110 protein-coding genes and 3 pseudogenes (2 of these 113 cut by a window edge) are annotated in these 113730 nt (G+C 56.5%); 63 read left to right on the top strand and 50 right to left on the bottom strand.

The window, feature by feature from the left end:
- The 3 genes from B1722_RS14050 to B1722_RS14040 form a co-directional block, all read left to right on the top strand.
- Positions 1-230: the 3' portion of an EAL domain-containing protein gene (locus B1722_RS14050; RefSeq protein ID WP_086793023.1), read on the top strand. 118 nt of this gene lie to the left of the window's left edge; 230 of the gene's 348 nt are visible here — the last part of the coding sequence; its start codon lies beyond the left edge, outside the window; its stop codon occupies positions 228-230.
- Positions 231-453: 223 nt separating this feature from the next.
- Positions 454-969, top strand: coding sequence for a hypothetical protein (locus B1722_RS14045; protein WP_086793021.1), 516 nt, complete (start codon positions 454-456; stop codon positions 967-969).
- 276 nt (positions 970-1245) lie between these two features.
- Positions 1246-2040, top strand: coding sequence for a hypothetical protein (locus B1722_RS14040; RefSeq protein ID WP_086793019.1), 795 nt, complete (start codon positions 1246-1248; stop codon positions 2038-2040).
- A 19-nt stretch (positions 2041-2059) separates the two neighbouring features.
- Here the strand turns inward: B1722_RS14040 and B1722_RS29855 are convergent.
- The 3 genes and pseudogenes from B1722_RS29855 to B1722_RS14020 all read right to left on the bottom strand — a co-directional run bounded on the left by B1722_RS29855 (position 2060) and on the right by B1722_RS14020 (position 4291).
- A pseudogene (locus B1722_RS29855) lies at positions 2060-2268 on the bottom strand (hypothetical protein).
- Between the two features lie 264 nt (positions 2269-2532).
- Positions 2533-3138 (bottom strand): hypothetical protein, encoded by a 606-nt coding sequence (locus B1722_RS14030; RefSeq protein ID WP_176393376.1) that lies wholly within the window; start codon positions 3136-3138, stop codon positions 2533-2535.
- A 595-nt stretch (positions 3139-3733) separates the two neighbouring features.
- Positions 3734-4291, bottom strand: a complete 558-nt coding sequence (locus B1722_RS14020; RefSeq protein ID WP_086793014.1) for a hypothetical protein — start codon at positions 4289-4291, stop codon at positions 3734-3736.
- 297 nt (positions 4292-4588) lie between these two features.
- On the opposite strand from B1722_RS14020, the gene B1722_RS14015 reads away from it, so the two are divergent.
- The 3 genes and pseudogenes from B1722_RS14015 to B1722_RS14005 form a co-directional block, all read left to right on the top strand.
- Positions 4589-5056 carry a transcriptional regulator gene (locus tag B1722_RS14015; protein WP_086793105.1) on the top strand — a complete coding sequence of 156 codons (468 nt, stop codon included), beginning with the start codon at positions 4589-4591 and terminating at the stop codon, positions 5054-5056.
- 327 nt (positions 5057-5383) lie between these two features.
- Entirely contained in the window at positions 5384-6385 is a 1002-nt protein-coding gene (locus tag B1722_RS14010; RefSeq protein ID WP_086793012.1) for a metallophosphoesterase, read from the top strand.
- A gap of 68 nt (positions 6386-6453) precedes the next feature.
- A pseudogene (locus B1722_RS14005) lies at positions 6454-7062 on the top strand (histidine phosphatase family protein); the annotation flags it as partial.
- Between the two features lie 301 nt (positions 7063-7363).
- Here the strand turns inward: B1722_RS14005 and B1722_RS14000 are convergent.
- Positions 7364-7612: a CsbD family protein gene (locus B1722_RS14000; protein ID WP_058419426.1), complete on the bottom strand. Its 249-nt coding sequence runs from the start codon at positions 7610-7612 to the stop codon at positions 7364-7366.
- Positions 7613-7798: 186 nt separating this feature from the next.
- Between B1722_RS14000 and B1722_RS29845 the strand changes: the two genes are divergently transcribed.
- Both B1722_RS29845 and B1722_RS13990 read left to right on the top strand, forming a co-directional pair.
- Positions 7799-8008 (top strand): hypothetical protein, encoded by a 210-nt coding sequence (locus tag B1722_RS29845; protein ID WP_086793010.1) that lies wholly within the window; start codon positions 7799-7801, stop codon positions 8006-8008.
- Positions 8005-8490 (top strand): hypothetical protein, encoded by a 486-nt coding sequence (locus B1722_RS13990; RefSeq protein WP_086793008.1) that lies wholly within the window; start codon positions 8005-8007, stop codon positions 8488-8490. The genes B1722_RS29845 and B1722_RS13990 overlap by 4 nt, the downstream gene beginning before the upstream one ends.
- A 52-nt stretch (positions 8491-8542) precedes the next feature.
- Here B1722_RS13990 and B1722_RS13985 read toward each other — a convergent pair whose 3' ends face one another.
- The 3 genes from B1722_RS13985 to B1722_RS13975 form a co-directional block, all read right to left on the bottom strand.
- Positions 8543-9652: an FAD-dependent oxidoreductase gene (locus tag B1722_RS13985; RefSeq protein WP_086793006.1), complete on the bottom strand. Its 1110-nt coding sequence runs from the start codon at positions 9650-9652 to the stop codon at positions 8543-8545.
- A complete protein-coding gene (locus B1722_RS13980; protein ID WP_086793004.1) occupies positions 9634-10323 on the bottom strand; it encodes a cupin domain-containing protein in 690 nt (229 codons plus the stop codon). Before B1722_RS13980 ends, B1722_RS13985 begins: the two co-directional genes overlap by 19 nt.
- Before the next feature lie 76 nt (positions 10324-10399).
- Positions 10400-11173 carry an SDR family NAD(P)-dependent oxidoreductase gene (locus B1722_RS13975; RefSeq protein ID WP_086793002.1) on the bottom strand — a complete coding sequence of 258 codons (774 nt, stop codon included), beginning with the start codon at positions 11171-11173 and terminating at the stop codon, positions 10400-10402.
- 185 nt (positions 11174-11358) lie between these two features.
- Here B1722_RS13975 and gcvA point away from each other — a divergent pair, with 185 nt between their 5' ends.
- Both gcvA and B1722_RS13965 read left to right on the top strand, forming a co-directional pair.
- Complete coding sequence (gene gcvA / locus B1722_RS13970; protein ID WP_086793000.1) at positions 11359-12273, top strand: transcriptional regulator GcvA; 915 nt, start codon at positions 11359-11361, stop codon at positions 12271-12273.
- Between the two features lie 117 nt (positions 12274-12390).
- Positions 12391-12966, top strand: coding sequence for a TetR/AcrR family transcriptional regulator (locus B1722_RS13965; RefSeq protein ID WP_086792998.1), 576 nt, complete (start codon positions 12391-12393; stop codon positions 12964-12966).
- Positions 12967-13054: 88 nt separating this feature from the next.
- On the opposite strand, the gene B1722_RS13960 is transcribed toward B1722_RS13965, so the two are convergent.
- Together B1722_RS13960 and metC are read right to left on the bottom strand one after the other, a co-directional pair.
- Positions 13055-13765: a DMT family transporter gene (locus B1722_RS13960; protein ID WP_176393375.1), complete on the bottom strand. Its 711-nt coding sequence runs from the start codon at positions 13763-13765 to the stop codon at positions 13055-13057.
- 253 nt (positions 13766-14018) lie between these two features.
- The gene (gene metC, locus B1722_RS13955; RefSeq protein WP_086792996.1) at positions 14019-15188 is read right to left on the bottom strand and encodes a cystathionine beta-lyase; all 1170 of its coding nucleotides are present in this window, start codon (positions 15186-15188) and stop codon (positions 14019-14021) included.
- 386 nt (positions 15189-15574) lie between these two features.
- Here metC and B1722_RS13950 point away from each other — a divergent pair, with 386 nt between their 5' ends.
- From B1722_RS13950 to B1722_RS13930, 5 genes are all read left to right on the top strand, one after another.
- Positions 15575-17059 carry an amino acid permease gene (locus B1722_RS13950; protein ID WP_086792994.1) on the top strand — a complete coding sequence of 495 codons (1485 nt, stop codon included), beginning with the start codon at positions 15575-15577 and terminating at the stop codon, positions 17057-17059.
- Positions 17060-17422: 363 nt separating this feature from the next.
- Positions 17423-17977: an OsmC family protein gene (locus B1722_RS13945; RefSeq protein ID WP_086792992.1), complete on the top strand. Its 555-nt coding sequence runs from the start codon at positions 17423-17425 to the stop codon at positions 17975-17977.
- A gap of 247 nt (positions 17978-18224) precedes the next feature.
- Positions 18225-18815, top strand: coding sequence for a TetR/AcrR family transcriptional regulator (locus B1722_RS13940; RefSeq protein ID WP_086792990.1), 591 nt, complete (start codon positions 18225-18227; stop codon positions 18813-18815).
- Positions 18816-18818: 3 nt separating this feature from the next.
- Positions 18819-19517, top strand: coding sequence for a DsbA family oxidoreductase (locus tag B1722_RS13935; protein ID WP_086792988.1), 699 nt, complete (start codon positions 18819-18821; stop codon positions 19515-19517).
- A 64-nt stretch (positions 19518-19581) separates the two neighbouring features.
- Positions 19582-19911, top strand: a complete 330-nt coding sequence (locus B1722_RS13930; RefSeq protein ID WP_086792986.1) for a co-chaperone YbbN — start codon at positions 19582-19584, stop codon at positions 19909-19911.
- A 34-nt stretch (positions 19912-19945) separates the two neighbouring features.
- Here the strand turns inward: B1722_RS13930 and kefC are convergent, their stop codons facing one another.
- The 8 genes from kefC to B1722_RS13890 form a co-directional block, all read right to left on the bottom strand.
- Positions 19946-21769, bottom strand: coding sequence for a glutathione-regulated potassium-efflux system protein KefC (gene kefC, locus B1722_RS13925; protein ID WP_086792984.1), 1824 nt, complete (start codon positions 21767-21769; stop codon positions 19946-19948).
- Entirely contained in the window at positions 21770-22291 is a 522-nt protein-coding gene (kefF, locus tag B1722_RS13920) for a glutathione-regulated potassium-efflux system oxidoreductase KefF (RefSeq protein WP_086792982.1), read from the bottom strand.
- Between the two features lie 111 nt (positions 22292-22402).
- Positions 22403-22621, bottom strand: a complete 219-nt coding sequence (locus B1722_RS13915; RefSeq protein ID WP_086792980.1) for a 4-oxalocrotonate tautomerase family protein — start codon at positions 22619-22621, stop codon at positions 22403-22405.
- Between the two features lie 28 nt (positions 22622-22649).
- Positions 22650-23756: an alkene reductase gene (locus B1722_RS13910; protein ID WP_086792978.1), complete on the bottom strand. Its 1107-nt coding sequence runs from the start codon at positions 23754-23756 to the stop codon at positions 22650-22652.
- Between the two features lie 44 nt (positions 23757-23800).
- Positions 23801-24133: a carboxymuconolactone decarboxylase family protein gene (locus B1722_RS13905; protein ID WP_086792976.1), complete on the bottom strand. Its 333-nt coding sequence runs from the start codon at positions 24131-24133 to the stop codon at positions 23801-23803.
- A gap of 453 nt (positions 24134-24586) precedes the next feature.
- A complete protein-coding gene (gorA, locus tag B1722_RS13900; protein WP_086792974.1) occupies positions 24587-25945 on the bottom strand; it encodes a glutathione-disulfide reductase in 1359 nt (452 codons plus the stop codon).
- A gap of 325 nt (positions 25946-26270) precedes the next feature.
- Entirely contained in the window at positions 26271-27023 is a 753-nt protein-coding gene (locus B1722_RS13895; protein WP_086792972.1) for a S9 family peptidase, read from the bottom strand.
- Positions 27024-27561: 538 nt separating this feature from the next.
- Complete coding sequence (locus B1722_RS13890; RefSeq protein WP_086793101.1) at positions 27562-28017, bottom strand: helix-turn-helix domain-containing protein; 456 nt, start codon at positions 28015-28017, stop codon at positions 27562-27564.
- Positions 28018-28178: 161 nt separating this feature from the next.
- On the opposite strand from B1722_RS13890, the gene B1722_RS30125 reads away from it, so the two are divergent.
- The 8 genes from B1722_RS30125 to B1722_RS13850 all read left to right on the top strand — a co-directional run bounded on the left by B1722_RS30125 (position 28179) and on the right by B1722_RS13850 (position 32803).
- Positions 28179-28574, top strand: coding sequence for a hypothetical protein (locus tag B1722_RS30125; protein WP_086792970.1), 396 nt, complete (start codon positions 28179-28181; stop codon positions 28572-28574).
- A 43-nt stretch (positions 28575-28617) separates the two neighbouring features.
- On the top strand, positions 28618-29088 hold the full coding sequence (locus B1722_RS29840; protein ID WP_086792968.1) for a hypothetical protein: 471 nt from the start codon (positions 28618-28620) through the stop codon (positions 29086-29088).
- 2 nt (positions 29089-29090) lie between these two features.
- The gene (locus B1722_RS29835) at positions 29091-29480 is read left to right on the top strand and encodes a hypothetical protein (RefSeq protein ID WP_086792966.1); all 390 of its coding nucleotides are present in this window, start codon (positions 29091-29093) and stop codon (positions 29478-29480) included.
- A gap of 195 nt (positions 29481-29675) precedes the next feature.
- Entirely contained in the window at positions 29676-30074 is a 399-nt protein-coding gene (locus B1722_RS13870; RefSeq protein ID WP_086792964.1) for a hypothetical protein, read from the top strand.
- A gap of 706 nt (positions 30075-30780) precedes the next feature.
- Complete coding sequence (locus tag B1722_RS13865; protein WP_086792962.1) at positions 30781-31308, top strand: hypothetical protein; 528 nt, start codon at positions 30781-30783, stop codon at positions 31306-31308.
- A gap of 176 nt (positions 31309-31484) precedes the next feature.
- Entirely contained in the window at positions 31485-31850 is a 366-nt protein-coding gene (locus tag B1722_RS13860) for a hypothetical protein (RefSeq protein ID WP_086792960.1), read from the top strand.
- Positions 31851-31936: 86 nt separating this feature from the next.
- Positions 31937-32269, top strand: coding sequence for a hypothetical protein (locus tag B1722_RS13855; protein WP_086792957.1), 333 nt, complete (start codon positions 31937-31939; stop codon positions 32267-32269).
- A gap of 129 nt (positions 32270-32398) precedes the next feature.
- The gene (locus tag B1722_RS13850) at positions 32399-32803 is read left to right on the top strand and encodes a hypothetical protein (protein ID WP_086792955.1); all 405 of its coding nucleotides are present in this window, start codon (positions 32399-32401) and stop codon (positions 32801-32803) included.
- Positions 32804-32991: 188 nt separating this feature from the next.
- On the opposite strand, the gene B1722_RS13845 is transcribed toward B1722_RS13850, so the two are convergent.
- On the bottom strand, positions 32992-33792 hold the full coding sequence (locus tag B1722_RS13845) for a GNAT family N-acetyltransferase (protein ID WP_086792953.1): 801 nt from the start codon (positions 33790-33792) through the stop codon (positions 32992-32994).
- A 266-nt stretch (positions 33793-34058) separates the two neighbouring features.
- Here B1722_RS13845 and B1722_RS13840 point away from each other — a divergent pair, with 266 nt between their 5' ends.
- Positions 34059-34427 carry a hypothetical protein gene (locus B1722_RS13840; protein ID WP_086792951.1) on the top strand — a complete coding sequence of 123 codons (369 nt, stop codon included), beginning with the start codon at positions 34059-34061 and terminating at the stop codon, positions 34425-34427.
- 516 nt (positions 34428-34943) lie between these two features.
- Here B1722_RS13840 and B1722_RS13835 read toward each other — a convergent pair.
- Positions 34944-35876 (bottom strand): hypothetical protein, encoded by a 933-nt coding sequence (locus B1722_RS13835; RefSeq protein ID WP_086792949.1) that lies wholly within the window; start codon positions 35874-35876, stop codon positions 34944-34946.
- Between the two features lie 203 nt (positions 35877-36079).
- Here B1722_RS13835 and B1722_RS13830 point away from each other — a divergent pair, with 203 nt between their 5' ends.
- Together B1722_RS13830 and B1722_RS13825 are read left to right on the top strand one after the other, a co-directional pair.
- A complete protein-coding gene (locus B1722_RS13830) occupies positions 36080-37687 on the top strand; it encodes an ATP-dependent endonuclease (RefSeq protein WP_086792947.1) in 1608 nt (535 codons plus the stop codon).
- A complete protein-coding gene (locus tag B1722_RS13825; protein WP_086792944.1) occupies positions 37680-38750 on the top strand; it encodes a UvrD-helicase domain-containing protein in 1071 nt (356 codons plus the stop codon). Before B1722_RS13830 ends, B1722_RS13825 begins: the two co-directional genes overlap by 8 nt.
- An 81-nt stretch (positions 38751-38831) precedes the next feature.
- Here B1722_RS13825 and B1722_RS13820 read toward each other — a convergent pair whose 3' ends face one another.
- Complete coding sequence (locus tag B1722_RS13820; protein ID WP_086792942.1) at positions 38832-39653, bottom strand: hypothetical protein; 822 nt, start codon at positions 39651-39653, stop codon at positions 38832-38834.
- An 821-nt stretch (positions 39654-40474) separates the two neighbouring features.
- On the bottom strand, positions 40475-41023 hold the full coding sequence (locus B1722_RS13810; RefSeq protein ID WP_086792938.1) for a hypothetical protein: 549 nt from the start codon (positions 41021-41023) through the stop codon (positions 40475-40477).
- Positions 41024-41442: 419 nt separating this feature from the next.
- On the opposite strand from B1722_RS13810, the gene B1722_RS13805 reads away from it, so the two are divergent.
- Positions 41443-42219, top strand: coding sequence for a restriction endonuclease (locus tag B1722_RS13805; RefSeq protein ID WP_256578850.1), 777 nt, complete (start codon positions 41443-41445; stop codon positions 42217-42219).
- A 268-nt stretch (positions 42220-42487) separates the two neighbouring features.
- On the opposite strand, the gene B1722_RS13800 is transcribed toward B1722_RS13805, so the two are convergent.
- From B1722_RS13800 to B1722_RS13765, 8 genes are all read right to left on the bottom strand, one after another.
- Positions 42488-42994: a hypothetical protein gene (locus tag B1722_RS13800; RefSeq protein ID WP_086792936.1), complete on the bottom strand. Its 507-nt coding sequence runs from the start codon at positions 42992-42994 to the stop codon at positions 42488-42490.
- A complete protein-coding gene (locus B1722_RS13795; protein ID WP_086792933.1) occupies positions 42994-43299 on the bottom strand; it encodes a hypothetical protein in 306 nt (101 codons plus the stop codon). Before B1722_RS13795 ends, B1722_RS13800 begins: the two co-directional genes overlap by 1 nt.
- A gap of 1112 nt (positions 43300-44411) precedes the next feature.
- Positions 44412-45233, bottom strand: coding sequence for a hypothetical protein (locus B1722_RS13790; protein ID WP_086792931.1), 822 nt, complete (start codon positions 45231-45233; stop codon positions 44412-44414).
- The gene (locus tag B1722_RS13785) at positions 45230-45655 is read right to left on the bottom strand and encodes a hypothetical protein (RefSeq protein ID WP_086792929.1); all 426 of its coding nucleotides are present in this window, start codon (positions 45653-45655) and stop codon (positions 45230-45232) included. The genes B1722_RS13790 and B1722_RS13785 overlap by 4 nt, the downstream gene beginning before the upstream one ends.
- A gap of 969 nt (positions 45656-46624) precedes the next feature.
- A complete protein-coding gene (locus tag B1722_RS29830; RefSeq protein ID WP_256578849.1) occupies positions 46625-48040 on the bottom strand; it encodes a site-specific integrase in 1416 nt (471 codons plus the stop codon).
- Positions 48037-48642, bottom strand: a complete 606-nt coding sequence (locus tag B1722_RS13775; RefSeq protein WP_086792927.1) for a hypothetical protein — start codon at positions 48640-48642, stop codon at positions 48037-48039. The genes B1722_RS29830 and B1722_RS13775 overlap by 4 nt, the downstream gene beginning before the upstream one ends.
- On the bottom strand, positions 48639-50714 hold the full coding sequence (locus tag B1722_RS13770) for a site-specific integrase (protein ID WP_086792925.1): 2076 nt from the start codon (positions 50712-50714) through the stop codon (positions 48639-48641). The genes B1722_RS13775 and B1722_RS13770 overlap by 4 nt, the downstream gene beginning before the upstream one ends.
- On the bottom strand, positions 50698-52911 hold the full coding sequence (locus B1722_RS13765) for a hypothetical protein (protein ID WP_086792923.1): 2214 nt from the start codon (positions 52909-52911) through the stop codon (positions 50698-50700). Before B1722_RS13765 ends, B1722_RS13770 begins: the two co-directional genes overlap by 17 nt.
- 164 nt (positions 52912-53075) lie before the next feature.
- Here B1722_RS13765 and hrpB point away from each other — a divergent pair.
- Positions 53076-55211: pseudogene (hrpB, locus tag B1722_RS13760) on the top strand (ATP-dependent helicase HrpB); the annotation flags it as partial.
- Positions 55212-55229: 18 nt separating this feature from the next.
- Here the strand turns inward: hrpB and B1722_RS13755 are convergent.
- Positions 55230-56639, bottom strand: coding sequence for an amino acid permease (locus B1722_RS13755; RefSeq protein WP_086792919.1), 1410 nt, complete (start codon positions 56637-56639; stop codon positions 55230-55232).
- Positions 56640-56967: 328 nt separating this feature from the next.
- Here B1722_RS13755 and B1722_RS13750 point away from each other — a divergent pair, with 328 nt between their 5' ends.
- From B1722_RS13750 to B1722_RS13715, 8 genes are all read left to right on the top strand, one after another.
- Complete coding sequence (locus B1722_RS13750; RefSeq protein WP_217436785.1) at positions 56968-57987, top strand: TauD/TfdA family dioxygenase; 1020 nt, start codon at positions 56968-56970, stop codon at positions 57985-57987.
- 4 nt (positions 57988-57991) lie between these two features.
- A complete protein-coding gene (locus tag B1722_RS13745) occupies positions 57992-59575 on the top strand; it encodes a phenylalanine aminomutase (D-beta-phenylalanine forming) (protein ID WP_041065084.1) in 1584 nt (527 codons plus the stop codon).
- A complete protein-coding gene (locus B1722_RS13740; protein WP_086792917.1) occupies positions 59572-60633 on the top strand; it encodes a histidinol-phosphate transaminase in 1062 nt (353 codons plus the stop codon). Before B1722_RS13745 ends, B1722_RS13740 begins: the two co-directional genes overlap by 4 nt.
- Positions 60634-60710: 77 nt before the next feature.
- Positions 60711-61451, top strand: a complete 741-nt coding sequence (locus B1722_RS13735) for an alanyl-tRNA editing protein (protein WP_041065090.1) — start codon at positions 60711-60713, stop codon at positions 61449-61451.
- A gap of 25 nt (positions 61452-61476) precedes the next feature.
- Entirely contained in the window at positions 61477-62376 is a 900-nt protein-coding gene (locus tag B1722_RS13730; RefSeq protein WP_256578848.1) for a hypothetical protein, read from the top strand.
- A 139-nt stretch (positions 62377-62515) separates the two neighbouring features.
- Positions 62516-63898 (top strand): FAD-binding oxidoreductase, encoded by a 1383-nt coding sequence (locus B1722_RS13725; protein ID WP_086792913.1) that lies wholly within the window; start codon positions 62516-62518, stop codon positions 63896-63898.
- 38 nt (positions 63899-63936) lie between these two features.
- The gene (locus B1722_RS13720; protein WP_086792911.1) at positions 63937-65172 is read left to right on the top strand and encodes an acetyl-CoA carboxylase biotin carboxylase subunit family protein; all 1236 of its coding nucleotides are present in this window, start codon (positions 63937-63939) and stop codon (positions 65170-65172) included.
- Positions 65169-66353 carry an MFS transporter gene (locus tag B1722_RS13715; protein ID WP_086792909.1) on the top strand — a complete coding sequence of 395 codons (1185 nt, stop codon included), beginning with the start codon at positions 65169-65171 and terminating at the stop codon, positions 66351-66353. Before B1722_RS13720 ends, B1722_RS13715 begins: the two co-directional genes overlap by 4 nt.
- On the opposite strand, the gene B1722_RS13710 is transcribed toward B1722_RS13715, so the two are convergent.
- A complete protein-coding gene (locus B1722_RS13710; RefSeq protein WP_041065104.1) occupies positions 66336-67280 on the bottom strand; it encodes a LysR family transcriptional regulator in 945 nt (314 codons plus the stop codon). The genes B1722_RS13715 and B1722_RS13710 overlap by 18 nt on opposite strands.
- 222 nt (positions 67281-67502) lie before the next feature.
- On the opposite strand from B1722_RS13710, the gene B1722_RS13705 reads away from it, so the two are divergent.
- The 4 genes from B1722_RS13705 to B1722_RS13690 all read left to right on the top strand — a co-directional run bounded on the left by B1722_RS13705 (position 67503) and on the right by B1722_RS13690 (position 71958).
- Positions 67503-68993, top strand: a complete 1491-nt coding sequence (locus B1722_RS13705) for an aldehyde dehydrogenase (protein WP_086792907.1) — start codon at positions 67503-67505, stop codon at positions 68991-68993.
- 340 nt (positions 68994-69333) lie between these two features.
- Positions 69334-70320 (top strand): ABC transporter substrate-binding protein, encoded by a 987-nt coding sequence (locus B1722_RS13700; RefSeq protein WP_047296750.1) that lies wholly within the window; start codon positions 69334-69336, stop codon positions 70318-70320.
- 10 nt (positions 70321-70330) lie between these two features.
- Positions 70331-71134, top strand: a complete 804-nt coding sequence (locus B1722_RS13695; RefSeq protein WP_041065113.1) for an ABC transporter permease — start codon at positions 70331-70333, stop codon at positions 71132-71134.
- Complete coding sequence (locus tag B1722_RS13690) at positions 71122-71958, top strand: ABC transporter ATP-binding protein (protein WP_041065116.1); 837 nt, start codon at positions 71122-71124, stop codon at positions 71956-71958. The genes B1722_RS13695 and B1722_RS13690 overlap by 13 nt, the downstream gene beginning before the upstream one ends.
- A 109-nt stretch (positions 71959-72067) precedes the next feature.
- Here the strand turns inward: B1722_RS13690 and B1722_RS13685 are convergent, their stop codons facing one another.
- Positions 72068-73147, bottom strand: a complete 1080-nt coding sequence (locus tag B1722_RS13685; protein WP_086792905.1) for an endonuclease/exonuclease/phosphatase family protein — start codon at positions 73145-73147, stop codon at positions 72068-72070.
- Between the two features lie 74 nt (positions 73148-73221).
- On the bottom strand, positions 73222-73896 hold the full coding sequence (locus tag B1722_RS13680; protein ID WP_041065122.1) for a YciC family protein: 675 nt from the start codon (positions 73894-73896) through the stop codon (positions 73222-73224).
- A 178-nt stretch (positions 73897-74074) separates the two neighbouring features.
- On the opposite strand from B1722_RS13680, the gene B1722_RS13675 reads away from it, so the two are divergent.
- From B1722_RS13675 to B1722_RS13665, 3 genes are all read left to right on the top strand, one after another.
- Positions 74075-74833: a DUF2076 domain-containing protein gene (locus B1722_RS13675; RefSeq protein WP_041065125.1), complete on the top strand. Its 759-nt coding sequence runs from the start codon at positions 74075-74077 to the stop codon at positions 74831-74833.
- Positions 74834-75038: 205 nt separating this feature from the next.
- Positions 75039-75518 carry an NYN domain-containing protein gene (locus B1722_RS13670; RefSeq protein ID WP_041065128.1) on the top strand — a complete coding sequence of 160 codons (480 nt, stop codon included), beginning with the start codon at positions 75039-75041 and terminating at the stop codon, positions 75516-75518.
- 35 nt (positions 75519-75553) lie between these two features.
- Positions 75554-76159, top strand: coding sequence for a PolC-type DNA polymerase III (locus B1722_RS13665; RefSeq protein ID WP_041065131.1), 606 nt, complete (start codon positions 75554-75556; stop codon positions 76157-76159).
- A gap of 144 nt (positions 76160-76303) precedes the next feature.
- Here the strand turns inward: B1722_RS13665 and B1722_RS13660 are convergent, their stop codons facing one another.
- Complete coding sequence (locus B1722_RS13660) at positions 76304-76756, bottom strand: Lrp/AsnC family transcriptional regulator (protein ID WP_041065134.1); 453 nt, start codon at positions 76754-76756, stop codon at positions 76304-76306.
- Between the two features lie 163 nt (positions 76757-76919).
- On the opposite strand from B1722_RS13660, the gene yedA reads away from it, so the two are divergent.
- Both yedA and B1722_RS13650 read left to right on the top strand, forming a co-directional pair.
- Entirely contained in the window at positions 76920-77861 is a 942-nt protein-coding gene (gene yedA / locus B1722_RS13655) for a drug/metabolite exporter YedA (RefSeq protein WP_041065137.1), read from the top strand.
- 65 nt (positions 77862-77926) lie between these two features.
- Positions 77927-79267 (top strand): DEAD/DEAH box helicase, encoded by a 1341-nt coding sequence (locus B1722_RS13650; protein WP_041065140.1) that lies wholly within the window; start codon positions 77927-77929, stop codon positions 79265-79267.
- 187 nt (positions 79268-79454) lie between these two features.
- On the opposite strand, the gene B1722_RS13645 is transcribed toward B1722_RS13650, so the two are convergent.
- Both B1722_RS13645 and B1722_RS13640 read right to left on the bottom strand, forming a co-directional pair.
- The gene (locus B1722_RS13645) at positions 79455-80702 is read right to left on the bottom strand and encodes a TIGR03862 family flavoprotein (protein ID WP_086792903.1); all 1248 of its coding nucleotides are present in this window, start codon (positions 80700-80702) and stop codon (positions 79455-79457) included.
- Between the two features lie 292 nt (positions 80703-80994).
- Positions 80995-81915 (bottom strand): histone deacetylase, encoded by a 921-nt coding sequence (locus B1722_RS13640; protein ID WP_041065146.1) that lies wholly within the window; start codon positions 81913-81915, stop codon positions 80995-80997.
- Positions 81916-81997: 82 nt separating this feature from the next.
- Here B1722_RS13640 and B1722_RS13635 point away from each other — a divergent pair, with 82 nt between their 5' ends.
- The 3 genes from B1722_RS13635 to B1722_RS13625 all read left to right on the top strand — a co-directional run bounded on the left by B1722_RS13635 (position 81998) and on the right by B1722_RS13625 (position 84132).
- Positions 81998-82567: a GNAT family N-acetyltransferase gene (locus tag B1722_RS13635; protein ID WP_041065149.1), complete on the top strand. Its 570-nt coding sequence runs from the start codon at positions 81998-82000 to the stop codon at positions 82565-82567.
- Positions 82568-82672: 105 nt separating this feature from the next.
- Positions 82673-83542 (top strand): acyl-CoA thioesterase II, encoded by an 870-nt coding sequence (gene tesB / locus B1722_RS13630; RefSeq protein ID WP_003228466.1) that lies wholly within the window; start codon positions 82673-82675, stop codon positions 83540-83542.
- A complete protein-coding gene (locus B1722_RS13625) occupies positions 83539-84132 on the top strand; it encodes an HAD family hydrolase (protein WP_086792902.1) in 594 nt (197 codons plus the stop codon). The genes tesB and B1722_RS13625 overlap by 4 nt, the downstream gene beginning before the upstream one ends.
- Positions 84133-84246: 114 nt before the next feature.
- Here B1722_RS13625 and B1722_RS13620 read toward each other — a convergent pair whose 3' ends face one another.
- From B1722_RS13620 to B1722_RS13605, 4 genes are all read right to left on the bottom strand, one after another.
- Positions 84247-85200, bottom strand: a complete 954-nt coding sequence (locus B1722_RS13620; RefSeq protein ID WP_086792900.1) for an alpha/beta fold hydrolase — start codon at positions 85198-85200, stop codon at positions 84247-84249.
- On the bottom strand, positions 85201-86091 hold the full coding sequence (locus B1722_RS13615; RefSeq protein ID WP_047296725.1) for a neutral zinc metallopeptidase: 891 nt from the start codon (positions 86089-86091) through the stop codon (positions 85201-85203). It lies immediately after the preceding gene.
- 189 nt (positions 86092-86280) lie between these two features.
- Positions 86281-87114, bottom strand: a complete 834-nt coding sequence (locus tag B1722_RS13610) for an aldo/keto reductase (RefSeq protein ID WP_086792898.1) — start codon at positions 87112-87114, stop codon at positions 86281-86283.
- A complete protein-coding gene (locus B1722_RS13605) occupies positions 87098-88837 on the bottom strand; it encodes an FAD-dependent oxidoreductase (RefSeq protein WP_086792896.1) in 1740 nt (579 codons plus the stop codon). The genes B1722_RS13610 and B1722_RS13605 overlap by 17 nt, the downstream gene beginning before the upstream one ends.
- Before the next feature lie 176 nt (positions 88838-89013).
- Between B1722_RS13605 and B1722_RS13600 the strand changes: the two genes are divergently transcribed.
- The 4 genes from B1722_RS13600 (at position 89014) to B1722_RS13585 (ending at position 92842) form a co-directional block, all read left to right on the top strand.
- Positions 89014-89790: an IclR family transcriptional regulator gene (locus B1722_RS13600; protein WP_041065166.1), complete on the top strand. Its 777-nt coding sequence runs from the start codon at positions 89014-89016 to the stop codon at positions 89788-89790.
- Between the two features lie 229 nt (positions 89791-90019).
- Complete coding sequence (locus B1722_RS13595) at positions 90020-91081, top strand: Gfo/Idh/MocA family protein (protein ID WP_041065168.1); 1062 nt, start codon at positions 90020-90022, stop codon at positions 91079-91081.
- Between the two features lie 2 nt (positions 91082-91083).
- Positions 91084-91899, top strand: coding sequence for a sugar phosphate isomerase/epimerase (locus B1722_RS13590; protein ID WP_041065170.1), 816 nt, complete (start codon positions 91084-91086; stop codon positions 91897-91899).
- A 64-nt stretch (positions 91900-91963) separates the two neighbouring features.
- Positions 91964-92842, top strand: a complete 879-nt coding sequence (locus B1722_RS13585) for a DMT family transporter (RefSeq protein WP_041065173.1) — start codon at positions 91964-91966, stop codon at positions 92840-92842.
- A gap of 108 nt (positions 92843-92950) precedes the next feature.
- Here the strand turns inward: B1722_RS13585 and B1722_RS13580 are convergent, their stop codons facing one another.
- Both B1722_RS13580 and B1722_RS29585 read right to left on the bottom strand, forming a co-directional pair.
- Positions 92951-94288, bottom strand: a complete 1338-nt coding sequence (locus B1722_RS13580; RefSeq protein ID WP_086792894.1) for an MFS transporter — start codon at positions 94286-94288, stop codon at positions 92951-92953.
- A 111-nt stretch (positions 94289-94399) separates the two neighbouring features.
- Positions 94400-94642: a hypothetical protein gene (locus tag B1722_RS29585; protein ID WP_086792893.1), complete on the bottom strand. Its 243-nt coding sequence runs from the start codon at positions 94640-94642 to the stop codon at positions 94400-94402.
- Between B1722_RS29585 and quiC the strand changes: the two genes are divergently transcribed.
- Positions 94641-96542, top strand: a complete 1902-nt coding sequence (gene quiC / locus B1722_RS13570; RefSeq protein ID WP_086792891.1) for a 3-dehydroshikimate dehydratase QuiC — start codon at positions 94641-94643, stop codon at positions 96540-96542. The genes B1722_RS29585 and quiC overlap by 2 nt on opposite strands.
- Positions 96543-96644: 102 nt before the next feature.
- Positions 96645-97322, top strand: a complete 678-nt coding sequence (locus B1722_RS13565; protein ID WP_041065184.1) for a TetR family transcriptional regulator — start codon at positions 96645-96647, stop codon at positions 97320-97322.
- A gap of 79 nt (positions 97323-97401) precedes the next feature.
- Here the strand turns inward: B1722_RS13565 and B1722_RS13560 are convergent, their stop codons facing one another.
- The 4 genes from B1722_RS13560 to B1722_RS13545 form a co-directional block, all read right to left on the bottom strand.
- Positions 97402-98256 (bottom strand): shikimate dehydrogenase, encoded by an 855-nt coding sequence (locus B1722_RS13560; RefSeq protein ID WP_086792889.1) that lies wholly within the window; start codon positions 98254-98256, stop codon positions 97402-97404.
- Entirely contained in the window at positions 98253-98702 is a 450-nt protein-coding gene (gene aroQ, locus B1722_RS13555) for a type II 3-dehydroquinate dehydratase (RefSeq protein ID WP_025108744.1), read from the bottom strand. Before aroQ ends, B1722_RS13560 begins: the two co-directional genes overlap by 4 nt.
- A gap of 196 nt (positions 98703-98898) precedes the next feature.
- Complete coding sequence (gene trmA, locus B1722_RS13550; RefSeq protein WP_086792887.1) at positions 98899-99978, bottom strand: tRNA (uridine(54)-C5)-methyltransferase TrmA; 1080 nt, start codon at positions 99976-99978, stop codon at positions 98899-98901.
- Positions 99975-101270 carry an NCS2 family permease gene (locus B1722_RS13545; protein WP_007963748.1) on the bottom strand — a complete coding sequence of 432 codons (1296 nt, stop codon included), beginning with the start codon at positions 101268-101270 and terminating at the stop codon, positions 99975-99977. The genes trmA and B1722_RS13545 overlap by 4 nt, the downstream gene beginning before the upstream one ends.
- Before the next feature lie 224 nt (positions 101271-101494).
- Here B1722_RS13545 and B1722_RS13540 point away from each other — a divergent pair, with 224 nt between their 5' ends.
- Positions 101495-101944: a DUF4879 domain-containing protein gene (locus B1722_RS13540; protein WP_041065194.1), complete on the top strand. Its 450-nt coding sequence runs from the start codon at positions 101495-101497 to the stop codon at positions 101942-101944.
- A gap of 66 nt (positions 101945-102010) precedes the next feature.
- Positions 102011-102562, top strand: coding sequence for a DJ-1 family glyoxalase III (locus B1722_RS13535; protein ID WP_041065197.1), 552 nt, complete (start codon positions 102011-102013; stop codon positions 102560-102562).
- Between the two features lie 6 nt (positions 102563-102568).
- Here the strand turns inward: B1722_RS13535 and B1722_RS13530 are convergent, their stop codons facing one another.
- Positions 102569-103807, bottom strand: coding sequence for an MFS transporter (locus B1722_RS13530; RefSeq protein WP_041065200.1), 1239 nt, complete (start codon positions 103805-103807; stop codon positions 102569-102571).
- A 549-nt stretch (positions 103808-104356) separates the two neighbouring features.
- Between B1722_RS13530 and B1722_RS13525 the strand changes: the two genes are divergently transcribed.
- From B1722_RS13525 to B1722_RS13515, 3 genes are all read left to right on the top strand, one after another.
- Complete coding sequence (locus B1722_RS13525; protein ID WP_041065206.1) at positions 104357-105799, top strand: cytochrome ubiquinol oxidase subunit I; 1443 nt, start codon at positions 104357-104359, stop codon at positions 105797-105799.
- A gap of 3 nt (positions 105800-105802) precedes the next feature.
- Positions 105803-106810 (top strand): cytochrome d ubiquinol oxidase subunit II, encoded by a 1008-nt coding sequence (gene cydB, locus B1722_RS13520; RefSeq protein WP_086792885.1) that lies wholly within the window; start codon positions 105803-105805, stop codon positions 106808-106810.
- 83 nt (positions 106811-106893) lie between these two features.
- Positions 106894-107061 (top strand): DUF2474 domain-containing protein, encoded by a 168-nt coding sequence (locus B1722_RS13515; protein WP_007963754.1) that lies wholly within the window; start codon positions 106894-106896, stop codon positions 107059-107061.
- Positions 107062-107136: 75 nt separating this feature from the next.
- Here the strand turns inward: B1722_RS13515 and B1722_RS13510 are convergent, their stop codons facing one another.
- Both B1722_RS13510 and B1722_RS13505 read right to left on the bottom strand, forming a co-directional pair.
- Positions 107137-108261, bottom strand: a complete 1125-nt coding sequence (locus B1722_RS13510) for a class I SAM-dependent methyltransferase (protein ID WP_041065209.1) — start codon at positions 108259-108261, stop codon at positions 107137-107139.
- Between the two features lie 150 nt (positions 108262-108411).
- Positions 108412-109140 (bottom strand): autoinducer binding domain-containing protein, encoded by a 729-nt coding sequence (locus B1722_RS13505; protein ID WP_041065211.1) that lies wholly within the window; start codon positions 109138-109140, stop codon positions 108412-108414.
- Positions 109141-109471: 331 nt separating this feature from the next.
- Between B1722_RS13505 and B1722_RS13500 the strand changes: the two genes are divergently transcribed.
- Positions 109472-110248 (top strand): ferredoxin--NADP reductase, encoded by a 777-nt coding sequence (locus B1722_RS13500; protein WP_086792883.1) that lies wholly within the window; start codon positions 109472-109474, stop codon positions 110246-110248.
- Between the two features lie 43 nt (positions 110249-110291).
- On the opposite strand, the gene mscL is transcribed toward B1722_RS13500, so the two are convergent.
- Entirely contained in the window at positions 110292-110705 is a 414-nt protein-coding gene (gene mscL / locus B1722_RS13495) for a large-conductance mechanosensitive channel protein MscL (protein ID WP_007963760.1), read from the bottom strand.
- 286 nt (positions 110706-110991) lie between these two features.
- Between mscL and katB the strand changes: the two genes are divergently transcribed.
- The 3 genes in view from katB to radA are tightly spaced (at most 60 nt apart) and all read left to right on the top strand, a layout consistent with a single transcriptional unit that may run on beyond the window.
- A complete protein-coding gene (katB, locus tag B1722_RS13490) occupies positions 110992-112533 on the top strand; it encodes a catalase KatB (protein WP_041065216.1) in 1542 nt (513 codons plus the stop codon).
- A gap of 60 nt (positions 112534-112593) precedes the next feature.
- Entirely contained in the window at positions 112594-113130 is a 537-nt protein-coding gene (locus B1722_RS13485) for an ankyrin repeat domain-containing protein (protein WP_041065218.1), read from the top strand.
- A 43-nt stretch (positions 113131-113173) separates the two neighbouring features.
- A protein-coding gene (gene radA, locus B1722_RS13480; RefSeq protein WP_003228407.1) for a DNA repair protein RadA crosses the window boundary here: on the top strand, positions 113174-113730 show its 5' end (the start). Its footprint extends 811 nt past the window's final position; only the first 557 of its 1368 coding nucleotides appear in the window; it begins with the start codon at positions 113174-113176; its stop codon lies off the right edge, out of view.

Below are 113730 nucleotides of genomic sequence, written 5' to 3'. Positions count from 1 at the left end.
GCAATCGCGTCAGTAAGCCTCTCTTGTTTAACATTATCGAAATTGGCCGCCCGCAGGGGTTACAGATGATCGCTGAAGGAGTGGAGAAAGAGGAGCAGCGTGACGTCCTGGTTGAAGCTGGTGTTCACTTGGCTCAGGGGTGGCTCTTTGGCAAGCCTATGCCTATCAACGATTTTCGAAATTTCATACGCGACAATAGTGCGGCATCTCAAGGCGATGCTCAGCTTTAGAGTCATCCCGAGCACTTTTAATGCGCCCCATCCTAGATGGAGCGTATTACTTCACAATTTGAAAGGTTGAGCACTTCATCTCAGACCTGGTGGTTAATCGAGGGCATGCTTTCAAGTCGCGCAAGGCGTTAAAAGCAATGAATGCAGGCTTCGCTGAAAGAGAGCTCAAGCAGGCATTGAAACGAATTTCAGATCTATCGAATTTACCGTGGGGATTAGACTTATGATTTACGACCGAACTTATAAAACCTTGACATCAGAAAAGATTGCTTTTTGTTCCGCAATGTATGCGTTGCTCTCGTTGATAATTTCCAATCTAGTAATGCGATTTCTTAATAATCAAGAAATAGTCGTGGCTGCCGTACTTTTTGTAATTGTTAGTGTGTTTTTTTCATTGTGGGCATTGCGTCAATCGCACCGCAGAATAAAACTCAATAAGCTACCATCCGACTATATAATCAAGATTTTATACCTTGTTAAAAAAGAAAGCAGATACGGCCAAGAGGACTACTCACAAGAGTGGCATACATATCAAGCCTCGTTTAATGCAAAAGCAACAGACGCAGTGTTTGAAGAGTTTGCAGGCCTCAAGATTGAGCCCCAAGAATATTTCACTTTTGTACTTGCTGAAAACCTCATAACGGCAACCGCAATCAACATCAATAATTCAATATCTATCAAGCTTTCAAAAAAAGGTTTGGAAAGGCTGGAAATATTTGAAAAGTCTGAGAAATGGTAGCATTGATCAAAGCTCTGCGGCGCAGAGCTTTGAATGGCGTTTCAACGGCAATAATTGACGATGCCTGTTGCGGCTGGACGTTGGAAATGAAGTGCTGAGTCGACCCTGTGGTCAATCGATAGCCTGTCGTCAGTCGGCATCAGGCCCCTCCGTCGTTACCAGTGGTTTCAGCAAAACTTAACTTGAACTGCTGATAGTCATGGGGCATCGCTGTAGATAGGATGAGTTGTCGGACGAGCAAAGCTTGTAGCATCACATAACGAAGGAATAAGGAATATGAACTCTGAATTGATGACCACCGCAGTGTGCTGGGAGGTGGGCGCCAACGTGTCGGCAGAGTACGCAAAAGACAACTCCACTTTCTATTATTTTTGTCCTGAGCAGAACTGCTTGGAAAAGGTCGTCCCAGCGCAAAGGAACAACAAATTTTTTAGGGCGCCAAACAGGCATGTCACGGGATGTAAGAATGAAAAGGAATCCATTGAGCAATCCAATGTACAGGGAGAGCAAAAAAAAGTTGCAATGGCAGTAGCACCCACGATCATCCCAAGCCACTTAGGCGCAGTTCCTGCTACGAAAAAAAAGGCCATGCCTACGCGAGCACAAATGCTTGCGCTTGCCCAACAAGTTAAGAGCTCTCCAGCAGTCCACCCTGGCACGCTACAGGAAGTTGTCGATGCTTGGAGAGTTTTGAGCATGAACGAACGAGTCGAGCATCAGCTCTATATAGAAAATGAGCCATTCAATTACTTTGATGCATTCGTTCCATTGAGTCACGCTGGGGAGGATATCAACTCAGTAAACTGGAATAATAACATTGTTTTTGGAACTGCATCGGTTAACTTATTTAACGGCTCGTTCTATATCAAAACGTTCAGCAAGTTTTCCAGTGGTGCTAGCAGAGCACAAATCCGGGTTAGAGTCAGGTCGAGCGAACCCTATTTTAACCTCCTGGTAGATGGCAATAAAGTGACGCTATTTCTGCGCACTTCCATGCCGACCCTAGACGCCAGAAATAAATTCTTTGAAATTCAGCCCTCGACGCTCTACAGCGGCTTCGCTATTGGCTAACAACACCGCGATAAGGGGCTCAACTGCACCAAGGGCCCCAAGTCGGTGGGTTTTCGACTATATCAATCGACGTGCTGAGGTCGTACTGCATTTGCTCAAAGACCCGTTCAGAGTTGGATGGGCATTTGACTATTTGAGTGTGCTCAACAACTGCAGCAGCTCCTTACCCTTCGCTAAGGGCATTTGAATGTCGCAATAGACTGTGTCGTCATCGTCTGTCATTCCCATCAAAAAAACCTCGCAGTATGGTGTTGGCCTCTGTTCCCGCCACCGGCATTAGGCCGTGCCCCTTCGGGGAGAGGCTGTCGTAAACCGAGCCTTGGCGCAAGCGCCGGCGTCTCGGCCCTTCGGGCTTCCATCCCACACGCCTGCGCGCTCTGCTTGCCCTATCCTGCTGCATAATTGCCTGGCTTCGGATCGGGCTGTCAGACAAGCTGAGCTACATCCAAAACTCACAGGAATCAGAGCTTTCGTAAGTTGAGGGGAGGTAGTTCAATCTTTGAAAAAAGCACGACAGGCGTTCATCAAAGCAGTTGCGTCATTCAAAGTTCGGTGTCGCTTGGTTGTCGGCAGTCGCCGGTATATTTCACTGGCAACCTCCCGGCCCACAAACACCTCCAAAGGCTTCAACTTGAAGGTAGGTATCAGATCTGCTGCCTCGTAGAGCACATCGAGCCAAAAACCGTCCTGAGGTGAATCACTGCAAAGAACCTGCCCTGAAAACAGCTGATTCATATTTCTCGCGACAGCGGCTGGGGTATCACCTTCCTGATGTAACTGATCTTGTGTGAGACCGTGCATGTCTTGTGCGTCAAACGACCAGTGCGTCCAGTAACGGGCCGGCTTTATCAACGAACTGAAGGAGGTCTTACTCGACACGACGGCGACCTCAATGGGATAGCTCTCAGGAGCGATTCCAGAGGCTTCAAAATCAATAAAAAACGAGGGCCGTTCCACCTTGCTGCTCCTGTTTTGAAGGCTGCGATTTTCAGCGGCTCCACCGACTGCTTGTGTGCTTGCGCCGCCATCGCTCGAATCAGCCGCTCTAGCTGGTAGCAGCCTGTGCAGCACGGTGATTTTGCAGATGCTCCATCTCACGCTTCCATTCAGTCACAAATTTATCCCAGTCTGTGGCGTAGGGCCCATCAGGAACTCTTGTCGACCCGATGCTTGCCTGATGGAACCGCTCCCTCCAGGGTTGCGGAATAGTCTGCTCCAAAATGATGTCGATTCCGGAGTTATGACGCATTACCGAGACAGAGTTACGAACCTCAACGAGTTCAAGCGGCTTATCGCTACAGGGGGTGTCACTTCGCTCTTGATCATCGAGATCATTGAGAATGGCAAGGAGGTCTGATGCGTTGGGATCACCAGGGTGGAAGGTGGCAAGCGCCCACAGAACCCTTCGCCTAGTTCTCTCACGCTCCCGGAGTAAATTGCAGGTCATTTGAGCCTCCTTCTCACAAAAGCAGGGTGGTGGTTATGGCGTGCCGCCTTCGGCGGATGGCTGGCGTGAACCGAGCCGTGGCGAGCCATGTCTCGTCCCTACGGACGTCCATCCCACACGCCTGCGCGCTCCGCTTGCCTGCTGAACTGCACGGTAAGGATAGTCCTGCGCAGCAAACCTGGATTCTGACTGCGCTCTCTAGCGAGGGGGCAAGCGTTGCGCATACCCCACCCAGTGCTATCCTTTTTACTTATAAAACTTACTGAAGCGGCTCGAAAGAGTTGCTGGCTCAATGGTTTTCCAGCTTTCTGGATCCGCCGTAACGCTGAACATTAGCCAGGCCCGCCACAGGAAAAAAGCAGCGACGATACTCGCTTCAATTGTCGCAAATACAGTAGTGTTATACATGTAATTCGGATCATCTTTGCCAAAGAGCATCAGAACTGGAAATATTGATGCAAACCAGCCTGCAACGAATGTCAGGCAAAAAGCTATAGCAGCCGTAAATGCCATAAAAATAGGCACTTGATATCTATAGTGAGTCGCGAACATTTTTTCGCCGCTCTCTTTCTGAAGTCCATATATAAAACCGTCGTTTTCTTCTTTTTTTCTTTTATTTTTAAAAACGCCGTACAACGTCACATTTTCGCCAGCCTCCATTTCTTCGTAAAGCTTATTCGTCAGCTGTAGTTTCGGTATCACGGCCCCATTAATACTGATGGTAGCCTTATACCCCCCACTTATACGATCCGTATGCCGAACGTAATCCACTTTCCCCGAAAACTTCACGCAATCAAATTTCATTACTACCTATCCCTGCCTTCGCTTAAAAAACGCATTCGGTTCATGCCAGGAAGCCTTCTATGATGGTTGCAGGTAGGCATGCGGAGGCTATTCAATGCACGCTCTATGGAGCGGCTCGCATCAAGGCCACCGAGCCATGTGCCACCAGCCCGCTCTCTTGATCAAACCATCGCTCCTGACGCCGTGACGCCTTGATCACCACTGCCTGACGAGCCTAATGCCACGATAATATCACTATGATCTGTTTATCGAAACATGCTCCCCGTGGCTCTATCCTCGCTTTTGGGGATCCGACTCATGAATCTGAAGGAAGCGCTGGCGGGGGCATTACGCGGAGCCCGTGCACACCAAGGGTTGAGTTACGAGGATCTGGCGGGAGCAACGCATAGAACGAATGTAGCGAAGCTTGAACAGGCCAGGACGACGCCGACGCTGGAGAAACTGGACGAGATCGCTGACTACTTGGGCCTCGACCTTTTGACTATGGTCACTCTTGCCATCGCTGCGCAGGGTGAAGAACTTCCATCTGAGGCTTTGCAACGTACTGCCCTGCGAATCAGGGAATTCGAGATGTCTGGAGGGTGGCAGTTGGTAGAGGAGCAATTCCGTGATGGAAAGCTCATCAAGCGCTCCCAGGGTAAGCCTAAGCAGCCGCTTAACGCGGATTACGTTCGAGCCCTGAAAGCGCAAGGTTTCGACAGAAAAATAATCGCTGAAAAGCTCGGCATCGCCAGAAGCACAGTCCAAAAATACTGGAATACATAAGCCCGCAGAACATCAGCAATCCTGCAATTTAAGCAAATCGCGGTTTATGGCGCGCCCTATCGGGTCGGCTGTCGTAAACCATGCCATGGCTGACGCCAAGTCATGGCCCTTTGGGCTTCCATCCTCGCGTCTCCGGCCTTACTGGCCTGCGCGCTCCGCTTGCTCTGGTTATTTCCGTCGGCGGAAGATACTCCAGGGATACCTCAGCAGTTCGCAATGGAGTGTAGTCATCCTGTCTGTCCATATTTCTGTTGGAAGGTGCAGTTGCTGGGTGGACAATACGGGTTTGGTCACCTGGTAGGTGGCCATTGAGGAAGGAACCCGCGCATGAGTCAAAAAGTCCTGAGGCTTCCCCGGAACGAGGTCGGTCGCGACTTCGTCGTCGGTGACATCCACTTCAAGACGATTGATCTTCATAAAGGATTGTTGAAGCTAGGTTTCGACAAAGTTATCGACCGAGTCATCGCAGTGGGTGACGTCATAGATCGCGGGCCTGGAGTCCTCGACGGGCTGAAGCTTCTTGGTGAGCCGTGGTTCTTCACTGTTCAAGGTAACCATGAGCAGATGCTTATCAATGCTTACAGGGAAAACCCCAGCGCTCGTTACGTAGCTCATGGTGCAGGCTGGTGGTCGACCATAGCCGACGAATCGAAAGAAATGATAATTGGAAAGCTTGAGAGCCTTCCATCCGTCATAGAAATCGAGTCGCCTCGCGGCTTAGTGGGCGTTGTTCACGCGGACATTCCTGCCGGGATGTCATGGGTCGAGTTCACTCGCGACATATCAATCCCTGCTGTCGAAGAAATCGCGCTGTGGGGGCGCGAGCGGATCAAAAAGCACCATCGAGAGGGTGTCAAAGGGGCTTGGCGCGTATGTACCGGGCACACTTGGATTCCAGCGCCTGTACGACTAGGAAACGTTCTGGCACTCGATTGCACGGGAGGGGGTGAAGGGCCACTCGCTATTTATTGTGTTCAGGAGGATACGATTTATGTGGAGGGGCGCCGCGTGTCTCTTGACCAGTCGGATGTCGTTACCGAGCTGCTGGACGAACTTGAACGGACGGCGGGCCGTCTGAACGCAGCCGCCCATTCCAATAAGCTAATTGAATCGCAAAGCTTGAGCCAAGAGGCCGACGAGTTGGCTCGTCGAGTGAACACTACCTGGCTGACTTTACGTTCGGAAATTGGCGAATCTCAGAAGTTGCTTAACGCGCTTCACGGACTTAGCCTGCTCACCGGGGAACGAAGGGTAGCCAAGCTCGAAGAGCTGAAATTCAAGCATGCAGGCACTCAGATAGAAGGGCTGCTTTCGAGACTTCTTGATTGAAGGTTCAGCACCAGTAATGTTGGGGATCTTATAGAAATGATGGCCGAACCTTTGCGAGTAATTGGTCAATGAAGCATGTGAGGCTAATCCGTCACGGAGAGAGCGCTGCGAATGCGGGCCAAGCCACTTTAGATCACTCGACCATTCCTCTCACTCCGAAGGGATTTGAGCAAGCGCACCTGGTGGCTCTGTCGTTCAACCATCCTCCGGCTCTGATCGTTGCCTCGCCTTTCACCCGAGCGCATTCAACCGCTATGGCGACCGCAGCGGTGTTTCCTCATATCCCTTTTGAAACTTGGCCCATCCAAGAATTCACTTACCTTGAACCCGCGCGGTGCACTAGCACAACCGTCGCTGATCGGCGCGAATGGGTGGAGGCGTATTGGGCCAAAGCAGATCCTGGTTTCACGGATGGTGAAGGCGCTGAGTCATTTCTAGATTTCATAGCTAGAGCTCAGTCTTTCCTGGAGCGTCTTGCTGAACATCCGGCCCGAGACATCGTAGCGTTTTCGCATGGTCAGGTTATCAACGCTGTAGCCTGGCTGATTGAGCGCAAGCCTCTCGGCATCGATGGCGGAGCTATGGTGGACTGGCGTGAGTACGAGATCGCGAACCACGTGCCCAATTGTGGTGAGTGCCTGCTTGCAAAAGCACACGACGAAGCCGGTTGGAGAGTGAGCCGGTCAGCCCCTAAGGAATCACGAATGGATGCAACTTGGCGAGTATCAGGCAGAGCATATCAAGTCGCTCGTGATCCTGAGCGCCTGCTCATTGAAGAGCGCGCTGAGGCTCTCTCAGCGGCAGGCTATCCAACGCCAGACGATGATCCGGCTATGTACGCCGAACAACGGTTGGAGGAGGCTAAAGCGGCTATAAGCCTATCGTCCCCACACCCTCCTGGTAGAAAAGTGTAGCGGGAGTGCGAGGGGAGTGACGTTAGCAAGAGGTGTCACCTGGCTGGAGACACCTCCTAAACGTTCAACGACGAAAAATGCGATTTATCAGGATCAACGCTGCAGCACCAATCGCGAGTGCGGCTACTGGTTTTTCTTTAACGAACGTGGATACGCTATCCAGTGTATCGCCGTAGGTTTTAGTCAGCTGACCAGCTGCTTGATGTCCCGCACCTTCAGCTTCCATCTTCGAATCACCAATCAGTTTTCCGACCGCGCTCTGCGCCTTGCCGGCCAGCTTTTCTGCTACACCTTCTACCTGCTCGCTCTTCATGATTCATCAGACCTTCGTGTGTAAATAGGACGCTCAGGTTCGACCTGAGCTAGCGGCTATCTGCACAGGATTAGGGGCATGGTCGTCATGATTAGTTCAAAGTTGCTGAGCACCGGGAGCTACCCGTAAGACACTTGCTGACTCATCTCTGAGCTATGCTGGGTCGTGATCAAGGAGTCCAAGTAGATGCCCGGTGAATACTCGCTGTCAGACGTTCTGGAAAGGATGTACCAGAATCAGCTCGCTCTCGAAGCTGCGCTCATGGAGCTAACCCTCCAGGTGGAAGCCCAAGGACATACGGAAGTTGGCGACAACGTTCGTGGCGCGCTTTACGCAATTGGTGAGAACGCTGGCCATATTAAACAGGGTCTAGCGCGCCTCCAAAAGCTCCCATGAGGAAGCCGCTCTTTGATTTTGATCTCAAACGCGTTTCGCTTGAGCATTACATTACTGGCAAGGCTGCTATCAATTTCCCGCACCCTGAAAGCACCACTGGCGGATGGCATTTCCTGTCCTACTTCGACCGGGATTCGGGTGTGGTAAAGGTCTCGTTGGCAGGCATTCATTACCCTGATACCACCGAATTTTTCGGTGGGGCTGGAGTCATCGACGTAACCGACAAGGTTGCAAAGCAAGGCTGGTCGGAAGACGGTAAAAGGCTGTTCATGGCGGATCACTGCAGAGCTGCAGCAGACATGATTGTGAGATGGGCTCTTAGCGACTCCGAGCACTGCAATGTCGAGATTGATGAGTGGTTCCCTGCTCGCGATGACAAACAGGGGCTTCTGAGGCTTCTCGCTTTAGCAAAACCTAAGCTTACCGATGCAGGCAGGCTGCAAAAAATAGAAGCCTGGCTCAGCTCGCAGTGGCGTGAGTGATGCGCTTAGAATTCTTCGCGCGAAATGGCCGAGTCCCTCAGCACGATCAACTCTATTTTTGAAGCACGAGGTGCACGCCTAACGCAGCTGATTCGATGGCGCCTGCGATGTAACCTGGAAATTGCGGTGACCACTCACTGCCGATGCCAATCAACCTCCCCGCCCAAGGAGAGGAATCGACTGATGCGTCCAAGCTGATTGGGTGTTGCGCACCATCGAGTAAATCTTGAGCAACAGAGGTGAGAGGATCTTGTGCCCAGTCTTTGAGAAATTCAGCCACAGGCATAGCCGCTCCAGGCCCGAATAGCAGCACCAACTGAGCCCTACACATTGCCTGCAACTGTTCTTTAGGCATTACATTTCGCGTAGCCGCCGGGATGCCTATAAATCCGAACAGCGCGGCATGCCCACCAGGTGATGAGGCGTCATGAATCTCCACCATAGGGCCTACTGCACTCCTCGCTTGTCCCGACAATCCCGTTTCACTCCAGAACGCGGATTCGAATACAGCAACGTATTTGGCGTGAGGAGCCATCCAAGTAGAGGTATTTCGCCATTGGCGAACAACCGATGTAGGGAGTGCTGGTAAGAACTGAATATCTTGAGCCAAGAGTCTGGGTGGGGCAGCTAGAAGAACTTTCTCGACTGCCCATGACTCTCGATTGCCATCTGGGCTTTCACACTCTACTTGCATGTGATGCTCCCTGGCGTGGATACGACGAACTGTCTGCCCTATGCGCACGTTATCGGGATGTACCCCGGTAGCAAGCGCATCGACTAATGCAGTCATGCCTCCAAGCAAGCGTATCGACGCCGGCGACGAAAAGTACCCTGTCGTGCGTGCAGGGATCACTGCGTCTCTCTCAATTAGCATGTCGCCCTGTGTAGGCTGCACGAAGCGCACCAAGCCAAGCTCGGTTATCAGTTTATCGAGCTGTGGTTGGTAATCGGGCCAGAACCAGGAGGGCCCTAGGTCGAATCGATTGGTCTGAACTGGCAGGGCTTCGTCTGTACTCGCGAGTCCTACAGATAGAACCCTCCCACCAAGCCTCTCACGGGCTTCAAACAGAACGTAGTCAGAAATGCCTTGGGATTGGAGTAGATACGCTGCGTATAGACCACTTATACCGCCGCCGATGATCGCTATGCGAGCTTGGTGCATGGTACTTCCTCGCTTGAGGTATCGATCAAATCCCCATCTCTGAAGTAAACCGTACATCCCTTGGTCGACGCATTTAGCTGCCGGTATTCTCCTGGCGGAAAACGCAACCAACTGCCAGCCTCGTAACTCTGCCCGTCCTCAACCAAACTTCCAGACAAGACCAGAATTTCGGCGTTCTCAACGATGTCACTGAACAGCTGAACACCTGCCGGGAGGCGCACCAGAGAAACAGTCTCGCAGGCACTGGTATGTAGCAGGCAAACCTCGCGGTCTGCTGCTTTTTGCCATGCATCTGGCCGTCGTGTATCGATCCGCACTTTAAGCTGCTCATCAGCAGACATCTGCCAAAGCTTCACGAAAATTACCGTGCCTTCAGGGCTGGAAGGAGCGTGACTGGAACCTGGAGGGTTGCGCAGATAAGAGCCTGTGGGATAGCTGTCTTCGTCGTCCGCAAACGTACCGGAGAGGACAAGTATTTCCTCTCCGCCGGGGTGTTGATGAGGAGAGAAGCTGGCGCCTGCTGAGTAGCGAACAATACTCGTTGCCCGAGCTCGCTCGCCGCCGACTCGATCAAGTCTGACGCGCTCTACGCCCGGCTGTGGCGACGCCACCCAGTCGTAGTCGTGGGCGCCGACAGTAGCGCGCTGGTTGAAGTCAGCATTGATGAGCACGAGAGGGGTGTCTCCTAGGAATTTTAAAAACTAGAAATCGAGCATGCCGGCCTAAGCAGGCAAGCCCGAACTCATATCAGTTGCGACCGGCCATGACGCCGCCGTCTACGTCCCAGATAGCACCGGTGACCCAACTGGCCTTGTCAGAGAGCAGGAAGACAACCACCTCGGCGACATCTTCAGGAGTACCTACTCGTCCGATTGGATGGAAGCTATTGAAGCCCTGCAGCGCTGCATGAACTTCAGCTTTAGGAATGAAACCTTCGTAGATCGGGGTCTTTACCACCGCAGGGGATACGGCATTGACGCGGATATGCTTGGGTGCAAGTTCCATTGCCAAGTGCTGAGTCAGCGAGTGCAGACCAGCTTTCGCCATCGAATAGGCAGAGGACGGAGTGGCAGCGATTGCCTGTTTGCCCCACATGGAGCCGATGTTAACGATAGCGCCGGGATTCTCCTTTGCGACGAGGTTGGCAGCGACTTTTTGTGTGATGAAGAAAGAGGCTTTGTTCAGTTGCATGTACTGATCGTAATCAGCGTCCTGGTGCTCCAGGAAAGGCTTGGGGAAGAATACGCCCGCCGCGTTCACAAGCAGATCGACGTCCGCGTGGCGCTGGTCAATTTCCTGCAACAACTTCGCGAGGCTTTCTGGATTGGTCAGGTCTGCTGTTAGTGCGGTTACAGCCCCTATTGCGGATAGCTCCCGGCGAGCTTGTTCGGTTTTTTCTGCGCGGCTGCCCACAATTACGACGTTGCCGCCTTGCTGTAAGACGAGGCGAGCGGTTTCAAACCCCATGCCACTGGTGCCGCCCACGACTAACAATTTCTTTCCGATAAATTGTTTGCTCATTTGAATGCTCCAAAAAGGGTGATTGAGGCCATGCAGGAAACCGAGAGCCGTTTGCCAGCCTAGAGGCTCACCCCTAAGGGGCTAGCCACCGATTTGCTGCTGAGGTACGAGTGAATTATTGGCTTCTACCGGGAATTGAACAAACGAGATAAAGTGTCAGAACGATAAAGAAAAGGTTTACCGCTATGGTTGCCCCCGTTCATCTCAACGCATTGAGGGCCTTTGAAGCCAGCGCTCGGCATCAAAGCTTTTCTGCTGCAGCGGAGGAATTAAATGTCACCCCCGCAGCCGTGGGGCAGCTAGTACGCACCCTTGAGCAATGGTTAGGTACGCCTCTGTTTCATCGAGGCACCAGCGGCAAGGCACGGTTGGTGGCTACGGAATCCGCTGAGCGAGCACTTCCCGACATTCAGGCCGGATTCGAGCGGCTTACGTTAGGGGTAGAACGGATGAGGGAGCATTCACCTAATGGGGTTCTAACCGTCACGGTCAGTCCTGCCTTCGCTGCCAAATGGTTGTTGCCGCGAATAGAGCGTTTCCATATGGCTTGGCCAGATACCGACGTTCGACTTGATACGCAACTCAAAGCGGTGGATTTCCTGGCTCAACGAATAGATATCGGCGTCCGATATGGTGCCGGCGAGTGGCCAAGCCTTATCGCAGAAAAGCTGATGGACGAGGACATCTTCCCTGTTTGCTCCCCAAAGCTGAAAAACACTCCGGATTGTTTGAGCACTCTGGCCGAATTGGCCAATCAAACGCTGATCCACGACCTATCGATGGACGAAAGCGCCGGATTCACTACCTGGGAAACCTGGCTGAGCTTGGCTGCGGCGAAAAATGTACCGACGCGCCGGGGTATGAAAATCAACAACAGTGCAGCCGTGCTTCAAGCTGTGATAGACGGTCAAGGTATCGCGCTCGCGCGCAGCGTTATGGCCAGAGATGATTTGGCTGCAGGCCGGCTAATTCGCTTGTTTCCAAATGTTCAGGTTGCCTCGCCGTTGGCCTACTACGTTGTATATCGTCCTGAATGTGCGAGCCTGCCGAGGTTGAAAGCGTTTCGAGATTGGCTATTTGAGGAAGTTCATTCGGCTTAGGGCGTGCACTCGAAGTCGGTATGAAGGATAGGTAGCTCAGCGCAGCGTTCGGTGAACGCTGTCTTATGAGGTGTGACTAATTTATGATGCCAGGATGATAAATTTGGATGCAGCATCATGAGTACACGTTCAGACCTTTTGACCAGCGCTGAGATTCTGCTGCGAACGAAAGGCTACGCGGCCTTCAGTTATGCCGACCTTGCGGACGACATCGGCATCAAGAAGGCCAGTATTCACCATCACTTTCCCACCAAGGAAGGCATGGCAATTGCCATCGTCGAGAGCTATCTGTTCCGATTCAGGAAGCAGTTGGAAGCTATCAATGATGAGAACGTTGGCATCGTTGACCGGTTGAAGGCGTTTGCGTTGATGTTCGCGCACAGCAGTGAAAACGGAATGCTTCCGCTCTGCGGGGCTTTGGCCGCTGAGCTTTTGGCGTTGCCTGAAAGCCTTAAAGCAATGACAAAGGATTTCTTCGAGATCCATCTAACTTGGCTGCAAGATAATATTAAGCAGGGCCAAGATCAGGGTGTGCTCAAGCCCGAACTGGATCCGGTAAAAGTTTCAAGGTTCATATTGAATGCCCTGGAAGGTGCAAGCTTTGTATCTTGGGCGATGAGCGATGACTACGAGAAATCTTCTGGAATTGATTTGATTCTGGCCGGACTTCTGCGTTCTGACGCTAAGAATTGATTTGACTTCATTGAAGGGGCGACGGTGTCTCGTCGCCTCATTCGCTCCATTATTGATACCGTATTTAAAACGACACGCGGACAACCTTTCACTTTAGTTGAATTACTACGCGCTTATCGCTAAGTATTAGCCCAATTCCTCCAAGTACAGCCAGTGATGTAAGCGCTAATCGAATAGTCAGGCTTTCATTCAAAATGAGCACACCTGCGAGCGATGCCAAAACTGGAACGCTTAGCTGTATGGTTGCCGCCTGAAACGACGAAAGCGAACGCAGCACTGCGTACCAGATAGCATAACCAACTCCTGAAGCAATCGTCCCCGACGCAATCGCGCAAAGGACACCTGAAATGTCTATTGAAAGCTGATTTGCGAAAGGAATTGTTGCCAAAAACATCATTGGGACGGCTCGCAGGAAATTCCAAGTAGTAGATGCGAGTGGATCATTCGATTGTTTGCCAATTAACGAGTAAACGGCCCACGCGATGCCAGATAACAACATAATCCCCGCGCTAGCCAGCGGAGGCGACGTGGCACCTGGTAGTAGAAGAGCAATCAAACCTCCAATAGCAAGGATGAGGCCTGTAATGGCTACAGCATGCATCCTTTCGCCTTTGTAAAAACCGTATCCAAGCATGGAGAGCTGGACGGCACCGAACAAAATGAGCGCGCCTGTTCCTGTGTCCAGGTTCAAATACGCATATGAAAAAGCAAAGGCGTAAGCGAACAGGGTGAATGCACCTAACCAGCTCCCAGCGGAGCGGGAAGAGTTGCCTCTGATTGTTAGGATTACCCAGAGCATAACGGCTCCGCTCAACAATCGAATAAGTGTAAAGGACGTAGGATCAATTTCGGTATGACGAAGCGCCAAGCGACATAGAACCGAGTTGGCTGCAAAAGCCAACATTGCTAGCGTGGTGAGGACGACTACCTGTCTCACCCCTTTGAATGAAAACATGTCAGTTATGCGCTGTGACACCATGGCTCCTTATTGAACAGATATGGTTTGCTCTCCGATAGCACAGCCCATCAAGAGCTGTGCCTAACAGGTCTAACTAGCGGCGTAATCTATTAAAATGTGCGAAGCCAACTTCGAGATCGGCGATTAAGTCATACGGGTCTTCAAGACCGATATGCAGTCGCACCAAATGGCCGTCAGTGTCCCATTGGGTCGCACTTCTGACTGGCTTAGGATTCGCAAGCATTGCCAAACTTTCGAAACCGCCCCATGAGTAACCGATTGCAAACAGCGATAGATTATCCAACAGAGCATCTGCTGCTGGCTGCGAGGAAGACTTTGTCGTAAACGAAAGCAAGCCAGATGCGCCTTTGAAATCCCGTTTCCATAAGTCGTGTTGTGGGTGGGATTCTAATGCCGGGTAATGAACTGCGATAACTTCCTCTCGGCTTTCCAGCCACTTGGCAACTATCGTCGCATTTTTGTAGTGACGCTCCAGGCGTACGTCCAGCGTTCTCATCCCTCGAAGGGCCAGCGTCACATCGTCTGGGCTAGCGAATAAGCCCATGTTGAAATGAAATCGCTTGAGGCTTTCCCATGCACGCTTGGAGGCTGATACGGTGCCAAGGACGGCATCCGAGTGGCCGACGATATATTTCGTCGCTGCCATGATGGAAAGGTCGACGCCAAGCTCCATCGATGGGCAGTAAAGCGGTGTGCCCCACGTATTGTCTGCAATAACCAGGATGTCATGGGCATGGGCAACATTTGCTATGGCCGGGATGTCCTGTATCTCCAACGTCAGGGAGCCAGGGGACTCTAGGTAAATGGCTTTAGTGTTAGGTCGGATCAAATCAACAATGGCGGAACCTATCGTCGGGTCGTAAAACGACACGCCGATCCCTAAGCGTTTTCCCACCTCTTCGCAGAAGACCCTCACTGGCGCATAGACATTGTCGGCAATCAAAATGTGATCACCTGTCCCCACTACGGAAAGTATCGCAGTCGTACAAGCTGACAACCCAGAAGGGCATAGAACAGTCCCTTCCGAACCTTCCAAATGCTGAAGGGCCTCAGTGAGTGCCTCTGTAGAAGGGTTGTTCCAACGTCCGTAAGCGTATTTTTGACGTCCTTCACGCATCGACTCGCATGTGGGAAAGGCTACGGTAGAGCCTCGGTAAACGGGCGTGTTAACGAATCCGTGGTGTTGACCAGGCTCGATAGACGCGTGGGCGAGTAAGGTCTGTACGTTTTTATATTTTTTCATACCGGATCCAATTCGTACCTTAGTGGGATGGAGGTGGGTTGCGTAGTCGCCGCAGATTCAAGATTAAAATACCATTATTGCTAAATGTCTACTACTAGGTTGGCGTTTAGAAAAATGCATATAAAAACAAGAAGTTAAAGATGTTTAAAAAATAGAGTTTGCACGGCTACCATGTGAATGGTAGGTTTTTTGTGCCTCGGGATTTAGCAACCTGGTCGACCTAAGGGTGATGATCTGAGCGTGCTACGGCATTGGGTGGGAGGGCTTTAGTGTCGTTGACGGCACTGTAGCTCGAGGCGTTTCCCGCACTTCCCATGGGACGGGAGAAAGAAGTTAAGTTTGCAAAAGACAAGAAAAAAACTGCAAATTAATCGTTCGGGTGCCACATGAAAACACAAAAAAATCAATCCCCCTTAGAAGTTCAATGCAGTAAAGAACTTAAAGATAGATCAAACTGGCTTGACTCTCATGAAAGCGGATACTCAAAACACTTAAAGAAACGTCACGTGCAGATGATGGCTTTAGGTGGAGCAATCGGAACCGGGTTGTTTTTGGGTGCGGGAGCTAGACTACAAATCGCAGGGCCAGCACTTGCAGTGGTTTATTTAGTCTGCGGAATCTTCGCTTTTTTTATCCTGAGAGCTCTTGGTGAGCTAGTAATGCACCGTCCAAGCAGTGGGAGTTTTGTCTCCTACACCAGGGAGTTTATGGGGGAGCGGGCTTCTTTCGTCGCTGGCTGGATGTATTTTCTGGTTTGGGCATTAACGGGGGTTGTTGATATAACCGCTATTGCTATTTATATGAAATATTGGAGTATTTTTTCAGATGTTCCTCAATGGGTTTTCGCATTAAGCGCCTTGGGCGTGGTTACATTAATGAATATGGTTGGTGTTAAGTGGTTTGGTGAAATGGAATTCTGGTTCGCCGTGATCAAGGTCGCTGCTATTAGCGTGTTCTTAGTGATTGGATCGTATTTCTTTGCCACGGGTCACGAGGTTGCCGGGCATATACCAGGTTTGCATTTGATTACAGATAATGGGGGAGTATTCCCGCATGGGCTTCTGCCTGCGATTATCATTGTACAAGGCGTTATCTTTGCTTATGCGAGCATAGAACTGGTAGGGACTGCCGCTGGCGAGACGGCGGATCCTAAAAATGTTATTCCCAAAGCAATCAATGGTGTTATCTGGAGAATAGGTCTGTTTTATGTAGGATCAGTTTTCTTGCTGGTGACTGTTCTGCCTTGGACAGCTTATAGCGCTAATGTCAGTCCTTTCGTTACATTTTTCGAGGCGCTGGGTATTCCTGGTATTGGCTCCGTTATGAACATAGTTGTTATGACTGCGGCGCTCTCAAGTCTTAATTCTGGTTTGTACGCAACTGGTCGTGTATTGAGATCACTTGCTATGGGTGGATCGGCACCAAAACTGTTCAAACGCATGAGTACACAGGGGGTTCCATACATGGGCATCTTGGTCACCATGGGGATCAACGTAATCGGTGTCTTACTTAACTTCCTGATTCCGTCGCAACTATTTGAGCTCTTACTGAATCTCGTATCACTTGGGATTCTTTCTACTTGGGCATTCATTGTTTTATCGCAAATAAAATACCGTCATGCTGTAAAAAGAGGTGAGGTCGAAATGGTCTCATTTAGAATGCCTGGAGCTCCGTTTACCTCTTGGTTAACTCTTGTTTTCTTGCTGGTGGTTTTGCTTCTCTTGGCGTTCGATTACCCCAATGGAACTTATACTGTTCTTTCTATACCGTTAGTCGCAGGAGCGCTGATGCTTGGTTGGTCGAAGTCCGTTCGATCCAGAGCCAAGAACTCGGAAGAAATTGAGGGCGCTCCTAGCCACGTCGGAGCCTAGGTCGTGCAGGTGGGAGGCCGTTTTATAACGTTCTCTCATCTGTAAAATTGCGTCATTATTCTAATTCTTACTTAAGCTTTTTATTTTTCATCCAGATTAAGTAGTTGGCTACAGGTTTATTTTGCCTCCCATTTGGAGGTAAGCATTCGGTAAATCCTGAATTTCAACTATTAGCACTCTTGGTTGGTTCATATCACATGATTTGACTAGCACTAGGCACATCAGGCTTGACGGTGGATGGTCTTTTTTGACTGTGCGCTCAAGGCAAAAAAAATGCCCTTGCATACCACCCTACCAGTTGGTAGAGTGATTAGGTAGAAACACAACCCACCCGCAAAACGTTATGCACAGAGGACTCAACAGATGACCACTAACCTGAACGGTATTGACGTAGCAGCCCTGCAACAATTTGCTCAAGGCGTTGCTGAGGATGCCAATAAGCGTCACGCGAGCTTCAACGTTAAGACCGAATGGAAAGGTCAGACCCGCACTGTGGCCAAGGCCAGCCGTTACAGCCTGGCCGGGGAGACCTACTCGCGTGATTTCGAGATCGTCGCCGATGAGCCGCATGAATTGCTGGGCGAAAACACCGCGCCGAACCCTCAGGAGCTGCTGATGGCTGCTCTCAACGCCTGCATGTCGGTCGGCTATGCCGCCAATGCCGCGATGATGGGCATCAAGATCCACAGTCTGGAAATTGAGACCGACGGCACTCTCGATCTTCGCGGTTTCTTGGGCATCGACGAAAGCGTCAACCCAGGCTACGACGAGGTGAGTGTCGTAATCCGCCTGCACACCGATGCTTCTCGTGAGCGTGTGGAGGAGCTGCACAACGCGGTGCTTAAAACTTCGGTCAACTACGCGAACTTCTCGAGAGCCATTCGCATGGTGCCAACCCTTGAAGTCCGCGAAGACTGAGATGCATTCGGCTTGCCTTTAAAGCACCAACCCGCCAGGGATTTGCTGATCCCTGGCGTCGGAATTTCGATAATTCCGTAGCTGGAGGATGAAATGAACAATTTCTTCAGCGGCAAAAAAATGCTTGGGCTAATGGCGGTACGTGATTAACACCACGCTAGCGCGCTACCTAGCGCTTCTTAACAAAGCTCTTTCGATACGCTGCGTCCGGTGGGCATTAGATGGTTGCATGCTGAAGGAGTTTTCTATGTCTATTACGACAAAAGCCGCGCTAATGAATTGCGCGGAGACCCAAATGCGCTCTAAGGGCTATTCGGCGTTCAGCTACGCAGATCTGGCGGTGGAAGTCGGCATTAGGAAGGCCAGTATTCACCATCATTTTCCGACCAAGGAGTATCTGGGCGCGGAGCTGATCAAAGACTATATCAACCGCTTCAATGAAACGCTGGCTTCAATAGAGGTCATGCATTCAGACCCACTGCAGCGTCTGCGAGCGTTTTCCCGCCTGTTCGTCATCAGCGCGAATGAGGGGCTGCTGCCGTTATGCGGCGCCTTGGCAGCGGAAATGGCTGCGTTGCCTTTATCGCTCCAAGGGCTTACCAGGGATTTCTTCAATTCGCAGCTCGCCTGGCTTCAAAGCACCCTCGAGGACGCCGTCCGGCAGCACAACTGGTCGCTGGGAACTTCAGCAGAGAGTTTCGCTTTCATGCTTCTGAGCATTTTGGAAGGAGCAAGCCTCATCGATTGGACACTAGGTCAATCAACCGACCCTTTGGCGGGCTTCAACCATCTGCTTGAAATGGCCGCAGTGCAATCTTCAACTCTTCCTGCAGGATAAATTATGCAAACCCCTCCGAAAAAATATGTAGTCGATATTTGGTCTGATTTTGTGTGCCCTTGGTGCTGGGTCGCCAAGCGCCGTTTTGAAAAAGCCTTGGATCGCTTTGACGAAAAGGACTCAGTGCAAATAAACGTGCGTGCCTATCGTCTGGCGGCGAATCATACGCCTGAGCCTATGATTGCTGCTCTTAAGCGCAAGCTCGGTAACGCAGACACCGCTGAGGCGATGATGAGCACCGTACTCAAATACGCCAAGGCAGACGGACTGGACTACCGTTTCGCCACCATGCAGTTCGGCGATACCACCGACGCTCATGTGCTGGTCAAGGCGGTTGAAGAGCCGGCAGTGAAAAAACGTCTCATGGAGGCGTTGTATGAACAAAGCACTACCCATGGCAGGTCACTGTTTGATCGCTCCAGCCTGGAGGCTATCGCGCGGGAAGCAGGCGTATCGGAAGAATCAATTCAACTCGCATGGTCATCTGTAGAACTTCGCGTTGAGATGCAAGAGGACGAGCATTTCGCTGCGCAGTTGGGGTCGGGTGTGCCGATGTTCGTATTCAACAACGAGTTCTCGTTGTCAGGCGCTCAGCCCGAGGCCGTTTTTCTCGAAGCGCTGAATAAGATGCAAGCGAAGGTACAGGTCAAGGAAGAGGAATTTGTGGGGCAAGTCTGCGGCATCGATGGTTGCAAAATTTGATTGGTAATGGATAGGCGGCACTCACAAGGTGACGCCTTTCTTTAATTCAAAACGTGAGATCCTGATGAGCCGTATCGTTGAATTAAACGCTCCCCAATTTGCCCGCTTTGTTGCCAAGGGCAGCAGTGTCGTGATGTTCTCAGCATCCTGGTGCAAACCCTGTAAAGAGATGAGACCGATCTTCCAGGCGCTGGAGGAGAAACTCCATGCTTTGGCAGAATTTGGAAAGATTGATATCGCTGTATCGCCGACAATTGCGCAGATGTATGGCATTCGCTCTGTGCCATCTTTGGCGGTGTTCCACGAGGGCCGATTGCTGAAGATTTTCGCTGGGTCTAAATCAGTTTCTGCTTTGAAAAAAGCGATCATCACTGAGCTGGAGGATGCCAGCTAAGCGGGTATCCTCCGCCACGACCTTGCCAAATCAGCTATCGATCTCGCAGAGTTGTAGGATCATTTTTCTTGGCTTCGCCATCGATAGGATGGGCGCGATCTTCATTAAAGAGTTCCGTTAATAAGGCGTTAGCCCGTTTGTACGCGTCATATCTGAATTCCTTATCTTCCACCGGCTGTGCGGCCATCTCCTCCAGCATCTCCAAGTTGAGCCTACGGAATGTGTCGGCACGCTCACGAGCCTCGTAGCGCCCAACGCCTAGATGTTCCAAGGCACGACGCCCAAGAGATAAAGCGCTTTCAAAGGTTTCCCTTTCTACGGCCTCAATGCCCATCTGACGCAAGGTAATGATGTGTCCCATATCACGGGCGCGCACCACGAGCTTCAGAGACGGAAAATGCTCCTGGGCCAGCTTGGTCAGTAGTAGGTTGTCGTCCTGATTGTCGATGGCGTTGATCAGCACCACGGCTTGTGCAGCACCCGCAGCGTGGAGCAAATCGAGGCGCGTTGCATCACCGTAAAACACCTTCACGCCGAATTTTCGCAGTGTCTCGATGTGGTCAGGGTCGTGATCCAATACCACGACTTCAAAGCCACAGGACATCAGTAGACGCCCAGCGATCTGACCAAATCGTCCGAAGCCAGCAATGATCACTCGAGGATTGCTCTGGTCGATGGTGTCCGCTTCCTTGCTGTCCTGTTTTTTCGACGACTCTAGATAATTGAGCAGCAGAATCAGCAGCGGTGTCACACACATCGACAGCGCCACTGCCAGAGTCAGGCTTTTACCCCAAGGCTCGATCAATATGCCGGCGATTGTCGCAGCACCAAAAACCACGAAAGCAAATTCGCTGCCCTGGCCGAGGAATACTGCCTGCCATGAACGCTGGTCAGTTGGTACGTTCAGGAAGCGGCCTAGGAGCCTAATTACGAGCAGCTTGATCACAATAAAACCCAAGGTCAGGGTGAGCACCCTCAGTGGATCATCAATCAGTGTGCCGAAGTCGATGGACATACCCACGCCGATGAAGAACAGGCCGAGCAACAGCCCCTTGAACGGTTCGATATCGCTCTCTAGGGCATGCCGATATTCCGAGCTTGCCAACAGGACGCCTGCTAGAAAAGCGCCCATGGCCATGGACAAGCCAGCCTCTTCGAGTAAGAGGCCGAACCCGAATACTAGGAAGAGCGCGACGGCACTGAAAATTTCGCGTAGGCCGGATCGCGCGACAAAGCGCAGGACGGGCCGAGAAACGTACCGACCTAAAAGCACCACCGCGACGACGGCTCCAACGATTTTTGCAATCGACAGTGCCAGCTCAGCACCGGAAGGCGTACCACCATTTGCGGCGAGCAGTGGAATCATCGCCACAAGCGGAATGGCTGCGATGTCTTGAAATAACAACACGGCAAAGCTGCTGCGACCCACGGCTGTTGACGTCATGTTTCGCTCGTTCATTGCCTGCATAGCAATCGCTGTGGAGGATAGGCTCAGCGTCAAGCCAACCAACAGCGCGGCTGTCCAGTTCAAGCCAAGGGCAGCGCAGAACACGGCGATGGCTGCTCCGCACGCAACCATCTGTAATGCGCCGCCACCGAATACCATTCGACGCATTGCCCAGAGGCGTTTGGGATCAAGCTCTAGCCCAATGATAAACAACATTAAAACTACGCCGATTTCAGCAAAGTGCAGGATGGACTCCACATTCGTTATTAGCTTCAGGCCCCACGGGCCGATCAGGCAGCCTGCCAACAGATAGCCCAGAACCGGGCCGAGCCCTAACCGAACGGCGATTGGGACTATCAAGGCAGCCGAGCCCAGGTAAATGAGCATTTCAATCAGGCTGTGAGTATCCATTCAAACTTCCCTCCAGCAGGCTAGGCGCTCGCCGTAACGGCGAATTTGCTTAATAAGTGACGATTGATTAGCTAGGTATGCACCGTGAACTGCGACTGGACTTAACCAATGCATGCCGCAGTAATGCGCCGTTGCTTTTAGAGGTTGCGCAAGAACCGGAAAGCCTGGGTACTCGCCGCCTTCAAATTGATCATGCTCTTCACCCATGGTTACAGCCCATAGTAGATGCTTATTCTTGAGGGCGGTCGCACCGATGCCGTATGCCCAACCACGAGTGAAAACCTTATCGATCCACAACTTCATAAGGGGCGGGTAGTTGTACCAGTACAGAGGGTGCTGCAGAACCAGCAGATCTGCTTTCTCCACCGCAATCTGCTCGGCTTCAACGTTGATATTGAAATCTGGGTATAGGTCGTACAAGGAGTGAATAATGACTTCGGGATTATTGGCGGCCACCCTGAGCATCAGTTTATTGACCCTGGATTTCTCAGGGTAGGGATGGGCATAAATGATCAGAATCACGTAGTAGACCCCACAGATCTGGCGTTCACTAAAAACGGAAAAAAGCCCCCTGATCGTTGAGCATAAAAATGCACTCAACCATCAGGGAGCTAAAAACTGAACGTTGAAGCCTTATTGACCGCTTTGTAGCTTCAACACATCTTGCGCAGTCACAGGATTGCCGGCAATGCCCCAGTCCCCGCTCTTGACCTCTTCGAAGATGACCCATGTGAGGGCCCGCATATTTTCACCTTCCACCGATACCATCGCGTCGGTCACCTTACGGATGACTTCAGCTTTTTGTTCGTTGGAAAAAACGCCTTCGATGCCTTTAATAGTGACAAGTGGCATTGTGCTCTCCGGAATGTGTGTGAAGAAATTAGGCTTTAGCCGCTGCGTATTCCGGGTAGTCGGTGTAACCCTTCTCAATCGAACCGCTCACGCCGTAATAGGTCGCGCGATCACTCTCGGCCAGAGGCCAATTGTTTTGCATACGCTCGACCAAATCTGGATTCGCAATGTAAGCAGTGCCGAAGGCAATTAGGTCTAGCTCACCTTTAGCAAGTTCAGACTCTGCGATCTCTTTGGTGAATCCGCCTGCAGCCATCAGGGTGCCTTTGTACGCCTCACGGAATGCAGCGCCGAAACCCGGCGGTGTTTGCGCGGCAAGGATGGTCGGTTGGTAGTTCAGGTGAACAAACGCCAGTTCCCTTTCATTGAGCGCCGCTGCCACGCTCATCCAGGTTTCTTCTTCGCCTTCGTACACACCGAAGTCGTACAGTCGACCAAACGGCGAAAAGCGCACACCAATCTTCGAACCACCAATTTCAGCAGCAATTGCGTCAATGGTTTCCAGAAGGAAACGCTGACGGTTGGCAACGGAACCACCGTACTGGTCGGTACGCGTGTTCAGCGCACTGCTCAGGAACTGATCGAACAGGAAGCCGTTGGCCGCCATGATTTCGATGCCATCAAAACCAGCGTCCATCGCCATTCGAGCAGACTTAACGAAATCTGCGATGACTCGTTTGACTTCTTCAGTTTCCAGAGCACGTGGAACACTGGGTTGAACAGGGCCTTCTTTGCCAGGTTCGACCCAGGCATACACGGTCGTATCTACCGCAGGTACTGTGCCCGAGGAGACCGGCACGATGCCATGCACGGAGACATGAGAGATGCGGCCTACGTGCCAGAGTTGCGCAAAAATCTTCCCGCCTTTGGCATGCACGGCTTTAGTGACATTGCGCCAGCCTGGCAGGTGCTCATCTTCGTAAATGCCGGGGGTATACAGATAGCCCCGGGACTCGTCGGAAATAGGCAAACCTTCAGTGATCAGCAAACCAGCAGAAGCACGTTGCGCGTAGTACAGCGCGTTGGCTTCATTTGGGATGTTGTTCAAGGTTCGGGTGCGCGTCATAGGGGCCATGACAACGCGATTCTTTAGCGAAGTACCGGCCAAATCGAAAGGTGTAAAAAGCTTAGTCATGATTGCTCCCGACATCGTTTAAGGAGAAAAGTCGTAGTTTTGGCTCAGGACTTATCGAACGCGTCGAGTACATGGGTGCTGTACACCAGTGCGGCACCGGCGTTCATGTTGATGGCTACACCCAGTGCCTCGGCCACTTCTTCGCTGGTGACGCCGAGCTTCTTTGCTTCAGCTGCGTGGAAGGCGATACAGCCATCGCAGCGAGTTGTTACAGCAACCGCCAGGGAGATCAGCTCGCGAGTCTTTGCATCCAAGTGATTGGTCTTGCTACCGGCGGCACCGAGTGCAGCCATGCCTTTCATGGTCTCCGGGGAGAGGCCATTGAGCTCTACCAAACGAGCGCTGATGTCTTTACGGGCTTGCTTCCAATCTTGCATGGGATTCTCACATGGGCGTTAACGCCCCGTAGGTGTGGGTTGATTTTGAATCTAGATATAAACTACCATCTAGTTGGTAGGCTTGCAATGGGGTCATGCCTAATTCATGTCATTACGGCATGGAGAGCATGACAATTTTGATGTGCCATCATTAATTAAAATTTGGTCGCGGGTGCTGAGCTATGGCTGCTTGCCTATCTAGAGGTAGGCTTTCACAAGGAGAATTATTATCAGGCAATCTAATGGCAAGACTCGAATGTAGCGCGCAGTATTTGCGAAGTCTGGTTTAGACTCAGACTGAGTCAATCCTTGTCATGCAGCGCTGCAGGTCTTGAATTGGCCTGAGCAGAGCGCTGCACGGGTAAATTGCTTTAAGTGGGTAAGCTGGCAATTGCGCTAGCGCCCAGCGTCTGCCGTTGCGACAGAGCCGGGCGCCCAGTGCCAAAAGATCGATTAGCTCCCGACGGGCGTGCGCATGGTTACAAACTCTTCAGCGGACGTCGGGTGCACGGCGATGGTTTCGTCGAAATCGCGCTTGGTCGCACCCGACTTCAGCGCAATCGCCAGCCCTTGCACGATCTCGCCTGCATCCGGGCCGACCATGTGGCAGCCCAACACCTTATCGGTCTTGGCATCCACCACAAGCTTCATCAAAGTGCGCTCCTGGCATTCAGTCAGGGAGAGTTTCATGGGCCGGAAGCGGGTTTCAAAGATCACTACATCATGCCCGGCTTCTCGCGCATCCTCTTCGGTCAACCCGACAGTACCGATGTTAGGTTGGCTGAACACTGCCGTCGGGATCATTCTGTAATCCACCGGACGATATTGCTCAGGCTTGAACAAGCGACGAGCAATTGCCATCCCTTCAGCCAGTGCGACAGGCGTTAGCTGTACGCGGCCAATTACGTCCCCCAAGGCCAGAACTGATGGCTCAGCCGTTTGATACAGCTCATCTACTTCGATAAAGCCTTTTTTGTTGAGCTTAACGCCAGTGTTTTCCAAGCCGAGATTGTCGAGCATCGGACGTCGACCGGTAGCGTAGAACACGCAGTCCGCGTCAAGCTGACGACCATCCTTGAGAGTAGCTTTCAGGCTGCCATCAGCTAGTTTGTCTATACGCTCGATGTCGGCATTGAACTGCAGATCCAGGCCACGTCTAGTCAGCTCTACCTGCAAATGCTCACGTACCGCACCGTCGAAACCACGCAGGAATAGATCACCGCGATACAGTAGTGTGGTCTTGGCACCTAAGCCATGGAAGATGCCGGCGAACTCCACCGCAATGTAACCACCGCCGACCACGAGAACGCGTTTGGGCAGCTCTTTGAGGAAGAATGCCTGGTTGGAGCTGATCGCATGTTCGTGCCCCGGAATCTCGGGAATCTGCGGCCAGCCACCGGTAGCGATCAGAATGTTCTGAGCTGTGTGACGCTCTCCGTTGACCTCAACGGTATGAGGATCAATGATCTTGGCGTGACCTTCATGGAGGGTCACACCGCTGTTGACCAACAAATTGCGGTAGATGTCATTCAGGCGATTGATCTCGCGATCCTTGTTGGTAATTAGCGTCGCCCAATCAAACTTCGCCTCACCCGGAGTCCAACCAAAACCCCGTGAATTCTCAAAGTCGTCGGCGAAGTGTGCTCCATAAACCAGGAGTTTTTTCGGCACGCATCCTACGTTTACACACGTTCCTCCCAGGTAGCGGCTTTCAGCCACAGCCACTTTAGCGCCAAAACCTGCGGAAAAGCGGGCAGCCCGAACACCTCCGGAGCCTGCACCAATTACATAAAGGTCAAAGTCGTACGGCATTTTAATCTCCGGATGAGCTGGAACCGGTACATGGTTGAACGTACGTACTGGTTTACTTTATTAAAGCTAGAAAAATCATGGGCTATTAAATTAATGCTATGGCGTTCCTGATAATGCTGACACTAAGAAAGCTACCATCATCACCAAGAAAACAATCGGAAGAGTTTTACTCGTACCGTTCCCCTTTTTCTGTCGGTGCGCTAATTCACTATCGCAAAAAAACGGCTTATCCTTTTCCCTTTCTCTGGCGGCCTTGAGAGCCAATATCGAGCAGTACCGCATATGATTTGAGCCTATAGTGAGCTTTAGGGTTACTTAAAACTTCTTATAAGTATCTGGAACTCCAAGCTGTAATGCATGAAGCGACATAGCTTGCGTCTTTGTTGTTGGTCAGGAGATGGTCTGCAGAGTCCAAGGAGATGAAGCTTTTCGGATGCTTGGCCTGGAGATAAATTTTCTGTGCTTGTTCAATCGACACGACGCTATCCACAGGAGAGTGAAAAATAAGCAATGCGCGTTGCAGATTGGCGATGTTTTCATCCTGTCGCTGAGCTTCGATGTCATCGAGGAATTGCTTTTTTATCGTGAATTCTCGGCCTGCAAGCATGACCTTGAATTCGCCAAAATCTCTTATCGAGTCAACGTCTCTTCTGAACTGTTTCATTACGTGGGCAGCTTCAGCGGGCGCGCCAATTGTTACGACGCCCTTCGCTTCTGGGATGTGCTTCGCTGCCGCTATCACTGCGGCTCCGCCCAAGCTATGACCAATCAAAATCGAGGGGGCTTGGTATGTATTACGCAGAAATTCTGCAGCTGCTACCAGGTCGGCGACGTTAGATGAAAAGTTGCTATTCGAGAAGTCGCCTTCACTACTACCCAGCCCTGTGAAGTCAAAACGAAGCACCGCTACATTATTGTCTACCAGCGCTTTCGAAATTCGCGCAGCAGCCTTGATATCCTTTCCACATGTAAAGCAATGCGCGAATAGTGCGTATGCGCTAGGAGCCTCGGGAGCTTCAAGGAGGCCAGATAGACTGATCCCTTGTGGATTTTGGAACGTGATCTTCTGTTTGTTCATGCGAAATCTTCCTAACTTGTTTAGCGGCCCCTAGCCTTGAGCGAGGTTAGCTCGGAAGGTGCAGGCGATTAAATTAAGGCTACCATCCAGTTGGTAGGCTATCAAGGCTTTTGCTTTCCCTTAGTCGCTTCAGATTGGGTCACTTATGATTTTCGATAGCCTGAAAAGGCCGCGCCGAAGATCAGGGCGAAGGCAAGCGTGCCTACCACTCATAGGGGGAGGGCAGATTTGATATGGAACTCGTTTGGTTGACGCAAAGATCACGTCCACACTGACCGCTCCCGATGATTTCGTCTGCTGCCTTCGGCAGCATTACTATCTCACCACGCGGGAACGGTCAGCGCCCCGTCGAAACAGAAGATTCGCTGCGGCAGGATGGTCGGCTTTGGCGTAAACACGACCTGACCAAGGGCGTACCGCGAGTCACGGTAGAGGTAGCGCGAAGACTGTCCTTTCCGCTGCAGCGGGTGATGCGTCGAATGGTATAGACCGCGAAGTTTGTACGGCCCATGTCATAGAGAGTCCGCATACGTTCTGATCAATCTTCAAGGTGCCAAAGTCGCCCAACAGTGCTTGTCGGCAATTTCAACTGTCGGGAAACTTCCTTTTGAGTAAGCCCCTTGCCTCTCAGTTTGCGTATCGCCTTGAGCTTTTCGTCCGCTGCAAGCTTTCTCGGCGGAATGAGCTGCTGAGGTTCGCCGGGGAGCTCATCGTCTAAAACTCCCAGGTGCTCCAATTCTGCGAGCGTTTCATTCAATGCTGCGCGCGCAGTTTTTCCTTCATGGGCGGCAGCCACCAGTGTGAAAAACGACAATGGGTTAACGCCCAGGGCCTGAGCGAGGTCGGCGCTGAGATCGACGCTGGCAGATCTACTCGATGCCTCCAATCTGCTGATGTGAGCTTGGTCGGTCTTCGTACGGAGCTCCGCTTGTGATAAGCCCCGCCTCATTCTTAGCCACTGCAATGTTGCTGCGTATGCCTTGCGCAAAGACATCCAGGCAGTCCTCTCCAAAAAGAAGACGGTATGCAGGGTTTGATCGATCCCATTCAAATGTATATAGTCATTGCTGTGGGATTCTTGGCTTTATCATCGAGCAATCAATGCGTTCGGCGCGCCCGAAACTTTAGTTAGCGCCATGTGAGGATCATCAATTTATGGGTAATTGTCCTGAGCATGAGTTGCTCCAGGAAGGCCGGATCTCCTCCGCAGGCACTTCGCTGTCTCCCACAGAGATAGAGGCTTTGGTGGCTGAGCGCTTCCCCCGCAAGGCGTATTGCTCGGTCGCGGACTGGCTGATCTTCCACGTTGATGAATCACCTGAGTCGCTCGCGAAAGTACGAGCTACGGGCCTGGAGCCGATGTTCATGTATGCACATTGTGTGATCCATGACGGGCATGGCCGGTTTCCGCCAGGAGGTTGGGTGCGCTCGACCCTATGCAAGTCATTCGATGGCGTTTGCTTGTTCGAGACGAGAAACACGGTCTACGTTTTGGTGGGGCAGGGACGCGAGCTGAAAGCCTCGCTGAAGACAATATTCGGCTTATGTTAATTGCAGGTGCCACCAAACGGGCCTGCCTCATACGAGATGCATGATGTTCCGTATTAGCATGCAAGACCAATCCGGCCCCGTAGGAATGTTCGGGGATGGCCTAGCTCACTTCCACGCAGTGTCGCGATCCCTAGCTACCCATTGGTATCACGTAAGTCTGAAACGCCGGCACGAAGGCCGGTATGTGGCTTACGAGGAGATGTTGAACGACGAGCCTCGTCTGGTTGAGTTGTTGATCTCTCAAAGTGAGAGCGTGATTGTTCAGGATGTCCAAGTCGTCACCCCGGGCTGGATGAACAAGGGGAGGAGTTGGAGGATGGAGATGCTGACTTCGCTCTCAATGGGATTCAACCAGGCCGAGGTGCCGATCTGCGTCTTGGAGGTCGAGAGTGGTGATGTGTATCTCAATACTCATCAGCGATACTTGGATGTTGAGTCTCTGACTGGATTGAAGGAGCTCTACCGCCGGACTGCTTCAGACACTGCAGTAACTCCGCTATCGAGAGGTTTCTAGCCATGGCGGAGATCAATACCGTTGCGGTCGATTTACACGTAAAGCGTTACTCGGACTTCGACCTCCTTCGCATCGCCAAAGCAGTGAATCAAGACTACGACGGGCTGGTCACGGCCTACCTGGTGAATGTCCATATTCATGCATGTAGTGCCGTTGGCGTTGTGTTCAGTCACATTTGCCCTGGGCCGTACCAACGATTTGCAGATGGTCGGCTGATTCGGACATCCGACATTCAGTCCGTTACGAAGGAAGGTAGGTTTTGGGTGATCAATACGGTCAACTCGAAGTACGTCATTGCGACGTTTAGGCGTGATGTCGGACGGCGTAGCCTGCGTGAGTTCATGCGCATAGCGGGCGACCGGTACTTTCCAACGCCTCGTCACCTCCAGTAGTCGTGGCACTGTTCTTCGGGCTTGCCCCGCTTCGGGGGGCCGCTGTCGTGAACCAAGCTCCGCTACGGCGGATGTTGGCCCTAGCGGGCTTCCATCCTCAAGCCTGCGGTCATCCATGACCTGCGCGCTCCGCTTGCCGTCTGTGCAGCGAGCCTGATGCCTTGGCTTTCTGACCCCTGACGAACTTGGGACACTATGAATCAGCACACTAAAGTCCTGCCTGAGATCGACATTGAAGAGTTTAGAGAACGCTACCCTCACATGTTCTCTGACCCGGCAGTTGACGAGATTTATTGCGATCCTGGCTGGAAGAATATCCTGATTGCCCTTTGCGACACACTTCAGGACTACCTGAGTCGACATCCAGAGATCACCCCTGTCGCCGTCGCCCAGATCAAATCCAAGTTTGGAGAGCTGCATTTTTTCTATGACGGGGGCGATGCGTACTGCAGGGTCGCAGTAGACGTAGCGATCCAACTTTCGACGAAAACCTGCTCGTACTGCGGAGCGCCTGGAAAGCAGGTCGGCGGTGCATGGGTAAGCACACTGTGCTCGGCCCATGATGGTAGTGGTGGTTCGAAGACTGCCGACTGACAGGCTTGCGTCCCGTAGATTCCACGCTCCAGGGAGGGCAGACACTCCAGCCTCCAGCCCAAGCCGTGAGCTCCGTGCATTGATTGCACTGGCTGGTCGCCCTCACGGATTGAGTATGTGGAATATTTATATTTAGGCGACATTTGTGTCGGTTTTGCGACCATATAAAATACGCCCCCTTGAAACGGTTTTTCAAAATCGGAGATGTATATTTTGAACTCAAAAGAAAAGCAGCAGTGCCTGCACCTTCATATTTTTCCTTGTAGGACTTAGGCAGGTTTGCCGGGTGCTTTTTCGATATGACTTCTTCGATCTGACAGCTTTTTTTAAGCTCACTCTCAAGCAGATACCATCGCTTAGGGTTGCCCCTCCGCACCTTGGAACCTACTCGTCAATTTGGGGCCGTAGGCCCCGGCTCGGTTTTGCTAACAAAAGCCGAGTATTTGAGTTTACTTTTTGTAGTTTGTACGAGATTTGGTGTGATCAGAGATCAAGAAAATCCAGCAATCAGCCAGAGGCAAAGCTCCGTCAATCCACCATGCGCGAACGAGGAGGGGATTCGCCGCAAGGCAGACTCCAGGTAGGTGAATATTCCCGACACTGCCTTGCTAATCTCCGTATTGAGTAAATGCGCAGGGTTCGGTTGAGAAGACTGTCGACCGCGTCGTAACCTGAATGGATATCCTGCCCGCATGATGGAAAATCCATGCTTCTAAAACGCTTTCAAATCCTTACTCCTATCGCGATATTCACCGCGATATCCATAACGTTCTGGATCATCCAGCTCCGCCTTTTCGATGTCATAGGCTGGAATTACAATGTCTGCCATGCGTTGTTCGGGTTCGCATTCCCACTCGCGCTCAGCTACTTCGGATTCCCCCTCACCAAGCTGCAGCGACCCAAGTTGTCTCAAGTCATTCGCAATGTGCTGAAAATTCCACTCCTGTTGTGGCCTTCTTCATTCGCCAGGCTTTTGTGCCGCTCGATTGTCAGAGACGTTAACGAGGGGATCCCTTGGACTCCTTGGATCGGCGTTGCGATCACGCTGTTTTTTTCCATCGGAAATGAAATGTTTGTTGATCCTGCTACCAACGGAATTCCGTTCATAAATGCGTATGATCATTTCGTGGCCGATGTGGTGGGTATGGCTCTATTTCTCCTCGTAGCTTCTTTCATCCTACGAAATAGGCTGCGTTCAATCGCCGTGTTTCCCATCGGGGCGGCGAGCGATTGATGTTACGTGCCCGAGTCAGCACCCTTCCGCGAGTCTGAATATCTAATAGCCTGCCGTTCAACGTAGAATTCGCGCCCCGTCCTCTGCGACTAACCCAGCTGTATGAGCGTCGCTTTCGCCGACAGCTGGGTAAAATTTGCAATCAGGAATGAGCTTGATGCTTTTAGGATTTCGCAATGAGTAGGTCACGCCTGGATATCGCCCAGGAGGGGAAGTTGTGGGAGATGGCCCTGGAGCATTTGGGCTCAGACGGCTTGCTCGAAGCGGTTATAGATGTGTGGAGCCGTTCCGCCCCTCCGCCCAGACCACTCGTTGAGCATCTGTCCACCAATGAGGTCAGTCAGGAAGTCTTGAATATTCTTAAAATTGCCCAGCAGAGGGTAGGTGCTGTCGTACCAGGTCGAACGCCGGATGTGGGCACAGTCACGCTGTATGCTCGTCACGCTAGCAACTTAGCTGATGGGCTCATTACCCTCCTGCCAAAGGTGCAGCTTTCGCGAGCCTTGCGCGGCTCTTGTATTGAAATCGAACTGGGGATTTGACGTCTAGGCAGGCTCCCCTACGATACCTGTCGGCAACAACCCTAGTGGAATTTGTCGAGATAATTAGCACCCTTTTGAGATCTTCCATGAGCTCTGATTTAACTGAAGAAGAAATGCGTCGTGCATTGTTTGGTGCGACTGAGCCCGAAGAGGCTCTCACGCCTCCAACGCCCCAGCCGGCGCCAGAGGTCGTTTTTACCAAGTCGGTATCAACTCCTTCGCTTAGGAAGAAAGCGGCGAAATCGTTCACGCCTAGGCTGAGGGTCACGCTTCGGGTTGGAAACGAATACGAGGGGGAGATGCGCGAACTCATCCACGACGCCGACACGTTGAGCTCGTTGCTGGCTGAGCAAGAGGCTGTGAAGTCTGCAAGGAAGAAGTACAAATATGTGGAGGTGGTCTCGGTTAAGTCGATGTAGAAAGGACTGCTGGCTTATGAGGTAGAACGTTGACGAGCGTCTGGCGAACGCACCTTCGCCATTGAGCATTAATGTCCACGTCGGTTGATCCCGCTATCATAGGATCACTTCACCAGAGCGGGCCGAGCTATGCCAAGGTTGTCATTCGCCATCCGAGCTTTGTTTGCCTTTTGCCTTTTGATCGCGACCGCCAATCACATCCGAGCTGACTTTCAGCATGGGTTGTTCTGGGACTACGGCTACGGTGACAGCGCCTACTGGGCTAGCCGCGTGTTCTGGGCGGCACTAACTATTTTTGACCCGCTGGCGGTACTGCTCCTTTTCAAAAAGCCACGGATGGGAATAGTCCTCACCGCAGCAATTATTTTGGCTGACGTAGCACATAACACCTATTACGTCGCACTGAAACAGCAGTGGCTGGAGTCCTTCTATCTGTCGCAGGTGGCGTTTCTTATTGCGGTGCTTCTACTCTCACCTATTGCTTGGAGACGCCCCATTCGCTGCGTATCAATAGCAAGTCCGGTTCGATGGTAAAGCACTCCAATGATGAAGCCCTCAATGAGCCAGACGATAGGGATGACGGCCTTCTATGGCCTGTTCCCATCCGGAACAGGTGGATCCTGCAGCGAGGCGTGGATGAGCCTAGGCCGAAAATAGCCGTTACACGAGCTCCATCGCGGCGGCTCAATCGGCTCCAACCGAGGCTCCTGTGCCGACATATCTCAACTATCCGCCAAGCGATATAGCGCTTGGACGTGAGATGTCGCAAGCCCCGCGCGCTGCAAGTTACGGCGACTTTGCGAACTGGGAAGCGCAGTTGCGGCAATCACCAAACTGCCGTATTTCTTTGCTTGCTCTATGCGGTGAGATATCAGGGCTCCATGATAGCCCAAGCCTCGTGCATCTTTTCGGGTGGCAGCCGTCCCGAGGTAGGCGACTCCATTATTGGCCAGATACATCAATGCTCCTGCAACTACATGTCCATTAGCTTTGAGGACGTAGATTTTCAGACGATCATTTGACAGTAACCCTGCAAAAGAGGCTTGGCTCAACTGACGATGCTCTGGCTTGGTATGGAATCCACTCGCATGAACAGCTGCGAATTCAGGAAGAGTGTGTGAGGTGGCCTCTTCGATCTCAAACGAGTTGTGGCTCAAGACCACGTCCTTGATGGCGCACGCAAGTTGCAGGTGCGTCCAACCTCTCAGGCGTTCTAGTCGCCTCTCGCCCACAAAAGCGAACTGCTCCAGGGACGAAGGTTTTCCGATAAGAGGCGTCACGGTCGAATATTCTGTTGAACTCTTAAGCAAGTTCAAAAGTGGCTGGGGGCTGCCAGTGGTGTCGCCGTAGATGCGATTGAACATCGGGCTAGGAGACGCCTTCACTTGAAAGCATGGAAAAGCTTCGTTTAAAAACACGCGAGCACCGAAAGGGTTTCCACTTATCCGCGACAAGCTCTCAACGCGGGAGCACAAATACTCGGCTTCTGCGGCCTCGATTGCGTGAGCCATTCCAACATCCATGCGCGTAATCCCTATCGTGTGAATCCATGGAAGGTAGCGATAAAACAGACAATACGCACCTGCAAAGAACCTGCGCGTAGGTAGTACGTTTCCATGCTCGCTTTAGATCTCAATAATCTGGGCTTTCTCTGCGGTCACCTTGGATAAGAGCATTATCTTTAGGCGTAGTGCTCTGCCGACGAGCACAAGCTCAGATGATCAAGATGGCGATGGCTTTTGGCCTTGATGCCAGCTAGATTTGGAGCTTTCTACGATCAAGGAAGGATATGAAAAAGCTCATCGCAGTAATGGGGATCTGTGTCGCACTTGGCGGCTGCGCTACGTCGCATTACACCGCAGGCCGAGACTTTCCTTCGGCAAGTGTAGCGAGCATCACCAAGGGTAAAACCACCACTTCAGAACTGAAGTCCCTATTTGGCGAGCCCTACGCCAAGAGCGCCGTCAGCGAGACTGATGAGAAGTGGATCTACACCTACACCAACGGCTCAGCCCATGCCCAGAGCTACGTGGTCACCATGAAGGTGACGACTACGGGCACTCAGAAAACTCTCGACGTCTTGATCCGAAATGATGTGGTCATTAACTACACATTCAGCGAGGGCCCTGCGCCTGGTACGACCACCGCGACGAACTGAGACTGCTGCCTGCAATAGGCCACCTAGTGATCTCGATCAGTTGGATGGAGCCAGCAAGTCAGAGGAAGTCATCGATAAACCAGGAGAAGCCTCATGTCCCGATGGACTCATGTATGAGTCGATCACACAGCGCGTTGAGACAGGTCACTCCCTTTCGCGAGTAACCTGCGATTCATCGCGGTTGACTATTTCTTCCTAGGCTTTCCAGCGTCATCACGCTTATCGCGGACTTGGCCATCTTGATTCCGAGAGCGAGGTTGGACGCCACCTCCCGGCTTCGGAACTGTTACGTTTGGATTCAAAGGTCGTCTATCGGTCATGCTGTCATCCTTGTTTACCTACACGGTGAAAGATGGCTCAACCATGAACATTTCTTGTGTCGCAGGCATCTCGAAAATCCACAGCGCCGTTGCTGAGCGTAGACCACGAGCACGGCGAGAGAAGAGGTTGTGTTCAAAATTGCTTGCCGTCGAATGAGCAATGCTAAATCTCTTCGCTTGGCGGGCAATGGAGCGCTCAGACCTTGGTTATCTGTGCCATCAAGACAAGGCTTAAGCTGAGTCGATTCTTGGTAAAAGTCTTGTAGCGTCCTTCATTTGGCGCGGTCGTAGGAGGCGTGGTTGAAGCCTTCCACATTCCCAGCACAACGATCTCATCGTCATGCTCTATCCCTTTGAACCATGCTGTCTGACGAGACCAAATACTGACCTCGAGGCCTACGCCGTTGTCGGGCTTTTCGGAGTCCGCACGGTACTTGTTCATCCTGAGATTCAAGACATTCTTGTTTTTATCGTCGCCCACACAGCGCCGAACACTTTTGACGTACCCATGGATGGCAATGGGATGCTGGGTGGTGTTTTGGTATACGGCATGGAACGCCTCCATGTGCCGTTCCGTTTCGAAATAGAACTGGCGCCAATTGACAACCGTATTGCCTTCAAATACGAGCTCTAAGTGCTGCTCAACGTCGCTATCACTGGTGCACAGTGCTCGTAGTTTGAGGGCTCGCTTGGCAGAGTTGATATACGCAGGCAGTTTGCCAGGAGTAGATACATAGGTTTTGCTGGATCTGGCGTTGGAGCCGTTGCCATTTTGGTTTGTAGGTGCTGCACCACCCTCCAGGGCCTCTTTGATCATTACCAGGCGCATACGGTACTGATTACCTTTGACACTCTCGAGAAGGCCTTGCGACTCTTTGGCAATTTCCGAGATTTCCTCCTGCACTCCGTATTTGCAGTTGGCTGCATGCTCGCCACCAGGCAGAAGCCTGAAGTACGCAGAGACAAACACCGACTTGTCGTGTAGCTCTCGTGTGTAAGACGGATTGTGGGTCACGCCGATACTGCAAAACCGGCATTTGAGCGGCTCTGCCCCCATACCTTTTTGATACGTATCGGCCTGCCATTCACTGCCTGTACGATCCAGAGCACTGCCCATCTTGATGCCCATACGAACTCCTTTCCTATAGATAAATCTAGTCTACGCAAACTCGTTTTCGCTGCAACCGCAGTCCTGAGGATTAAGGGCTTCGGTTCTTTTTCTGCCCATACTGTCGGGCACTTGAGTCCGGTGCATCCATGGTGTCTACTCGGAGCTTGCTCGATCTTTCCCTCTCGCTTCCGAGCGTCGTCGACACCACTGCCTAAAGGATGATGGCCTTGATAACCCAGATCAAGATTCGTGGTTACCGCATCTATCGAGACTTCACTCTAAGACCTAACGCTCGACTCAACATCCTCGTCGGTGGTAATGACGCGGGAAAATCAACCCTGATAGAAGCTATCGCCCTAGCACTCAACGGGCGGATCGGCGGACGAGGCGTGCTAGAAGAGTTGAACCCTTACTGGTTCAACACCGACATGGTCGAAGAATTCGTGGCTCTGAGGAGGGCAGGAAAGAAAATCGCCCTTCCTGAAATTTTGATCGAGCTCTATTTGGATAAGCGAGACGATCTGCAAGGGCTCTGCGGGGCAATCAACACCGATGTTCCGACTAACGCCTGTCCCGGAGTCTCCCTGAGAATCTTCCCAAACGAAGAGTATCGAGACATGCTCGACGAGTGGCTCAAGTCGCCGACTGCGCTGCTGCCCGTCGAATATTACACCTATGAGTGGCGGAGCTTCGCCGACCAGGAGCTTACCAAACGTCCCCGAGCCCTCTCGGTCGCTGTCATTGACTCCCGCACGGTGAGATCCACCAACGGAGTTGACTACCATCTTCGCCAGATCCTCAGTGATCATTTGGAACCAAGCGAGAAGGCGTCAATTTCGCTGAGCTACCGTGAGGTCAAAGCATCCATGACCGAAAGCGCTCTTTCAGACGTCAACACGCGCCTAGCATTGCTTGAAGCCTCTCTTGAGAATGAGCCTATGGCGCTGGCCATGGATCAAAGCTCCAGATCGTCGTGGGAAGGCTCCGTGACCCCCCATGTAGATGATGTCCCATTTTCGATGGCGGGGCAGGGTCAGCAAGCAGCAATCAAAATATCGCTTGCGATGAAACGCCACTCAGCGAAGGCAAGCATAGTAATGATTGAGGAACCGGAAAATCACCTCTCTCATACAAGCCTAGCTACGCTGTTGTCTCGCATTGAGGTATTGGCAACAGACCAGCAACAGCTTTTCATCTCAACTCACAGTACCTATGTGCTGAACAGGCTTGGGCTTAATTCGCTGCTTCTTTTGAACCGCAACACGGCCTCCAAAATAACTGAACTGACGCCTGACACCGTTAGGTACTTTCAGCGATTACCAGGTTACGACACGCTAAGGATGGTTCTAGCCAAGAAAGTTGTGTTGGTCGAGGGGCCGTCCGACGAGATCATTTTCGAGCGAGTTTTTAAGGATAAATATCGGCTTACACCAATGGCGTCTGGCATTGACGTCATCAGCATGCGAGGACTCGCACTGGCTCGATGTTTGGAGCTTTGTGCCGCTATCAACAAACAGGTCGCTGTGATGCGCGACAACGACGGAGTAGAGCCAGTTAAGCTGAGAGAGCCAGTGGAGAAATGGCTCGATGGCGCTCGGCGAGAGTTATTTATCGGCGACGTTAGTGACGGTAAGACGCTCGAGCCTCAGCTGATTCATCATAATGGTGAAAAAGGGTTGCGAACGATTCTGGGTATTACTGTTGCAGCCGACCTTGAGACTTGGATGATACGAGAGAAGACCGAGGGGGCTTTGAGAATCGCTGAGTCCACTGATGCACTGATCCCTCCAGCGTATATGGAAGCCGCAGCGAAGTTTATCCATGGCTAACCATCTGACCTTAGCCGTTGCCGGAGGAAGGAAAACTCAGGGGCTGGTGGAACACTGCAAATCTCTGCCAATTGACCGTCGAGTGTTAGTCGTCACCTTCACGCAAACCAACCAGCTGGAGCTTCGCCACCGACTCGCCTCCCAAGCCGGCGACTTGCAAAACTTAGAGGTGATGGGATGGTACACATTCCTACTTCGCCATTTCGCCAAGCCTTTCCTGCCATTCATTTTACCTAGCGAAAGGGTTGGCGGTTTCGACTTTGAAGGAAGGCCCTACTTCAAAGCGGTCGGCAAGGCCAGGTATATGAATCGAAAAAACGAGGTCTATGCCTCAGAGTTGGGAAGGCTTGCTTTCGAAGTAATGCAGTCCAGTGGTGGTTTGCTCATGCACCGACTCGAGTGTCTCTATGACGAGATTCTCTTTGATGAGGTGCAGGATCTAAGTGGCTACGACTGGGAAATAGTTCACCAGCTACTTTTGTCCAAAATCGACGTTCGAATGGTGGGTGACGTCCGGCAGTCAGTTTTGTCCACCAACCCTCGCGGTCAAAAGAATAAAAAATATGCCTACGCAGCCGCAATTGAATGGTTCCGGGATCGCGAAACTAAAGGTTTATTGTGCATCAACTACTCGTCGGTCACGCACAGATGCAGAGCCGAAATCGCAGCGTTCTCAGACTCAATATTTGATGCCTCGTGGGGATTTCCGGAAACCACCTCTGAGAACACTGCCTGCACGGGACATGATGGTGTTTTCCTCGTCAGCAGGAAACATGTCGACGATTACGTTGCAAGGTTTCAACCCCAATCTCTGAGGCACTCCATCAGCTCCGGTAAGGAATACTCACTGGATTTCCTAAATTTTAAGGTGTCGAAAGGTGCGACCTATGAGCGTGTTCTCATCGTGCCTACGGTGAATATAGAAAGCTTCCTAAAAAAAGGAATTCATTTGGAAGCAACATCTGCGGCATCTTTCTACGTCGCAGTAACGAGGGCCAAGCAAAGTGTGGCAATTATCGTTGATCAGCCCGGTGACTCGACGCTGCCTTATTGGCATCCATAATTTCGGTGCAGAGCCTTAGCTGGCTGTATCAGAGTCCGCTTTGAATGGCCAGCGTGCAGGCTGGCCACCACCATGTCAGTGTTAGACGTCCGGCAGAATGTCGTCGAAGAAATTCGCGTGCAACTCGTACTCTAAAGAGCCGAATCGCGCGATCAGGTGTGCTCTTAACTCACCCTCGGCTACGGGTTCAAAATTGATCCAGTAACTGTATACGAGGCCCTCATCCGATTCGTTGGCCGTGACCTCCGAATCGGCCAGAAGCTCGGCGTCGTCGAGAGAAATGTCCAGCTCATTCGCCAGGGCCTGGGCCATAGTTTTGCGGTTGCCGCGTTCAGCTTCTTCGACTTGGGCCCAGTGCTCCCATTCAGATCTACGGTCGCGATCAGCATCAGACTCACTGCTGGAGATGACCACGCCTTCCTCAGCAAGCAGCCATATACCATCACGGCGTAGCAATTCGACCGTGGCTTTAAGATAGAACGCTGCACCGTGATACATCCTCTCTTGGTCTTGCTGCCCCTGATACGTAAGGGAGAGCCCCAACGTCAGCTTTCCGGTTGTATCGCTGTAGGCAGTGGTTTCCACTTCAAGAACATCAATGGCGAATCCGCTCGCATTGGTATCCGCAATCGCACCGGAGAGCTGATCATCCAATTCTAGATCTAGGTCGGCGTAGACATCATCCTCATGGATCGCTTGGGAAAAGTCTTTGATCCCAAAAACGGCCAACATCAGACGCGGATCCTTGGGGTTCCGTTGGGCGACGACAGAAAGCTCATGGTAATCAGCGAAGCCCGCTTTTTGCACAAGGGTTTCTTGAGCGACAGAAAGCTTCAGGCCCTGATCACGAGCAAGCTGTTTAGCTTGGGATTTAAAGATGTTTAGCGGGGAAAAATCAGACATGGCAATGGTTCCTAAATCTACGACGCTTAGGTGTCCGATTGCCTGTTCACCGGGCAGCGTCTGGTTAGGGACATGCCGATGTAAAACTGAAGGGTGTCACAGATGGGCTATTGCTTCGCGAAACAGGCGCCAGGCGACCATCACCGCCTGGGCCGATCATAGGTCAGGGAAATTAACTCTGCAATAGCCTGCGCGAGCGGCAGCCCTAGGCCGGTTACGCGGGCAGTATCTAGGAGGGGGGCTCGGGTATCTGCCACGAACGCAAGCGGAGCGCGCCGGCCCTCTGGGCCAAAGGCCTGAGGATGGAAGCCCGCAGGGCCAAAACCTGGCGAAGCCAGGGTTTGGTTTACGACAGCCGCCCCCGATAGGGGGCTGGCCCGAAGCAGGATACTTCAGATCGCCGTCAACCTATCAGAGCAGGGAAACCTCCAATGGCCTCGCGAATTTAGCTCTGTACCATTTCCGACTATGGCCCTAGTGAACAGTGCTACTGGTTGTCGGTAATCCGACTGCGTATGCCAATGACGTGTTTGCTGAGTGGTGCCCCATCCTCTCGCTCATTTGGCGCATCAAGTCAGCATAACCATCGGTGGTCTTGCGTACGCTATGAGGTGTGATCAGGGACGCATCAACATCCGCTTCACGAGCCCACGAGACGCAGATCTTTCTCAGCGCGTAAGGCGATAGTGGTCGCCCAGGAGCATTAGCCGCACGGAAAAGATACTCTCCGTCCGACAACTTCGAGGTCTTGATGTATTGCTCGAACATCGACCTGTGCTTATCTGGGATCGCATCAAGAACATTCTTGGTTTCACGGATTTTCACGCCATACACCGCGTCACCGTGCCGCATTCTTGCCGATAGGAACTCGTTTTGTCGCAAAGCACCAGCATGCATGCGAACAGAGCTCGATCTCTCAAGCTCCCAGATTCGGCAAGGATCTTTTCCAGCGTCTGAACTTGTTCCTTGGACAACCCCGGCTGAGCCCCGCGAGCCAGTTCAGGTGACAGGCTATGACTAGCACCTGGAGAAACCTGCACATGTTTGAAGGCTACGAGTTTTTTCAGGGATAGATCGTTCACAAGCCGTTCCAGATTCAGATCATCTCCGGTCTGCAGGGTAGCTTGGATCGCTGAACCAATTGCCTGCCTGACATCGGCTCCTGGCGGTACAGGTTCACCGGGTTGGCAGACTTTTGAGGTCTCGCTGAGATCGTGCAAACTCAGATAACCCAGTCCCCGCGCAAGCGCTTTTTGAGCATCTGCAAGTGAGATTGGGGCAGGGCCACACCATTGCTGCTGCAACTGCTTAGCCAGGCTTTTGAAGCCGCGATTACGGATCAAGTCGTTTGGATAGATTGGAACGCGCATAGCAATTCTCCGGTCGCCAGGGTGTCGGCTGCCCGCTGACTATCGTCGAAATGCGTGCGATAAAGAGGGTGTTGCAACCTGTGGCATTTGAGCCTTCACGAGCCGACCGTTTGATCCAGGAAGATCAGAGAGGTGGCAAAGTTAGCATGCAAATTCGCAGGGCGTCTACGATAGGCTACACAATGTGAGGGGGCGTTGCTCGTTGGGCTGCAGAGCCTCTTGGTAGCGCACCTTGGGCCATTTTGGTTAGTAGGCCTTCTGCGTAATCTGGATTTTGATTCATGATTTCAGCGAACTGAAAAATGAGGACAGGTGTGGCGAATTTCAAATCTACAGAGATGCGATTCCTCGACTCTATCTTTGAGATGTCGGAGGGGTACGTTTTGGACTTCTCTACACCAACGATGGATAGGTTTTTCATGGAAGAGCTTGAGATCGACATCTCTCACGAGATGTTCTCCAAAGATGGCACCTCCAAGGCTAGGCGCGTCCGATGTCTCCTCCAGAACGCCGACCATCCAACGGTAGTTCGAGTGCTCGTGGCCCTCTGGAAGCACCGGCAAACTATTCGAGCAGAGAACAAGGCCACGGAAGACGTGGTAAATGCCGAAGGCCGCTTTCTATCCCTCCTCGAATCTATCAGATCGCCAGGGCAGCACGCCCAGGTGGTACAAAATCCTTTCGCTGCGGCAACGGTCATCGATCAGGGCGCAGTCCTCGATGCTTTAAAGCAGCGGCTGTACGACCTGCGCGATCTGCCACCGCAGAAGCGTGGCTACGAATTCGAAGGATTTCTCAAAGAGCTTTTTGATTCCTCCAAGCTTCAGGCGCGTTCGCCGTTCAGCCTGGTTGGTGAGCAAATAGACGGAAGCTTTCAGCTTGGAAACGAAACGTATTTGATCGAAGCCAAATGGGTCAGAGATCCGATTGGGGCAGCCGAACTCCATACGTTTCAAGGCAAGCTCGATCAGAAAGCTGCTTGGGCGCGTGGCGTTTTCATCAGCTATGGCGGGTTTACACATGAAGGCCTTCACGCATTTGGCAGAGGCCGAAAGGTGATCTGCATGTCCGGCGAGGATATCTACAAAGCACTGGGACGGCGGATACCCATTGCGGAGGTAATTGACCGGAAGGTTAGAGCTGCCGCAGAAACTGGCGCTGCGTTCGTGCCGTTGGATGAGTTGTTCAAGCCGTGACCTGAGTGTGGCGCACGATCAATGGTTTGAAGTCATCTGCTTTTCTTTTTCACGAGGTGGTGAACGAACTACGGCTACGTTAGAGGAAGGAATGACTCCTAAAGATGAAGAGTACGAAAACTGGCTATCTGGACTCATTGAAAAAGATACTGAAAAAAACAGCAATTACAAAGCTATAAAAAAGAACTCGACGCTATTGAAAAGGCTTTTCATCGAGCAATAACGGTGGCTCTCCAGATTTAAAAAACAAAGAACGAAATTAACCAAGTTATGACTGACTTTCTAGATCCTCCCATTCTTTATACACTATTAGAATGGGTTTATAAGTGGTGGTCACAGGATTGAAATGTTTTTTCATATCCTCTTTCTCCACAAGCTGTCTGATCTCAGTCCTATATGACTTTTTAAATCGAATCTTATCTACTTTACCATCAATATATTTTGAACAGGCGAAATCGTAGTGGTTCACAAGAGACTGTACAGCAGAATCCATGATCTTTCTGAATAGCAAGAGGTTAGCGGCTTCCTCCGCTGAGAGACTACCGAGATCCTCCTTTACCACAAGAGGAACCATAACCAAAGATACTTCATTAATCTTTACCTTGGCCCCCTCAATTGACTGGCTGATACCTGTCTCAACCATAGCATTCTGCAAATTCAGATTTTCTTGAGCGATTAAATTTGCTTTTTTACTGGATGACTTCGCAAAATACATAGCACCGACAGAAACAACCATGCTAATGGCAGCAATTACGTCACTCAACTTAATATCCATCAACCTGCTCGCCTTTTCATTGCACTGATGACATCAAGAACATCGCTATTATTCGAGGCCGCAGTGCCACGAATGGACTCTGAAATTACATATTCATTACTATCTTCAAGGCTAGGCTCTTGCCTAACAAGCTGCTCAAGCTCGTCAAGAATATTGAGCTTAGTTACTCTTGAGATTTTCTGCCGACTTGAAGTATATATCAGCTGATCTAGGTCGCGTTCGATCCTTTCGAGCACACGAGCTGAGTTTTTTGCTTCAAGTAACCAGTCAAAATACTCTCTAGCTTTTTCACTTGGTGAGGCCATTGACAGCTCTCCTTGAGATTCCCTAAATACGCCGCTCTGAAGAAGATCGTCTAAGTGACCCTCGACGGCAGCAGGGAACTCCGATCTCCAAGCAGGGCATGCTTTATACAGATAGTCATGCTGGAATGCCAGCATCAGCGCACGCGTTGAAGGCACCATGGCGAGGGCAAGTACCCTGGGCAGGGTTGGGTGCGTGAGACTAGACTTCGGGCTCCCAACAGCTGAGCTTTGAAGGTGTGGTGGGCTTGAACGAATGCGTCTCTCAGGACAGGCCAATTGAGAGCCTGCCCTTGGTAGATTGGACGGCATGTGGTGAAGACTCTCAGTCCGTCACGGGTAAACACCGTTCAGATCCTCGTCGGGCCCTGTAATCACTCCTGTGCTCAATGTGTATCTTGCCTTCTTCTATCCAGATCACACCATCTGGGTGAGTCGATCCGTGATCTCTAAAGCCGTCCTTGCGATAAAGTCGGGACAAGCACAAAGCAGATGCCATGTTATCGCCATCGGACTACAGGGCGTGGGATCAGGGCACGCTCGATCAAAAGGCTATTTAGGCACAGGTACGAGCCGCCCGTGATGTCCATGGTAGCTAGATAGGCTATCGGGCATCCAACCTGGCCTGAAGCGCCCATGGATAGTTGATATCCCGTGATGGCAAGTGTTATTATCGAGTCATAGCACTACGCACCACGCCGTCCGGGTTGCTGAATCCAATATTTTGGACACCGACCGGGCTACCTTCACAGGTGAGTGCGTTGCCAATGGCCGGGAAAGCACCAGAAACCAAAGGTTTTAGAGCTGTAATTCTTGCCATTGACGCAGCGGGTGGAGCACGCGATAGGCTTGCAGATAGGGGATCAACATGTTGACTCCCCTTTTTTTTGTCTGAAATAAACCTTTTTTGATGTCTTCAGATCGGTCGGCCCTACTCATAGGCGGATGTGGCTGGGTTGCTGCACCTATATGTTTACAATGCCATTCGCCGTGAGCCCTATTGGGCGGACACTCCAAATCCCCCCAATACCCAGCAGCTTTACGTAGTGTTATCACTCGCTTTGATTCTTCCCGCGATTGTAGATCTCACGATTTCTCTCTCAACTTGCGTTTCTTCAGAAGTAGTCGTTCATAAACATGTTGAGATGACTCGTCTTGATCACTACCCTTGGCGCGCAGTGACAGTCATAGAAACTGCCTTTGACAGAAGGATTTTTGCCAGGCCCTCTGTTGACGTTGAAGTGGCGATGGATATCCTCAACTTTTGCACCGAACCTAAATGTCCCGTTGAGCTCGCACGTCTTAGTGTGAGGCTCACCTGTTGCAAATTTTGAGTGATGTTCAGGCCCATAGATGAAGTGTTTATCATCATCGTCGATATAAAAATATCTACCGGTTGGGTCTTTACGACGCTGCTTGCGCCGATTCCTGCGCATCAACACCAACAAAGCTGTCGCGTCGACTGCGAAAAGATCCTCTTGTGCTTGAGTCAATACCATCGTGATTAACTGACGCCACTCGTCAGCATCAAAATTCTTTGCCGGAAGGATGCACATTGTGAGGTTCTCCCCACGCATCACCTCCTGCCTGAACGTGGCGAAGCTAGTAAGGAGACGTGAAGAATGATGATTGAGGAATCTAGACGGCAACTCAACTCGGCGAGGGACGTCCAGCCAATGGATAAATAGAGCGGTTTCAGTGAAATTGAGCCTCCTTTCGCAACGTCGATCCGCTAGAACAACCATAGCCCCGCAGCTCGTTGCCTTGGTGTGAAAGTAAGGCTCTAGCGTAGGTGAGCGACTGAGATCCGGAGCATCCAATTCGAGCGTCATCGGTAGGCGACTGAGGTTGGCTGGCAAGCGAATAGTGCTTCGCAGCTTGACGAACTCCTTCCTCAGGAAATCGTTCTCCGTGACAAGTGCAACCAAGATCTTCATGGCAACTTGTGGAGTTTAACCAGCACCGTCGCTGGAATCGTCACCATCTCCAGATCACCTACGTCTAAATTACCGAGGATGTCCAATAGCCTTACGGCAGCGGTCTTGCCTGAGCGGGGCTGTGGAAGTGGTTTCGTTTTCGTACTGTTCGAGTCAAGAGGGTAAGCGTAGGTTTCGTCTTTAGGTACCAAAGCAACCTTCGCAAGGTGTATCGGATGGGTAGCGACCTTGAGAAGTCCTTTGTGCTCAAGTTCCTGGGCAAATCCCTTCAAGGTTTTGTCTCTCAAAATCGATTTGTAATCGCTAACGCCTCGATTACGGAGATCCGAAGGAAGATTGCTGAGGAGTAGAGGGCCGCCCGTCGTCGCCCAGTGTTCTTGAGTCGCTGTGATTAAGATACTTTCGAGATCGTCTATAGTCATCGTATCGCTCCATGAAGGATCGCAATGATGGCGGGATGACAGCCGGGAGGCAAGATGATTGCTGTTGCGTTGCTACAGCTTGCAAAGTCAGTCTGAGCTGGGACGTCTGACAAGCGGCTTTCATGGCTATCGGCTCAACCATTGCGGTGATCAGGTAAGTCTATTCTGAATCGGATGGCACGGAGTGCGTCTGAAGAGGCGAGGATGGAAGTCCGCTAGGCCCAGAAGCGGGCTTGGCTTACGACAGCTGCCCCTTGCAGGGCGCCCCTGCGAGGGCAAGCCAAGCCAGAAACCTGAGTAAAATCGTTCCTCTGTGACTCCAGTCTGCACTTTATCCCAATAAGGATCGTCATAAATTAGCATGGGCGTGCCCCGTGCGTGGCGAGGCAGCCTCTATTTACTAGCCCAGTAGACATCGGTTTGAAGGTTCGATTTTGTCAGTGTTACAGCCATGTGAACTCGAATGAGCCATGCTAGCGCTCAAGTGAGCTTCCATGTGGCTATAGGAAATTGATCAAAAAAACAGGCAGTTGGTATGTTCAGTTTGCGCTTCGAGGTTTGCTCAATTGCGGTTACCAGCTTTTAGCCGCATAGCCCGCTGACAGGTGGACTAATCTATTGTGATTGCCTGGCGTAGCGTCATGGAAACAGGTGTCGGGTTTCACCTCTTGGGTCGCCTACGCGAGGGCGTTCAGGTAGCCGCGCTCGGAGACATTCTTCGATCATGCGATTTTTATCGTGCAGGTAGATCGATTTCATTTTCTGAGAAATGGGCCGGTGCCCAGGTGTGTGATTATTACATTCGTTGCTGTCTCAGCTTGCCGTTCCTGATTTCTTGCACGATAAACTCGTGATGCAAGCGGAGCGCGCCGGCCCACCATGGGCCAAAACCTGGCGCAGCCAGGGTTTGGTTTACGACAGCCGTCCCCGAAGGGGCAAGCCCCGCAAGTCCGACAACCAGGGAGAGACTTAGTTGGAGCTTGCCCGCCTGCCAGCAATCTCAAAGTCCTCATCCCTAAGGCGCTGAAGCTCTAACACCTCGGCCTCATATTCTTCAACGGCGAGGCCGGCCTTGAGTCGATTGAGTAGCTCACGCTGTTTACGGTCGAATAGCTGCATGGCTGAAGCTAAGTGCACAGACGATACTGTTGCAGCGTAATTTGCGACCTTATTGAACGCCAGGTGGATATAGCGCTCAACTGCTTCAGCAGACTTATGTCCTGTCCACATCATCACTTCGATAATAAAGGTTTGGCTACTCAACAAGGACTGCCTGAATTGATCAGGATTTTCTAGCTCGTGCTGTTTAATTAGCTGGACGAATTTATTCGTAATGAAGGCATGCCGAAACATGTGCGGAGATATTTTTTCCTTAATCCCCGCTGTCTTTTTCAGAAGAGAAATTTCCGAGGTGATTGTGTCCGGAGATATTCCCTTTGCAAAAGTTTGTGATATAAACAGAAAACCGTCGTCTACCTTTCCCTTGACGACCTTTCTGCGCATGAAGTCAATGTGTTTTTTAATATCACTGAGAACCATTTTGTGAACAGGGATGAATCGTTGGTTAGACACCCCTTGCTTCCAAGTCTCTAGCCTAAGCATTGGTTCATCCATCTCCAGTGCATTAAGGATGTCTTTAACCAATATTCTCGAAATTTCTCCCCTGCGCGCACCGGTGTGCTCCAGCAGCAGGAGCATGATCTTTCTTCTGGAATCGATAAATCTCGATTTAGAATCCCTGTCCACAGCGTCCAGCAGACGCTTTATGTTTTCGTCTGAAATCGGAAATATCGACCGAACGCGTCCGCCCAAACTTAGAGAGTGATGATGTACAAACTCTTTTTTCAATGAGCGGCCATTACGATATTTAATCGTAAAGGCGTGCATGGTGATTCTGATCGTCCCGCCGACCGCGACAAAGGTCTCATTCTCGTGAAGCCTACCAACGAACTCCAGAAAGGCCAGGCAAACTCGACCTATGGCCAGAATTGTCGGCTCAGTCCGTTTATTCGAGGTTGGGTAAATTCGAGACTTTTCGTCTCTAAGGGAGTCGATAAATTGTGTAAAGCTAGAGTCAGTCAGGTGAATGAAGTCGATGTTGGAATGATAGCAGTAACGAACTAGATGGCTAATCTTCGAGGCGTACTCACCGAAGGTTCCGCCTTTAGATCCACGCGTCGATAGGTTGCGGTTGCCATTGCGACCAGGTCGTTCCATCAACGACAGAATGTACTGATTCACAGGTACACAGGGCGCACCATTCGGCCACGTGACGTATGGAACATTGTTGAATGTCCTTGTCTCAATCGAGCCAAGCGCCATATGGGAAAACAGCGTCATCTCTTCCAAGACCGAAAGCAGCTGGTTTTGGCTTTTCTTCGTCATCTTCTGTATTCATCAAGGTTTACAACAGAAGGGCCATTGGGCGCAGGAATCTTGTCGTAAGGTGGGGCGTTAAGCGATGCCATCGCTGTCAGCGCTTTGATGGCCTCCTGAGCCCGTAGTGACCTGACACCAGCGTTCGGCGCATCCCTGACACTTTTGATGTGATCGCGAGCATTGCCTAGAGCATGAAGCAGTGTGAGGTTCGTTTTTTGGTGCAAGGCCAGTTTCTGCTCCAGCTCCGCAACTCGCAGCGACAGACCAACCTTGGTTCGCTTATTGGAGCGCTCCTCGCGTCGCTCTGCGGCCTCTAGCGCTTCAAGGGCCGCGACACGAAGTTTATTCAGTCCGTCGAATCCCGTAGACAGGTTACTTTCCGCATAAGTCTTAAGAGTGTTCAGACTGACAGGGGTTGTTGTCTTCGTCTCTTCGCCTACGGTGAAACTGAAGTGCAGAGCTGCCGTTGAGCCCTGACTTTTCAGCGCTGCCACCAGCTCTTTGTTGCCTCTAAAGCTGTCGGGAGCCCTACGGATTTTTTCCAGGCACTCAACCAGGGTGCTAAGCGCCAACGTGTTGCGTTCTACACGAGCATCAGTCTTCTTCATGCTGCTTCCTTCATGACCCGAGCTACTACCCTGAAGCTCTGGCCTTCATCGTCCTGGATGAATTCCGGCTCAATCTCCACGGCGCCTTTTTCCATGAGATCCGAAAGGTAATCTTCGAGCTCATCGGTGTCGACTAAGGTGAAATCTTCTGTGCCATAGCGGGTTTTCAACAGGGCAGCCAAGCTTTCAAAGCTGGCTACATCGCCGCTGTGGAGTGCCTCGGCCACGAATTGTGCTTTAGCTCCTCGGAGGCTGGCACCATCCATGGACTCGGTGATGTAGTTCCAGATATGTTGCACATCGGTATGCCCGAGCATCCATTGCAAAGTCTCAAGTCCGCCAAAGCTGCTGGAGTAGAAGAACAGCATTGCGAAGAAGCGGCGAAGCTGATGCTGACGGATGTAGTACCGTTGGCCATCTTCGTTCGTATCAGTTTCAAAGTAATCACAAAAGAAGTCGAGGTTTTGGTTAAAACCGTAAACGGCAACCTGGGAGAAATCAGCATTTCCCTTTCCGGATGGGCTGGCAAACAGGCCCTTAAGTTCGCTTAGGAACCCAATGCGTTTAAGGATTTTCTGCATCCTGATAAGGCTTTTAATCATCTTCACGGCAATTGGTTCAATTGGCCGTGCTTCAACCTGGCGTGTGCCGAAAAGCTGATAGGTGCTTTTGCGATTCACAAAAACCAGCCATTTTTCCGTAACATCCAAACAGTCTGTGACGTGCAGATCCAATAGTTCGCCAATACGCCTTCCCATTAGTGCACCAACAACGACTTGAGTGCATCCAATAAGCACTTTCACCATTTCAATCAGCCCATGATTAGAGCGAAGTTTGGTAAAGTATTCGGATTTCATGCCCTTAGTGGTGCTGGCGTACTGTGTTCCTGCGCTACGTCGTGACAACCCAAGGCTCTCCACGCCTAATGAAGTTAAGCGATGACCAACCACCTTCTTCAGTTGTTTGTCGGTTAAATCGTTCAGGGATATCTGCTGATTTTTACAATACAGCGCCGCTCGACAATAGCCGTCTACGATATCTGAACCATGTTTTAAGTAAAACTCAATAGAGTTTCGCACTGCGCCAAACACGATATGAGACGGAAGCGTCCTGAATCTTCCTGCAGCCTCCGTTTCAATCGTGAAGTTTTTGGCGCTGATTAAGTCCTCCGTTGACGGGGCGGGTAAATCAAGGTCGTGCAAATTTCCAAGGCTATAAAGAGTCCTTCTGTACTCGCTGAAATTCGAATCTCCCATCTTTTCCCGACTACCTGTCGCCACAGGAATTGGAAGCAGTTCTCGTACAAAATCATCCCCGCTTTGTACGGACAGGATTCCGATAATGGGTTTGTCGTCGAACCTCGCTTTGAGCGTGTTTCGGTAGACTTCGTTTGATACCGTTACAGAGTTGGGGTTGTATCCCTTGTCACGAGATATTCGATACAACCCCTTCAGATACAGAGCTGCTCTGATTTTTGGTATCAAATTCAGTGAGACTTCCAGCACGTTCTCGTCTATTTGCTGCGGAGTAATGATCGCGAGATCAGGCCATTCTTTAAGCGCAAGATCAATCTCAACCTGGCTGGTTTCAAGTACGAGCTTCAGGCAGTAAAGGGACATCCGCTTTGACCAGGCATAAACAGATTCCGCTGTGTCACTGCTAGAACCAATTTCTGACAGGATCAACTTCAAATTGTCTCTGCCAAGACCGGCCAGGCCATGTTGGGCAAGTTTGAATTGCTCGCAATTGAGCAGCAAGAAGTCGACGATATGCAGTGCGCGTGCAAGCTCACTTGATCGCACGCCGCTCGAATTGGAAGCTGAATTAGCCTGGGTTGAGCCTGTCAGAAAATATTTCAAGCCATCCAGAAGATCTTTATTTTTTTTGTCGATCAAACGGCTGCCGTCGCTGAGCTCTACATCCCATTCGATCCTTTTTGGATTCTTGAAGCCAAAGCTGTACATCCATACGTTATCGTCGAAGTCGCTAAGCAGCCAGTCTGTAGACCTCAAAGATTGATAGGAGTCAACGAAGTACGGCTCAAGAAAATCTAATTCAGGCGGCAGCGACATAAATAATGTTCTCCATGCGAGACGGGTTGCAATGAGCTCTGGCTACGTTGAGGTGCTCTTTAAGCAGGGCATCGTTGCCCCGTACGATTTCGTCGCTGACGGCTTTAGATACATCTGCCCAATACTTAGCTTTGCCACATACCTCATGGGCTTTTTCAGAGCTAGCGACGGCGGCCTCCAAGGAAAGCAGGGCGGTCATGATTCCTACATCAATAGAAATGTAAACCTCACTACTGCGAGACTCGATTTGCTCAGCGCTAGGCTTGTTTTCCGGGTTTCTTAGGTGACTCGGAATATCCTTCAGCGCGTGGTTTTTAAGGAAACCGTGAAGTTCGTCCATGCTCGAAAAATCTGTTGCCTCGAGCAAGTAAGGGCTGTCTTTCATCGCCTCGCAGATAAAGCTGCGCTGGAAAATTCGGATCCAGCGTGTTTGGAAGAAAGACAGGATTGCCTCAGGGAGATACCGCCGAAGCAGTACCGCATCGTAACGGACGTGGCCCAAAGCTTTGGCCATTTCAGTAACGCTTTTTGTTCGCAGATAGACCATCACGCCACAGGATGAGCGGATCGAACTAAGCGTTACCCGTTCCAGAAACTGGCGGAGGTCACATTGCAGCATGTGCTGATAGGGGGCGAACTGGTTGAGAAGCACGTCGAGCGATTTGGGCATCGAATTGAATTTGGAGCGATTCCACGCGGGTTGAGTGACGCTACTCGGCGTCGAAAAACCGTATCCACAAGTGATAAACAGTTCCTTGAACGCAGGCTTTCCCGCTAGACGCAGCGCTTCTCTCAACGGCTCGGTAATCTCGAGAATTTCTTCGATCCACTGCTGGGATTGAGCGGTCAACTGGATAACCTGCTCGCTTAGTTTCTTGCCCCTACGATCCTTAAAGCCAATGAGCTTGGCCCCGCTGTCATCCTTGATGTAGCCAATCGAATCCCCGTTGTCATCAAGGAGCATGAGCTTATCAAGAAAGCCATGGGTAATTTCCGGGTGCTCGGTTACAAGCAGGCATTGATATGGATACAGCTTGTCCGCAGTCGGCAAGCCGAGTAAGCCAGAAACCCTCACTAGATTGCCGTTGCCGAAATGAGAGTTCAGATAGTTTCTCTCGGCTCGAAAACCATCAGCTTCAAAGGTCGCGCAGATGTTTTCAATACCGAGCTGCTCAATCGATTTCAAGGAACCACCCCTGACGATAGGCCGGCCCATTTTGGCCATTGCCTTGCGCTCCCTAACCTTGGAGAGAAGCTGTCGACATTGCTCAGTCGCCCACAGTTTAATCACCGACACATCTGTCTCGATGTTATGGAAGATGATCTCAATCGCCTCTTCATCTGTAACGTGAAGTGGTACAGGTGTGATCAGCTTTTCATGCACAACTACGCCGTCTTCACGAGTTTTTTTCCTCGTGCCCAAGCCTAGATCTGGCCTCTCCAGCGGCTTAGGAAGTCCACCTTGGTACGGCAAGGCCCAAACGCCGGTTTCGACGAAAATTTCCTCACAGTTGGCGATAAACCTCCTCCAGCTTTTGATCTGGCCGTTGATGTTCTTTTTTTCTTCATGGGCCTTGAGGAAAAAATCCTTCATGAAGGCTAGGAAGAACGCCTTGATCATTTGAGGGTGCTGGAAGGTTACAGCGGGCCAATCCTCGCGATGTTCAGCAAGGAATTTCGCCATTTTGTTCACCTCTGTGTAAGCAGGCCGGGCCTGCTTCTTAAAAAAAAGCACCCAATGGTTGTAGAAGTCCTCAGTGAAGTCTTTGCCGTGGCTCAACCACAGGCAGGGGAGGCTGAGAAAGTATTCTCGACCCTTCGGAGATGTGACTCCCCATCCATTCCAATACCGGAGGCTTTCTTCATTCAGCTTCGAGCGGTATTCGTTCCATAGGGCTACGTTATCCCGCATGCTTTCCGGATCAGCCCGCAGCTCTTCCATAGCCGGAACCTGCGCCCGGATAACGTTATGGATGCCAGTGAACAAGCGAACAACCGATTGACGTGAAGTCGGATCGTTGTCGATAAAGGAGGTACTCCTCATCGCTCCCAGGAAGCCCCTAGCCAGCTCAAAGTACGACGGGCTAGACAGCGTGAGATACGAGACCTTTGCCCCCATCAGATCGCAATAGCATTCGAATAACTTGAGCGGAATCACTGACGGGATGCTTGGAAAATCCTTCGCAGCGTTCTCCATCAGGGCAACTACCTCAGGCGACAGTGCTCTGAAAGGGTAGTTGGGCAGAGGGGCGGTTTTTCTGATGATTGTCAAAATGATTTTCTCGGCTTGGCATGCCTTAAGTGTCTGTTTTTAAGGCGTTTTGTAGATTTTGACAGGTATGTGCAATCGGTCAAGTGCCCCAACGCAGCCTTGATGCCGATCTGGCTTTGGCTCTGAGTTTGAACGGTCGTGAACTGTTCCGCGCTGAACAGCCGCTGAAGATTCTGCTGATGTCCGCCACGCTGGAAGGCGAGCGTCTGGCCGGGTTGCTGGATGACGCGCCGATCCTGCGCAGCGAAGGGCGCATGTACCCGGTGACGATGCGCTGGGGGCGGCCGTTCCAGCCTGGCGAATACATCGACCAGCGCGTGACCCAGACCGTCCTCGAAGCCCTGCACGATGAAACCGGCAGCCTGCTGGTGTTTCTTCCGGGGCAGGCGGAAATCCGTCGTGTGCACCAGCATCTGAGCGATGCCATCGGCGAGCGTAAAGATGTCTTGCTCTGCCCGCTGCACGGCGAACTGGACCTCAACGCCCAGCGCGCCGCCATCGACCCGGCGCCGACCGGCCAGCGCAAAGTGGTGCTGGCGACCAACATTGCCGAAACCAGTCTGACCATCAACGGCGTGCGGGTGGTGATCGACGCCGGGCTGGCGCGGGTGCCGCGTTTCGACCCGGGCAGCGGCATGACCCGTCTCGATACGCAGCGTATTTCCAAGGCCAGCGCCACCCAGCGTGCGGGCCGGGCCGGACGTCTGGAACCGGGCGTGTGTTATCGCCTGTGGTCGCAGGATCAGCACGAGCAACTCGCCGCTTACGGCAGTGCGGAAATTCTGTCGGCGGATCTGGCGGGGCTGGCGCTGCAACTCGGACGCTGGGGCGTCACGCCGGGCGAACTGGTCTGGCTCGATATTCCGCCGGCAGCAGCCTATGCACAGGCGCAGGATTTGTTGCAGCGCCTGGGCGCACTTGAAGGCGAGGCGCTGACCGCGCACGGTCAGGCCATGGCTGAATTGCCGGCACATCCGCGCATCGCCCATCTGTTGCTGCGCGGTCAGGCGCTGGGGTTGGCGCACATGGCCTGTGACGTCGCGGCGCTGCTCGGCGAACGCGATATTTTGCGCGGCGCCGGGGCGGATCTGCACAGCCGGCTGGTGCTGCTCTCCGGCGAAGAACGCGCGGCACGCGGTGCTCAGGGCGGCGTGCAACGTGCGCGGCAACTGGCGCGGCAGTATCGCGGTTACCTGCGCAGCAAGGCCAGCGAGCCCGTCAGCGACCCCGATCATCCGCGCTGGCTTGGCGCATTGCTGGCGCTGGCCTATCCGGATCGCGTCGCCCAACAGCGGCGTGCCGGTGGCGCCGAATATCGGCTGGCCAATGGTCGCGCTGCGCTGTTCGCCGAAGCCGACAGCCTGATGAAGGAGGCGTGGATTGTGATCGCCGACCTCGGCAGTCGTCAGGGGCAGCGCGAGGAGCGGATTTACCTGGCGGCGGATTTCGATCCGACGCTGTTCGACTCGGTGCTCGCCGAGCAAGTGCGTGCCGTCGATCAACTGGACTGGGACGAGCGCGAAGGCGTGCTGCGCGCCGAGCGTCAGCGCAAGGTTGGCGAACTGATCCTCAGCCGCGAACCGTTGACCGGGCTCGACGAAGCGGCGCGCAGTCAGGCGCTGGTCAATCTGGTACGGCGCAAAGGTCTGGAGTTGCTGCCGTGGACGCCGGAACTGCGTCAGTGGCAGGCGCGGGTCGCGTTGTTGCGGCAATTGGATCTGGCGACACAAGCCGACAGCCAATGGCCGGATGTCAGCGACGCGACGTTGCTCAAAACCCTGGAGGCATGGCTGATGCCCTATCTGGGCAAAGTCTCGCGACTGAGTCATTTCGCCAATCTGGACCTGTCGAGCATCGTGCGCAGTCTGCTGCCGTGGCCATTGCCGCAGAAGCTTGATGAGCTGGCGCCGCATCACATCAGTGTGCCGTCGGGGTCATCGATTCGTCTGGATTACAGCGAGTCGCCGCCGATTCTCGCGGTGCGTTTGCAAGAGCTGTTCGGTCTCGCCGAGACGCCGCGAATTGCCGGCGGGCGGCAAGTGGTCAAGCTCCACCTGCTGTCGCCGGCGCGGCGGCCGGTGCAGGTGACGCAGGACCTGGCCAACTTCTGGCGCAGCACCTATGCCGAGGTGAAAAAGGATCTGAAGGGGCGGTATCCGAAGCATTATTGGCCGGATGATCCGCTGGTGGCCGAGGCCACGGCGCGGATCAAACCGCGCAAGTGAGCCTTTGCCCGGAGTTGATCAGGCCTCGCCGTAGAGGCTTTGCGCAGCACGGCGGCGGTGCTTGATGCTGTGGCAGACCCACACCAGCGTGATCCACAGCGGAATCGCGTAGACCGCCATCCGGTTGACGGGGTCCATCAGCATGACCGCCATGATGAACACCATGAAGGCCAGACAGACATAGTTACCGTAGGGGTACCACAGCGCCTTGAACCGTGGTGTCTGCCGGGTCTCGTTCAGGTGCCGACGAAATTTGCCGTGAGCCAGGCTGATCATCGCCCAGTTGATCAGCAGCGTCGCCACCACCAGTGATAGCAGTATTTCGAGGGCCTGCTGCGGGATCACGTAGTTCAGCACCACCGCGATCAAGGTCACTGCAGCCGTTGCGAGGATCGAGCGCACAGGAACCCCGCGCGAGTCGATCTTGACCAGGCTTTGTGGCGCGTCACCCTGCCGGGCCAGACCGAGCAGGATCCGGCTGTTGCAGTAGGTGCCGCTGTTATAGACCGACAACGCCGCGGTAAGGACCACGAAGTTGAGAATGTGCGCGGCGGTATTGCTGTCGAGCATTGACCACACACGTACGAACGGGCTGCCGCTGTAGGTATCGCCAGAGGCATTGAGTGACGTCAGCAGGCTGTCCCATGGCATCAATGACAACAGCACGACGAGTACGCCGATGTAGAAAATCAGGATGCGGTAGATCACCTGATTGATTGCCTTGGGGATCACGCGACGAGGGTTTTGCGCTTCGGCGGCGGTAAACCCGAGCATCTCCAGCCCGCCAAAGGACAGCATGATAACCGCCATGGACATGGCCAGGCCGGCCATCCCGTGGGGGAAAAAGCCGCCGTGCTGCCACAGGTTGCTCAGCGATGCCTGCGGCCCTCCGTTACCGCTGACCAGCAGGTAGCTGCCCATGGCGATCATCCCGATCACCGCCAACACCTTGATGATGGCGAACCAGAATTCCGCCTCGCCGAACACTTTGACGTTGATCAGGTTGAGCGCATTGATCAGCACAAAAAACACCGCAGCCGATACCCAGATCGGTATCTCGGGCCACCAGTAATGCACGTATTTGCCGACGGCTGTCAGTTCGGACATGCCGACCAGGGTGTACAGCATCCAGCAGTTCCATCCCGACAGGAAACCGGCGAATGCGCCCCAATACTTGTGGGCGAAATGGCTGAAAGAGCCGGCAACCGGCTCTTCAACGATCATCTCGCCCAGTTGTCGCATGATCATGAAGGCGATGAAGCCGCAAATGGCGTAACCGAGGATCATCGAGGGCCCGGCAGACTTGAGTGCGCCCGCCGAGCCCAGGAATAACCCCGTGCCAACGGCGCCTCCCAGTGCGATCAATTGGATGTGCCGATTTTTCAGGCTGCGTTGCAGTTGACCTGAGTGCGCATGGAGTCCGTTCATGAGAAAGGGTACTCGCAAGGTTGCTTGAGTGTTTGCAAGACACTTGCGCGGGGCGAGTCGGGCCGATGCAGTGACGCGACGGTGCCAACAGTGGGGGACAGGTAATTCTCCACAGTCATACGGATTCTGTTCCTTCAGATTATTTCTATTTTTATCAATCAGTTAGATCGAGTTTTTAGCTTGGTTACGCGCGATTTCGTGCGCGCTCCTTGGAAAAATCTATTGGAAGAAACATATTTCTATCTGTTGAATTTGTAAATGGGGGATGGTATCTAATGCATCGCACAGGGACATGCCAACGATTCCAGGGACTGAGGACTGAGGAGTGATGACGGTGACGGGCTGCAATGCACTAGGGACATTCGATTTTGTGGTCGGCGCCGAGGCCGATCCGGCGGGCTATTTTTCAGCGGCGGCGCAGGACATTCGGGCACAACTGCTGAGTGAAGGCGCGGTGCTCATTCGCGGTGCCACGCCGTGCAGGGATCCCGAGGTGTTTGAACGGGCCATCGGTGCGCTGGGTTTTCACACGCGCGATTACGTCGGCGGCAGCTCTCCACGCTCGACGATCCAGGGCAAGGTCATGGAAGCGACGCGCACCCCGCCCGACTGGTCGGTGATCCTTCATCAGGAAATGGCCTATGTAAAACATCCGCCCGAAATCATCGCTTTCGTGTGTGTCGAGCCTGCGGAGCGCGGCGGTGAATCCGTGGTCGGGGACATGCGCAAACTGGAGCAGTTGATTGATCGCGCCACCCTGCAGCAACTGACCGATCGCGGGCTCAAGTTGCGCCGCACGCTGCCCGGCGAGGCGCGGGTGAATCTCAAGCCCGGGGTGAAAAAAAGCTGGCAGGAGACGTTCTCCACTTCCAGCACCGCCGAGGCAGAAGTGCTGTGCCGGGCGCGCGGTTGGGACTTCGAGTGGAGTGGCGGCGACTTGATCCTCTGGCAGGACTGTATCGCCCCGGTGCGCCGACACCCGCGCAAAGCGGCGGACATCTGGTGCAATCAGGCGCACTTCTGGGGCGCGGCCGCGATGATCGAATGGGCGCGTATCGACGGTCGTGAACAGGACGCCAGTGAATTGGCCGAGGCGCTGCGCAATACGCCGCAACTGTTGGAGGCCATGTGTTTCGGTGACGGCGAACCACTGCCGCAAGACCTGACGCTGGAGTTGTTCCACACCGTCAGACGTCTGGAACAGGATGTCGATCTGCGGGCGGGCGATATTTTGCTGCTCGACAATTTCCAGTATGCCCACGGCCGGCGCGCCTTTTCCGGCAACAGGACCATCAACGTGATCATCGCCAATTGGGCGGATGATCAGCCACACGTAGCTCAGGGATGAAAAGATGACGATTCAGGAAAGAAACTTCACGTCGGATAGCACGTTTGTACTGACCCCCGGCGTGGATGTCAGTCTCAAGGACTTGATCAGGTATTCCCGGCCCGGGGCAAAAGTGGTCGCTTCGCAAGCCACCCGGCAACGGGTTCAGGCATCGCGAGACGCCCTGGAAAATCTCGTTGCACAAGGCGCGGTGATTTATGGGGTGAACACCGGGATGGGTGGTTTCGTTGACCATCTGGTGCCCATCGACAAAGCCCACGAGCTTCAATCGAACCTGATTCAGGGTGTCTCGACCAACGTTGCCGAGCGGTTCCCGGACAGTGTGGCGCGAGCCACCATGTTTGCGCGGATCGTATCGCTGTCCCGTGGCAACTCGGCACTCTCGCTGGAGAATTTCGACCGCTATATCGCCATTTACAACGCCGGCCTGATCCCGGAAATCCCGAGCAAGGGCTCGTTGGGGACCAGTGGCGACCTGGGGCCGCTGGCGGCGGTTGCGCGGATGCTGACCGGGGACGGTCATGCCTACCTCGACGGTGCCCGGATTCCGGCGGCGCAAGCGCTCGAGCAATTGGGCCTGGCGCCGCTGCACCTGAGTTACAAGGAAGGGCTGGCGCTGATCAATGGCACCTCCTGCATGGTCGCGGTGGCGGCGATGAATGTGGTTGAGGCCCGGGAACTGCTCGAGCAATACACGTCGATCTCGGCCTTCTCGTTTGAAGCGCTGCAGGCTCGGGTGCGTCCTTTTCATCCGGATGTTCACCAGTTGAAACCGCACCTGGGCCAGCAAAAAATTGCCGAGGCCATCTGGGCTGATCTGCAAGGCTCGGAACTGGCGATTGACGATCTTGAACTCTCTTCGCAATTGAGCGCCCTGCGCACCGACCAGGTACGCCAGGAAGACATGCCCATCGAAGATGCCTATTCCATTCGCTGCACGCCGCAAATCCTCGGGCCAGTGCTGGAGACCATCGAATTTGTCGAGCGCGTGGTCGGCAACGAACTGAACTCGTCCAACGACAACCCGTTGATCACCCCTGAAAACGGCGAGGTTTTTCACAATGGCCATTTTCATGGGCAATACATCGCTTCGGCCATGGACTACCTGACGATCTCCATCATCACCCTGTGCAATCTTTCGGATCGGCGGATCGATCGCTTCCTGACCAAAGCCAACAGCAATGGCCTGCCGTCATTCCTGTGCGCGGAAAACGGTGGCCTGCGTTTCGGCCTCATGGGCGGGCAATTCATGTCGGCGTCGCTGACGGCAGAAAACCGTTCGCTGGCCACCCCCGTCTCGATCCAGACCCTGACCACCACCGGTGATTTCCAGGACGTGGTTTCCTTCGGCCTAGTCGCCGCGCGCCGGGTGACCGAAGTGCTGCAGAACACGCGTTACGTCCTCGCGTTTGAACTGATCTGTGCAGCCCAGGCCGCCGATATTCGTGGCAACGCCAGACTCGGGCCGAAGGGCCGCGCCTGGCATGCGCGGGTGCGTGAACATATTCCGTATCTGGATCGGGATGTGGCGTTGACCGCTTACCTGGAAGCGCTCGTTACCCAGGTACTGGGAGGGCACGGCCGATGAGTTCGTCGGGAAAGAGTGACCTGTTGGCAACGGCAATCACTGAGCCGGTCCGGCTGCATGCCAACGAAAATCCGCTGGGGGCATCGGGCCTGGCCCTGCAGCTGTGCGCCTCGATGCCGACGCTCCTCAGCGAATACCCCGAAGTCACTTACAAGTCTCTGCGTCTGGCAATCGGCGAGCGCTGGCGCGTTGATCCCGAGCGCGTCGTGGTGGGCGCCGGTTCGGACGAACTGATCGACATTGCGTTGCGTAGCCTGTTGAAGCCCGGCAGTCGCATCGTGACGCAACAGCACTGCTTCAAGATGTACAAAATCCGGGCCGCGTTGCTGGGGGCCGACTACAGCGAGATGACCCCGGATGCCAGCGGCGACTATGAGGCGGCATTGCAACTGGCTCTTGAGCAAAAGCCCGACGTCGTGGTGCTGGTCAATCCGTCCAATCCATTGGGCGACTATCTGTTGCCCTCGCAGCTGTTATCGCTGGTGGCGCTGATTCCACCCGGCACGACCGTCATCATCGACGAAGCGTACGCAGAGTTTGCGCCGGATCGGGAAAACACGGCTGGTATTCAGATCGTCAACAGCCGGGAAAACGCGATATGCCTGCGCACGTTTTCCAAGGCCTACGGTATTGCCGGCCTGCGCCTTGGCTGGGCTTACGCGAGCGGCGATCAGGTGCCGGCGCTGCAAGCGCGGCGTGCGCCGTACAACGTCAGTTCGTTTTCCGCCCTGGCAGGCGAATACGTCCTGCAGGACGGCGATCATCTGGACAACACGGCGGCGTATTGTCAGGCGTGGGGGCAGGAGCTCGTGAGCCTGTTCAAGTCTCACGGCATTGAAGCCAGAAGCCGCTACGTCAATTTTGTTTTCGTCGAATGCGTCACCGCGCCACGCTGCCAGGATTTGCATCAGCATCTGGAGAGGGAAGGTTTCCTGACGTCCCGGTTGACCGACTATGGTCTTGAGACGTGTCTGCGAATCTCCTTCGGCAACCAGGCGCAGATGACCCGGTTGCGCGCTGTACTGAAGCAAAAACTGCAAACCATGGAACTTGCCTGAGGCCAGCAGGGCAGGGAGCCTTCGGCGATTGCCCAGGGCTTCCAGGGCAAGATCAGGAAACCTTGACTGAGGTAAAAATGAGCCAGACGCTGACGTTGTTTCACGCTGAACCCTACTTGAAGCAACTGGACTGCCGAGTTGATCGACTGGAGCGCGACGACGCCGGCCTGCCTTTCGCACTCCTCGGCGAGACCGTGTTCTACCCCCAGGGAGGCGGGCAACTGGGCGATCGGGGGGTATTGAACATTCCGCTCGCGGGGGAGGGTGAGGCACTGCGCTCGCTGGAGATCGTCGCGACGAAAAAACGGGACGATCAGATCAGGCATTACCTGAGCATTGACGACGAAACGTTCGCAGACCTGCAGACGCGGGTGAGCGACCAGCAGGCGACCGCCACGCTGGATTGGCCATTGCGATATCATCAGATGCGGGTTCATTCGGCGATGCATTTGATTCATTGCATGCTCGAGCGGACGCTCGGGCGAGCGATTGCGCATCCGGTTCGTTCGCCGTTGAGCGACGAGGGTGGCGAGAACCAATACGAGTTTGTCGGTGAGTTCGACGAAGACAGTCTGAGGCGCGCAACAGATGCCTTGAACGAGTTTTGCTCTGCAAGTCATGAGATTCGTACGGAAGCGGATACCCGCCAGGGACAGGGATTTCGTTGGTGGCAATGCGAAGACTGGTCAATCCCCTGTGGGGGCGTTCATGTGCGTAATACGCAAGAAATAGGCGTGGTGACTTCCAGTATGAAGATCAAGAAAAACACGACCAGAGTGCTTGTCACTCTGTCGGCAGAGGCGGAAGAGCTTGGATAGCAAACGTGCGTTTGGCGCATTTCTCATGCAGTTTCGAATCGACGCGGGGCATCTGAAGATCTCCACGTTTCTCGACGAGGTCAATATTCCGTTCTCGGCCAATTACTACCGCGACGTCGAGGCCGGAAGGAAATACCTGAGTATCGATGCTGCCGTCGAACTGCATGATCACCTTGGCATCGACGCGGCCAGCAAAGCCAGTTTTGATTATTTCTGGCACTACTTCAGGGATTTGTTGCCGGCGGACGTCCACGAAATGTTGTTCGGCAAAGGCGTCGAGGTGACCGATCTCTCTTCGCGCCTGGAACTGCGCGAACACGACTCCAGAATCTTGCGCCGGGCCCTGAGCCTGAGTCGCTACGAGCGTGAGTTCATTGTCACCGAAGAGGTGATCGCCGCGTTCGAGGCGCAATTCGAACTGCTGCCATTGATGACGTATCTGTACATGGTCGACAGCGCCTCAGTGGCGGAGATTCAGCTGCTGTGCCAGCAGATCGGTCTGGCTTATGACCGAGACACTGAAGCGTTCCTGAACCTGGTGTCCAAGCCGCGCGCAACGCCGGATGACCCGTTTGTCCGGCATGCACCCACGTTGAGGATGCCCAGGACCGTGGATGCGTTGAAGTTGAAGGATCAGTTCCTGCGCCATGAAGTGGACCGGTCGCTGCTCAAGCCGGAGAAGAGCGAATACTTCGATGTTTCAGGCTCTTTCAAATACAGCTCGATGGTGACGCTCAAGGACGCCGAAATAGAACAGATTCAGGACCGTCTGGTGGACCTGTTCTCGGTCATCGAAGTGCATAACAAGTCTGGCCGTCAGCTGGAGGATTCAGGCGCACAGCCTTATTTCTTCGGGCTGGTGGTTTCCGGGCGTCCGGAATACGACGGGCGCGCGGCCCGCGTCGGTGAAAAAGACGAGGAGTGAACAGCTGCCGGGCGCTTCGCCGCTTCTGTGTGGCATGGCCCGGCAAGAACCAACCGTTCACAGGAGTGCGCGGACAGTACAGAAAACGGGGCGCAGAACCGCAACCCGGCCGTCATCAGTCAGAACAGGGATGAGATGAATGAATGCTCCATTCGTAGAAAAACTCCGTCAGTTGTTCGGCGAACGCTTGAGGCTCGAACAGGGAATCCGGCAACAGTTCTGCCAGGCGCCTCCCGGCATCGAGCTGAGTCCCCCCGATGCGGTAGTGACCGTTCGCAGCGAAGACGAAATCATTCAGGTCGTGAAGCTTTGCCGTGAGTACGGTGTGGCGCTGATCCCGTCGGGTGCGCGTTCGTCCCTCGAAGGGCAGATCAATGCGCCACAGGGTGGCGTCTGCGTCGACTGCTCGGAAATGAACGCGATTGTCGATGTGAACGTCACCGACATGACCGCCACGGTTCAGCCGGGCGTTACCCGCGAGCAACTCAACAGCCACTTGCGTGAGACCGGACTGTTCTTTTCCGTCGATCCTGGCGCCAACGCTTCCATGGGCGGAATGGCGGCGACCCGTGCATCGGGGACCAACTCGGTGCGCTACGGCACCATGGCCGGGAATGTCAAAGCCGCACGCTGGATCATGGCGGACGGCTCGGTCGCCGCCATTGGTTCCCGCGCGCCCAAATCGGCCATGGGTCTGGATCTGCTGGCGATTGCCATCGGTTCAGAGGGCACTCTGGGCATCTTCAGCGAACTGCAAGTGCGCCTGCATCCGGTGCCCGAGGCCATTGTTGCCGGTGTCTGTTCGTTCGACTCGGTGGATAACGCGGTACAGACGGTGGCCAGTGCCCTGGGCCAAGGACTCTCGATCGCCCGGATCGAGCTGCTGGATGCCACGGCGGTGCGTGCGTGCAATGCCTATTCTGCGGCACTGGGGCTGGTGGAAACGCCGCATCTGTTTCTGGAGTTCCACGGCGACCGGTCGACGGTCGCCAGCAGTGTCGAGCTGTTCAAGGATTGCGCCGGAGAGTACGGCGGGCAGGTCAGGATCTCCGAGCGCCTTGAAGAACGCACGGCCCTGTGGAAAGCCCGACATGACGCCTGGTGGGCCTTTCACGCTTTCTACAAAGGCCGCAAGGGGCTGGCCACCGATGTCTGTGTCCCGTTGTCCTGTCTGAGTGCCTGCATCAGCGCCACGGCCGCCGACATTGCTGCCTCCGGTCTTGATGCGCCGCTTATCGGCCATGTCGGTGACGGTAATTTTCACCTGCTGATCATGCTCGATGAAGGTGAAGACGAAAGTGCGGACATTCAGGCGTTCCTCAGCCGGCTGTCGAGTCGCGCGTTGTCGTTCGGCGGCACCGTCAGCGGCGAGCATGGGGTAGGGCAGGGAAAGCTGAAGTGGATGTCGGCGCAACACGGCGCAGCGCTGCAGTTCATGAGGGCCATCAAATCGGCCCTGGATCCGGACAACGTGTTCAACCCCGGCAAGATGTATCAATCGTTACGGGTTGACGCTCGATAACTGTCGAATTTTTGTTTTTAAGGATGGATGTGAAAGGTATGGATCATCTTTTGATAGTGGGCATCAACAAGGTCTCCATCAAGTACGTGTGCGAGGCGATCCGCGGTGCGGGCTTCGAACCGATACTGTCCGTTGATCCCTCGGGTTTTCATGGCGCGGCGAAAAACGTGTTCGAAGGGGTCACCTGCATTCCTGCCTTTACCGACAGAGTCGCGCTGTCCGCTTACCTGAACGCTCATCCCGCACTGGTTGGCGTGATTCGCAGCATCACGACATTCTTTGACGAGTTGTTCCCGGTCGTATCCGCGATTGCCGAAGAATTCGGCTTCAAGGCGCCGCCTGAGGTGTTTGCCCGGCTGTCCTCCAAGGGCTTCGTCGGCCGCTTGATCCCGGAACATGTGCCCGCCGAGACCTGTGTGGCGCTGAGCGATGGCGACGTGATCATTCCCTGGCTGACACCCGGGCAACAAAACGATGTGGTGCTCAAACCCTCGGTCGGCTCTGGCGCGGTGGCCACCACCCTGCTCTCGATTGCACCGGACGCTGACCCTGGCGCAGTAATCCGCGCCGCCATCCTGAACAGCGGAATCGACGACCCGCAAGACACTGCCTGGATTGTCCAGGCGCATTGCACGGGTGATCTCGTCAGCCTGGAAGGCTTTGCCCAGGAGGGGCGGGTGGTCTTCCTCGGACTGTCCAGGCGCGACCGAGTGGGATTCACGGAAGTCGCCAACCAGTTCCCGGCCGACGCCCGCATGGCCTTGCCCGTGCGTGCGAAAATCGAGAAGGCGGTCCGCGATTTGATTGCCCGTTCAGGGTTCGACAATGGCTTCTTCCATTGCGAGTTCATTGCGAACGACGCCACGGCTTATCTGATCGATGCCAACATGGGGCGCCTGGGCGGCGCGAGCATCGTTGAACAGATTGCGCTGGCCTACGATCTGGCGCCAGCGACTGTCCTGCAACACGTGGCGCTGCTGCCACTGGGCTTGCTGGAGGCTGCGCTTGAATACCAGCCGGTCGAATCTTGCCGCCAGACCCTGAGCTACTGGTACTGCCTGGATCACGAAGCCGTCGTGCATGACTGGGAGATTCCGCCGATGGCTTCCATTCACACGCCCATTGCCAACGTCGGCAGCGTGATCCAGCCCATCGGCACGTCCGACTACGCCTGGGTCGGTATGCTCACCGGCTATGCCGATGTCGTTGCGCGCGAGATTGGCCAGGTACGTGTCCTGACCGATCGCGGCCCTAGAAGCCCGGTCTTCAAATGATTTACTTCGTCCGGTTTCTTTCGTCCGCGGCCTGGAGCTGTTTCTATCCGTTCATGGCCATTTGGCTCAATGCGTCCGTGGGCCTCAGTACCAGTGCGGCGGGGGTCGTTGTCGGGTTCGCGATTGTCTCCAACCGCATTGGCGCATTGGCTTTTCAGGGCATGCTGGACAAGGTCGAGCGACGCCGGGAAATAGCCCTGGCCTTGTTCTGTGTGGCGGTGGCGGCGCTATTGATGCTGGTCACCGCCGCGATGGGCATTACCAACGTGTTGATCTGGGTCGTACTGGTTGTGGTGTTCGGTGTCTCCAATTCGATTGCCACGATCTCGCAGATTTCCTACATCGTGCAGTACTTTCGCGAGGGCGAGCACGAACGCGTGCTCTCTTACGAGAATGTTGCGGCGAACGCAGGGGCCGGGGTCGCGCCGTTCGTGGCGTCGTTGATTCTTGCCGGCACCGGTTACTGGTTTGTCGCCCTGCCGCTGTTGTTGGGCGTGCTGGCCACGGCTTCCACGCGGCTGATTCCGCAGGTGGCGCGTAGTGCAGGCGTGGCGTTTGCCGCGCGTGCTTCCACACCGGGCGAAACCGAGGCATCGCCCAAGGTGGTGGCGTTCATGGCGATCAACTTTCTGACCATGATCGGCTATGCGCAGTTTTATTACGTGTTCCCTACCTATGCCACCGAGCGCTTTTCCAGTGAACTGGTCGGCGTGCTGTTTCTGGTGGCCAGCGGGATCATCATCTTCAGCCAGGTTTACGTGACCTCATTCGCGCAGCGTGTCTCACGATTGTGGCGGGTCATCGTTTCCAACCTGTTGATCGGCGCGGGCTGCCTGCTGTTGATCATTTCGTCACAGGCGCAGGCGATCCTGTTTGTCGTGGTGGTGTTTATCGTGATCGGCGAGATGATCTGCGGCCCGCTGTACCAGGCTCAGGCCGTGAAGATCTGGCGCGGGCGCAGTTCCGTGGCGATGGCCGTGCAGACCTGTGTCTGGGGCGCTGCCGAAGCTACCGCCGCCGTGCTCGGCCTGCTGGCAGTGGCCAACGAGCTGAGCTTCATGTCGTTTCTGTTGGGGTTTGCTGCCTGCGTCATCGCCGCCGTGGGCGCCTGGGTATCGATTGCGCTCAAACGCCCGTTGATCGGCATCGATGTGGAACAGCGGTCAGTCCCGGTTTCCTGATGGCTCGGTGCGGCAGGCAGCGGTCTTGGCGGTCAACTGTTCGCGACAATAGTCGGCGAACAGCTGTGCCGGTTTGGTCAGTTGCCCGCGCTTGAGCCACGCGGCGACCAGACCTGAGCCGGTGACGTCTTCGACGATGTCCACGCACACCACTTTCTTGCCGTCATAGGTGCATTCCGAGTGGGGCCGGGTCACCAGGATCGAGAAACCGAAACCCTGCCCGACCATGCCCCTGACCATCTCGATCGACGGCGAGCTGAACTCGATGCGCGGGGTCAGGCCCAGTTCCTCGAACAGGCTGACGAAGTAGGTTCGGCTCGGCTGCACGTCGAGCAGAATCATCGGCTCCAGACACAGATCGCGCAGCGACACTTGCTTGTACTGGGCGAAACGGTGGTCGGCCGGTAATAGCGCATACGGCCGTTGCGCCGGCATCAGCGGTTCGGTCTGGATGGTGGCATCGAGTTCGTGTTCATAGAGGATCACCAGGTCGAAACTGCCCGAGGTCAGGCCTTGCACCAGTTCCTGTTGCTCGCCGTCGCGAATACGGATTTTCACGCCCGGATACAGCGCAGAAAACCCGGCGATCAATTGCGGCAGGTACAGCGGCGCGACGGTTTCGAAGCAGCCGATGTCGATCTGCCCGGCGACGATGTCGTTGTCGGCGAGGGCGTTCTGCTCGAACTCCCGGGCCATGCGCAACAGCTCCTGCGCCTTGCGAAAGAACCGTGCACCGCTCGGCGTCAGGGATACGCCCTGAGCGTGATGGCGGATCAGCAGCTGCACCGCGAAGCTGTCTTCCAGACCTTTGATCGCCGTAGAGATAGCCGGTTGTGCGATGTACAGCTTGCGCGAGGCTTCGGCAACGCTGCCGCATTCGACGGTGGTGATGAAGTATTTCAACTGACGCAAATTGTAGGCGGCCACGGCAAACCTCAGGACGAGCGGACTCGACTTCCAAGCAATTTGTGCGCCGCCGCGTCCGCTGCACGACGTTGTTTTTATCCTTGAACCTTAGTCATCCACAGCGGTTTTGGGGAAACCGATTGAGCAGTTTTTTCATTGCCTGCGAAGACATTTTTACTAATTTTCGCCCGTCCGGGCCTGCGCCACCATCGACTGCACAATAACGTCCAAGGAGCATTCGACGTGTTCGAACTTGCAGAGTGGCAGCGCCAGGCCGGTGCCTTGAAATTTCCCGATCGAGCCGTGATCAACGGCCAGCACTGCACCGCGCAATCGGGGCAGACGTTCGCCGCGATCAACCCCGCCACCGGCCAGTTGCTGGCCAATGTCGCGGCCTGTGGCGAGGCGGATGTGGACGTGGCGGTGCGTAACGCGCGACACGTGTTCGAGGCTGGCAGCTGGGCGCAACGTCCACCCGTCGAGCGCAAGCAAGTGCTGCTGCGCCTGGCCGAGCTGTTGATGGAACATCGTCAGGAGCTGGCCCTGCTCGACTCGCTGAACATGGGCAAACCGGTGATGGATGCCTACAACATTGATGTGCCGGGCGCCGCCGGGGTGTTTCGCTGGTACGCCGAAAGCATCGACAAACTCTACGACCAGATCGCTCCCGGCGCCGTCAATGTACTGGCGACCATCACCCGTGAAGCACTGGGCGTGGTGGCTGCCGTGGTGCCGTGGAATTTTCCGTTGGACATGGCCGCGTGGAAGCTCGCGCCTGCGTTGGCGGCGGGTAATTCGGTGATCCTCAAACCGGCCGAGCAATCACCGTTTTCGGCGTTGCGTCTGGCCGAGCTGGCACTGGAAGCGGGCCTGCCACCGGGCGTGCTCAACGTGTTGCCGGGGCTTGGCGAGCAGACCGGCAAAGCCTTGGGCCTGCACGCGGATGTCGATTGTCTGGTGTTCACCGGCTCGACGCAGGTCGGCAAATATTTCATGCAGTACTCGGCGCAATCCAACCTCAAACAAGTGTGGCTGGAGTGCGGCGGCAAGAGTGCCAATCTGCTGTTCGCCGATTGCCGGGATCTGGATCTGGCGGCGGAAAAAGCCGCGTTCGGGATCTTTTTCAATCAGGGCGAAGTGTGTTCGGCCAACTCGCGACTGTTGGTCGAGCGTTCGATTCATGATGCGTTTGTCGAGCGCCTCAAAGCCCAGGCCGAACGCTGGCTGCCGGGTGATCCGCTCGACCCGCAAAGCCGTGCCGGAGCGATCGTCGATCAGCGGCAGACAGTGAGCATCATGCGCGCCATCCGTGAGGCCGGGCAGGCGGGTGCGAGCCTGGTGTGTGGCGGTCAGCAACGGCGCTTCAACGGCTCGGACAACTTCATCGAACCGACGATTTTCACCGGCGTGAGTGCCGACATGGCGTTGTTTCGCGAAGAGGTGTTCGGCCCGGTGCTGGCGGTGGTGCCGTTCGATGATGAAGACGAGGCCGTGCGCCTGGCCAACGACAGTGTGTATGGGCTGGCGGCATCGCTGTGGACCGATGATCTGCATCGTGCGCACCGCGTGGCGCGAAGGCTGCGGGCGGGCACGGTATCGGTCAATACCGTCGATGCGCTGGACGTGACCGTGCCGTTCGGCGGCGGCAGGCAATCGGGCTTCGGCCGCGACCTGTCGCTGCACTCGTTCGACAAATACACCCAGCTGAAAACCACCTGGTTTCAGTTGCGCTGATTGCGGTTGATTCAAAAGCAAAGATCGCAGCCTTCGGCAGCTCCTACACCGGGCGAACCTGAATCCTGTAGGAGCTGCCGAAGGCTGCGATCTTTTGCTTTTCAGGAATGTGCACCATCCCTGCTCAGGTCGCGCTTTTGCGGTGCACGCTAAGCAGTTTTTTCATCATTTGCTGCCAACAATTTCCTGATTTTCCTCAGCCCGCACATGGGCCACCATCGATCTTGCCAGCCCGGTGGTTCACGCCAGAGTCCAGCAGAGACCGCAGCGTGGATTCACATCATTGGTGCTGGCCGTACTGCCCATGACAAAACTAAATCAACAGCGTCGGGAGTGCTCCATGATCAAGTCCTTGTGTCTCCGTCTCACCCATCCACTGGCGATCACCGCCCTGGCGGCCACGGTCGCGACCGGCGCGCAGGCCGGTACCTTGTCCATCGGCCATACCACCTGGGTGGGTTATGGCACGCTGTATCTGGCTCAGGACCTGGGCTACTTCAAGGAAAACGGCCTGACTGTCGAGTTGCCGGTGGTCGAGGAAGCTTCGATGTACATGGCCGCCCAGGCCTCCGGACAACTCTCCGGTTCGGCCTCGACCATCGACGAAGTGCTCAAATACCGTCCGCAGTTCTGCTTCAAGGCTGTGGCGGCACTGGATGACAGCCATGGTGGCGACGGCGTGCTGGTGGGCAAGGACGTGAAGTCGTTGCAGGAACTCAAGGGCCAGGCCGTGGCCGTCAACGAAGGTTCGACCTCGCAGTTCTGGCTCTCCTATCTGCTGAAGAAGAACGGCATGAAAATGAGCGACATCACCGTGCAGAACATGACTGCCGACGATGCTGCCACCGCGTTCATTGCCGGTCGCGTGCCGGCCGCCGTGACTTGGGAACCGCACCTGTCGATGGTGCGCGACAAGCAGCAGGGCAAAGTGCTGATCGACAGCAGCAGCACGCCCGGGGTGATTGTCGATGTCGTGGCGCTCAACTGCACGGTGATCGAGAAGCAGCCCGAAGACGTCAAGGCGCTGGTCGCCGGTCTCTACAAGGCGGTGCAATACACCAAGGACCATCCACAGCAAGCCTACGAAATCATGGCCAAGGGCGTCGGCGGTTATCTGTCCGATCCGAAGGAACTGGCTGCTGCAGCGCAAGGCGTGCGTTTCTACGATCAGGCCATGAGCGAGAAGCTGCTGGGCAAGCCGGGCGCGCCGGGTGACAGCGCACCGCTGATCAAACTGGCCAACGAAACCGCCAGCGAATTGCAGGGCAAGCCCTATAACGTCAGTAACGACGATCTGGTGGATAACCGTTTCGTCAGCCCGCTCTAGGAGACTGGTCATGTTCAAGCGCAATTCATGGCTGAGTCGCTGCATCACACCGAAGACTGGCTTGCCGGTGCCGGTGGTATGGAGCGCCAGTGGTCTGGCCTGGGTGTTGCTGGTCGGGCTGTGGGCCGGGCTGTCCTACGGCGGCATCGTCCCGGGGATGTTTCTGCCGACGCCCGGCGCGGTGGTTGAAGCCGCCGTGCGCCTGAGCCGCGACGGCACCCTTGGCACCCATGTGTGGGCCAGTGTCGAAGTGGTGATGGTCGGGTTCATCGTCTCGTCGCTGGTGGCGGTACCGCTGGGGTTGCTGATGGGCAGCTTTCGCATCGTCCAGGCGTTCCTCGAACCGTTGGTCAACTTCATCCGTTACCTGCCGGTGACCTCGTTCGTGCCACTGTTCATCCTGTGGATTGGCATCGGTCTGGAGCAGCGGGTATCGGTGATCATCTTCGGCGTGTTCTTCCAGCAACTGGTGATGATCGCGGATGTGTCCAAGGGCATCTCCAAGGACCTGATCAACGCCTCTTACACGCTCGGTTCCAACCGCCGCGACGCGGTGCTGCATGTGATCGCCCCGGCCTCGGTGCCCGGTGTGCTCGACACCTTGCGCGTGACCATGGGCTGGGCCTGGACCTATCTGGTGGTGGCCGAACTGGTCGCCGCGTCGAGCGGCCTCGGTTACCTGAGCCTGAAAGCCATGCGCGGTTTTCAGGTCGACGTGATTTTCCTCGCCATCGCGATCATCGGCCTGCTGGGGCTGGTCACCGATCAACTGTTCCGCTTTCTTCGCCTGAGGGTTGCCGCATGGGCTCAGTAACTGCCGCCAATCATCGCTTTACCGAATCGCGCGCTGCGGCGCCGCAAGCCGCCCCGCGCCTGCAAGTGGACAAGGTCAGCCTGCGCTACAAAAAGCCTGATGGCGGTACGTTCACGGCGCTGGAACAGGTGTCGTTCGAGGTGCCGGATCAGCAGTTCGCGGTGCTGGTCGGGCCGTCGGGTTGCGGCAAATCGAGCCTGTTGTACCTGACCGCCGGCCTCGCCGAGCCAACCTCCGGCGAGATCTACGTCGGCGGCCAGCAAGTGCAGGGCCCCGGTGCCGATCGCGGCATGGTGTTCCAGAGCTACACGCTGTTTCCGTGGCTGACGGTGCGGCAGAACGTCGAGTTCGGCCTCAAACGGCGTGGCATGCCGGCGGCGCGGCGCAAGGAAATTGTCGATTACTACGTCAACGAAGTCGGGCTTGCCGGGTTTGCTGACAATTACGCCAAGCAGCTCTCGGGCGGGATGATGCAGCGCGTGGCGATTGCCCGGGCGCTGGCCAACGACCCGCAGATTCTGCTGATGGACGAACCGTTCGGCGCCCTCGACAGCCAGACCCGCCTGCAAATGCAGCAGTTATTGTTGCGGGTGTGGGGCAACAGCAAGAAGACCGTGCTGTTCGTCACCCACGATATCGACGAGGCGATCCTGCTGGGCGACCGGGTCTATGTCATGGGCGCCAAACCGGGGCGGATCAAGCAGATCCTCGACGTGCCGATCGAGCGTCCGCGCTCACTGGACATGGTGATGGAGCGCTCGTTTATCGACATGAAGCGGGAGATTTTCGGCTTGCTGCATGACGACCTGGAAGAAGTCCATTGATCACATGAGTCCCCTGTAGGAGCTGCCGCAGGCTGCGATCTTTTGATCTTGTCCTTAAAAAAGTCAAAAGATCGCAGCCTTCGGCAGCTCCTACAGCGGTAATTGGTGATCAGGGAGCAGCGGGCAGCAGGAATCGCGCAATCACCGGCAGATGATCGGAAATGCGCAAGGTATCGTCCTGGCGCACGCTCGCTTCGACCCGTTTGATTTTCGGGCTGTAGAACAGGTAGTCGACGGTGCGATCCGGGCCGTTGAGGCCGGGGTCGTTGGGGTAGTGAGTCAGCCAGTGGGCGCGGTCGACGCCGCTGGCCTCGTTGTTGGTCGGGATCATCGGGTACTTGTCCCATAACAGATGCAGGGCGCTGTCGACGGAGTAGGGCGTGCGCTGTTCAGCGGGCAGGCGTTGATACTGGCCCAGCGGCAACAGGTTGAAATCGCCGCCGATCAGCCACGCCAGGCCTTGGCTCTCATACTTGTCGAGCACCTTGGCCACCGCCGTCACTTGCGCGTGCAAGGTGTCGTCGGGTTGGCTGGCGCGATCCAGATGGGTGTTGAACACCGTCAGTTGCCCGCCGTCACTCAGCGGCAGCTTGGTGGCGAGCAACGCATCCTTGGGGGCGAACTGGCGAGCAATGACATTCGCCGGCGGCACCGGTAATTGCAGGCGTTCGGCGTGTTCGATGCGGTAGCGGCTGAGGGTCGCCAATTGCCGGCCAACGCTGCCGAAAATGTGCGGGTCGGGAACGAAATCGGCCTTCCAGTCGAATGCGTGAGCGCTGCACGGGTAGAGGTCGGTGACCCGTTCCTGCAGCAACTTGAGCTGGTTCTGGTAATCACTGGCCTTGGCGCCGTCATCCAGTTCCTGCAGCAGCACCACGTCGGGCTGCTCGTCCCGGATCACCCTTGCTACCTCGTCGAGGCTGAAAGCCATGTCTTCCGGGGTTGGCGCTTCGTCGGTGCCTTGGGCGAGGTCGTTCCAGAACACGTAGCGCTTGCCCGCCAGGTACTGCACGTTCCAGGTCATGACTTTCAGGGCTTGCCCCGGCACCAGTGTCGGTGGGGTGCCGGTGCAGGTGACCGGCAAGGTTTCGCGCGCGCCGGGGCGCCAGGTCAGGCTGTAGATCAGCCCGCCGATCAGGGCGATGGCGAGCACGATCAACAATAGGGTGTAGCGCAGCAGACGGGGCATGGCTCGGCTTATCGCGTTACAAAAGTGCTTGCGAGCATACCCGACCGCAGACGCTTGGCCCAAGTCTCCTGAAGTCAGACTGCTCCGCTACGTTTGTCAGGCGATTCGCTGATCAGCATGAACAGGCGGAACAGCACCACGCTGGTGAACAGCTGCAGGAAGCTGTGCGCACTGTCGATCAATACCGCGATCAGGGGATTCTGCGGGTCGGGGTAGGCCGCCAGGGTTGCTCCCTTGAGCAGCCACAACGGCCCCATCACACACAGAATGCACAGCAGGATCCGCCAGAAATGCCCACGGGTCAGGCGCAGGCTTTCCTTCATCGCCTGCAACGGCCCCATACCGCGCAACACCAGCAGGTACTCACCAAATGCGAGCATGACCATCAGCATCAAGCCTGGCAGGAAATACAACGACAGCCCCAGCAGAATCAGCAAGGTATTGAGCGCCGTGAGCAGGGCGAAACGCGGCCACAGGCGCGCGGACATCGCCAGCAGATCGAGATTGCGCGGAGCTTCGCCGCGGGTGCGGGCGTCGAGGAACAGGATCAGCGCGGCGGTGTACAGCGGATACACCAGCAGACCGACCACCACGCTGGCGGCGGAGAAACTGTCCGGGTCGGTGACATGGTCCACCACTTGCTGCAGCGCCGCCTCGAAGATCACCAGCGGCAGGCACAGCTGCACGATGCTGCCCAGGTGGCGTTTGAAAAAATACAGAGAGTCGCGCAGTACATCGAAGGCATTCATCAGTCGGTATCGCAGGTGGAAAACAGTGGCTCACTTTAACCGATGATGCGTGGGCCGACACAAACGTAAACATTCGGTAAAGGTCGTTGAAACATCCTGTCACTGCCTCCATTACAGAGGTGCGCCATGTCCGCAGTGGGCACGGGCAACGTTATCCCCGGCAATCTACGAGGTCGCCATGAACAGCGAAGAGCAAACCCTGATCGATGGACTGTTTTCCCGGCTGCAACAGGCCGAAACGGAGGCAGCCCCGCGCGACGCCCAGGCCGAGGCGCGGATCAAGGAACACCTGACCCGCCAGCCGGCGGCAGGTTATTTCATGACCCAGGCGATTCTGGTGCAAGAGGCGGCCATCAAGAGCCTCGACGAACAGAACAAGCAACTGACCCAACAAGTCCAGCAGTTGCAGGCTGAACTGCAAGCGGCCAAGGCTCAGAGTGCGGCCCCGGCGCCAAGCGGCGGTGGCGGTTTCCTGTCGAGCATCTTCGGCGGCAGCAGCTCGCGTCCGGCGCCGACCCAGAGCGCTCCGGCCTCTACCGGCGGCTGGCGTGAACCGGCACCGCAACAGAACTATACGGCGCCAGCGCCACAACAGAACTATGCCGCACCACCGCCCAATTACGCGCAGCAAGCCGCCCCGGCTGCGGGCAGCAGCTTCCTCGGCGGCGCCCTGAAAACCGCCGCTGGCGTGGCCGGTGGTGTGATGCTGGCACAGGGCATCAGCAGCCTGTTCCATCACAACCAGCAGCCTGAAGAAATCGTTGAAGTGATCAAGGAAGAGCCGGCGCAGGTGGCCGACCAGAGCGGCAATGACTGGGGCAATGACCAGCGTGTGGCCGATAACGGTTTCTCTGGCAATGACCAGGGCGGGTTTACCGACACGGACTACAGCGATGACAGCTCGTCGTTTTTCGATGACGACGATTCGTTTGTCTGACTAACGGTCGGCATCGAACCTTGTGGCGAGGGAGCTTGCTCCCGCTGGACTGCGCAGCAGGCCCTTCTTTTAAAAGACAGGGTCGCTGCGCAGCCCGGCGGGAGCAAGCTCCCTCGCCACACTGCTTTTTACTGGCATACTGAGCGCCTTTTTCGGGCCAGGCGCCTGATCCCGCTTCGTGCGCTATGCGCTCACAGGAATCCCGGTGAAAAAAATCGCAGTGTTCGCCGACGTGCAGAACCTCTACTACACCGTGCGTCAGGCCTATGGTTGCCATTTCAACTACGCCGCGCTGTGGGCGGATGTGAGCAAACACGGGCAGATCGTCGAGGCCTATGCTTACGCCATCGATCGTGGCGACAGCAAGCAGCAGCAGTTTCAGCAGATCCTGCGCAACCTCGGCTTCACCGTAAAACTCAAACCCTACATCCAGCGCAGCGACGGCTCGGCCAAGGGCGACTGGGACGTGGGCATCACCCTCGACATCATGGACGCCGCCGACCACGTCGACGAAATCGTCCTGGCCTCCGGTGACGGCGACTTCGACATGCTGCTCGAACGCATCATCAGCAAGCACGGCGTACAGGCAGTCGCCTACGGCGTGCCCGGGTTGACCGCCAACTCGCTGATCCGCGCCGCCAGCCGTTACGTGCCGATCGAAGGCGCGTTGTTGCTGAAGAATTAAGCTGAAAAATTGATTTGAACGGAGTTGAACCCGGTTTGGAACGCATTGCAGTCATCGACTTTGAAACCACCGGCCTGTCGCCGAACAGCAGCTGTCGCGCCACGGAAATCGCCGTGGTCATGCTGGAAAACGGCCGTATCGTCGAGCGTTACCAGAGCCTTATGAATGCCGGCGTGCGCGTCCCGGCCTTCATCGAACAACTGACCGGCATCAGCAACGCCATGCTGCGTACCGCGCCTGCGGCGGAGCGGGTCATGGAAGAGGTCAACGAATTCGTCGGCTGCACCCCGCTGGTGGCGCACAACGCTTCGTTCGACCAGAAATTCTGGGACTTTGAACTGGGACGGATCAAACGCACCCGTCTGCAGAACTTCGCCTGTTCACTGCTGCTGGCCCGGCGCCTGATGCCCGCGGCACCCAATCACAAGCTCGGTACGCTCACTGCATTTGCGCGCCTGCCGCACACCGGCCAGGCGCACCGGGCCATGGCGGATGCCGAGATGGCGGCCAATCTGATGGCGCATCTGGCGCAAGAGCTGCGGCACAAGCATGGCGTGCGTGAGCTGAACCATGACTTGCTGTGCAAACTGCAGAAAGTCCCGGCGGCCAAAGTCAGCGAACACCTGCAGCGCTACCGCTGATCCCCAGCCCGACACAGAACCTTTGTAGGAGCTGCCGAAGGCTGCGATCTTTTGATCTTGCTTTTAAAAGTCAAAGTCAAAAGATCGTCCGAACGCGGCCCGAACCTTCGGCAGCTCCTACAGTGGATTTGTGGTTGGCCCGAACTATTTGCCGTTGGCTTCTATATGGCTCAGCGGCACGCGCTTCTCGATTGCGCTGGACAACACAATCGAGGTCTTGCTGAAGCCAAACTTCGCCACGTGATTGATCAGTTCCTCCAGTTCGGTCATCGAGCCCACCGCGCCCTTCATCATCACGCATGGATCGCCGGTCACACGGAAGCATTCGGTCAGTTGCGGGATTTTCACCAGTTCGTCGTAGACCTTCTGGCTGCCGTTCTGGTGCAGGCGCAATTCGATCATGCACTGGATCGGCAAACCGATTTTCGACAGGTCGATGTTCGCCTGATACCCGGTGATCACGCCGGACGCCTCAAGCTTGGCCACCCGTTCGGCCACTGCCGGGGCGGACAGGTTCACCTTGCGCGCCAGATCGGCGTAGGACGCGCGACCGTTTTCCAACAGAGCGCTGAGCAACATGCGGTCGTATTTGTCCAAGGCCGGACTCCTGAAAATGCCAGACTTTCGAAATCACGGCTTATCCCGTCGATCTCCGTTGTTTCAAAAGTGTACCGGCGCGATAAACAGGTTTTGTAACTTATTTTTGCTCACGGGCCTTTCTAGAATAATCCTCACCCTGCCTCTGACTGTCGAGCTGCCCATGCCTGCCTTGCGCCGTTTTTCCTTGCCGTTGATCGCCGCGTTTTTCGCGCTGTATGTGATTTGGGGATCGACCTATCTGGTAATCCGCCTCGGCGTCGAATACTGGCCGCCGCTGATGCTCGGCGGGGTGCGCTTCGTGATTGCCGGCAGCCTGATGTACGCCTTCCTGCGCTGGCGTGGCGCGCCGGCGCCGACCTGGGTGCAGTGGAAAGCGGCGGGGATCATCGGGATTCTGTTGCTCAGCTTCGGTAACGGCGCGGTCAGTGTCGCCGAGCACACGGGTGTGGCGTCCGGCGTGGCGGCACTGGCAGTGGCGACTGTGCCGTTGTTTACGTTGTTGTGCGGCTATTTCTGGGGCGCGCGTAATACCCGCCTCGAATGGGCCGGGGTGGCGTTGGGGATCGTCGGCATTGCCATGCTCAACATGGGTTCCAACCTGCAATCGAGTCCGCTGGGCGCGGCGCTGTTGATTTTTGCGGCGGCGACTTGGGCCTTCGGCTCGGTGTGGAGCAAACACCTGCCGTTGCCGCAAGGGGCGATGGCCAGTGCCGTGGAGATGCTGGTGGGCGGCGTGGTCCTGCTGATCGGCAGCGCAGTGAGCGGCGAGCACCTGCAAGCCTTGCCGCCAGTGGAAGGCTGGCTGGCCCTGGGGTATCTGATCTTCTTCGGCTCGATCATCGCTTTCAATTCCTACATGTACCTGCTCAAGCACGTGCGTCCAGCGGCGGCCACCAGCTATGCCTACGTCAACCCGGCGGTGGCGGTGTTGCTGGGGATCGTGTTTGTCGGCGAGACCATCGGCATGGAAGAAGCGCTGGCGATGCTGGTGATCATCAGTGCCGTGGTGCTGATCGGTCTGCCGCAATGGCGGCGGCCGGCGCAGCCGCTGGTCGCGGAGCCGCCGAAGACCGCCGTTCCAGCAGAACCGCGTGTGAATTAGGGTAAACTGCGCGCCATTGCACCCTTGTTTTGCGCAACCGCGCTGATTTTTCCTACGGTACTCCCATGACTTTCGCCACCCTTGGCCTGATCGAACCCTTGCTGCGCTCCCTTGAGAAGCTCGGCTACCAGACCCCGACGCCGGTCCAGGCGCAAGCCATTCCGGCCGTGCTGGCCGGTCGCGACCTGATGGCTGCGGCCCAGACCGGTACCGGCAAGACCGCCGGTTTCGCTTTGCCGCTGCTGCAGTTGCTGGCCATGGAAGGGCCGAAAGTCACCGCCAACTCGGTGCGTGCGCTGATTCTGGTACCGACCCGCGAACTGGCCGAGCAGGTTCACGAATCCGTGCGCCAGTACGCAGAAAACCTGCCGTTGCGCACCTACGCGGTGTATGGCGGTGTCAGCATTAACCCGCAGATGATGAAACTGCGCGGCGGCGTCGACCTGCTGGTGGCAACCCCGGGCCGTCTGCTCGACCTGTTCCGCCAGAACGCGTTGAAATTCAATCAGCTGCAAACCCTGGTGCTCGACGAAGCCGACCGCATGCTCGACCTGGGCTTTTCCGAAGAGCTGGCGAACATCTATCGCGCGCTGCCGAAGAAGCGTCAGACGCTGCTGTTCTCCGCGACCTTCTCCGATGACATTCGCCTGCTGGCCGGGCAGATGCTCAACGATCCGCTGAGCATCGAAGTCAGCCCGCGCAACGTCGCGGCCAACACCGTCAAGCAGTGGGTGGTGACGGTGGACAAGAAGCGCAAGCCGGAACTGTTCGTGCACCTGATGCGCAAGAACAAGTGGAAGCAGGTGCTGGTGTTCGCCAAGACCCGCAACGGCGTGGACGCGTTGGTGGAAAAACTCCAGGGCCTCGGTGTGAACGCCGACGGTATTCACGGCGACAAACCGCAGGCGACCCGTCAGCGCGCGCTGGATCGTTTCAAACTCAGTGAAGTGCAGATTCTGGTGGCGACCGACGTCGCTGCTCGGGGTCTGGACATCGAAGACCTGCCGCTGGTGGTCAACTTCGACCTGCCGATCGTGGCCGAGGATTACATCCATCGCATCGGTCGTACCGGCCGTGCCGGTGCAACGGGCGAGGCGATCTCGCTGGTGTGTGCCGATGAAGTGAACATGCTCTCGGCCATCGAGATGCTCACCCGTCAGACCTTGAAGCGTCAGAACGAGCCGGATTTCGAACCTGAGCACCGTGTGCCGGAGACCGATGCCAGCGGTCAGGTGATCAAGAAGCCGAAGAAACCGAAAAAGCCGAAGACCTCCGGTGGCGGTGGCGGCAAACGCAATCTGGGCAAGTGGGTCGACAGTGGCGACACCCAGGCGCCGGAGCCGTCGATCAAGCCTGTGCGTAAAGTGCCGGTGTTCAATACCGGGCCGCGTAAGCGCAAGCCTTAAAGCCAAAAGCCCCTCACCCTAACCCGCTCCCGGAGGGAGAGGGGACTGATTGGAGGATGCTTGAATTCTACGCCGACCTGATTCTGCTGCTGTGAATCCACAATCGACTCGGTCTTTCAGGTCGATGTGTTACGCCAGACACCTCGGTCGGCTCCCTCTCCCTCGGGGAGAGGGTTGGGGTGAGGGTTCAGGCAGGCACCTCGGACTTGAGCCACTGCAACATTCCAATTCCCGCCGCCCGCCCGCTGGCAAAACACCCGGTCAGCAGATAGCCGCCTGTCGGCGCTTCCCAATCCAGCATCTCGCCCGCACAGAACACCCCCGGCAACGCCTTGAGCATCAAACGTTCATCCAGCGCTTCGAACGTCACGCCACCGGCACTGCTGATCGCTTCGTCCAGCGGACGGGTTTTCACCAAGGTCAGCGGTAACGCCTTGATCGCCCGCGCCAACAACGCCGGATCAGCGAAGGTTGCCGCGTCAGTCAATTCACGCAACAACGCCGCTTTCACCCCATCAATCCCGACCTGACTGTGCAGATGCTTGGCCATCGAGCGCGAGCCGCGCGGTTTGCTCAACGCAGCCTGCAATTTATCCACAGGCCGGCCGGGCAGCAGATCAATGTGCACCGTGGCTGAGCCGTGGGCGTTGATCGCCTCGCGGATCGGCGCCGACAGCGCGTAGATCAGGCTGCCTTCAACGCCCGTTGCGGTGATCACGCATTCGCCCAGGCGCGGCACATCGTCGTTCAAACCGATGGCGACATTTTTCAGTGGTGCGCCGGCGAATTTGCTGACAAGCAACTCGCTCCAGGCCTGCACCTCGAATCCGCAATTGCTCGGCTGTAACGGCACCAGTCCTACGCCTTTTTGTTCCAGCGGCAGCATCCACGCGCCATCCGAACCCAGCCGCGACCAACTGCCACCGCCGAGGGCGAGCAGGGTGGCGTCGGGTTTGACGGTGATTTCGCCGTCGGGGCTGCTGATGCGCAGTGCGCCATGTTCATCCCAGCCGAGCCAGCGATGGCGGGTGTGGATAACCACGCCGCTGTCGCGCAGACGCTTGAGCCAGGCGCGCAACAGTGGTGCGGCTTTCATGTCGGTGGGGAATACCCGGCCGGAGCTGCCGATAAAGGTCTCGATGCCCAGCTCATGAATCCAGCGGCACAGCGCGTCAGCGTCGAAGCCGCGCAGCAACGGCGCGATCTGTGGTGCGCGTTCGGCGTAGCGCGCGAGGAACGCCGGGTAAGACTCGGAGTGAGTGATGTTCATGCCGCCGACCCCGGCCAGCAGGAATTTGCGCCCCACCGAGGGCATGCCGTCGTACAAATCGACCCGCACGCCGGCCTGGCTCAGCACTTCGGCGGCCATCAGGCCGGCGGGGCCACCGCCAATGATGGCGACGTGAGCGGGGAGGGGGGCGGAGGTCTGGGTCATGGCGTGCGCTGCGGTATGGCGGGATAAGGCGCGCATTCTAACAGCGCAGACCAATGTGGGAGATCCCTGTGGGAGCGAGCTTGCTCGCGAAGACGTCGGTAGATTCAACATCTAGTTGACCGACCCACCGCTTTCGCGAGCAAGCTCGCTCCCACAGGGGTTTTTAGTGGATTCGATACCTGGTTAAAAATTAATCAGTGTGCTGCACGCTATGAGCGGTATGGCCTGTAGTCCCTTTCGCTCAGGTTATCCACAGGCCGTTCCACAGCCATTGTGGGTAACGCAGCACAGCTTAATGACAACCGTGTGACGTCCAGACCCGTTGCGCGCTGTGATGCAGGATGCCGTGGCGGCGGGCGAGGGCGTGGCGATCCTTGCTGTAGCCACCGCCGATCACGCCAACCACCGGGATGTCGCGGCCCAGGCAATGGCGCATCACGCTTTCATCGCGGGCGGCGACGCCTTCGTCTGTCAGCTGCAGATAACCGAGGGCGTCGTCCTTGTGCACATCGACCCCGGCGTCGTACAGCACCAGGTCCGGTTGATACAGCGGCAGCAGGTAGTTGAGGGTGTCATCCACCACCTGCAGATAGTCGGCATCGCCCATGCCTTTAGGCAGCGGAATGTCCCAGTCGCTTTCGGCCTTGCGTGCAGGAAAATTCTTTTCACAGTGCAGGGAAACGGTGATCGCCTCCGGCGTGTCGTGGAGGATGCGTGCGGTGCCGTCACCCTGATGCACGTCGCAATCAAAGATCAGCACACGGTTCACCCGACCGCTTTGCAGCAGGTAATGGCTGATGATCGCCAGGTCGTTGAAGATGCAGAACCCGGCCGGGTAGTCGTAGTGAGCGTGATGGGTGCCGCCGGCCAGGTGACAGGCCAGACCATGCTCCAGGGCTTTTTCTGCCGCCAGAATTGAACCGCCGACCGCCCGCACCGTACGCCGCGCCAGCGCTTCGTTCCAGGGCAAGCCAAGGCGCCGCTGGTCTTCGCGGGACAACTCGCCGCTCATGTAGCGTTCGATATAGCGACGGTCATGCGCCAGGGCGAGGATGTCGTTGGGGCAGATCTCCGGGCGCAGCAGGTCGGCGTCGCGGGTCAGGCCGCTGTCGACCAGGTGGTCGCGCAGCAAACGGAACTTGTCCATCGGAAAGCGGTGATCCGCCGGAAACTCGGGACTGTAGTCTTCGTGGTAGATCAACGGCAGTGGCATGGCGACTTCATGTAGGAACGATGGAAAGAGTGAACGATCCTACCAGCGATGTAGACTTGCGGCATGGAAACGGAGGGGCATGATGGAGCCGATACTGCAACTGGAAAGTGCGCGATTGCTGATGCGCCAATGGCAGGACGAGGATTTGCCGGCATTTGCGGCGATGTGTGCCGATCCGCAGGTCATGCGTTACTTTCCACAGCCCTTGAGCCGCCTGGAAAGTGCTTCGCTCATTGGTCGGGTGCGCGGCCATTTTGCCGAACACGGCTTCGGATTATGGGCGCTGGAGCGCAAGGACAGCGGCGAGTTCATCGGTTTCACCGGTCTGGGTGTGGTCGGTTTCGATGCCCCGTTCACGCCAGCGGTGGAAATCGGCTGGCGCCTGGCCCGCGAGCATTGGGGGCTGGGCTATGCCAGTGAAGCGGCATGGACCGCTCTGCGTTGCGGCTTTGACCGGTTGTCGCTGAAGGAAATCGTGTCCTTCACCGCCCAGAGCAATCTGCCCTCTGAGAAAGTCATGCAAGCGATTGGCATGCAGCACGATCCGGCCGATGATTTCGATCATCCCAAAGTTGCCGTCGATCACCCGTTGCGCCGGCATGTGTTGTACCGGATTACCAGGGAGCAATGGCTGCAAACCCTGCATGGCTAAGCCGACACGGACGTTTACAATGGCGCGACAATGGCTCGCGCCAGAACCTGAATGGGCCGCCGCAGCCAAGACTGCGCGGCATAGCGTTGTGTGAGGAGAGTCTGAATGAGCCAAGTGTTGGAAGATCTGGTCGACCTGCTGACCCTGGAGCCGATCGAGGAAAACCTGTTCCGTGGCCGCAGCCAGGACCTGGGTTTCCGTCAGTTGTTCGGCGGGCAGGTGCTCGGCCAGTCGCTGTCGGCGGCCAGTCAGACGGTTGAAGAGGCGCGCCATGTGCATTCGATGCACGGTTATTTCCTGCGCCCCGGCGACGCCAAATTGCCAGTGGTGTACTCGGTGGATCGCGTGCGTGATGGCGGCAGCTTCAGCACCCGGCGGGTCACCGCGATCCAGAAGGGCCACCCGATCTTCACCTGCAGCGCGTCGTTCCAGTACGACGAGGCAGGCTTCGAGCATCAGAGCCAGATGCCGGTGGTGGTCGGCCCGGAAAACCTGCCGTCGGAACTGGAACTGACCCAGCAGCGCGCGCACCTGATTCCCGAGCACATGCGCGAAAAATTGCTCTGCCCGAAACCGATCGAAGTGCGCCCGGTCACTGAAAAAGACCCGTACAACCCGCAGCCGGCCGATCCGGTGAAGTACGTGTGGTTCCGTGCTGATGGCGCGCTGGCCGACATTCCGGCGCTGCACAAATACCTGCTGGCCTACGCCTCGGACTTCGGTCTGCTGACCACTTCGATGCTGCCCCACGGCAAGTCGGTCTGGCAGAAAGACATGCAGGTCGCCAGCCTCGATCACGCGCTGTGGTTCCACAATGATCTGCGCGCCGACGACTGGCTGCTCTACGCGATGGACAGCCCGTGGGCCGGTAATTCCCGTGGGTTCTCCCGTGGCAGCGTGTACAACCGCGCCGGGCAACTGGTGGCGTCGGTGACCCAGGAAGGCCTGATTCGTCACCGCAAGGACTGGGCATGAGCCTGAGCGATGTGAAGCACTGGGTGTTCGACATGGACGGCACGCTGACGATCGCCGTGCATGACTTTGCGGCGATCCGCGTGGCGCTGGCGATTCCGCCCGAGGACGACATTCTCACCCACCTCGCGGCGCTGCCGGCCGACGAAGCGGCGGCGAAACATGCCTGGCTGCTGGAGCATGAGCGCGATCTGGCGCTGGGTTCGAAACCGGCTGCCGGTGCGGTGGAGTTGGTGCGCGATCTGCACGGGCGTGGCTATCGCCTGGGCATCCTGACGCGCAACGCGCGGGAGCTGGCGCATGTGACGCTCGAAGCGATTGGTCTGGCCGACTGCTTCGCCGTGGACGATGTGCTGGGCCGCGATGAAGCACCGCCGAAGCCGCATCCCGGCGGGTTGCTGAAACTGGCCGAGGCCTGGAAGGTGCCGGCGCGCGAGATGGTGATGGTCGGGGATTACCGCTTCGACCTGGATTGCGGGCGAGCGGCCGGGGCGCGGACGGTGCTGGTGAATTTGCCGGATAACCCATGGCCGGAGCTGACGGACTGGCATGCGCAGGATTGTGTCGAGTTGCGGCGGATGCATCTGGCCTGAGTTCTTTAGCGCCTGAAAGGGCCTCATCGCGGGCAAGCCCGCTCCCACATTTGAAATACATTCCCCTGTGGGAGCGGGCTTGCCCGCGATGAGGCCTGAGCGGCCACTGCAAAATCATTGATCAAACAGCGCTTTCTGCCCCTCCGGCGACGTCAACATCCCATCGCCGTTATGCCCGACCCCTGGCACTTCAACCAGCCGCTGATTCACCCCTTCCGGATGCCGGCGCAGCAGGTAGCCGAAAAACAGTTTGCCGCGTTCCAGTCGATACGCGCCCTGGGCTTCGGCGGCGCAGCTCTTGTCCAGCGCCGGATGCTGCGGGTCGGTGTCCTGCTGACCGAGCAGATAAATCACCTCGCGCTTGATGTAACTGCTTTCAAGCTGCAACGGCGTTTGCCCGCCGGCGTACACCGGCATGTCGCTCAGGCCGTACTTCCAGCGATTAAACCCAAGGCACTGTGCGTGATCGAAGGTCACTGGCCGCTGTTCGTTGAAATACGCGTATGACGACGGGTTGGCCACCACGTACCGCAGGCGAACGCCGTTGGCCTTCAGCGCCGGTTGATCCTTGGCCAGCAGGGCATAACGCTGCACCACTTGGCCACCACCCGAGTGGCCGAAAATCACAATCTGTTTCACATCCGGAAACTGCTTGCGGTCGCTGACCCGGGCGACGATTTCATCCAGCGCGGCGTAGGAACTCAGCGGATTCTGCCCTGTGGATAACCCGCCGCCCATCCACTCGTTGCCTTTCCAGCGCAGCAACGTGTTGGGCAGCGAGTACAGGGCGACGTCGCTTTCATTGAGAAACTGCGGCGCGATCACCAGCGTGTGCGCAGTTTGTCCGGCCAACTCCGTGGCGTGCTCGGCACTCTTGCGGTAGGTTTCGGCGTTGCGCAGACGGCCGTGAATGACGATCAGCACCCGCTCGATTTTTTCCGGTGCGGGGCTGATGCCCACGGCCATTTCGCCGGCCTTGAGTTGCAGACGCCCGGAGCTGATGGCATCGACGCCCGCCGCGTGTGCGCTGCCGCCGATGATCAGTAACGCCAAAAGCCATTTGTGCATTTACAGGTTTTTCGCCGCGAAGGTATCGCACTGGCCGACCTGGCCCTGGGCGAATCCGGTTTTGAACCAGCGCACCCTTTGCGCTGACGTGCCATGGGTAAACGAGTCCGGCACCACTCGACCCTGACCCTGTTGTTGCAGGCGATCATCACCGATGGCGTTGGCCGCGTTCAAGGCCTCTTCGACGTCACCCGGTTCCAGCCAGTTCAGGCGCTGCTGCGCATGGTAGGCCCAGACGCCGGCCAGGCAGTCGGCCTGCAATTCCTGACGCACCAGCAAACCGCCGTCGCCCTGCATCTGCCGCCCCTGCTGCCGGGCTGCCTGAATTTTCGCCGAGACGCCGAGCAGCGTCTGCACATGGTGGCCGACTTCGTGCGCGATCACGTAGGCCTGGGCGAAGTCGCCGGCAGCCTTGAAGCGCTGGGCCATTTCCTGGAAGAAGGCCATGTCCAGATAGACTTTCTGATCCGCCGGGCAATAGAACGGGCCGGTCGCCGAAGTCGCCAGACCGCAGGCGGAATTGACCCGGTTGCTGAACAGCACCAAAGTCGGGTCCTTATATTGGCGGCCGGCCTGCTGGAAAATCGCGCCCCAGGTGTCTTCGGTATCGCCGAGGATCGAACGCACGAATTCGGCCTGCTGGTCGTTGGCCGGTGGCGCCTGACGGGTTTGCGTCGAGGCCGGTGCCGATTGTTCGGTCATTTGCCCGGTGAGCTGGCCGAGGATCTGCAGCGGGTCCTGCCCGGTGATCCAGCCGATGCCGACGATCAGCAGGATCGCCCCGAGGCTCAGGCCTTTGCCACCACCGAAACGCATGCCGCCGCCACCGCCGCTATCATCGCCACGGGCATCGACGACGTTGTCACTGCGTCGGCCTTTTTTCCATAGCATGTGGGAATCCTCTATCTGTACGTGGTGATGAGTGTTGCTGGTGTGTGAGTGTGGCGCCAGTCCGGTCGTCCGTCCATTGGCGCACACGCAAGCAGGCCCGGCCTCGGGTGACGAGGGCGGGCCTGTTATTGACGAGCGTGTGCGCGACTAATTCAATCCGTTGGCGGATTTCTCCTTTCGCACTGTGCGTCAGCGATCGAAGGCGTCCCACACCGGGGCGAAATCCGGGCTGACCTGACGCTGATTTTTCGGCAGTGCGGCGATCAGTGCGCGGTCTTCAGCGTCCAGCTCAACCTGCAGCGCAGCCAGGTTCGCCAGTTGATTGGCCTGGCTGCTGGCTTTGGGAATCGCCGCGACGTTGGGCTGATCGAGCAGCCATTTCAATGCGATCTGAGTCGGCAGCACACTGTGTTTTTTCGCGATCTGCTGAATCTGCGCAATGTCCGAGACCTTGTTGCGCGCCAATGGCGTGTAGGCCGTCAGTGCCAGATCGTGTTGGCGGGCATAGTCGAGCAAGGCGTTTTGTCCGAGCAAGACGTGGTACTCGACCTGGATCGCTGACAGAGGGATGGCGTATTCCTCGACGACTTTGCGCAGCAGCGGCAGCGGAAAATTCGCCACGCCGATGTTGCGAGCCAGACCTTGCTCCTTGAAGGATGCGAGGGTTTCAAGCGTGCGCGGCAAGTCCCAGTCAATGCTCGGCCAATGGATCATGAACAGGTCGACGTACTCGCTGCGCAAAGCCTTGAGGCTTCGTTCCATCGAGTGGCGCATGGCGTCGGGTTGCAACTGGTCCCACCAGACCTTGGTGGTGACATGAATCTGCTCGCGGGGTGTCGATGTGTTCGCCAACGCTTGTCCGACTGCGTCTTCGTTGTTGTAGGCCGCTGCCGTGTCGATATGCCGATAACCGAGTTCCAGCGCCTGCTCGACGGCACGGGTGCATTCGTCGCCGAGCATCGGCCAGGTGCCGAGGCCGAGTTTCGGCATGTTCAAACCCTGGGCGTTAACGATGTGCTGCATGGTCGATCTCCTGTTCGAAAGCAGTGATGCCGGCGATATGCCGGGCGGCGATGTAGCCGAACGTCAGCGCCGGGCCGAGGTTGATCCCGCCTGCCGGATAGTGCCCGCCCATGATGCTGGCCATGTCGCCACCGGCGGCGTAGAGCCCGGCGATGGGCTGGGCATGGGCGTCGAGCACTTGTGCATGCGGGTTGACCCTGAGCCCGGCAAAGGTGCCGAAGCAGCCCGGTTGCACTTTCACGGCATAAAAAGGGCCGGCCTCTATTGGGGCAACGCAGGGGTTGGGAAGGTTCGCCGGATCGCCCTGCTTGCGGTTGTAGGACGTGGAACCGCGACCGAACAACGGGTCCTCGCCAAGGCGCGCATGCGAGTTGTAGTGATCCACCGTGTGACGTAATCCGCTCGGGTCGATGCCGCAGGCGCTGGCCAATTCTTCCAGGGTGTTGCCGGTTTTCAGATAGCCGCTGCGAATAAATCCTGACAGCGGAACGGGAAATGGCCGCGACATGCCCAGGCCATAACGCCGTTGAAAGGCGCGGCTGCAGATCAGCCACGAGGCGACTTCCTCGCCTTCAGGCGTGGCGGCAACCATGGCGCTGACGTAGTCGTAGTAACCGTTGGCCTCGTTGACGAAGCGCTGGCCGTTGCGCAGTACGCCGATGATTCCCGGTTTGCCGCGTTCGATGATGTGTGGGAAATGGCCGATGCTGCCGTCAGCATGCGGCACTTGCGAGACCGGTGCCCAGGCCACGGGCGACGCCAGCTCGGTATTGACCGTGGCACCGACGCTTTCGCCCAGACGCAGGCCATCGCCATTCACCGCCAGCGGCGGCAGTGCCCAGTGTTCATGACCCGTGGGCGTGCGCGGAAACAAGGCCTTGCGCCGTTCGACGTCATTGGCGAAACCGCCGGCGGCCAGCACTACGGCTTTGCGTGCATGGACGCGGATCGGGCCTTTTGCGCTGTTGACCACGGCGCCGTAAACCCTTGCTTCATCGCGCAGCAGTTCGCTCACCGGCGCCGACTCCCATAACAGGACACCAAGGTCCTCGGCGGATTTCGCCAGCCTGGCGACCAGCGCCACCCCGTTGACCAGTTGCATGGCCCGGCCGTGTACCGCCAGATCCAGCAAGTGTCGGGTAAAACGACGGGTTACATGCCAAGCCGCTTTCAGCGAACGGGTGAGATTGAGGAACGCCGAAAGGTCGGCGCCGGCCATGATCGGCATGCCCATGAAGGACGTTTCGCGCATCGTTGTACGCAGGCGCTTGAGCAGGCGTCCGACTTGGCGTCCGTCGTAAGGCGCCGCGATGACCGAGCGCCCGCCCGTGCCAGCGCCCGGCGTATCGCCATGGATGTCGGCGATGGCGTTGTCGTCGGCAAATTGCAAAGCGCTGTGCTGTTCGAAAAACGCGACCATGTGTGGTCCGGCAGTGAGGAAGGCGTCGATCATGGCCGGGTCGTAATGTTCGCCGAGTTCGCGGCGCAGGTACGTGCGCGGTTGCTCGATGTCTTCGACGATGCCGGCGCGTCGCGCCAGTGGATTGCACGGTACCCACGCCCAGCCGCCGGACCACGCCGTGGCACCACCGAACAGCGGATCCTTTTCAACCACGATGACTTTCAGACCGTGCCATGCGCCAGTGACCGCTGTAGATAAACCGGCGGCACCGGAGCCGACGACCAGCACGTCACAGTCGATTTCGGGAAGTTCGGCAGGCATCAGGCAAAGCTCCGCAGCTGAGTTTTATTGGAATTAGGTTCCAGAAATTAACTAATTATGTGCAGCTGCAACAAGGCATGGTTCAGTAAAGTGGGCGGTTATCGCACAGCCAGTTCCGGATTTCGCTTTGTCTCGGATGTCTTTTAGAATCGGCGAAATTTCATTTGGATCTTCCCATGGCCGGCAGTCAGATCGAACGGGTTTTCAGCGTGCTGGAAAGCCTCACCAGTGAGCCGCGCGGGCTGCCGATGCAGACCCTGGCCGAGCAGCTCGACATCCCGAAAAGTGCCACTCACCGTATGCTCGCCGAGCTGATTCGGCTGGGTTATGTACGGCAGAATGCAGACACTCTGCGCTATCACTTGTCGACCAAACTGGTGGCGATGGGGTTTCAGTACCTGTCGAGCAGCGGTGCCGACATCGTGCAGCCGGTGCTGGATCGACTGGCGCAGGAAACCGGCGAACTGGTGCGTCTGGGGGTGATCGATGGCGAGCGCCAGACCTGGATCGCCAAGGCGCAGGGCGCCCGGACGGGCCTGCGTTATGACCCGGACATGGGCCGCGACGCGCCGTTGTTCTACACCGCCTCCGGGCACGCGTGGCTGGCCTGCATGAGCGATGCCGAGGCGTTGTCGCTGGTCGAGCGCCAGGGCGCGGAAGTGCCGGTGGGCATTGGGCCGAATGCGCCGCGCTCCAATATCGAGTTGCTGGAGCGCCTGCGGCTGGCGCGTGAGCAGGGTTATGCCTGCGTCGAGGAAAGTTCGGCGGTGGGCACTTCGGCGATTGCCGCGGTGGTCAAGCATCCCGTTGACGGACGGGTGATCGGCGTACTGAGCATCGCCGGGCCAAGCGCGCGGATGCCTGGCGCGCGGCTGCATGAACTGGCGCCGTTGCTGATGAAGTTCACCGAGGAGTTGTCGGCGGCGAGCCTGGCGTCCGAATTGTTTGTCTGACCCGCGCCGATCTTTGTAGGAGCTGCCGAAGGCTGCGATCTTTTGACGTTGTTTTTCAGATCAAGAGCAAAAGATCGCAGCCTGCGGCAACTCTTACAGGTTGAGCGTCGTGTGCGAAGTTGTGCGGTGTTCGCACGGATTTTCTATTAGTGGGTGTTTGATTTTGGAACTCGATTCTAAATTGTTGCTGGAGTGACATTTCCGACAACAATCACAAGAGGATCGCGCCTTGACTCCGCCCCTTCGTATCGCCCTGATCGGCGCCGGCAACATGGGCCACCAGCATTACCAGCACTTGCAAACCCTCGATGAAGCCCGGTTGTGTGCAGTGGCCGATCCCGGCCCGCAGGTTCCCGCGCTGGCGGCGCAGTGGGGCGTGGCGTATTTCGCCGATCACCGGCAGATGCTGGAGCAGGTGAGGCCCGATGCGGTGATCGTGGCCAACCCGAATAATCAGCACGTCAGCACGGCGCTGGATTGCCTCGCCGCCGGGATTGCGGTGCTGCTGGAGAAACCGGTGGGCGTGCATCTGGATGAGGCACTCGAACTGGTGGCGGCGGTCAAACGCAGCGGCGTGCCGGTGCTGGTCGGCCATCATCGGCGGCACAATCCGTTGATCGTGCGTGCCCACCAATTGCTGCGCAGCGGCGCGCTCGGGCGGCTGACCACGGTTACCGCACTGTTTCAGGTGCGCAAACCCGACCGTTATTTCGAGGTCCCGTGGCGCCGTGAGCCGGGCGCGGGCCTGTTGCTGACCAACCTGATTCACGACCTCGATTTGCTGCGTCACCTGTGCGGGGAGGTGCAGTCGGTGCAGGCCGTCACCGACAACGCGGTGCGGGGTTTTGCCAACGAAGACAGCGTCGCGGTGTTACTGCAATTTGCCGGCGGTGCACTGGGCACGCTGAGCGGTTCCGATGCGGTCGCTGCGCCGTGGAGCTGGGAGCTGAATTCCGCAGAAAACCCGGTTTACCCGCGTCAGGCCGATCAGCCGTGTTATTTGCTGGCGGGCACTGCCGGAGCGTTAAGCATTCCGCAACTCAAGCGTTGGCATTACGCTGCCGATCAAGTCGATGCCGGTTGGCACGAACCGCTGATCGCGCTGCAAGAACAGTGTGAGGGCGGGGACGCGTTGCGTTTGCAGCTGCAACATTTTGTGCAGGTCGCGCGGCGTGAAGTCGAACCCTTGGTCAGTGCCGCCGATGCCGCGCGAACCCTGGCGCTGGTCGAGGCGATTCGTGAAGCGGCGGCCAGCGGCCGTGCCTGTTCCCCGGCAGCGGTCGAGGCTTGAGCATGAACGAACGAATCCTGTCTCTGGCCAGTCTCACCGTACTCGAATTATCGCCACCGCAAATGGTCGAGGTGGCGGCGCGTGCCGGTTACAGCCATGTTGGCCTGCGCCTGGAACCGGCGACGCCGGAGGAATATCACTTTCCGCTGGTGGCCGATGGTGATCTGCGGCGTCAGACGTTGAGGCGTTTGCGCGACACTGGCATCGCGGTGCTCGACGTGGAAATCCTGCGCCTGAAACCGCACACCGTGGTTGCCGATTTCGACAAGCTGCTGGCCGTCGGCGCGGAGTTTGGCGCCAGTGAATTACTCGTCGCCGGCAATGATCCTGACGAGCAACGGCTCACCGACAACTTTGCCGCGCTGTGTGATCTGGCGGCGCCTTACGGTTTGCATCCGCATCTGGAGTTCATGCCCTGGACCGATGCGCGCAACCTCGAGCAGGCGTTGCGCATCGTTGCCAACGCCGACCGGGAAAACGCCGCGGTGCTGGTCGATGCCTTTCATTTCGATCGCTCCGGCTCACGGCTGGAGGATCTGGCCAGCGTCGCACCGGCGCGCCTGCGTTATGCGCAATTGTGCGATGTGGCGGGGCCGAGACCGGCGGACATGGCCGAGATCTTGCGTCAGGCGCGCAACGAGCGGCGGTTTCCCGGCGAGGGCGATTGCGACCTGCACGGTTTGTTGCGCAGTCTGCCAGCTAATATTCCATTGAGCCTGGAGATCCCCACGGTAAAACTGCTGGAGCAGGGCGTCAGCGGATTGCAACGAGCGCAGATGGCGCTCGACAGGACGCGGGAATTGTTGACGCAGTTATAAGTCAGTTTTTGTGGCGGGGCGCCAGCGTCCCCGCCACTGTTTATTTTTCCTTCAGAGATATCCAATGACCGTCAGCACCCCGCTCTCCGGTGTCAACCAACCCTTCAAGGGGATTTTGCTGATTGTCGTGGCGACTTTCCTGTTCTCCAGCCACGACGCGCTGTCGAAATACCTATCGGGTTTCTACCCGATCGTCATGGTGGTATGGGCGCGTTATCTGGTGCACACCTTGCTGATGGCGGGGATCTTCCTGCCGCAATCGGGGCTTCGGGTGTTGCGTACCAAACGGCCGTTGTGGCAGTTGGCGCGGGCGCTGTGTCTGCTCGGCACCAGTCTGTTTTTCACCACGGCGCTGTTGTACATCCCGCTGGCCGAGGCCACGGCGGTCAACTTTCTTGCGCCGGTGCTGGTGACGGCATTGTCGGTGCCGTTGCTCAAGGAACGGGTGACGCGCGGGCAATGGATTGCGGTGATCTGTGGATTCATCGGCGTGCTGATCATCGTTCACCCGGGCGGTGAATTGTTCACTCCGGCGGTGCTGCTGCCGTTCTGCTCGGCGTTGTTTTTCTGCTTCTATCAACTGCTGACGCGCAAGCTCAGTGAGGTCGATAGCCCGACCACCAGCAACTTCTTCGCCGGTCTGTGCAACACCTTGGTGATGAGTGCGCTGGTGCCGTTCTTCTGGCAGGTGCCGACGTTGATGCATGCCGTGTTGATGCTGGCGCTGGGCAGTTGCGGGATGACCGCGCACCTGTTTCTGACCCAGGCGTTTCGCCATGCCGCGCCGGCATTGCTGGCGCCGTTCGGTTACTGTCAGATCGTGTTTGCCGGGCTGTTGGGCTGGGTGGTGTTCAATCACACGCCAAGCCTGTTGACGGTGATCGGCATTGTGGTGATCTGTTGCAGCGGCCTGGCGGCGGCGTGGCAGCAGAGCCGTCGCTGAAGGATCCACAAATTCCTGTGTAGGAGCTGCGGCACGCTGCGATCTTTTGATCTTCAAAATCAAGATCAAAAGATCGCAGCGTGCCGCAGCTCCTACAGGGTAGGCCGGTTATTCGGTGACGTCAGGGATCTTGCGCGGTGCCATGAAGTACATCCAGGTCAGCGCAATGAAGTACATCGCCGGGATCAGCGTGAACAGCACCGTGTAGTTGTTGTTGGTGACGGTCAGGATGTGGCCGACGATCTGGGTCATGAACATCCCGCCAATCGCTGCGCACATGCCGCCGAAACCGAACACCGTGCTCATCATGTGCTTGGGCGTGTAGTCCATCACCAGGCTCCAGATGTTCGCGGTCCAGGCCTGATGCGCGCCGATCGCCAGGGAGATTGCCGCGACGGCGACCCACAGATTGCTCGAACCGGCGGCCATGATCACGCCGATGATGCAGCAGGCGAACAGGAACATCGACAGCAGCCGCGCCTTGATCGAGTTCATGCCGCGACCGATCAGGAACGAAGACAGAATGCCGCCACCGACGCTGCCGAAGTCGGCCGTCACGTAGATGATGATCAGCGGAATACCCATTTGGGTGACGTTGATGCCCAGGTTGTATTGCTGATTGAGAAACGGCGGCAACCAATACAGGTAGAACCAGAACACCGGCGCGGTCAGCGAATAGGCGAGGGCGAACGCCCAGGTGCCGCGCATGCGCAGGATGCGTGAGAACGGGACGCGGGCCTGTTCCGGTTCGACTTCTTTCTGGATGTATTCCAGCTCCGACTGTTTGACGCTCGGATGGTCTTCCGGGTTGAAGTATTTCAAGCCCCAGAACAGCAGCCAGATCCCGCCCAGTGCCGACATGCACAGGAACGCTGCCTGCCAGCCCCAGACGTGGAGAATCAGCGGCAGCAGCATCGGCGTGAACATGGCGCCGACGTTGGTCCCGGCGTTGAAGATGCCAGTGGCCACCGCGCGTTCGCCGGCCGGGAACCACAGGCGCGTGGTTTTCACGCAGGCCGGGTAGTTGGCCGCTTCGGTCAGGCCGAGGATAAACCGGCAGACCATGAAGCCGACGGCCGATGTCGCCAGGCCGTGGGCGCCGGTGGCCAGGCTCCAGAGCAGCACCGCGCAGAAGAACACGCGCTTCACGCCGACCCGGTCGATCAAACGTCCTTGCAGGACGAAACCGATCGCGTAGCCGACCTGAAACCAGAAGTTGATGTTGGCGTAATCCATCGCCGTCCAGCTCATTTCCTTGGCGAGGATGGGCTGCATGACGCCGAGGGCGGCGCGGTCGATGTAGTTCAGGGTCGTGGCGAAAAACACCAGCGCCAGCATGCCCCAACGGGTCTTGCCGACAGCCATGGCGCCGCGGATCTTGTCGCCGATGCCACCCGTGGCAGTGCTCATGGCCGGAGCCATGCGGGAAGTCTGTGAAGGAATCATTGTTCCACCCGTTTTTGAATTTGTTATGTGGTGTTGTTTGCACGCACTGCGACCGAAGGTTCATTTCCGGACTCAATGTGAAGTCGATGGTGGGCAGTGGACGAAAAATCGTCAATTCGTCGAAACGCCATAGTGTTCGATAATCGCACGCAAAACTAACCGGCTGGTACACTTTAAATTGCTGTGCGCAGTCATGCAGCCAATAATTTCCCAACGATAAAAAACATCCTGTGTAGGAGCTGCCGAAGGCTGCGATCTTTTGAATTTGCTTTTCAGGACCAGGATCAAAAGATCGCAGCCTTCGGCAGCTCCTACCTTAAAGATAAGCGCGGCGAAGTCCGGGAGTAGCAACATGCAGCGTTCCATTGCCACCGTTTCCCTGAGCGGCACCCTGCCGGAAAAGCTCGAAGCCATTGCCGCCGCCGGGTTCGACGGCGTCGAGATTTTCGAGAACGATCTTCTGTATTACGACGGCAGTCCGCGGGAAATCAGGCAGATGTGCGCTGACCTGGGGATCGCCATCACGCTGTTCCAGCCATTCCGCGATTTTGAAGGCTGCCGCCGAGATCGGCTGGCGCGCAATCTGGAGCGGGCCGAGCGCAAATTCGACCTGATGCAGGAACTGGGCACCGACCTGGTGCTGGTCTGCAGCAACGCCTCGGCAGACAGCGTCGGCGACCGGCAGATTCTGGTCGATGACCTGCGCCTGCTGGCCGAACGGGCCGGCGCGCGCGGGTTGCGCATCGGCTATGAAGCGCTGGCCTGGGGCCGGCACGTCAATACGTATCAACAGGTCTGGGACATCGTCCGCCAGGCCGATCACCCGGCCCTCGGCGTGCTGCTCGACAGCTTTCACACCTTGTCGCTGAAAGGTGATCCAAGCGCGATTGCCGACATTCCCGGCGACAAGATCTTCTTTGTGCAAATGGCCGACGCGCCGATTCTCGCCATGGATGTGCTGGAGTGGAGCCGGCATTTCCGCTGCTTCCCGGGGCAGGGTGAGTTCGATCTGCCGGGCTTCCTCGCGCCGATCATCCAGAGCGGTTACACCGGGCCGTTGTCGCTGGAGATCTTCAACGATGGCTTCCGCGCCGCGCCACCTCGAGCGAATGCCGCTGATGGTCTGCGTTCGCTGCTGTATCTGGAAGAGAAAACCCGTCAGCGCCTGGAGCAACAACCGACGCCGGTGGCCAACCGCGAGATCCTCTTCGAAACGCCGCCGGCCAGCGAGTACAACGGCATTGAGTTTCTTGAATTCGCTGTCGACGAAAGCCTCGGCGCCAAACTGAGCAATTGGCTGGAGCGCCTGGGCTTCGTCAAGGCCGGGCAGCACCGCTCCAAGAGCGTGAGCCTGCTGCGTCAGGGCGATATCAACCTGATCCTCAACGCCGAGCCGTATTCGTTCGGCCACAGTTTCTTTGAGGCGCACGGCCCGTCGCTGTGCGCCACCGCCGTGCGGGTCAAGGACAGCGCCAGCGCCCTGGCCCGCGCCGTCGCCTACAAGGGCCAGCCCTATCGCGGCTTGGTCGGCCCCAACGAACTGGAACTGGCCGCGGTGCGTGCACCGGACGGCAGCCTGATTTATCTGGTGGATGAAGCGGCGGATGTCTATGGCACCGACTTCAATCTGCTGCAGAATGCCCAGGCCCGTGGCGGCCTCAAGCGCATCGATCACATGGCCATGGCGTTGCCGGCCGACAGCCTCGACAGTTGGGTGCTGTTCTACAAGAGCCTGCTGGATTTCGAGGCCGACGATGAAGTGGTGCTGCCTGATCCGTACGGGCTGGTGAAGAGCCGCGCGTTGCGCAGCCGCGACAGTTCGATCCGCTTGCCGCTGAATATCTCGGAGAACCGCAACACCGCGATCTCCCATGCGCTGTCGAGTTATCGCGGCTCGGGTGTGCATCACATCGCCTTCGATTGTGACGACATCTTCGCTGAAGTCAGCCGCGCCAAAGAGGCTGGCGTGCCGTTGCTGGATATTCCGCTCAACTATTACGACGACCTCGCTGCGCGCTTCGATTTTGACGACGAATTCCTCAGCGAACTGGCGTACTACAACGTGCTCTACGACCGCGATGCCCAGGGCGGTGAACTGTTCCACGTCTATACCGAGCCGTTCGAGGGACGTTTCTTCTTCGAGATCATCCAGCGTAAAAACGGCTATGCCGGTTATGGTGCGGCGAACGTCGCGGTACGTCTGGCGGCGATGGCCAAATCACGCAGCGGCGCGGTGCGCCAGGCGAAGTTGTAGGAATTTCGTAAACGCGGGATTAAACACGGGCCGCGTGGCTTCCTTCACTGTGCAGCGCGGCCCATAATCGCCCACCTGTGCAGTGATGGCCGTGAGCCCGCAATGACAATGACTTCAGAACTCCCCGCCGCCTCCGTCGTATCCGGCATCGAGCCGCGCAAGAGTCGCAAGAACAACCCGGAAAAGACCCGCGAGAACATCCTGCAGGAGGCGATCGTCGAGTTCGTCCAGCAGGGCTTGTCCGGTGCCCGCGTTGACGCGATCGCCGAGCGCATCCACACCTCCAAACGCATGATCTATTACTACTTCGGCAGTAAGGAGCAGTTGTACGTCGAGGTGCTGGAGAAGCTTTACGGCGATATCCGCAGCACCGAAAACCGCCTGCACCTGGCTGAGTTGCCGCCGGTGGTGGCGATCCGCCGACTGGTGGAGTTCACCTTCGACCACCATGACCGCAACGTCGATTTCGTGCGCATCGTCTGCATCGAAAACATCCACAACGCCGAATTCGTGAAGCGTTCCGATGCGATCAAGGCGATGAACAATACGATCCTCGATTCGCTGGGCGAGATTTTGCGCCGCGGTGCCGAGGAGGGCGTGTTCCGCGCCGGGCTCGACGCGCTGGATGTGCACTTGCTGATCAGCTCGTTCTGCTTCTACCGCGTCTCGAACCGCCACACCTTCGGTGAGATCTTTCAGATCGATCTGCCGGACGAAAGCATCAAGCAGCGTCATCGCGAGATGATCTGCGAGTCGGTGTTGCGCTACTTGCAGCCGTGACAAGCAAAAGATCGCAGCCTTCGGCAGCTCCTACACAAGGCCCTGTAGGAGCTGCCGAAGGCTGCGATCTTTTGATCTTTTAAACGTTCATGCTTTGAAAATGCGCCAGCATGCGCTGCGCATCCGGCACCACACCGCTGAACAGCTCAAACGCCTTCACCGCTTGAAACACCGCCATGTTGCCGCCGTCCAGCGTGCGGCAGCCCAAGGCGCGGGCGTTGCGCAGCAGTTCGGTTTCCAGCGGGAAGTACACGATCTCCGCGACCCACAATTCCTTGCGCAGCAACTCCACCGGCACGGGCATCCCCGGCAGTTTGGCCATGCCCATCGGCGTGGTGTTCACCAGACCATCGGCCTGATTCAGCGTACTCGGCAGATCGCGCCCGGCCACCGCGCGACCTGAGCCGAAATGCTGGTTGAGGTTGTTCGCCAGACTCTCGGCGCGCTCGCGATCGACGTCGAAAATACTCAGTTGCTGCACGCCTTCGCTCAACAGCGCATGGGCCACCGCCGCGCCTGCGCCACCGGCACCCATCTGCACGACACGTGCACGCGCAGCGTCTTTCAGGCCACGGCGAAAACCTTCGGCAAAACCCAGGCAGTCGGTATTGTGGCCGATGCGTTTGCCATCCTTGAGCACCACGGTGTTGACCGCGCCGATGCCCCGGGCTTCCGGCGACAGTTCGTCGAGCAGCGGGATGATCGCCTGCTTGCACGGGAAGGTGATGTTCAGGCCGGTGTAGTTCATCCGTTCGGCGGCCTGCAGCAAGTCGGGCAGGGCATTGCTGTCGAGTTGCAACTGATCGAGGTCGATCAGCCGATACAGATAGCGCAAGCCTTGGGCATCGCCTTCGTGTTCATGCAGGGCTGGCGTGCGCGAGGCTTGAATGCCCGCGCCGATCAGGCCAGCCAGTATTACCGGTTTACGGGTCATGCTGCGCGCCCCTTCAGTCGCTGACTGAAATGCTCCAGAGCCAGGCGATAGCCATGGCTGCCGAAGCCGCACATCACCGCCGTGGCGATGGCCGAGACGAACGAGTGATGGCGGAATGGCTCGCGGGCATGCACGTTGGACAGATGCACTTCGATCACTGGCAACTCACTGGCGACCAAGGCGTCGCGGATCGCCACCGATGTGTGCGTCCAGGCTGCCGGGTTGATCACGATTCCGGCGCAACGGCCGCGTGCCGCATGAATCCAGTCGAGCAATTCGCCTTCGTGATTGGTCTGGCGAAACTCCACGGCCAGGCCGAATTCTTCGGCGGCGCGCCCGCACAGGGCAGAGATATCGGCCAGGGTTTCGTGACCGTAGGTCGCCGGTTCACGGGTGCCGAGCAGGTTCAGGTTCGGGCCGTTGAGCACCAGAACGATAGGGGGCATGGGGGCAAACTCCACTTATTGTTTTTGGCTTGGGCTGAGGGTTTCAGCCTGTGGAGGTAAAATGTACCAGATGGTTACCATGGTCAATTGAACGGCGTTGCCTCCGACGTTTTATGTTCGGTGATCGCACAGATCAAGAATTGCAGCCACAAAAAAGCCGTCATCACGACGGCTTCCTGGTCTCTGGCATTCGCCATCAACGCCGAGACAGCAACACCCCGGACTCCATGTGATGCGTCCACGGGAACTGATCGAACATCGCGCAGCGGGTGATGCAGTGCGTGTCGTGCAGTTGGGCGATATTGGCCGCCAGGGTTTCCGGGTTGCAGGAGATGTACAGGATGTTGTCGAAGCGCCGGGTCAGCTCGCAGGTGTCCGGGTCCATGCCGGCGCGCGGCGGGTCGACAAACACACTGCCGAACTCGTAGCTCTTCAGGTCGATGCCCTGCAGGCGCCGGAACGGGCGCACTTCGTTGAGTGCTTCGGTCAGCTCTTCGGCGGACAGACGTACCAGCGTGACGTTATCCACAGCGTTTTCGCTGAGGTTGCTCAGGGCGGCGTTGACCGAGGTCTTGCTGATCTCGGTGGCCAGCACGTTGCGCACGCGGGTGGCGAGCGGCAGGGTGAAGTTGCCGTTGCCGCAATACAGCTCCAGCAGATCGTCAGGACGATCGCCCAGTGCTTCGTAGGCCCAGTTGAGCATTTTCTGGTTCACCGTGCCGTTGGGCTGGGTGAACGCGCCTTCCGGCTGACGGTAGCTGAAGGTGCGACCGCCGACGTCGAGTTTCTCCACCACGTAATCGTGGCCGATCACTTCGCGCTTGCCCTTGGAACGCCCGATGACGCTGACGTTGAGATCAGCCGCCAACTTCGACGCGGCCGCATGCCAGTGCTCGTCCAGTGGACGGTGATAGCACAGGGTAATCATTGCATCGCCGGCCAGGGTGGTGAGGAATTCCACCTGGAACAGCTTGTGGCTCAGCGCTGCGCTGGCTTGCCACGCGGCCTTGAGCTGCGGCATCAACTGGTTGATGCGCAAGCTGGCAATCGGGAACTCTTCGATCAGGATCGGCGTGCGTTTGTCGTCCTGGGAGAACATCGCGTAGTGCCGCTCACCGGCCTCGCGCCACAGGCGAAATTCCGCGCGCAGGCGGAAGTTCTGCAGCGGCGAGTCGAACACGGTCGGCTCTGGTGCATCGAACGGGGCCAGCAGGTCGCGCAAACGCGTGACCTTGTCTTCGAGCTGAGTGGCGTAAGCCTGGGAATCGAAAGTCATGCGTTGAACCAACCCAACTTGATCACGAACAGAATCGACAGAATCACCAGCGCCGGGTTCAGCTCACGGGCGCGGCCCGACAGCAGCTTGATCACGGTCCAGGAGATGAAACCGAAAGCGATGCCGTTGGCGATCGAGTAAGTGAACGGCATCGCCAGCGCGGTGACCACGACCGGTGCGGCAACGGTGATGTCTTCCCAGTCTATTTCCGCCAGACCGGAAGTCATCAGCACGGCGACGAACAGCAGCGCCGGTGCGGTGGCGAATGCCGGAACGCTGGCCGCCAGTGGCGAGAAGAACAGCGCCAACAGGAACAGGATCGCCACGACGATCGCTGTCAGACCGGTACGGCCGCCGGCACTCACGCCCGCAGCGGATTCGATGTAGCTGGTGGTGGTCGAAGTACCCAGCAGCGAGCCGGCCATCGCCGCGGTGCTGTCGGCGATCAGTGCACGACCCATTTTCGGCATGTGGCCGTCCTTGCCCATCAGGCCGGCGCGCTTGGCGACGCCGATCAGGGTGCCGGAGTTGTCGAACAGGTCGACGAACAGGAAGGCGAAGATCACGCTGACCAGACCGATGTCCAGGGCGCCCTTGATGTCCAGTTGCATGAAGGTCGGGGCCAGCGAAGGTGGCATCGAGGTCACGCCGCCGAACGGGGTGAAGCCCATGGCGATGGAAATGATGGTCACCGCCAGAATGCCGATCAGCACTGCGCCGCGCACTTTCAGTGCTTCGAGAGCGACGATCAGGGCGAAGCCGAGGGTGGCAAGGATCGGGGCCGGGGCTTTCAGGTCACCGAGGCCGACCATGGTCGCCGGGTTGCTGACCACGATACCGGCGTTGTGCAGGGCGATCAGCGCCAGGAACAGGCCAATACCGGCGGCAATTGCCGAGCGCAGGGGCAGCGGGATGCTGTTGATGATCCATTCGCGGATGCGGAAGATCGACAGCAGGAAGAAGCACACCGCCGAGATGAACACCGCGCCCAGCGCCACTTGCCAGGTGTGGCCCATGTGCAGGACCACGGTGTAAGTGAAGAAGGCGTTCAGGCCCATGCCCGGGGCGAGGGCGATCGGGTAGTTGGCGATCAGGCCCATGATGGTCGAGCCGATGGCGGCTGCCAGACAGGTGGCGACGAACACCGCGCCTTTGTCCATGCCGGTCTCGCCGAGAATGCTCGGGTTGACGAACAGAATGTAGGCCATGGCCAGGAAAGTCGTGACGCCCGCCAGAATCTCGGTCCGCACGTTGGTGTTGTGTGCCTTGAGTTGAAACAGCCTTTCCAGCATGTCTGCTCCCCGTGGCGCGCGTGGCGCCGTGAATGTATCGACCTCAACAGCAAAGCACAGACCGTCGCAAGCGCCTGGGAATTTGTGGTGGGCCGGAAAAAGCCGCGCATCATACCAGCAGCGTGAGGAATATGGCGGTTGTTGGTGCCGAACGTCGTCGAAGTTTTGTAGCAGGGTTATCTGCGCCATACTGCACGCTGAATTTTTTGGGGAAACGCGATCACATGGGCAAGCGCTGGATGCAGGCTTTCGGGTTAATGGCAGGGCTGATGGCCGGGCCGACGGCGGTGCTGGCAGCCTCGGCGCCACCGTTGACCGAAGTGAAAGTGATCAAGGTCCAGTCGCCGGCCTGTGGCCTGGAAGACATTGGCGATAACCAGCCGCAAACCCAATGTAATCACAGCGGCCCGAGCATCAAGGTGTATGTGCTGGAAATCGGCTATGGCCAGAACCAGCCGCACGCCACGCTGGACGGTTTTGAAGTGAATGGCACCCGCGCCCCGGTGTGCGCTTTCGATACCGGCAATCTGACCGAATGCACCCCCGGCAGCAAAACGGTCGGCTCACTGTATACCTTCGATCTGGCGGGCAAGCAGGAAGGCACGTTCAGCTTCAGCAACACCTCGATCAACGCGCCACGCAACACGATGTCGACCCAGCTTTACATCAAGTAACGGCTGTCAGCAAACAGGCAGGGCAAAGCTGACTACGCTTTAAAGATCACTCAGCGGATGGCGCCCATGACCTTTAGAGCCCTGATTACCCTCGCCGAGGGCATCGATGATCTGCACAGCGTGACCCTGATCGACGTGCTGCGCCGCGCCGGCATTGAAGTGGTGGCGGCCAGCATCGAAGGCCGGCGCATGCTGACCTGCGCACGCGGTACGCGCCTGACGGCGGACGGCATGCTGGTCGATGTACTGGCGCAGACGTTTGACCTGATCGTCCTGCCCGGCGGGGTTGTCGGTTCTCAACATCTGGCGGCGCATCAGCCGCTGCAACAATTGCTCAAGGACCAGGCCAGCGCCGGACGCCTGTTCGCCGCCATCGCCGAAGCCCCGGCCATCGCTCTGCAAGCCGCTGGCGTGTTACGCCAGCGACGCATGACTTGCCTGCCAAGTGTCAGTCATCAACTGTCGGGCTGTACGTTTGTTGATCAACCGGTGGTGGTCGACGGCAATTGCATTACCGCCCAGGGCTCCGGCGCCGCACTGGACTTTGCCCTGATGTTGGTGGAGCAGCTTGGTGGCAAGGCATTGCGGGCGAAAGTGGCGGGGGATATGTTGGTTTGAGGAGTCTCAAACCTTCGCCTCCTCCACCGGCACATGCATCCGGTCGCGGTTGGCCAGGGTCGGGAACAGTTTGATCCACGTTCCGGTGACCACCAGTGTGCCGATCCCGCCCATCACCACGGCTGGGACGGTGCCGAACCAGTGTGCGGTGAGGCCGGATTCGAATTCGCCGAGCTGATTCGAGGCGCCGATGAACAGGCCGTTCACCGCGCTGACCCGGCCGCGCATTTCGTCCGGGGTTTCTAGTTGCACGAAGGAGGCGCGGATCACCATGCTGATCATGTCCGCCGCGCCGAGCACCACCAGCACCGCCAGTGAGAACCAGAACGAGGTCGACAGGCCGAAGGCGATGGTCGCCACGCCGAAGACGCCGACGGCGGTGAACATTACGCGCCCGACGTTGCGCTCGACGGCGAATCGCGCCAGAAACAGCGACATCCCCAGCGCGCCGACCGCAGGCGCCGAACGCAGCAGGCCCAGGCCCCACGGCCCGGTGAGCAGAATGTCCTTGGCGAACACCGGCAGCAACGCGGTGGCGCCGCCGAGCAGCACGGCGAACAAGTCCAGCGAGATCGCCCCAAGAATGTCCGGGCGGCTGCGAATGAAACGGATGCCCGCCAGCAACGAGTCGAGCGTGGCTTTGCCTTTGTTCAATGGCGTCTGTCGCGCGGGCAGGTTGAGCATCAAGGTGCAGGCGATGACGTAAAGCAACACCGTCGGGCCGTAGACCCAGACACTGCCAAACGCGTAAAGCAAGCCACCGAGGGCCGGGGCGACGATGGTGGCTGACTGTTGAGCCGATTGCGCTGCGGCGACCGCGCGTGGAAACAGGGCGCTGGGCACGATACTTGGCAGGAGCGCCTGGGTAGTCGGCAGCTCGAAGGAGCGCGCGCCGCCGAGCAGGAAGGCGAGGACGAAGATCATTTCCCGGGTCACGTGATCGGTCGCACTGCCGATGGCCAGTGCCAAGGCAATCAACGCCTGCAACGACTGACAGATCGCCGCCACCCGGCGCCGGTCATAGCGGTCGGCGACGTGACCGGTGTGCAGCATGAACAGCACCCGTGGCGCGAATTCCACCAGACCGACCAGGCCCAGGTCGAGCACGTTGCCGGTCAACTGATACAGATTCCAGCCGATCGCCACCGTGAGCATCTGAAAGCCGCTGGCGGTGAAGATCCGGGCGAACCAGAACGCGAGAAACGGACGATGGTGACGTAACAGCAGGGGCTCTTGGCTGGGCATCTGAAGGCAGGTCTGGCTCGGGGCGGAAGGGTGAGGTTATCACCAGTCTGTAACAGGAAGTTGCCATGACGAAAAATTTAGTTAGCCAAACATCGATTATCCGGGTACCCCATTCTCTGTGGCGAGGGAGCTTGCTCCCGCCGGGTCGCGAAGCGGCCCCAACGCAGCGAAATCATACCTTCGGGCAAGCGCTGGAAAACCTTTTTACGACCGCTGCGCAGCCGAGCGGGAGCAAGCTCCCTCGCCACAGGACGGTTTTCTGGATCTGGGGGATGTATTTCAGAGCGTTACTCAGGCGCTGAGGCAACTTGTCACGCGGCAAACGACCACGCCGTTCTTCGTCGGAAATGGGACTACTCTTTTAACGTTGCTTGATCCAGATCAAGACCCTCCCGGGCCATGGTCTGGTGGCCCGACGGCCAGACTCCCTGCGTTGCGATGGTTATTAAAAAAGAACGAATCAGAATTCGCCGCACTCGATATCCGTGGGGGCAGTAGGTGCAGGGGCCACAAGCCCCATCGCCGGTATTACCTGACAGAGGAAGACTTATGTTCGGTTTAGAGGCGCTCGATCTCGCCCGAATTCAGTTCGCATTTACCATCTCGTTCCACATCCTGTTCCCGGCCATCACCATTGGTCTGGCGAGCTACCTGGCGGTGCTCGAAGGGCTGTGGTTGAAAACCCATAACGACACCTACCGAGACCTGTACCACTTCTGGTCGAAGATCTTTGCCGTCAACTTCGGCATGGGGGTGGTCTCTGGTCTGGTCATGGCCTACCAGTTTGGTACCAACTGGAGCCGTTTCTCGGACTTCGCCGGTTCCGTCACCGGACCGTTGCTGACCTATGAGGTGCTCACCGCGTTCTTCCTTGAGGCCGGTTTCCTCGGGGTGATGCTGTTCGGCTGGAACAAGGTCGGACGAAAACTGCACTTTTTCTCCACGGTGATGGTGGCGATCGGCACGCTGATCTCGACGTTCTGGATTCTCGCGTCCAACAGCTGGATGCAGACGCCGCAAGGCTTCGAGATCGTCAACGGTCAAGTGATCCCGACCGACTGGCTGGCCATCGTGTTCAACCCCTCGTTCCCGTATCGCCTGATGCACATGGCGACGGCGGCGTTCGTCGCCACGGCGTTCTTCGTCGGCTCGTCAGCGGCCTGGCACTTGCTGCGCGGCAGGGACAACCCGGCGATCCGCACCATGCTGTCGATGGCGATGTGGATGGCACTGATCGTCGCGCCGATCCAGGCCGTGATCGGCGACTTCCACGGCCTCAACACCCTTGAGCACCAGCCGGCGAAAATCGCCGCAATCGAAGGCCATTGGGAAAACAAAGGCAACGAAGCGACGCCGTTGATCCTGTTCGGCTGGCCGGACATGAAAGAAGAGAAAACCAAATTCGCCGTGGAGATCCCGTACCTCGGCAGCCTGATCCTGACCCACTCGCTGGACAAGCAGGTGCCGGCGCTCAAGGAGTTCCCGCCAGAAGACCGGCCAAACTCGACCATCGTGTTCTGGTCGTTCCGGGTCATGGTCGGCCTCGGTTTCCTGATGATCTTCACCGGTCTGTGGAGCCTGTGGCTGCGCAAGCGCGACACGCTCTACACCTCACGCCCGTTCCTGTATCTGGCGTTGTGGATGGGGCCGTCCGGCCTGATCGCGATCCTCGCTGGCTGGTTCACCACTGAAATCGGTCGGCAGCCGTGGGTGGTCTACGGGCTGATGCGCACGGCGGATGCTTCGTCCAATCACAGCTTCATGCAGATGAGCATCACCCTGATCATGTTCGTTGTGGTGTATTTCGCGCTGTTCGGTGCGGGGCTCGGCTACATGATGCGCCTGGTGCGCAAAGGGCCGAAAACTGACGAAGGCAAGGAGACCAACGAAGGGGGTCCCGGCCAGAAACGCACCCCGGCGCGGCCGTTGTCCGCCGCCGATGACGAAGGCGCCGACGCTGACTCGCCGCGCAGCCTGGAAAAGGAGATTTGACTCATGGGTATTGATCTTCCGCTGATCTGGGCCGTGATCATCATCTTCGGCATCATGATGTACGTGGTCATGGACGGTTTCGACCTGGGGATCGGGATTCTCTTCCCGTTCATCCCGGGCAAGACCGACCGTGACGTGATGATGAACACTGTCGCCCCGGTGTGGGACGGCAATGAAACCTGGCTGGTATTGGGCGGCGCGGCGTTGTTTGGCGCGTTCCCGCTGGCCTATTCGGTGGTGCTGTCGGCGCTGTACCTGCCGCTGATCTTCATGCTGATCGGGTTGATTTTTCGCGGCGTGGCATTCGAGTTCCGCTTCAAGGCCAAGGACGACAAACGTCACCTGTGGGACAAGGCGTTCATCGGCGGTTCGGTGGCGGCGACGTTCTTCCAGGGCGTGGCACTCGGGGCGTTCATCGACGGTTTGCCGGTGGTCAATCGACAATACACCGGCGGTTCACTGGACTGGCTGACACCGTTCACCCTGTTCTGCGGCGCCGCGCTGGTGGTGGCCTATGCCTTGCTCGGCTGTACCTGGTTGATCATGAAGACCGAAGGCAAGTTGCAGGAGCAGATGCACAACCTGGCGCGGCCGCTGGCCTTCGTGCTGCTGGCCGTAATCGGTATCGTCAGCCTGTGGACGCCGCTGGCCCACCCGGAAATTGCCACTCGCTGGTTCAGCATGCCGAACCTGTTCTGGTTCATGCCGGTGCCGATTCTGGTGCTGGTCACCTTGTACGGGCTGATCCGCGCGGTGGCGCGCAACGCCAACTACATGCCGTTTTTGCTGACCCTGGTGCTGATTTTCCTCGGCTACAGCGGTCTGGGCATCAGCCTGTGGCCGAACATCGTGCCGCCGTCGATCTCGATCTGGGACGCCGCCGCACCGCCGCAGAGCCAGGGCTTCATGCTGGTTGGTACGCTGTTCATCATTCCGTTCATCCTGGGTTACACCTTCTGGAGCTACTACGTGTTCCGCGGCAAGGTCACCCATGAAGACGGTTACCACTGATCTCTCGCTCTGCTCACCCTGTGAGAGCAAGCCGGCTCGCGGTGGCGTCCTCAGCGACGCCATCGCCCAAGAGGAACAATGCAATGAACGGCAAACATTCCCTGCACGAGATTGAAGAAGCCGAAAAAAAGCCGCTGTGGCAGCGGCTCGGCTGGTTGGCCCTGATCTGGATCGGCAGCGTCGGCGCGCTGTTCATTGCCGCCAGCCTGATGCGCCTGTTCATGAACGCGGCCGGCCTTACCACACACTGAAACATCCCGTCCCGCTGCCCTTGGGCACGGTTTTATGACCCTCTGTACCGCGGAGGGTTTTTTTTGCCTGACGCTTTACTTGCGGGCTTTGAGAATCACGAATTTCGGTGTGGCTGCCACTTGCTCGACGCCACGGAACAGCCGCGCCAGCTTGCTGTGATAGCCCAGGTGCCGGTTGCCGACGATGTACAACGCACCGCCTACCACCAGCGCCTCGCGGGCCTGCTGGAACATGCGCCAGGCGAGGAAATCGCCGACCACTTGCTGCTGATGGAACGGCGGATTGCACAGCACCACGTCCAGCGATTGCGGCTCCTGTCCGGCCAGACCATCGCCGGCGCGCACGATCACTTCGCGCTCGCCGAGCGCGGCGCGCCAGTTTTCCGCAGCCGATTGCACGGCCATGAACGATTCGTCGACCAGCGTGTAGTGTGCGTCAGGGTTGTGCAGAGCACTGGCGATGGCCAGTACGCCGTTTCCGCAGCCAAGGTCGGCGACCCGGGCGCTGCCGAGGTTTTTGGGCAGGTGCGGGAGAAAGGCCCGGGTGCCGATATCCAGACCTTCACGGCAGAACACGTTGGCGTGGTTGAGCAACTCGATGGCCGGCTCGTCGAGCTGGTAGCGCGACGGGTAAGGCGAGGTCGCCGGGGCTTTGGCCTCGGGTGTCGCGATCAGCAGGCGAGCCTTTTTTACCGCCAGTGAAGCGTGTACCGGGCCAATGTAACGCTCCAGCAGATCACCGGCGGCGCGCGGCAAGTGTTTGACCATGGCCGCTGCCACCACTTCGGCGCCGGGGGCCAGTTGCCCTTGCAGGCGGATCAGTTGCTCTTCCAGCAGTGCGAGCGTCTTGGGGACGCGGATCAACACCTTGTCGAACGGCCCGGTCAACGGCTCACTCGCCGCAACGCCGCGCACCGCATCGAATGGCAGTCCGTTGCGTACCAGATTCTTTTCCAGACCCTGGAACGCGAGAAACGAATCGCCGCTGCTGCTGACCTGAACCTTGCCCACCAGACTCGCTGCCAAGGCCCCGAAGCTGTCATTGAGTACCAATACCCGAGTGTCTGCGGCCGGTTGTTGCGCGGCCAGATGATTGAGCAGGTACTCGTCAGCCGCGTCGAAGGCTTGCAGAGGTTCATTCTGCTGCTCGGGCTGGCGGATCAGGTCGAGTTGGGCAAAGGGCGTGTCGAGCAAAGGCATGGGGCGGGGACTCTGGATAATCAACGGGTGGCCCGCGGCCAAGGGAATATGCGGCGGAACCGTCCGAGTGCAATACGACGTCACTGCTCACGTCATCACTCGGGAAGGCCTCAAATGGTACGTTTTTTTCTGTTGAAATACCCGTGGCTTTTAGGCGGAGGGGGCGTCGAGAAGGCCACAGCGGCTGGCGGCGATGACGGCGGAGATTTTGTTGCAGACGTTCAGTTTGATAATCACGTTTTGCACGTGGTAATTCACGGTTCGTTCGCTCAGGCAGAGGATCCTGGCGATTTCATAGGCTGTTTTGCCGAGCGCCGAGAGCTTCAGCACTTCCAGTTCCCGCGGTGAAAGGTGCGGTTGTTGGGGTTTTTGCGGGGCTGTGGGCAGGGTTCTGGCAAACAGATCACTCAGATGACTGGTCGCGTAAAACATGTAGCCAAAATGCTCGTACAACTCGAGCGGGCTCAGAGGACCATTTTTCCTGACAAGGCTGAGCGTGCTGCACAGCCCGCTGGCTTCATGGTGAAACGACTGGGACCAGCCGTGGCGCAATCCATGTTCCTGTTGTGCGTCCCACAACTGTGGAGTTGGCGCAAACAACTTTTCGGTCCAGACAATCGGCAGCATTGACTGGTTGCAGTGTATGACTACCGGGTCAACTTTGCTGTAGCTTTTCTGTTCATAGAGATTATTCCATTCTTTGGGATAGTTATTGATTTGCAAGGCTTTAAAGTCAGCGTTCCGATTGTTTGATGTCAAAGAGATAGCACAAAAGTTGAAGCCTATGTTTTGAGCGAATCTCAGCAGGATCGGATAAGCGGTCTCTATTTCTCTCGCGAAAGTCAGTTGCTTTAATTGCGACTCCTTCCACATTTCCATCACAAACTCTCCGTGAGTCGTTTTACGCGCTGGGCTGTTTGGATCCAATGAATCCATCACGCAACCGAGTGTAGGACATGTCCTACAGTTGGCGTTGAACTTTTTTGCTCTTTGCAGAGAAGTTTGATTGCAATAATGTTATTAGTCCGTAGTAGAGCGTTGTATTCAAGGTGTCATTCAATTTCAGATTGAGATATGAAAGTTTCTCCATTGGTTGTATCTGGGTTTGTTTCTCATTGGCTTCGCTAAATGAAAAGACATTACAAAAACAGTGGTGTTTACAGTGTCAGTTTGCGCGAAACTGTCTGGGTTCTTTACAGTGGAGTGGCCCATGACTGTCAGTGCAGAAAAGTTTACTGCCCAGACCTTGCTCGACGTGCAGCCCTTGACCCCCAGCCTGTTCACCTTGCGCACCACGCGCGATACGGGTTTCAGGTTCCGCGCAGGACAATTCGCCCGCTTGGGCGTGACCAAGGCGGATGGCAGCACGGTGTGGCGTGCCTACTCGATGGTTTCTTCACCCTTCGACGAGTTTCTCGAGTTCTTCTCTATTGTGGTGCCGGGTGGCGAATTCACCAGTGAACTGAGCCGGTTGCAGGTCGGCGATACCGTGCTGGTGGAGCGCCAGGCCTTTGGATACCTGACGCCGGATCGTTTTGTCGACGGCCGGGATCTGTGGTTGTTATCCACAGGGACCGGCGTGGCGCCGTTTCTGTCGGTCCTGCAGGATTTCGAAGTGTGGGAGCGTTTCGAGCGAATTATTCTGGTGTACAGCGTGCGCGAGGCAAGGGAGCTGGCCTATCAATCATTGATCGCTGAGCTTTCCACACGTGATTACCTGGCAGAGCATGCCCATAAATTACGGTTCATCCCCACGGTTACCCGCGAACGCTGGCCTGGCGCCTTGCACGGTCGCATCACCACGTTGATCGAAAGCGGCGAACTGGAACGTGAGGCCGGCGTGGAACTGACCCCCGAGCACTCGCGCGTCATGCTTTGCGGCAATCCGCAGATGATTGATGACACCCGCGCGTTGTTGAAGAAACGCCACATGAGCCTGAGCCTGGCGCGGCGGCCCGGTCAGGTGGCGGTGGAAAATTACTGGTAAAAAAAAACGGCGCCATCAGGCGCCGTTTTCATTCATGAAGCCGTCAAGGCCGATTGTTCTGCGCCTTGAGCAGATCGCGGATCTCGCCGAGCAACTCTTCTTCTTTGGTTGGAACCGGCGGCAGGGAAGGGGCCACGGCTTCTTCGCGTTTCAGGCGGTTGATGGCTTTCACACCCATGAAGATCGCAAAGGCGACGATCACGAAGTCCAGAATGCTCTGAATGAATTTACCGTAAGCCAGTACCACGGCTGGGGCGTTGCCCTCGGCGGCTTTCAGCGTGATGGCCAGATCACTGAAGTCCACCCCACCGATCAACAGGCCGATTGGCGGCATGATCACGTCGCCGACAAACGACGAAACGATTTTGCCGAAGGCTGCACCGATGATGATACCGACGGCCATGTCGACCACATTGCCTTTGACCGCGAAGGCCTTGAACTCACTTAGCACGCCCATAGGTTATTTCCTTGTTACAGATGAGGTTGGTGTACGCAGTGTAAATCAGCAAAACGCGTCCTGCGCGAAACACCTTCTTACAATGCCCGTTTTTATCGACACATGAATCAACGATTAGTTTGCAAAGTGCCACTAATCGCGCGCGAAATACGCCGTAAAACGCTGATCACAAAGCCATTTTTTTCAATCGTCGAGTTACGAACTTTCTATTTATGTTCACCGCCATAGCCCTCTAGCCTCTGGTTTGCGCACCTGGATGCGCCCAAAAAAACCAGAGGAACCTGATATGAACTCCACTCTTGGACTGGGGGCTTTTCCCCATCGCCGTACTTTCGGCGTGCTGGCCGCCAGCTTGCTGACTTTCTCCGTGCACGCTGCACCCCTGACCCGTGATAACGGTGCCGCGGTCGGCGACAACCAGAATTCGCAGACCGCCGGTGCCACCGGCCCGGTGTTGCTGCAGGATGTGCAACTGATCCAGAAGCTCCAGCGTTTTGACCGTGAGCGCATTCCCGAGCGCGTGGTGCATGCCCGCGGCACCGGGGCTCACGGGACCTTCACCGTGACCAACGACCTCAGCGATTTGAGCAAGGCCAAAGTATTCGCCGCTGGCCAGGTCACACCGGTGTTCGTGCGTTTCTCCGCCGTGGTGCATGGCAACCACTCTCCGGAAACCCTGCGTGATCCACGGGGTTTTGCCACCAAGTTCTACACCGCCGATGGCAACTGGGATCTGGTGGGCAACAACTTCCCGACCTTCTTCATCCGCGATGCGATCAAGTTCCCGGACATGGTTCACGCCTTCAAACCCGATCCACGCACCAACCTGGACGATGACTCGCGTCGTTTCGACTTCTTCTCCCACGTGCCGGAAGCCACTCGCACGCTGACCGAGCTGTATTCCAATTCGGGTACTCCAGCCAGTTATCGGGAGATGGACGGTAATGGCGTGCATGCCTACAAGTTGGTGAACGCCAAAGGCGAAGTGCACTATGTGAAGTTCCACTGGAAAAGTTTGCAGGGCATCAAAAACCTGACACCTGAACAAGTCGAGAAAGTTCAGGGCAAGGATTACAGTCATATGACTAATGATCTGGTCAGTCATATCAACAAGGGTGATTTCCCGAAATGGGACTTGTACATCCAAGTGCTGAATCCACAAGATTTGTCCAAGTTTGATTTCGATCCATTGGACGCTACCAAAATCTGGCCGAATGTTCCTGAGCGAAAAGTTGGACAAATGGTGTTGAACCGTAATCCGGCCAATGTATTCCAGGAAACCGAACAAGTTGCGATGGCCCCGGCCAATGTGGTGCCGGGTATCGAACCTTCGGAAGATCGTCTGTTGCAAGGCCGAGTGTTCTCTTATGCCGATACGCAAATGTATCGTCTGGGAGCCAATGCTCTGCAGTTGCCGATCAACGCGCCCAAAGTTGCCGTCAACAATGGCAATCAGGACGGTGCGATGAACTTCGGTGCTACGCAGTCTGGCGTGAACTATCAGCCAAGCCGCCTGCAACCGCGTGAAGAGCAGCAAAGTGCGCGTTACAGCCAGCTGGCGCTGTCCGGCAGCACCCAGCAGGCGAAGATTCAGCGCGAGCAGAACTTCAAGCAGGCCGGTGATCTGTACCGCTCGTTCAGCCAGCAGGAACGTCAGGACCTGATTGCCAGCTTCGGCGGCTCGTTGGCCACCACCGATGACGAGAGCAAGCACATCATCCTGTCCTTCCTTTATAAGGCCGATCCGGAATACGGCACTGGCGTGACGAAAGTGGCCAAGGGTGACCTGAGCCGGGTCAAGGCGCTGGCAGCGAAACTGGTCGACTGATCTCGACGCCATGCAACGCGGGGCCTGATGCAGGCCCCGTTCTGCTCAAGGAGAAGGCTGATGCGATTTTGTCTGTTATTGCTGCTCGGTTGCCTGTCATGTACAGCGCTGGCCGAACAGAACCCCGAGGCGATCAAGGCCCAGTTGCAGGATTACTATTTCGATGCGGCCCGGCGTGGTGATGTGCCGATGCTCGAGACCTTCATCGAGTCCGGTTATTCCCTCGATACCCGCGACAGCAAGGGCTACACCGCACTGATTCTGGCGGCGTATCACGGCCAGGGTGCGGCAGTTGAGCGATTGCTGGTGGCAGGTGCTGATGCCTGTGCGCAGGATCAACGCGGCAACACGGCGCTGATGGGCGCGATTTTCAAGGGCGAGATCCAGATCGCCCGCCGCCTGATGGCCACCGATTGCAGCCCCGATCAACGTAATGGCGCAGGCCAGACGGCGGCGATGTACGCCGGGTTGTTCAAGCGCATCGAACTGCTCGACGCGCTCAAGGCCAAGGGCGCCGACCTCAATGCCGAGGATCCGCTGGGCAATAGCGCCGCGCGTCTGGCCAACGGCGAAATCCGCACCGCCGTGCCGCGCTGAGCGGTGGCTGCGTTATCATCGCGGTTTTTGCCGGGGGATCCAGATGGCCAAGGCCAAGCGCATGTACGGCTGCACCGAATGCGGCGCAACCTTTCCCAAATGGGCGGGCCAGTGCGGCGAGTGCGGCGCCTGGAATACCCTGACCGAAACCATGATCGAGAGCGGCGGCGCCACGGCGCCCACCGGGCGTACCGGCTGGGCCGGGCAGCAGGCGCAGATCAAGACCCTGGCCGAAGTCAGCATCGAAGAGATTCCGCGTTTCTCTACCGCGTCCGGTGAGCTGGACCGGGTCCTGGGTGGCGGTCTGGTCGACGGCTCGGTGGTATTGATCGGCGGTGACCCGGGCATCGGCAAGTCGACGATCCTGTTGCAGACACTGTGCAACCTCGCCAAGAGCATGCCGGCGCTGTACGTCACCGGCGAAGAATCGCAGCAACAAGTGGCCATGCGTGCCCGCCGTCTCGGACTGCCGCAGGATCAACTGCGGGTGATGACCGAAACCTGCATCGAAACCATCATCGCCACCGCCCGCCAGGAAAAACCCAAGGTGATGGTGATCGACTCGATCCAGACCATTTTCACCGAACAGCTGCAATCAGC

Source organism: Pseudomonas sp. SCPG-7, from assembly GCF_002156405.1.
GTDB classification, from domain to species: domain Bacteria; phylum Pseudomonadota; class Gammaproteobacteria; order Pseudomonadales; family Pseudomonadaceae; genus Aquipseudomonas; species Aquipseudomonas parakoreensis.
This window is presented reverse-complemented; position numbering and strand designations above follow the sequence as displayed.

What these genes read in the sequence shown, in the direction of transcription:
- B1722_RS14045 (WP_086793021.1), top strand. Translation starts at nt 454, where the DNA reads ATGATTTACGACCGAACTTATAAAACCTTGACATCAGAAAAGATTGCT.
- B1722_RS14040 (WP_086793019.1), top strand. Translation starts at nt 1,246, where the DNA reads ATGAACTCTGAATTGATGACCACCGCAGTGTGCTGGGAGGTGGGCGCC.
- B1722_RS14020 (WP_086793014.1), bottom strand. Translation starts at nt 4,291, where the DNA reads ATGAAATTTGATTGCGTGAAGTTTTCGGGGAAAGTGGATTACGTTCGG.
- B1722_RS14015 (WP_086793105.1), top strand. Translation starts at nt 4,589, where the DNA reads ATGAATCTGAAGGAAGCGCTGGCGGGGGCATTACGCGGAGCCCGTGCA.
- B1722_RS14010 (WP_086793012.1), top strand. Translation starts at nt 5,384, where the DNA reads ATGAGTCAAAAAGTCCTGAGGCTTCCCCGGAACGAGGTCGGTCGCGAC.
- B1722_RS14000 (WP_058419426.1), bottom strand. Translation starts at nt 7,612, where the DNA reads ATGAAGAGCGAGCAGGTAGAAGGTGTAGCAGAAAAGCTGGCCGGCAAG.
- B1722_RS29845 (WP_086793010.1), top strand. Translation starts at nt 7,799, where the DNA reads ATGCCCGGTGAATACTCGCTGTCAGACGTTCTGGAAAGGATGTACCAG.
- B1722_RS13990 (WP_086793008.1), top strand. Translation starts at nt 8,005, where the DNA reads ATGAGGAAGCCGCTCTTTGATTTTGATCTCAAACGCGTTTCGCTTGAG.
- B1722_RS13985 (WP_086793006.1), bottom strand. Translation starts at nt 9,652, where the DNA reads ATGCACCAAGCTCGCATAGCGATCATCGGCGGCGGTATAAGTGGTCTA.
- B1722_RS13975 (WP_086793002.1), bottom strand. Translation starts at nt 11,173, where the DNA reads ATGAGCAAACAATTTATCGGAAAGAAATTGTTAGTCGTGGGCGGCACC.
- gcvA (WP_086793000.1), top strand. Translation starts at nt 11,359, where the DNA reads ATGGTTGCCCCCGTTCATCTCAACGCATTGAGGGCCTTTGAAGCCAGC.
- B1722_RS13965 (WP_086792998.1), top strand. Translation starts at nt 12,391, where the DNA reads ATGAGTACACGTTCAGACCTTTTGACCAGCGCTGAGATTCTGCTGCGA.
- B1722_RS13960 (WP_176393375.1), bottom strand. Translation starts at nt 13,765, where the DNA reads ATGCTCTGGGTAATCCTAACAATCAGAGGCAACTCTTCCCGCTCCGCT.
- metC (WP_086792996.1), bottom strand. Translation starts at nt 15,188, where the DNA reads ATGAAAAAATATAAAAACGTACAGACCTTACTCGCCCACGCGTCTATC.
- B1722_RS13950 (WP_086792994.1), top strand. Translation starts at nt 15,575, where the DNA reads ATGAAAACACAAAAAAATCAATCCCCCTTAGAAGTTCAATGCAGTAAA.
- B1722_RS13945 (WP_086792992.1), top strand. Translation starts at nt 17,423, where the DNA reads ATGACCACTAACCTGAACGGTATTGACGTAGCAGCCCTGCAACAATTT.
- B1722_RS13940 (WP_086792990.1), top strand. Translation starts at nt 18,225, where the DNA reads ATGTCTATTACGACAAAAGCCGCGCTAATGAATTGCGCGGAGACCCAA.
- B1722_RS13935 (WP_086792988.1), top strand. Translation starts at nt 18,819, where the DNA reads ATGCAAACCCCTCCGAAAAAATATGTAGTCGATATTTGGTCTGATTTT.
- B1722_RS13930 (WP_086792986.1), top strand. Translation starts at nt 19,582, where the DNA reads ATGAGCCGTATCGTTGAATTAAACGCTCCCCAATTTGCCCGCTTTGTT.
- kefC (WP_086792984.1), bottom strand. Translation starts at nt 21,769, where the DNA reads ATGGATACTCACAGCCTGATTGAAATGCTCATTTACCTGGGCTCGGCT.
- B1722_RS13915 (WP_086792980.1), bottom strand. Translation starts at nt 22,621, where the DNA reads ATGCCACTTGTCACTATTAAAGGCATCGAAGGCGTTTTTTCCAACGAA.
- B1722_RS13910 (WP_086792978.1), bottom strand. Translation starts at nt 23,756, where the DNA reads ATGACTAAGCTTTTTACACCTTTCGATTTGGCCGGTACTTCGCTAAAG.
- B1722_RS13905 (WP_086792976.1), bottom strand. Translation starts at nt 24,133, where the DNA reads ATGCAAGATTGGAAGCAAGCCCGTAAAGACATCAGCGCTCGTTTGGTA.
- gorA (WP_086792974.1), bottom strand. Translation starts at nt 25,945, where the DNA reads ATGCCGTACGACTTTGACCTTTATGTAATTGGTGCAGGCTCCGGAGGT.
- B1722_RS13895 (WP_086792972.1), bottom strand. Translation starts at nt 27,023, where the DNA reads ATGAACAAACAGAAGATCACGTTCCAAAATCCACAAGGGATCAGTCTA.
- B1722_RS13890 (WP_086793101.1), bottom strand. Translation starts at nt 28,017, where the DNA reads ATGTCTTTGCGCAAGGCATACGCAGCAACATTGCAGTGGCTAAGAATG.
- B1722_RS30125 (WP_086792970.1), top strand. Translation starts at nt 28,179, where the DNA reads ATGGGTAATTGTCCTGAGCATGAGTTGCTCCAGGAAGGCCGGATCTCC.
- B1722_RS29840 (WP_086792968.1), top strand. Translation starts at nt 28,618, where the DNA reads ATGTTCCGTATTAGCATGCAAGACCAATCCGGCCCCGTAGGAATGTTC.
- B1722_RS29835 (WP_086792966.1), top strand. Translation starts at nt 29,091, where the DNA reads ATGGCGGAGATCAATACCGTTGCGGTCGATTTACACGTAAAGCGTTAC.
- B1722_RS13870 (WP_086792964.1), top strand. Translation starts at nt 29,676, where the DNA reads ATGAATCAGCACACTAAAGTCCTGCCTGAGATCGACATTGAAGAGTTT.
- B1722_RS13865 (WP_086792962.1), top strand. Translation starts at nt 30,781, where the DNA reads ATGCTTCTAAAACGCTTTCAAATCCTTACTCCTATCGCGATATTCACC.
- B1722_RS13860 (WP_086792960.1), top strand. Translation starts at nt 31,485, where the DNA reads ATGAGTAGGTCACGCCTGGATATCGCCCAGGAGGGGAAGTTGTGGGAG.
- B1722_RS13855 (WP_086792957.1), top strand. Translation starts at nt 31,937, where the DNA reads ATGAGCTCTGATTTAACTGAAGAAGAAATGCGTCGTGCATTGTTTGGT.
- B1722_RS13850 (WP_086792955.1), top strand. Translation starts at nt 32,399, where the DNA reads ATGCCAAGGTTGTCATTCGCCATCCGAGCTTTGTTTGCCTTTTGCCTT.
- B1722_RS13845 (WP_086792953.1), bottom strand. Translation starts at nt 33,792, where the DNA reads ATGGATGTTGGAATGGCTCACGCAATCGAGGCCGCAGAAGCCGAGTAT.
- B1722_RS13840 (WP_086792951.1), top strand. Translation starts at nt 34,059, where the DNA reads ATGAAAAAGCTCATCGCAGTAATGGGGATCTGTGTCGCACTTGGCGGC.
- B1722_RS13835 (WP_086792949.1), bottom strand. Translation starts at nt 35,876, where the DNA reads ATGGGCATCAAGATGGGCAGTGCTCTGGATCGTACAGGCAGTGAATGG.
- B1722_RS13830 (WP_086792947.1), top strand. Translation starts at nt 36,080, where the DNA reads ATGGCCTTGATAACCCAGATCAAGATTCGTGGTTACCGCATCTATCGA.
- B1722_RS13825 (WP_086792944.1), top strand. Translation starts at nt 37,680, where the DNA reads ATGGCTAACCATCTGACCTTAGCCGTTGCCGGAGGAAGGAAAACTCAG.
- B1722_RS13820 (WP_086792942.1), bottom strand. Translation starts at nt 39,653, where the DNA reads ATGTCTGATTTTTCCCCGCTAAACATCTTTAAATCCCAAGCTAAACAG.
- B1722_RS13810 (WP_086792938.1), bottom strand. Translation starts at nt 41,023, where the DNA reads ATGCGCGTTCCAATCTATCCAAACGACTTGATCCGTAATCGCGGCTTC.
- B1722_RS13805 (WP_256578850.1), top strand. Translation starts at nt 41,443, where the DNA reads ATGGAAGAGCTTGAGATCGACATCTCTCACGAGATGTTCTCCAAAGAT.
- B1722_RS13800 (WP_086792936.1), bottom strand. Translation starts at nt 42,994, where the DNA reads ATGGATATTAAGTTGAGTGACGTAATTGCTGCCATTAGCATGGTTGTT.
- B1722_RS13795 (WP_086792933.1), bottom strand. Translation starts at nt 43,299, where the DNA reads ATGGCCTCACCAAGTGAAAAAGCTAGAGAGTATTTTGACTGGTTACTT.
- B1722_RS13790 (WP_086792931.1), bottom strand. Translation starts at nt 45,233, where the DNA reads ATGAAGATCTTGGTTGCACTTGTCACGGAGAACGATTTCCTGAGGAAG.
- B1722_RS13785 (WP_086792929.1), bottom strand. Translation starts at nt 45,655, where the DNA reads ATGACTATAGACGATCTCGAAAGTATCTTAATCACAGCGACTCAAGAA.
- B1722_RS29830 (WP_256578849.1), bottom strand. Translation starts at nt 48,040, where the DNA reads ATGACGAAGAAAAGCCAAAACCAGCTGCTTTCGGTCTTGGAAGAGATG.
- B1722_RS13775 (WP_086792927.1), bottom strand. Translation starts at nt 48,642, where the DNA reads ATGAAGAAGACTGATGCTCGTGTAGAACGCAACACGTTGGCGCTTAGC.
- B1722_RS13770 (WP_086792925.1), bottom strand. Translation starts at nt 50,714, where the DNA reads ATGTCGCTGCCGCCTGAATTAGATTTTCTTGAGCCGTACTTCGTTGAC.
- B1722_RS13765 (WP_086792923.1), bottom strand. Translation starts at nt 52,911, where the DNA reads ATGGAGAACGCTGCGAAGGATTTTCCAAGCATCCCGTCAGTGATTCCG.
- B1722_RS13755 (WP_086792919.1), bottom strand. Translation starts at nt 56,639, where the DNA reads ATGAACGGACTCCATGCGCACTCAGGTCAACTGCAACGCAGCCTGAAA.
- B1722_RS13750 (WP_217436785.1), top strand. Translation starts at nt 56,968, where the DNA reads ATGACGGTGACGGGCTGCAATGCACTAGGGACATTCGATTTTGTGGTC.
- B1722_RS13745 (WP_041065084.1), top strand. Translation starts at nt 57,992, where the DNA reads ATGACGATTCAGGAAAGAAACTTCACGTCGGATAGCACGTTTGTACTG.
- B1722_RS13740 (WP_086792917.1), top strand. Translation starts at nt 59,572, where the DNA reads ATGAGTTCGTCGGGAAAGAGTGACCTGTTGGCAACGGCAATCACTGAG.
- B1722_RS13735 (WP_041065090.1), top strand. Translation starts at nt 60,711, where the DNA reads ATGAGCCAGACGCTGACGTTGTTTCACGCTGAACCCTACTTGAAGCAA.
- B1722_RS13730 (WP_256578848.1), top strand. Translation starts at nt 61,477, where the DNA reads ATGCAGTTTCGAATCGACGCGGGGCATCTGAAGATCTCCACGTTTCTC.
- B1722_RS13725 (WP_086792913.1), top strand. Translation starts at nt 62,516, where the DNA reads ATGAATGCTCCATTCGTAGAAAAACTCCGTCAGTTGTTCGGCGAACGC.
- B1722_RS13720 (WP_086792911.1), top strand. Translation starts at nt 63,937, where the DNA reads ATGGATCATCTTTTGATAGTGGGCATCAACAAGGTCTCCATCAAGTAC.
- B1722_RS13715 (WP_086792909.1), top strand. Translation starts at nt 65,169, where the DNA reads ATGATTTACTTCGTCCGGTTTCTTTCGTCCGCGGCCTGGAGCTGTTTC.
- B1722_RS13700 (WP_047296750.1), top strand. Translation starts at nt 69,334, where the DNA reads ATGATCAAGTCCTTGTGTCTCCGTCTCACCCATCCACTGGCGATCACC.
- B1722_RS13695 (WP_041065113.1), top strand. Translation starts at nt 70,331, where the DNA reads ATGTTCAAGCGCAATTCATGGCTGAGTCGCTGCATCACACCGAAGACT.
- B1722_RS13690 (WP_041065116.1), top strand. Translation starts at nt 71,122, where the DNA reads ATGGGCTCAGTAACTGCCGCCAATCATCGCTTTACCGAATCGCGCGCT.
- B1722_RS13685 (WP_086792905.1), bottom strand. Translation starts at nt 73,147, where the DNA reads ATGCCCCGTCTGCTGCGCTACACCCTATTGTTGATCGTGCTCGCCATC.
- B1722_RS13680 (WP_041065122.1), bottom strand. Translation starts at nt 73,896, where the DNA reads ATGAATGCCTTCGATGTACTGCGCGACTCTCTGTATTTTTTCAAACGC.
- B1722_RS13675 (WP_041065125.1), top strand. Translation starts at nt 74,075, where the DNA reads ATGAACAGCGAAGAGCAAACCCTGATCGATGGACTGTTTTCCCGGCTG.
- yedA (WP_041065137.1), top strand. Translation starts at nt 76,920, where the DNA reads ATGCCTGCCTTGCGCCGTTTTTCCTTGCCGTTGATCGCCGCGTTTTTC.
- B1722_RS13650 (WP_041065140.1), top strand. Translation starts at nt 77,927, where the DNA reads ATGACTTTCGCCACCCTTGGCCTGATCGAACCCTTGCTGCGCTCCCTT.
- B1722_RS13645 (WP_086792903.1), bottom strand. Translation starts at nt 80,702, where the DNA reads ATGACCCAGACCTCCGCCCCCCTCCCCGCTCACGTCGCCATCATTGGC.
- B1722_RS13640 (WP_041065146.1), bottom strand. Translation starts at nt 81,915, where the DNA reads ATGCCACTGCCGTTGATCTACCACGAAGACTACAGTCCCGAGTTTCCG.
- B1722_RS13635 (WP_041065149.1), top strand. Translation starts at nt 81,998, where the DNA reads ATGGAGCCGATACTGCAACTGGAAAGTGCGCGATTGCTGATGCGCCAA.
- tesB (WP_003228466.1), top strand. Translation starts at nt 82,673, where the DNA reads ATGAGCCAAGTGTTGGAAGATCTGGTCGACCTGCTGACCCTGGAGCCG.
- B1722_RS13625 (WP_086792902.1), top strand. Translation starts at nt 83,539, where the DNA reads ATGAGCCTGAGCGATGTGAAGCACTGGGTGTTCGACATGGACGGCACG.
- B1722_RS13620 (WP_086792900.1), bottom strand. Translation starts at nt 85,200, where the DNA reads ATGCACAAATGGCTTTTGGCGTTACTGATCATCGGCGGCAGCGCACAC.
- B1722_RS13615 (WP_047296725.1), bottom strand. Translation starts at nt 86,091, where the DNA reads ATGCTATGGAAAAAAGGCCGACGCAGTGACAACGTCGTCGATGCCCGT.
- B1722_RS13610 (WP_086792898.1), bottom strand. Translation starts at nt 87,114, where the DNA reads ATGCAGCACATCGTTAACGCCCAGGGTTTGAACATGCCGAAACTCGGC.
- B1722_RS13605 (WP_086792896.1), bottom strand. Translation starts at nt 88,837, where the DNA reads ATGCCTGCCGAACTTCCCGAAATCGACTGTGACGTGCTGGTCGTCGGC.
- B1722_RS13600 (WP_041065166.1), top strand. Translation starts at nt 89,014, where the DNA reads ATGGCCGGCAGTCAGATCGAACGGGTTTTCAGCGTGCTGGAAAGCCTC.
- B1722_RS13590 (WP_041065170.1), top strand. Translation starts at nt 91,084, where the DNA reads ATGAACGAACGAATCCTGTCTCTGGCCAGTCTCACCGTACTCGAATTA.
- B1722_RS13585 (WP_041065173.1), top strand. Translation starts at nt 91,964, where the DNA reads ATGACCGTCAGCACCCCGCTCTCCGGTGTCAACCAACCCTTCAAGGGG.
- B1722_RS13580 (WP_086792894.1), bottom strand. Translation starts at nt 94,288, where the DNA reads ATGATTCCTTCACAGACTTCCCGCATGGCTCCGGCCATGAGCACTGCC.
- quiC (WP_086792891.1), top strand. Translation starts at nt 94,641, where the DNA reads ATGCAGCGTTCCATTGCCACCGTTTCCCTGAGCGGCACCCTGCCGGAA.
- B1722_RS29585 (WP_086792893.1), bottom strand. Translation starts at nt 94,642, where the DNA reads ATGTTGCTACTCCCGGACTTCGCCGCGCTTATCTTTAAGGTAGGAGCT.
- B1722_RS13565 (WP_041065184.1), top strand. Translation starts at nt 96,645, where the DNA reads ATGACAATGACTTCAGAACTCCCCGCCGCCTCCGTCGTATCCGGCATC.
- B1722_RS13560 (WP_086792889.1), bottom strand. Translation starts at nt 98,256, where the DNA reads ATGACCCGTAAACCGGTAATACTGGCTGGCCTGATCGGCGCGGGCATT.
- aroQ (WP_025108744.1), bottom strand. Translation starts at nt 98,702, where the DNA reads ATGCCCCCTATCGTTCTGGTGCTCAACGGCCCGAACCTGAACCTGCTC.
- trmA (WP_086792887.1), bottom strand. Translation starts at nt 99,978, where the DNA reads ATGACTTTCGATTCCCAGGCTTACGCCACTCAGCTCGAAGACAAGGTC.
- B1722_RS13545 (WP_007963748.1), bottom strand. Translation starts at nt 101,270, where the DNA reads ATGCTGGAAAGGCTGTTTCAACTCAAGGCACACAACACCAACGTGCGG.
- B1722_RS13540 (WP_041065194.1), top strand. Translation starts at nt 101,495, where the DNA reads ATGGGCAAGCGCTGGATGCAGGCTTTCGGGTTAATGGCAGGGCTGATG.
- B1722_RS13535 (WP_041065197.1), top strand. Translation starts at nt 102,011, where the DNA reads ATGACCTTTAGAGCCCTGATTACCCTCGCCGAGGGCATCGATGATCTG.
- B1722_RS13530 (WP_041065200.1), bottom strand. Translation starts at nt 103,807, where the DNA reads ATGCCCAGCCAAGAGCCCCTGCTGTTACGTCACCATCGTCCGTTTCTC.
- B1722_RS13525 (WP_041065206.1), top strand. Translation starts at nt 104,357, where the DNA reads ATGTTCGGTTTAGAGGCGCTCGATCTCGCCCGAATTCAGTTCGCATTT.
- cydB (WP_086792885.1), top strand. Translation starts at nt 105,803, where the DNA reads ATGGGTATTGATCTTCCGCTGATCTGGGCCGTGATCATCATCTTCGGC.
- B1722_RS13515 (WP_007963754.1), top strand. Translation starts at nt 106,894, where the DNA reads ATGAACGGCAAACATTCCCTGCACGAGATTGAAGAAGCCGAAAAAAAG.
- B1722_RS13510 (WP_041065209.1), bottom strand. Translation starts at nt 108,261, where the DNA reads ATGCCTTTGCTCGACACGCCCTTTGCCCAACTCGACCTGATCCGCCAG.
- B1722_RS13505 (WP_041065211.1), bottom strand. Translation starts at nt 109,140, where the DNA reads ATGGAAATGTGGAAGGAGTCGCAATTAAAGCAACTGACTTTCGCGAGA.
- B1722_RS13500 (WP_086792883.1), top strand. Translation starts at nt 109,472, where the DNA reads ATGACTGTCAGTGCAGAAAAGTTTACTGCCCAGACCTTGCTCGACGTG.
- mscL (WP_007963760.1), bottom strand. Translation starts at nt 110,705, where the DNA reads ATGGGCGTGCTAAGTGAGTTCAAGGCCTTCGCGGTCAAAGGCAATGTG.
- katB (WP_041065216.1), top strand. Translation starts at nt 110,992, where the DNA reads ATGAACTCCACTCTTGGACTGGGGGCTTTTCCCCATCGCCGTACTTTC.
- B1722_RS13485 (WP_041065218.1), top strand. Translation starts at nt 112,594, where the DNA reads ATGCGATTTTGTCTGTTATTGCTGCTCGGTTGCCTGTCATGTACAGCG.